This is a genomic window from Haloplanus sp. GDY1, from assembly GCF_023703775.1.
In the GTDB taxonomy this organism is placed as follows: Archaea; Halobacteriota; Halobacteria; order Halobacteriales; family Haloferacaceae; genus Haloplanus; species Haloplanus halophilus.
The window spans coordinates 986,516-1,096,307 of record NZ_CP098514.1 but is presented as its reverse complement, the minus strand read 5'-3'; the positions used below and the strand labels follow the sequence as shown (position 1 = coordinate 1,096,307).

General features: G+C 67.7%; 116 protein-coding genes, 1 tRNA gene and 3 pseudogenes (2 of these 120 cut by a window edge). 67 read left to right on the top strand and 53 right to left on the bottom strand.

Annotated features, from left to right (window positions below):
- Positions 1-1,238: the 5' portion of an NAD-dependent DNA ligase LigA gene (gene ligA / locus NBT67_RS05885; RefSeq protein WP_251343892.1), read on the bottom strand. The gene continues 805 nt to the left of window position 1, outside the view; the window shows 1,238 of its 2,043 coding nt (coding positions 1-1,238); the start codon lies at positions 1,236-1,238; the stop codon falls past the left edge of the window.
- A gap of 91 nt (positions 1,239-1,329) precedes the next feature.
- On the opposite strand from ligA, the gene NBT67_RS05880 reads away from it, so the two are divergent.
- A complete protein-coding gene (locus NBT67_RS05880; protein WP_251343891.1) occupies positions 1,330-1,701 on the top strand; it encodes a thioredoxin family protein in 372 nt (123 codons plus the stop codon).
- Here NBT67_RS05880 and NBT67_RS05875 read toward each other — a convergent pair whose 3' ends face one another.
- Positions 1,702-3,864 (bottom strand): thioredoxin domain-containing protein, encoded by a 2,163-nt coding sequence (locus NBT67_RS05875; RefSeq protein ID WP_251343890.1) that lies wholly within the window; start codon positions 3,862-3,864, stop codon positions 1,702-1,704.
- A gap of 117 nt (positions 3,865-3,981) precedes the next feature.
- On the opposite strand from NBT67_RS05875, the gene NBT67_RS05870 reads away from it, so the two are divergent.
- A complete protein-coding gene (locus tag NBT67_RS05870) occupies positions 3,982-5,058 on the top strand; it encodes an ATP-binding protein (protein WP_251343889.1) in 1,077 nt (358 codons plus the stop codon).
- A 31-nt stretch (positions 5,059-5,089) separates the two neighbouring features.
- On the top strand, positions 5,090-5,932 hold the full coding sequence (locus NBT67_RS05865) for an aldo/keto reductase (RefSeq protein ID WP_251343888.1): 843 nt from the start codon (positions 5,090-5,092) through the stop codon (positions 5,930-5,932).
- A 32-nt stretch (positions 5,933-5,964) separates the two neighbouring features.
- Here the strand turns inward: NBT67_RS05865 and NBT67_RS05860 are convergent, their stop codons facing one another.
- Positions 5,965-6,207 carry a hypothetical protein gene (locus NBT67_RS05860; RefSeq protein ID WP_251343887.1) on the bottom strand — a complete coding sequence of 81 codons (243 nt, stop codon included), beginning with the start codon at positions 6,205-6,207 and terminating at the stop codon, positions 5,965-5,967.
- Positions 6,208-6,279: 72 nt separating this feature from the next.
- Between NBT67_RS05860 and NBT67_RS05855 the strand changes: the two genes are divergently transcribed.
- The gene (locus NBT67_RS05855) at positions 6,280-7,872 is read left to right on the top strand and encodes a phospholipase D-like domain-containing protein (protein WP_251343886.1); all 1,593 of its coding nucleotides are present in this window, start codon (positions 6,280-6,282) and stop codon (positions 7,870-7,872) included.
- Here the strand turns inward: NBT67_RS05855 and han are convergent.
- Positions 7,869-9,776, bottom strand: coding sequence for a Hef-associated nuclease (gene han / locus NBT67_RS05850; RefSeq protein ID WP_251343885.1), 1,908 nt, complete (start codon positions 9,774-9,776; stop codon positions 7,869-7,871). The two genes, NBT67_RS05855 and han, sit on opposite strands and share 4 nt — an antisense overlap.
- A gap of 205 nt (positions 9,777-9,981) precedes the next feature.
- Between han and NBT67_RS05845 the strand changes: the two genes are divergently transcribed.
- On the top strand, positions 9,982-10,407 hold the full coding sequence (locus NBT67_RS05845; protein ID WP_251343884.1) for an FAD synthase family protein: 426 nt from the start codon (positions 9,982-9,984) through the stop codon (positions 10,405-10,407).
- 25 nt (positions 10,408-10,432) lie between these two features.
- Here NBT67_RS05845 and coxB read toward each other — a convergent pair whose 3' ends face one another.
- Positions 10,433-11,230, bottom strand: coding sequence for a cytochrome c oxidase subunit II (gene coxB / locus NBT67_RS05840; RefSeq protein WP_251343882.1), 798 nt, complete (start codon positions 11,228-11,230; stop codon positions 10,433-10,435).
- A 190-nt stretch (positions 11,231-11,420) separates the two neighbouring features.
- On the opposite strand from coxB, the gene cyoE reads away from it, so the two are divergent.
- The 4 genes from cyoE to NBT67_RS05820 are packed head-to-tail and all read left to right on the top strand — an operon-like array spanning position 11,421 to position 14,843.
- Positions 11,421-12,776, top strand: coding sequence for a heme o synthase (gene cyoE, locus NBT67_RS05835; protein WP_251344349.1), 1,356 nt, complete (start codon positions 11,421-11,423; stop codon positions 12,774-12,776).
- Between the two features lie 47 nt (positions 12,777-12,823).
- Positions 12,824-13,978, top strand: a complete 1,155-nt coding sequence (locus tag NBT67_RS05830) for a thiolase domain-containing protein (protein ID WP_251343881.1) — start codon at positions 12,824-12,826, stop codon at positions 13,976-13,978.
- Between the two features lie 3 nt (positions 13,979-13,981).
- Positions 13,982-14,335, top strand: coding sequence for an OB-fold domain-containing protein (locus NBT67_RS05825; RefSeq protein WP_251344348.1), 354 nt, complete (start codon positions 13,982-13,984; stop codon positions 14,333-14,335).
- A gap of 19 nt (positions 14,336-14,354) precedes the next feature.
- Positions 14,355-14,843 carry a hypothetical protein gene (locus NBT67_RS05820; protein ID WP_251343880.1) on the top strand — a complete coding sequence of 163 codons (489 nt, stop codon included), beginning with the start codon at positions 14,355-14,357 and terminating at the stop codon, positions 14,841-14,843.
- On the opposite strand, the gene NBT67_RS05815 is transcribed toward NBT67_RS05820, so the two are convergent.
- Positions 14,840-15,451, bottom strand: coding sequence for a MaoC family dehydratase (locus tag NBT67_RS05815; protein ID WP_251343879.1), 612 nt, complete (start codon positions 15,449-15,451; stop codon positions 14,840-14,842). The two genes, NBT67_RS05820 and NBT67_RS05815, sit on opposite strands and share 4 nt — an antisense overlap.
- A 177-nt stretch (positions 15,452-15,628) precedes the next feature.
- Here NBT67_RS05815 and NBT67_RS05810 point away from each other — a divergent pair, with 177 nt between their 5' ends.
- From NBT67_RS05810 to NBT67_RS05790, 5 genes are all read left to right on the top strand, one after another.
- The gene (locus NBT67_RS05810; RefSeq protein WP_251343878.1) at positions 15,629-15,943 is read left to right on the top strand and encodes an AbrB/MazE/SpoVT family DNA-binding domain-containing protein; all 315 of its coding nucleotides are present in this window, start codon (positions 15,629-15,631) and stop codon (positions 15,941-15,943) included.
- Positions 15,944-15,967: 24 nt separating this feature from the next.
- Positions 15,968-16,420 (top strand): hypothetical protein, encoded by a 453-nt coding sequence (locus NBT67_RS05805; RefSeq protein WP_251343877.1) that lies wholly within the window; start codon positions 15,968-15,970, stop codon positions 16,418-16,420.
- A gap of 38 nt (positions 16,421-16,458) precedes the next feature.
- The gene (locus NBT67_RS05800; RefSeq protein ID WP_251343876.1) at positions 16,459-17,001 is read left to right on the top strand and encodes a poly(R)-hydroxyalkanoic acid synthase subunit PhaE; all 543 of its coding nucleotides are present in this window, start codon (positions 16,459-16,461) and stop codon (positions 16,999-17,001) included.
- Positions 16,998-18,371, top strand: a complete 1,374-nt coding sequence (phaC, locus tag NBT67_RS05795) for a class III poly(R)-hydroxyalkanoic acid synthase subunit PhaC (RefSeq protein ID WP_251343874.1) — start codon at positions 16,998-17,000, stop codon at positions 18,369-18,371. Before NBT67_RS05800 ends, phaC begins: the two co-directional genes overlap by 4 nt.
- A gap of 172 nt (positions 18,372-18,543) precedes the next feature.
- Positions 18,544-18,792 (top strand): helix-turn-helix domain-containing protein, encoded by a 249-nt coding sequence (locus NBT67_RS05790; protein WP_251343873.1) that lies wholly within the window; start codon positions 18,544-18,546, stop codon positions 18,790-18,792.
- A gap of 33 nt (positions 18,793-18,825) precedes the next feature.
- On the opposite strand, the gene NBT67_RS05785 is transcribed toward NBT67_RS05790, so the two are convergent.
- Both NBT67_RS05785 and NBT67_RS18065 read right to left on the bottom strand, forming a co-directional pair.
- Positions 18,826-19,434, bottom strand: a complete 609-nt coding sequence (locus tag NBT67_RS05785) for a DUF7547 family protein (protein WP_251343871.1) — start codon at positions 19,432-19,434, stop codon at positions 18,826-18,828.
- A 29-nt stretch (positions 19,435-19,463) separates the two neighbouring features.
- A complete protein-coding gene (locus NBT67_RS18065) occupies positions 19,464-20,402 on the bottom strand; it encodes a PGF-CTERM sorting domain-containing protein (RefSeq protein ID WP_305881857.1) in 939 nt (312 codons plus the stop codon).
- 172 nt (positions 20,403-20,574) lie between these two features.
- Between NBT67_RS18065 and NBT67_RS05775 the strand changes: the two genes are divergently transcribed.
- The 3 genes from NBT67_RS05775 to NBT67_RS05765 all read left to right on the top strand — a co-directional run bounded on the left by NBT67_RS05775 (position 20,575) and on the right by NBT67_RS05765 (position 23,742).
- Positions 20,575-21,990, top strand: a complete 1,416-nt coding sequence (locus NBT67_RS05775) for an FAD-binding oxidoreductase (protein WP_251343870.1) — start codon at positions 20,575-20,577, stop codon at positions 21,988-21,990.
- 84 nt (positions 21,991-22,074) lie between these two features.
- On the top strand, positions 22,075-23,307 hold the full coding sequence (locus tag NBT67_RS05770; protein WP_251343868.1) for a HEAT repeat domain-containing protein: 1,233 nt from the start codon (positions 22,075-22,077) through the stop codon (positions 23,305-23,307).
- Between the two features lie 42 nt (positions 23,308-23,349).
- Positions 23,350-23,742, top strand: coding sequence for a DUF2237 family protein (locus tag NBT67_RS05765; protein ID WP_251343867.1), 393 nt, complete (start codon positions 23,350-23,352; stop codon positions 23,740-23,742).
- 4 nt (positions 23,743-23,746) lie between these two features.
- Here NBT67_RS05765 and NBT67_RS05760 read toward each other — a convergent pair whose 3' ends face one another.
- Positions 23,747-24,361 (bottom strand): class I SAM-dependent methyltransferase, encoded by a 615-nt coding sequence (locus NBT67_RS05760; protein WP_251343866.1) that lies wholly within the window; start codon positions 24,359-24,361, stop codon positions 23,747-23,749.
- A 92-nt stretch (positions 24,362-24,453) separates the two neighbouring features.
- Here NBT67_RS05760 and NBT67_RS05755 point away from each other — a divergent pair, with 92 nt between their 5' ends.
- The gene (locus tag NBT67_RS05755; protein ID WP_251343865.1) at positions 24,454-25,380 is read left to right on the top strand and encodes a DMT family transporter; all 927 of its coding nucleotides are present in this window, start codon (positions 24,454-24,456) and stop codon (positions 25,378-25,380) included.
- Between the two features lie 40 nt (positions 25,381-25,420).
- Here NBT67_RS05755 and NBT67_RS05750 read toward each other — a convergent pair whose 3' ends face one another.
- Together NBT67_RS05750 and NBT67_RS05745 are read right to left on the bottom strand one after the other, a co-directional pair.
- Positions 25,421-27,928 carry an efflux RND transporter permease subunit gene (locus NBT67_RS05750; RefSeq protein ID WP_251343864.1) on the bottom strand — a complete coding sequence of 836 codons (2,508 nt, stop codon included), beginning with the start codon at positions 27,926-27,928 and terminating at the stop codon, positions 25,421-25,423.
- A 3-nt stretch (positions 27,929-27,931) separates the two neighbouring features.
- Complete coding sequence (locus NBT67_RS05745) at positions 27,932-29,536, bottom strand: COG1361 S-layer family protein (protein WP_251343863.1); 1,605 nt, start codon at positions 29,534-29,536, stop codon at positions 27,932-27,934.
- Between the two features lie 384 nt (positions 29,537-29,920).
- Between NBT67_RS05745 and NBT67_RS05740 the strand changes: the two genes are divergently transcribed.
- Complete coding sequence (locus NBT67_RS05740; RefSeq protein WP_251343861.1) at positions 29,921-30,331, top strand: EamA family transporter; 411 nt, start codon at positions 29,921-29,923, stop codon at positions 30,329-30,331.
- A gap of 121 nt (positions 30,332-30,452) precedes the next feature.
- Here the strand turns inward: NBT67_RS05740 and NBT67_RS05735 are convergent.
- From NBT67_RS05735 to btuC, 4 genes are all read right to left on the bottom strand, one after another.
- Positions 30,453-30,525: transfer RNA gene (locus NBT67_RS05735), tRNA-Thr, on the bottom strand.
- A gap of 54 nt (positions 30,526-30,579) precedes the next feature.
- The gene (locus NBT67_RS05730) at positions 30,580-31,584 is read right to left on the bottom strand and encodes a class I SAM-dependent methyltransferase (protein WP_251343860.1); all 1,005 of its coding nucleotides are present in this window, start codon (positions 31,582-31,584) and stop codon (positions 30,580-30,582) included.
- Positions 31,585-31,632: 48 nt separating this feature from the next.
- Positions 31,633-32,922 (bottom strand): ATP-binding cassette domain-containing protein, encoded by a 1,290-nt coding sequence (locus tag NBT67_RS05725; protein ID WP_251343859.1) that lies wholly within the window; start codon positions 32,920-32,922, stop codon positions 31,633-31,635.
- On the bottom strand, positions 32,919-33,926 hold the full coding sequence (gene btuC / locus NBT67_RS05720; protein WP_251344347.1) for a vitamin B12 ABC transporter permease BtuC: 1,008 nt from the start codon (positions 33,924-33,926) through the stop codon (positions 32,919-32,921). Before btuC ends, NBT67_RS05725 begins: the two co-directional genes overlap by 4 nt.
- Before the next feature lie 118 nt (positions 33,927-34,044).
- On the opposite strand from btuC, the gene srp19 reads away from it, so the two are divergent.
- From srp19 to NBT67_RS05705, 3 genes are read left to right on the top strand one after another with little or no spacing between them, the layout of a single operon-like run.
- A complete protein-coding gene (srp19, locus tag NBT67_RS05715; protein ID WP_251343858.1) occupies positions 34,045-34,323 on the top strand; it encodes a signal recognition particle subunit SRP19 in 279 nt (92 codons plus the stop codon).
- A complete protein-coding gene (locus NBT67_RS05710; protein WP_251343857.1) occupies positions 34,323-34,550 on the top strand; it encodes an H/ACA ribonucleoprotein complex subunit GAR1 in 228 nt (75 codons plus the stop codon). Before srp19 ends, NBT67_RS05710 begins: the two co-directional genes overlap by 1 nt.
- A 49-nt stretch (positions 34,551-34,599) precedes the next feature.
- On the top strand, positions 34,600-35,634 hold the full coding sequence (locus NBT67_RS05705; protein WP_251343856.1) for a presenilin family intramembrane aspartyl protease PSH: 1,035 nt from the start codon (positions 34,600-34,602) through the stop codon (positions 35,632-35,634).
- On the opposite strand, the gene NBT67_RS05700 is transcribed toward NBT67_RS05705, so the two are convergent.
- Complete coding sequence (locus NBT67_RS05700; RefSeq protein WP_251343855.1) at positions 35,631-36,095, bottom strand: PUA domain-containing protein; 465 nt, start codon at positions 36,093-36,095, stop codon at positions 35,631-35,633. The two genes, NBT67_RS05705 and NBT67_RS05700, sit on opposite strands and share 4 nt — an antisense overlap.
- Positions 36,096-36,175: 80 nt before the next feature.
- Between NBT67_RS05700 and NBT67_RS05695 the strand changes: the two genes are divergently transcribed.
- The 3 genes from NBT67_RS05695 (at position 36,176) to NBT67_RS05685 (ending at position 39,398) form a co-directional block, all read left to right on the top strand.
- Complete coding sequence (locus tag NBT67_RS05695) at positions 36,176-37,018, top strand: MBL fold metallo-hydrolase (protein ID WP_251343853.1); 843 nt, start codon at positions 36,176-36,178, stop codon at positions 37,016-37,018.
- A gap of 163 nt (positions 37,019-37,181) precedes the next feature.
- Entirely contained in the window at positions 37,182-38,462 is a 1,281-nt protein-coding gene (locus NBT67_RS05690; RefSeq protein ID WP_251343852.1) for a hypothetical protein, read from the top strand.
- Between the two features lie 39 nt (positions 38,463-38,501).
- A complete protein-coding gene (locus NBT67_RS05685) occupies positions 38,502-39,398 on the top strand; it encodes a phosphoribosyltransferase HisG-related protein (RefSeq protein ID WP_251343850.1) in 897 nt (298 codons plus the stop codon).
- Here the strand turns inward: NBT67_RS05685 and NBT67_RS05680 are convergent.
- Positions 39,395-40,378, bottom strand: a complete 984-nt coding sequence (locus NBT67_RS05680; protein ID WP_251343849.1) for a transcription initiation factor IIB — start codon at positions 40,376-40,378, stop codon at positions 39,395-39,397. The genes NBT67_RS05685 and NBT67_RS05680 overlap by 4 nt on opposite strands.
- Positions 40,379-40,574: 196 nt before the next feature.
- Here NBT67_RS05680 and NBT67_RS05675 point away from each other — a divergent pair, with 196 nt between their 5' ends.
- Entirely contained in the window at positions 40,575-41,387 is an 813-nt protein-coding gene (locus tag NBT67_RS05675; RefSeq protein ID WP_251343848.1) for a TrmB family transcriptional regulator, read from the top strand.
- On the opposite strand, the gene panB is transcribed toward NBT67_RS05675, so the two are convergent.
- Positions 41,384-42,154, bottom strand: coding sequence for a 3-methyl-2-oxobutanoate hydroxymethyltransferase (gene panB, locus NBT67_RS05670; RefSeq protein WP_251343847.1), 771 nt, complete (start codon positions 42,152-42,154; stop codon positions 41,384-41,386). The two genes, NBT67_RS05675 and panB, sit on opposite strands and share 4 nt — an antisense overlap.
- A 39-nt stretch (positions 42,155-42,193) precedes the next feature.
- The gene (locus NBT67_RS05665) at positions 42,194-43,096 is read right to left on the bottom strand and encodes a ketopantoate reductase family protein (protein WP_251343846.1); all 903 of its coding nucleotides are present in this window, start codon (positions 43,094-43,096) and stop codon (positions 42,194-42,196) included.
- A 339-nt stretch (positions 43,097-43,435) separates the two neighbouring features.
- Between NBT67_RS05665 and NBT67_RS05660 the strand changes: the two genes are divergently transcribed.
- Entirely contained in the window at positions 43,436-43,723 is a 288-nt protein-coding gene (locus NBT67_RS05660) for a HalOD1 output domain-containing protein (RefSeq protein ID WP_251343844.1), read from the top strand.
- Positions 43,724-43,736: 13 nt separating this feature from the next.
- On the opposite strand, the gene NBT67_RS05655 is transcribed toward NBT67_RS05660, so the two are convergent.
- Positions 43,737-44,342 (bottom strand): TetR/AcrR family transcriptional regulator, encoded by a 606-nt coding sequence (locus NBT67_RS05655; protein ID WP_251343842.1) that lies wholly within the window; start codon positions 44,340-44,342, stop codon positions 43,737-43,739.
- A gap of 183 nt (positions 44,343-44,525) precedes the next feature.
- On the opposite strand from NBT67_RS05655, the gene NBT67_RS05650 reads away from it, so the two are divergent.
- From NBT67_RS05650 to NBT67_RS05640, 3 genes are all read left to right on the top strand, one after another.
- Positions 44,526-46,160 carry a COG1361 S-layer family protein gene (locus NBT67_RS05650; RefSeq protein WP_251343840.1) on the top strand — a complete coding sequence of 545 codons (1,635 nt, stop codon included), beginning with the start codon at positions 44,526-44,528 and terminating at the stop codon, positions 46,158-46,160.
- A 6-nt stretch (positions 46,161-46,166) separates the two neighbouring features.
- Positions 46,167-48,698, top strand: a complete 2,532-nt coding sequence (locus NBT67_RS05645) for an efflux RND transporter permease subunit (RefSeq protein ID WP_251343839.1) — start codon at positions 46,167-46,169, stop codon at positions 48,696-48,698.
- A gap of 175 nt (positions 48,699-48,873) precedes the next feature.
- Complete coding sequence (locus NBT67_RS05640) at positions 48,874-49,524, top strand: chemotaxis protein CheW (protein ID WP_251343838.1); 651 nt, start codon at positions 48,874-48,876, stop codon at positions 49,522-49,524.
- A gap of 6 nt (positions 49,525-49,530) precedes the next feature.
- Here the strand turns inward: NBT67_RS05640 and NBT67_RS05635 are convergent, their stop codons facing one another.
- Together NBT67_RS05635 and NBT67_RS05630 are read right to left on the bottom strand one after the other, a co-directional pair.
- Positions 49,531-49,926 carry a DUF8057 family protein gene (locus NBT67_RS05635; protein WP_251343837.1) on the bottom strand — a complete coding sequence of 132 codons (396 nt, stop codon included), beginning with the start codon at positions 49,924-49,926 and terminating at the stop codon, positions 49,531-49,533.
- Position 49,927: 1 nt separating this feature from the next.
- Positions 49,928-50,632 (bottom strand): RAD55 family ATPase, encoded by a 705-nt coding sequence (locus NBT67_RS05630; protein WP_251343836.1) that lies wholly within the window; start codon positions 50,630-50,632, stop codon positions 49,928-49,930.
- 138 nt (positions 50,633-50,770) lie between these two features.
- Here NBT67_RS05630 and NBT67_RS05625 point away from each other — a divergent pair, with 138 nt between their 5' ends.
- Positions 50,771-51,505, top strand: a complete 735-nt coding sequence (locus NBT67_RS05625; RefSeq protein WP_251343835.1) for an RAD55 family ATPase — start codon at positions 50,771-50,773, stop codon at positions 51,503-51,505.
- Here the strand turns inward: NBT67_RS05625 and NBT67_RS05620 are convergent, their stop codons facing one another.
- Positions 51,506-51,841, bottom strand: coding sequence for a winged helix-turn-helix domain-containing protein (locus NBT67_RS05620; RefSeq protein ID WP_251343834.1), 336 nt, complete (start codon positions 51,839-51,841; stop codon positions 51,506-51,508).
- A gap of 151 nt (positions 51,842-51,992) precedes the next feature.
- Between NBT67_RS05620 and NBT67_RS05615 the strand changes: the two genes are divergently transcribed.
- The 14 genes from NBT67_RS05615 to NBT67_RS05550 all read left to right on the top strand — a co-directional run bounded on the left by NBT67_RS05615 (position 51,993) and on the right by NBT67_RS05550 (position 64,303).
- Positions 51,993-52,274, top strand: coding sequence for a DUF7521 family protein (locus NBT67_RS05615; RefSeq protein WP_251343833.1), 282 nt, complete (start codon positions 51,993-51,995; stop codon positions 52,272-52,274).
- 145 nt (positions 52,275-52,419) lie between these two features.
- On the top strand, positions 52,420-53,139 hold the full coding sequence (locus NBT67_RS05610) for an archaellin/type IV pilin N-terminal domain-containing protein (protein ID WP_251343832.1): 720 nt from the start codon (positions 52,420-52,422) through the stop codon (positions 53,137-53,139).
- A 70-nt stretch (positions 53,140-53,209) separates the two neighbouring features.
- The gene (locus NBT67_RS05605) at positions 53,210-53,788 is read left to right on the top strand and encodes a DUF7500 family protein (protein ID WP_251343831.1); all 579 of its coding nucleotides are present in this window, start codon (positions 53,210-53,212) and stop codon (positions 53,786-53,788) included.
- A gap of 64 nt (positions 53,789-53,852) precedes the next feature.
- Complete coding sequence (gene cheY / locus NBT67_RS05600; protein WP_251343830.1) at positions 53,853-54,212, top strand: chemotaxis protein CheY; 360 nt, start codon at positions 53,853-53,855, stop codon at positions 54,210-54,212.
- 2 nt (positions 54,213-54,214) lie between these two features.
- Positions 54,215-55,441 carry a chemotaxis protein CheC gene (locus NBT67_RS05595; RefSeq protein WP_251343829.1) on the top strand — a complete coding sequence of 409 codons (1,227 nt, stop codon included), beginning with the start codon at positions 54,215-54,217 and terminating at the stop codon, positions 55,439-55,441.
- A gap of 1 nt (position 55,442) precedes the next feature.
- The gene (locus tag NBT67_RS05590) at positions 55,443-55,943 is read left to right on the top strand and encodes a chemotaxis protein CheD (protein WP_251343828.1); all 501 of its coding nucleotides are present in this window, start codon (positions 55,443-55,445) and stop codon (positions 55,941-55,943) included.
- Positions 55,944-56,061: 118 nt separating this feature from the next.
- Positions 56,062-57,450 (top strand): FlaD/FlaE family flagellar protein, encoded by a 1,389-nt coding sequence (locus NBT67_RS05585; protein WP_251343827.1) that lies wholly within the window; start codon positions 56,062-56,064, stop codon positions 57,448-57,450.
- A complete protein-coding gene (gene arlF / locus NBT67_RS05580) occupies positions 57,440-57,865 on the top strand; it encodes an archaellum stator protein ArlF (RefSeq protein ID WP_251343825.1) in 426 nt (141 codons plus the stop codon). Before NBT67_RS05585 ends, arlF begins: the two co-directional genes overlap by 11 nt.
- Positions 57,865-58,311 carry an archaellum stator protein ArlG gene (gene arlG, locus NBT67_RS05575; RefSeq protein ID WP_251343824.1) on the top strand — a complete coding sequence of 149 codons (447 nt, stop codon included), beginning with the start codon at positions 57,865-57,867 and terminating at the stop codon, positions 58,309-58,311. The genes arlF and arlG overlap by 1 nt, the downstream gene beginning before the upstream one ends.
- Positions 58,308-59,066, top strand: a complete 759-nt coding sequence (gene arlH, locus NBT67_RS05570; RefSeq protein ID WP_251343823.1) for an archaellum protein ArlH — start codon at positions 58,308-58,310, stop codon at positions 59,064-59,066. The genes arlG and arlH overlap by 4 nt, the downstream gene beginning before the upstream one ends.
- Positions 59,067-60,740, top strand: a complete 1,674-nt coding sequence (locus NBT67_RS05565) for a type II/IV secretion system ATPase subunit (protein WP_251343822.1) — start codon at positions 59,067-59,069, stop codon at positions 60,738-60,740.
- Entirely contained in the window at positions 60,740-62,485 is a 1,746-nt protein-coding gene (flaJ, locus tag NBT67_RS05560; RefSeq protein WP_251343820.1) for an archaellar assembly protein FlaJ, read from the top strand. Before NBT67_RS05565 ends, flaJ begins: the two co-directional genes overlap by 1 nt.
- A 24-nt stretch (positions 62,486-62,509) precedes the next feature.
- Positions 62,510-63,379, top strand: coding sequence for a CheF family chemotaxis protein (locus NBT67_RS05555; protein ID WP_251343819.1), 870 nt, complete (start codon positions 62,510-62,512; stop codon positions 63,377-63,379).
- 84 nt (positions 63,380-63,463) lie between these two features.
- Entirely contained in the window at positions 63,464-64,303 is an 840-nt protein-coding gene (locus NBT67_RS05550) for a DUF7504 family protein (protein WP_251343818.1), read from the top strand.
- Between the two features lie 48 nt (positions 64,304-64,351).
- Here NBT67_RS05550 and NBT67_RS05545 read toward each other — a convergent pair whose 3' ends face one another.
- The 5 genes from NBT67_RS05545 to cheB are packed head-to-tail and all read right to left on the bottom strand — an operon-like array spanning position 64,352 to position 70,326.
- Positions 64,352-65,218: a CheF family chemotaxis protein gene (locus NBT67_RS05545; RefSeq protein WP_251344346.1), complete on the bottom strand. Its 867-nt coding sequence runs from the start codon at positions 65,216-65,218 to the stop codon at positions 64,352-64,354.
- Entirely contained in the window at positions 65,215-66,453 is a 1,239-nt protein-coding gene (locus NBT67_RS05540; RefSeq protein WP_251343816.1) for a HEAT repeat domain-containing protein, read from the bottom strand. Before NBT67_RS05540 ends, NBT67_RS05545 begins: the two co-directional genes overlap by 4 nt.
- 3 nt (positions 66,454-66,456) lie before the next feature.
- On the bottom strand, positions 66,457-67,275 hold the full coding sequence (locus NBT67_RS05535) for a CheR family methyltransferase (RefSeq protein WP_251343815.1): 819 nt from the start codon (positions 67,273-67,275) through the stop codon (positions 66,457-66,459).
- Between the two features lie 4 nt (positions 67,276-67,279).
- Positions 67,280-69,241 (bottom strand): chemotaxis protein CheA, encoded by a 1,962-nt coding sequence (gene cheA / locus NBT67_RS05530; RefSeq protein ID WP_251343814.1) that lies wholly within the window; start codon positions 69,239-69,241, stop codon positions 67,280-67,282.
- Complete coding sequence (gene cheB, locus NBT67_RS05525) at positions 69,238-70,326, bottom strand: chemotaxis-specific protein-glutamate methyltransferase CheB (RefSeq protein WP_251343812.1); 1,089 nt, start codon at positions 70,324-70,326, stop codon at positions 69,238-69,240. The genes cheA and cheB overlap by 4 nt, the downstream gene beginning before the upstream one ends.
- A gap of 246 nt (positions 70,327-70,572) precedes the next feature.
- On the opposite strand from cheB, the gene NBT67_RS05520 reads away from it, so the two are divergent.
- Both NBT67_RS05520 and NBT67_RS05515 read left to right on the top strand, forming a co-directional pair.
- Complete coding sequence (locus tag NBT67_RS05520; protein WP_251343811.1) at positions 70,573-71,007, top strand: chemotaxis protein CheW; 435 nt, start codon at positions 70,573-70,575, stop codon at positions 71,005-71,007.
- 253 nt (positions 71,008-71,260) lie between these two features.
- A complete protein-coding gene (locus NBT67_RS05515) occupies positions 71,261-71,857 on the top strand; it encodes a HalX domain-containing protein (RefSeq protein WP_251343810.1) in 597 nt (198 codons plus the stop codon).
- On the opposite strand, the gene NBT67_RS05510 is transcribed toward NBT67_RS05515, so the two are convergent.
- Positions 71,858-72,286, bottom strand: a complete 429-nt coding sequence (locus tag NBT67_RS05510) for a universal stress protein (protein ID WP_251343809.1) — start codon at positions 72,284-72,286, stop codon at positions 71,858-71,860. It abuts the gene before it with no gap.
- A 126-nt stretch (positions 72,287-72,412) separates the two neighbouring features.
- On the opposite strand from NBT67_RS05510, the gene NBT67_RS05505 reads away from it, so the two are divergent.
- Positions 72,413-73,057, top strand: coding sequence for a halocyanin domain-containing protein (locus NBT67_RS05505; protein WP_251343807.1), 645 nt, complete (start codon positions 72,413-72,415; stop codon positions 73,055-73,057).
- A 61-nt stretch (positions 73,058-73,118) separates the two neighbouring features.
- On the opposite strand, the gene NBT67_RS05500 is transcribed toward NBT67_RS05505, so the two are convergent.
- Positions 73,119-74,729, bottom strand: a complete 1,611-nt coding sequence (locus NBT67_RS05500; protein WP_251343806.1) for a hypothetical protein — start codon at positions 74,727-74,729, stop codon at positions 73,119-73,121.
- On the bottom strand, positions 74,726-75,490 hold the full coding sequence (locus tag NBT67_RS05495) for an ABC transporter ATP-binding protein (protein WP_251343805.1): 765 nt from the start codon (positions 75,488-75,490) through the stop codon (positions 74,726-74,728). The genes NBT67_RS05500 and NBT67_RS05495 overlap by 4 nt, the downstream gene beginning before the upstream one ends.
- 95 nt (positions 75,491-75,585) lie before the next feature.
- On the opposite strand from NBT67_RS05495, the gene NBT67_RS05490 reads away from it, so the two are divergent.
- The 3 genes from NBT67_RS05490 to NBT67_RS05480 all read left to right on the top strand — a co-directional run bounded on the left by NBT67_RS05490 (position 75,586) and on the right by NBT67_RS05480 (position 77,512).
- A complete protein-coding gene (locus NBT67_RS05490) occupies positions 75,586-76,047 on the top strand; it encodes a universal stress protein (RefSeq protein WP_251343803.1) in 462 nt (153 codons plus the stop codon).
- A gap of 78 nt (positions 76,048-76,125) precedes the next feature.
- Entirely contained in the window at positions 76,126-76,941 is an 816-nt protein-coding gene (locus NBT67_RS05485; RefSeq protein WP_251343802.1) for a universal stress protein, read from the top strand.
- Positions 76,942-76,990: 49 nt separating this feature from the next.
- Positions 76,991-77,512 (top strand): phosphopantetheine adenylyltransferase, encoded by a 522-nt coding sequence (locus tag NBT67_RS05480; protein WP_251343801.1) that lies wholly within the window; start codon positions 76,991-76,993, stop codon positions 77,510-77,512.
- Between the two features lie 4 nt (positions 77,513-77,516).
- Here NBT67_RS05480 and NBT67_RS05475 read toward each other — a convergent pair whose 3' ends face one another.
- The 3 genes from NBT67_RS05475 to NBT67_RS05465 all read right to left on the bottom strand — a co-directional run bounded on the left by NBT67_RS05475 (position 77,517) and on the right by NBT67_RS05465 (position 79,171).
- On the bottom strand, positions 77,517-78,218 hold the full coding sequence (locus tag NBT67_RS05475) for a DUF2270 domain-containing protein (protein ID WP_251343800.1): 702 nt from the start codon (positions 78,216-78,218) through the stop codon (positions 77,517-77,519).
- A gap of 124 nt (positions 78,219-78,342) precedes the next feature.
- On the bottom strand, positions 78,343-78,927 hold the full coding sequence (locus tag NBT67_RS05470) for a DsrE/DsrF/DrsH-like family protein (protein WP_251343799.1): 585 nt from the start codon (positions 78,925-78,927) through the stop codon (positions 78,343-78,345).
- Position 78,928: 1 nt separating this feature from the next.
- Entirely contained in the window at positions 78,929-79,171 is a 243-nt protein-coding gene (locus NBT67_RS05465; protein WP_425498900.1) for a sulfurtransferase TusA family protein, read from the bottom strand.
- Positions 79,172-79,375: 204 nt separating this feature from the next.
- Here NBT67_RS05465 and NBT67_RS05460 point away from each other — a divergent pair, with 204 nt between their 5' ends.
- The 4 genes from NBT67_RS05460 (at position 79,376) to NBT67_RS05445 (ending at position 82,068) form a co-directional block, all read left to right on the top strand.
- Positions 79,376-80,542, top strand: coding sequence for an MBL fold metallo-hydrolase (locus NBT67_RS05460; protein ID WP_251343798.1), 1,167 nt, complete (start codon positions 79,376-79,378; stop codon positions 80,540-80,542).
- A 2-nt stretch (positions 80,543-80,544) separates the two neighbouring features.
- Positions 80,545-81,045 (top strand): YeeE/YedE family protein, encoded by a 501-nt coding sequence (locus NBT67_RS05455; RefSeq protein WP_251343797.1) that lies wholly within the window; start codon positions 80,545-80,547, stop codon positions 81,043-81,045.
- Entirely contained in the window at positions 81,042-81,494 is a 453-nt protein-coding gene (locus NBT67_RS05450) for a DUF6691 family protein (protein ID WP_251343796.1), read from the top strand. Before NBT67_RS05455 ends, NBT67_RS05450 begins: the two co-directional genes overlap by 4 nt.
- A 220-nt stretch (positions 81,495-81,714) precedes the next feature.
- Positions 81,715-82,068 (top strand): DUF7344 domain-containing protein, encoded by a 354-nt coding sequence (locus NBT67_RS05445; RefSeq protein WP_251343795.1) that lies wholly within the window; start codon positions 81,715-81,717, stop codon positions 82,066-82,068.
- Positions 82,069-82,250: 182 nt separating this feature from the next.
- Here NBT67_RS05445 and NBT67_RS05440 read toward each other — a convergent pair whose 3' ends face one another.
- Positions 82,251-83,060: a TrmB family transcriptional regulator gene (locus tag NBT67_RS05440; RefSeq protein WP_251343794.1), complete on the bottom strand. Its 810-nt coding sequence runs from the start codon at positions 83,058-83,060 to the stop codon at positions 82,251-82,253.
- A 273-nt stretch (positions 83,061-83,333) separates the two neighbouring features.
- Here NBT67_RS05440 and NBT67_RS05435 point away from each other — a divergent pair, with 273 nt between their 5' ends.
- From NBT67_RS05435 to NBT67_RS05410, 6 genes are all read left to right on the top strand, one after another.
- Positions 83,334-84,161, top strand: coding sequence for a TrmB family transcriptional regulator (locus NBT67_RS05435; RefSeq protein WP_251343793.1), 828 nt, complete (start codon positions 83,334-83,336; stop codon positions 84,159-84,161).
- Between the two features lie 420 nt (positions 84,162-84,581).
- On the top strand, positions 84,582-84,983 hold the full coding sequence (locus tag NBT67_RS05430; RefSeq protein ID WP_251343792.1) for a hypothetical protein: 402 nt from the start codon (positions 84,582-84,584) through the stop codon (positions 84,981-84,983).
- A 222-nt stretch (positions 84,984-85,205) separates the two neighbouring features.
- On the top strand, positions 85,206-86,096 hold the full coding sequence (locus NBT67_RS05425; protein WP_251343791.1) for an ABC transporter permease subunit: 891 nt from the start codon (positions 85,206-85,208) through the stop codon (positions 86,094-86,096).
- On the top strand, positions 86,093-86,854 hold the full coding sequence (locus NBT67_RS05420) for an ABC transporter ATP-binding protein (protein ID WP_251343790.1): 762 nt from the start codon (positions 86,093-86,095) through the stop codon (positions 86,852-86,854). The genes NBT67_RS05425 and NBT67_RS05420 overlap by 4 nt, the downstream gene beginning before the upstream one ends.
- Entirely contained in the window at positions 86,851-87,423 is a 573-nt protein-coding gene (locus tag NBT67_RS05415; RefSeq protein WP_251343788.1) for a DUF8130 domain-containing protein, read from the top strand. The genes NBT67_RS05420 and NBT67_RS05415 overlap by 4 nt, the downstream gene beginning before the upstream one ends.
- A 228-nt stretch (positions 87,424-87,651) precedes the next feature.
- The gene (locus tag NBT67_RS05410) at positions 87,652-88,275 is read left to right on the top strand and encodes an ArsR/SmtB family transcription factor (RefSeq protein ID WP_251343787.1); all 624 of its coding nucleotides are present in this window, start codon (positions 87,652-87,654) and stop codon (positions 88,273-88,275) included.
- A gap of 30 nt (positions 88,276-88,305) precedes the next feature.
- Here NBT67_RS05410 and NBT67_RS05405 read toward each other — a convergent pair whose 3' ends face one another.
- Complete coding sequence (locus NBT67_RS05405; protein ID WP_251343786.1) at positions 88,306-89,076, bottom strand: hypothetical protein; 771 nt, start codon at positions 89,074-89,076, stop codon at positions 88,306-88,308.
- A 565-nt stretch (positions 89,077-89,641) separates the two neighbouring features.
- Here NBT67_RS05405 and NBT67_RS05400 point away from each other — a divergent pair.
- Together NBT67_RS05400 and NBT67_RS05395 are read left to right on the top strand one after the other, a co-directional pair.
- On the top strand, positions 89,642-90,649 hold the full coding sequence (locus tag NBT67_RS05400; protein ID WP_251343785.1) for an Ig-like domain-containing protein: 1,008 nt from the start codon (positions 89,642-89,644) through the stop codon (positions 90,647-90,649).
- 31 nt (positions 90,650-90,680) lie between these two features.
- On the top strand, positions 90,681-90,854 hold the full coding sequence (locus tag NBT67_RS05395) for a hypothetical protein (protein ID WP_251343784.1): 174 nt from the start codon (positions 90,681-90,683) through the stop codon (positions 90,852-90,854).
- Between the two features lie 88 nt (positions 90,855-90,942).
- Here NBT67_RS05395 and NBT67_RS05390 read toward each other — a convergent pair whose 3' ends face one another.
- A complete protein-coding gene (locus NBT67_RS05390) occupies positions 90,943-91,545 on the bottom strand; it encodes an LURP-one-related/scramblase family protein (RefSeq protein WP_251343782.1) in 603 nt (200 codons plus the stop codon).
- A gap of 97 nt (positions 91,546-91,642) precedes the next feature.
- Between NBT67_RS05390 and NBT67_RS05385 the strand changes: the two genes are divergently transcribed.
- Both NBT67_RS05385 and NBT67_RS05380 read left to right on the top strand, forming a co-directional pair.
- Positions 91,643-92,062: a hypothetical protein gene (locus NBT67_RS05385; RefSeq protein ID WP_251343781.1), complete on the top strand. Its 420-nt coding sequence runs from the start codon at positions 91,643-91,645 to the stop codon at positions 92,060-92,062.
- An 896-nt stretch (positions 92,063-92,958) separates the two neighbouring features.
- Entirely contained in the window at positions 92,959-93,597 is a 639-nt protein-coding gene (locus NBT67_RS05380; RefSeq protein WP_251343780.1) for an energy-coupling factor ABC transporter permease, read from the top strand.
- 272 nt (positions 93,598-93,869) lie between these two features.
- Here NBT67_RS05380 and NBT67_RS18100 read toward each other — a convergent pair.
- The 8 genes and pseudogenes from NBT67_RS18100 to NBT67_RS05345 form a co-directional block, all read right to left on the bottom strand.
- Positions 93,870-94,264 (bottom strand): annotated as a pseudogene (locus NBT67_RS18100) (hypothetical protein); the annotation flags it as partial.
- Positions 94,265-94,306: 42 nt separating this feature from the next.
- On the bottom strand, positions 94,307-95,110 hold the full coding sequence (locus NBT67_RS05375) for an energy-coupling factor ABC transporter ATP-binding protein (protein WP_343218030.1): 804 nt from the start codon (positions 95,108-95,110) through the stop codon (positions 94,307-94,309).
- A 68-nt stretch (positions 95,111-95,178) separates the two neighbouring features.
- Positions 95,179-95,991, bottom strand: a complete 813-nt coding sequence (locus NBT67_RS05370; protein WP_251343777.1) for an energy-coupling factor transporter transmembrane component T family protein — start codon at positions 95,989-95,991, stop codon at positions 95,179-95,181.
- Entirely contained in the window at positions 95,988-96,317 is a 330-nt protein-coding gene (locus tag NBT67_RS05365; protein WP_251343776.1) for a cobalamin transport operon protein, read from the bottom strand. The genes NBT67_RS05370 and NBT67_RS05365 overlap by 4 nt, the downstream gene beginning before the upstream one ends.
- The gene (locus NBT67_RS05360) at positions 96,317-96,997 is read right to left on the bottom strand and encodes an energy-coupling factor ABC transporter permease (protein WP_251343775.1); all 681 of its coding nucleotides are present in this window, start codon (positions 96,995-96,997) and stop codon (positions 96,317-96,319) included. Before NBT67_RS05360 ends, NBT67_RS05365 begins: the two co-directional genes overlap by 1 nt.
- Before the next feature lie 142 nt (positions 96,998-97,139).
- Positions 97,140-97,247 (bottom strand): annotated as a pseudogene (locus NBT67_RS05355) (nickel-responsive transcriptional regulator NikR); the annotation flags it as partial.
- 103 nt (positions 97,248-97,350) lie between these two features.
- Positions 97,351-97,779 (bottom strand): nickel-responsive transcriptional regulator NikR, encoded by a 429-nt coding sequence (gene nikR, locus NBT67_RS05350; protein WP_251344344.1) that lies wholly within the window; start codon positions 97,777-97,779, stop codon positions 97,351-97,353.
- A 753-nt stretch (positions 97,780-98,532) separates the two neighbouring features.
- Entirely contained in the window at positions 98,533-99,447 is a 915-nt protein-coding gene (locus NBT67_RS05345) for a thiamine-phosphate synthase family protein (protein ID WP_251343774.1), read from the bottom strand.
- 112 nt (positions 99,448-99,559) lie between these two features.
- On the opposite strand from NBT67_RS05345, the gene NBT67_RS05340 reads away from it, so the two are divergent.
- On the top strand, positions 99,560-99,904 hold the full coding sequence (locus NBT67_RS05340) for a cupin domain-containing protein (protein ID WP_251343773.1): 345 nt from the start codon (positions 99,560-99,562) through the stop codon (positions 99,902-99,904).
- A gap of 257 nt (positions 99,905-100,161) precedes the next feature.
- Here the strand turns inward: NBT67_RS05340 and NBT67_RS05335 are convergent.
- Positions 100,162-101,831: pseudogene (locus NBT67_RS05335) on the bottom strand (transposase).
- A gap of 520 nt (positions 101,832-102,351) precedes the next feature.
- Between NBT67_RS05335 and NBT67_RS05330 the strand changes: the two are divergent.
- On the top strand, positions 102,352-102,834 hold the full coding sequence (locus NBT67_RS05330) for a hypothetical protein (RefSeq protein WP_251343772.1): 483 nt from the start codon (positions 102,352-102,354) through the stop codon (positions 102,832-102,834).
- 60 nt (positions 102,835-102,894) lie between these two features.
- Here the strand turns inward: NBT67_RS05330 and NBT67_RS05325 are convergent, their stop codons facing one another.
- The 7 genes from NBT67_RS05325 to NBT67_RS05295 form a co-directional block, all read right to left on the bottom strand.
- Entirely contained in the window at positions 102,895-103,245 is a 351-nt protein-coding gene (locus tag NBT67_RS05325) for a type II toxin-antitoxin system PemK/MazF family toxin (RefSeq protein WP_251343771.1), read from the bottom strand.
- On the bottom strand, positions 103,242-103,613 hold the full coding sequence (locus tag NBT67_RS05320; RefSeq protein ID WP_251343770.1) for a MarR family transcriptional regulator: 372 nt from the start codon (positions 103,611-103,613) through the stop codon (positions 103,242-103,244). The genes NBT67_RS05325 and NBT67_RS05320 overlap by 4 nt, the downstream gene beginning before the upstream one ends.
- A gap of 186 nt (positions 103,614-103,799) precedes the next feature.
- Positions 103,800-104,774: a tyrosine-type recombinase/integrase gene (locus NBT67_RS05315; protein ID WP_251344342.1), complete on the bottom strand. Its 975-nt coding sequence runs from the start codon at positions 104,772-104,774 to the stop codon at positions 103,800-103,802.
- A 41-nt stretch (positions 104,775-104,815) separates the two neighbouring features.
- Positions 104,816-105,190: a DUF5805 domain-containing protein gene (locus NBT67_RS05310; RefSeq protein ID WP_251343769.1), complete on the bottom strand. Its 375-nt coding sequence runs from the start codon at positions 105,188-105,190 to the stop codon at positions 104,816-104,818.
- Positions 105,191-105,382: 192 nt separating this feature from the next.
- On the bottom strand, positions 105,383-106,078 hold the full coding sequence (locus tag NBT67_RS05305) for an SOS response-associated peptidase (RefSeq protein WP_251343768.1): 696 nt from the start codon (positions 106,076-106,078) through the stop codon (positions 105,383-105,385).
- Positions 106,079-106,319: 241 nt separating this feature from the next.
- Positions 106,320-107,993: a transposase gene (locus NBT67_RS05300; protein ID WP_251343767.1), complete on the bottom strand. Its 1,674-nt coding sequence runs from the start codon at positions 107,991-107,993 to the stop codon at positions 106,320-106,322.
- A 497-nt stretch (positions 107,994-108,490) separates the two neighbouring features.
- Positions 108,491-109,792 carry the 3' portion of a protein kinase family protein gene (locus tag NBT67_RS05295; protein WP_251343765.1) on the bottom strand. Its footprint extends 822 nt past the window's final position, so only the last 1,302 of its 2,124 coding nucleotides appear in the window; its start codon lies beyond the right edge, outside the window — the gene reads right to left on this strand; its stop codon occupies positions 108,491-108,493.

The following is a 109,792-nucleotide window of genomic DNA, read 5'->3' as shown; positions in this document are numbered from 1 at the left end:
GCCCCGCCCCCCTCCACCACCTCGACCACCTCGGGGATCACGTCCCCCGCCCGCTCGATTCGCACCGTCGACCCCTCGCGAACCCCCAGTTCGCGGATCTGTGCGGCGTTGTGGAGCGTCGCGCGGCTGATCGTGACGCCCTGCAGGTCGACGGGGTCGAGCAGGGCGACCGGCGTGAGCTTCCCCGTCCGCCCCACCTGCACGACGATGCGCTCGACGGTCGTCTCGCCCGTTCTGGCGGGGAACTTGTAGGCGAAGGCCCACCGCGGGTGGCGGGCGGTCGAGCCCAGTTCCTCCCGCTTCTCGAAGTCGACCACCTTGGCGACGACGCCGTCGACTTCGTACTCCAGGTCGTCGCGTGCGGCCACGAGGCGGTCGCGGTAGTCGATCACCGCCTCCACGTCGTCGACGACGGTCGTCCGGTCGTTGACGCGGAAGCCGAGGTCACGGAGCAGGTCGAACGCCTCGGTCTGTGCGGTGAGCGTCGCGGAGGTGTCGATCACGTCGTAGAAGAAGACGTCCAGCGGGCGGTCGGCGACCGTCCCGGGATCGAGGAGGCGGACCGTGCCCGCCGCCGCGTTCCGGGGGTTGGCGAAGGGCTCCTCGCCGCGCTCGATCCGCCGCTCGTTCAGCGCCTGGAACCCCGACCGGGGCATGTACACCTCGCCGCGGACGGCCAGGAAGTCGGGGGCGTCGGACAGGTGCAGCGGGACGCTCCCGATGGTGCGGACGTTCGCGGAGACGTCCTCGCCCTCCTGCCCGTCGCCGCGGGTGACCGCCCGCTCGAAGGCGCCGTCCTCGTACACCACCTCGACGGAGAAGCCGTCGAACTTCGGCTCCGCCGAGTAGGCGACGTCGCCGACGGCGTCGCGGATGCGGCGGTCGAACTCGCGGATCTCCGCCGCGTCGCCCGAGGACTGCAGGCTCAACAGGGGCGCGACGTGTTCGACCGTCTCCAGTTCGTCGAGCGGTTCGCCGCCCACCCGCCGGGTCGGCGAGTTCTCGTCGTCGAGGTCGAACGCCTCCTCCAGCGCCGCCAGCCGGTCGAACAGCGCGTCGTAAGTGCGGTCGGCGACGACGGGGTCGTTCGCCACGTAGTAGCGGTAGTCGTGGTATTCGAGCGCCTCGCGCAGGTCGCGGACCTGCTCGCGGGCCGCCGCCTCGCTCAGGTCCTCGACGGGGCTGAACGACGTGTTCGGGTCGCGAACGTACGGGTTGTCGTCGGGTTCCTCGACCATCTCGCTGTCCGCACACGGGAGCCCCGGGTACGAATAGCCAGCGGCTCGACCGCCTGCAACAGTTAAATCCGTGGACGGGGTACCGACACCCATGTCCATGGAGACGATGCAGCCGACCGCGGAGTGGGACGGCGACGCCGACGTACGCGAGGCCCTCGGCCGCGACGGCCTGACGTACAAGGTCTGGGGTGCGGACTGGTGTGGCGACTGTCGGGAGCAGTTGCCCGCCTTCGCCGCCGCCCTCGACGCCGCGGGCGTCCCGGCCGACCGGATCGAACAGTACCCCGTCGACGACGACAAGCGCGGCGAGGGCGTCGACGAGTACGGCGTCGAGTTCATCCCCACCGTCGTCGTCGAGCGCGACGGGGCGGAAATCGCCCGGTTCGTCGAGGAGGAACCGGTGTCGATCGCCGAGTACCTCGCCGACCGGCTCGCGGAACGCGACGAGCGGGCGCAGGCGTAGCTACGGCTCCGACAGCCAGTCCAGCGCCGCGTCGAGGTCCGTCCGCGGCGGCGAACAGGAGAAGTCCCGGCAGGCGTACGCCGTCGGCTCGCCGCCCTCGGCGTCGCGGTTCGCCCAGATGGGCGGCACCTCGTCGACGCCGAGAGCGTCGAGCCACGCGTCGAGGTCGGCGTCGTCGGCCGGCCGCGGCGCGATCACGCCCGTCGGGAGCGGCGTCTCGGCCAGCGTCTCCCGCCACGACGCCGGCACCTCGTCGGCCGCGAGCGTCAGTTCGACCGGGCCGCGCGCGTGGGCGTCGGCCGCCAGCACGAGCGACGCGTGTTCGAGCGGGCTCCCACGAATCCGGTCGGCGTGGGTCGACAGCAGGCGCTCGGTCATCCCCGCGAAGTCCTCCTGCGGGGCGAAGAGGTCGAGGTCCTCGAACAGGGTGGCGGCGACGCCGAGACTCGACGGCGTGGACTGGTCGGTCAGTTCCTGCGGGCGGGTCACCAGCCCCTCGCCGCTCGCGGGCGTGTAGTAGCACGTCCCCGCCTCCGCGTCCCAGAACTCCTCGCGGATCACGCGAGCGAGGTCGAGCGCGAACGCGAGGTGGTCGACCTCCCCGGTCACCTGATAGCAGTCGAAGGCTCCCCTCGCGAGGAAGGCGTAGTCGTCGAGGTAGCCGTCGACCCGGACGTCGCCGTCCTTGAATCGCCGGGAGAGGCGTCGCTCGTCCGCGTCCCAGAGGTGCTCGCGGACGAACCCGAGCGCGTCGGTGGCCGTGCCCGCGAGCGCCGGATCGAGGACCCGCGCCCCGGCGGCGACCGCCGAGATGGCGAGGCCGTTCCACCCCGCGAGCACCTTCTCGTCGCGGGCCGGCCGGGGGCGCTCGGACCGGGCCGCGAACGCGCGGTCCCGGGCGCCCATCAGGACCCGCTTCACCGTCCCCTCGTCGAGGTCGTACGCCTGGGCGAGGTCCGCGTAACTCGCCGACACCGTGAGGACCGTCGTCCCGCGTTCGAAGTTGCCGCCGGACTCGACGCCGTACCGATCGCGGAACAGGTCGGCGGCCGTCCCGGCGTCGACGCCGTCGATGTCGTCGCCCGCGACCGCCGCCTCGACCTCCTCGGGCGTCCAGACGTAGAACGCACCCTCCTCGTCCTCGGCGTCCGCCTCGTCCGTCCGGGAGGCGGGCGGTCGGCTCTGGGCGTCGAGCGTGCTGTAGAAGCCGCCCGACGGATGCTGGAGTTCCCGCTCGAGGAAGGCGATCGTCTCCGCGGCGACGCGTGCGTAGCGGTCGGCCCCCGTCGCCTGCGCGGCCAGCAGGTACACCCGGGGTAGCTCCGCGTTGTCGTAGAGCATCTTCTCGAAGTGGGGGATCGTCCACTCCCGGTCGGTGGCGTAGCGGTGGAAACCGCCGCCGACGTGGTCGTAGAGGCCGCCGGCCGCCATGGCGTCCAGCGCCTCGGTCGCCACTTCGCGACACCCCTCGTCGCCGTCGAGCGTCGCCGCCCGGAGCAGGAGGTCCAGCCGGCGGGGCTGGGGGAACTTCGGGCCGCCGGAGCCGAAGCCGCCGTGTTCGCGGTCCGCGCTCCGGATCACCGCCGCCGTCGCCGAGCCCAGCAGCTCCGACTCCGGGGGGTCGCCCGGGCTCTCCGGCGTCGACTCCAGTTCGTCCGTGATGGCCGCCGTCCACTGCTCGGCCCGGTTCTCGATCTCCTCGCGTTCCTCCTCCCACGACCGCGAGACGTCCTTCAGCAGCTGGAGGAACCCCGGCCGGCCGCGCTGTGGCTCCCGCGGGAAGTACGTCCCGACGTAGAAGGGCTTGCCCTCGGGCGTGAGAAAGACCGAGAGCGGCCACCCGCCGCCCCCCGACACCAATTGGCAGATGGTCTGGTAGACGCTGTCCACGTCCGGGCGCTCCTCTCGGTCCACCTTGATCGGGACGAACTCCTCGTTGAGCACCTCGGCGACCGCCTCGTCCTGGAAGCTCTCGTCCTCCATCACGTGACACCAGTGACAGGCGGCGTAGCCCACCGAGAGGAAGATGGGCACGTCGTGTTCCCGGGCCGCGTCGAGGGCCGCCTCGTCCCAGGGCTGCCAGTTGACCGGGTTGTCGGCGTGCTGTTCGAGATACGGGCTGGCCTCCTCGTCGAGACGGTTCCGACGCGTCGGCGTCGTCATGCCCCCCGGTTCGGTGCCCAGACAGGTAAACCCAACAGAACCCGCTCGGCAGCGTCGACCGACCGCGGGCTGGCGGAATCGGGCAACCGTTTTGTAGGTGGTTTCCGATGCGTGGGTATGGATGGTTCTGCGTGGCAGCGGTCGCTCGCCCCCCACGCTCCGTCGCTGATCGTCGTCCTCGCGCTCGCCGTCGCCGTCGTCTCCCTCGCCAGCTTCCTCGACACCGTCGGGACGCTCGGGCTGGGCGTCTTCCCCGTGCTCTCGCTTCTGCTCTGTCTCTCCCTGGCGGCCGGGCTGCTCGGACTCGCCCGCTGGCTGTCGACGTGTGACCTCCCCGTCGAGGACACCTGGTCCGTGGTTCGCTGGTGTCTCGGCGGGATGGGCGGTTTCGGCGCGCTCTCGGCGCTGACCGTCGCCATCCGCCTCCTCGAAGGCCGCGCCGTCGGGGGGGCCGCGCTGGGGGTCATCGTCGTCGGCGCCGGCGGCGGCATCGGCGGCGGCGTGGCCGGGATCTACTACGCCCGGGCGAACCGCGCGGCCCGCGAGGCCGACCACCGACGGGACGCCCTCGTCTTCCTGAACAGCCACCTCCGGCACAACGTGTTGAACGCCACGCAGGTCATTCAGGGGTACGCGTCGCTGCTCGCCGAGCGAACCGACGGCGCCGACGAGCATCTCGTCCCGATCCGGCGACGGAGCGACGCCATCGCGTCGCTGATCGAGGACGTCAAACGCCTCTCCGACGTGTTCTCCGGCGAGCACGAACCGACGTCGATGAACGTCTCGCCCGTCCTCCTGCGGGCCGTCGACGAGGCTCGGGAGGCCCATCCGGAGGCGACCTTCGAGGTGGACGTCGGGCCGGAACTGGACGTGATGGCCACCGACGCCGTCTCGGCCGTCTTCGCCAACCTCCTGCGAAACGCGGTCCAGCACCACGACCGGGCGGAGCCGACGGTGCGGATCACCGCCGAGCACGACGGCCGAACCGTCTCCGTGATCGTCGCCGACGACGGCCCCGGCATCCGCGACGAGGTGAAGGCCGACCTGTTCGAGTCGTCCATCGGGTCCGGCGAGGGGCGCGGCATCGCCCTCGTGAAGACGCTGATGAACCACTACGGCGGCGACGTGGCGGTGCGTGACAACGATCCCCGCGGGACCGAAGTGATCGTCGAGTTTCGGCGACCGCCGCGGTGACTATACCCCGCTGGGGGGCCAACCCCTCGCCATGCGACCGCTCGACGACACCTGTGACACGTTCGACATCGGCGGCGACCTCACCGTCCACCGTCTCGGCTTCGGCGCGATGCGGCTCACCGGCCCCGGGATCATCGGGCCGCCGGACGACCCCGGCGCGGCCCGGCGTCTCCTCCACCGGGCGGTCGAACTCGGCGTCGACTTCGTCGACACCGCGGACTCGTACGGCCCGGGAACGAGCGAGCGCCTGCTCCGCGAGGCCGGCACGCCCGAGGATGCCGTCGTCGCCACCAAGGGCGGCCTCCTGCGCTCGCCCGACGGCGACTGGCTCCGCCGCGGCGACCCCGACTACCTCCGGAACGCCGCGCTCTGCAGTCTGGACCGTCTGGGCGTCGAGACCATCGACCTGTACCAGTACCACGCGCCCGATCCGGAGGTCCCCATCGAGGAGTCGATGCACGCCCTCGCCGACCTCGTGGACCGCGGCCTCGTGGAACACGTCGGCGTGAGCAACGTCTCCGTCGAGCAACTCGACCGCGCCCGCGACGTCGTCGACGTCGCGACGGTACAGAACGAGTACAGCGTCGCCGACCGCACCCACGACGACGTGCTGTCGGCCTGCGAGGACGCGGACATCGGGTTCGTCCCCTACTTCCCGCTCGGCGGCGGCGACCTGGGGACGGCGGCGGCACTCGACGACGTGGCCGCGGCCCACGACGCGACGCGCCGGCAGGTCGCGCTCGCGTGGCTGCTCGAACGCTCGCCGGTCGTCCTCCCCATCCCCGGCACGTCGAGCGTCGACCACCTCGAAGCCAACGTCGCCGCCGCGGACCTCGACCTCACGGACGACGAGATGGCGCGGCTGTCGGCGTAATCGACCGGTTGCGCCGGCCGCTGGCCCGCTGGCTACCCGAGGAACGTCGCCAGAAAGAGCAGGGCGAACCCCAGCGAGAGGCAGAACCCGCCGATCCGCCCGATCCAGGTGTGTTCCCGCACGTCGGTCCGACTGCTGTCGATCCGGTAGTCCTGAAACTCCTCGTTGTACTCGACGTAGCTCGGCATCTGGAAGAACTCGACGAACACCAGCGCGCCGCCGATCGTTCCGAGTGCCGATCCGAGCAGTCTGAGCGCGTTCGCGACCACGACCATGCTCCGACGGCCGACTGACGGCGACAAAAATCCTCCGAAGGTTCATACCGGGGGACGCGGCCAGGCCCGACCGTGTTCCCCTCCAGATCCGCCGTCGTTCCGCCGCTCCTCGCCGTCGTCGCCGTCGTCGCCGCCGCGAGCCTCCCGGTGACGGCCGTCGCCGATCCCGCCGTCGTCGGCGCCGTCCCCAACCCCGTCGCCGACGGCGACGACGGGGAGTACGTCGCCGTCCGCGTCCCGCCGGCCGCCACCGGCAACTGGACGCTCGGCGACGGCGAGACGGTCGTTCGGCTCCCCGCCGACCGCCCCGGCGAGCGGTTCGCCGTCAGCGACGACCCGAACGCCACCCGACGGCTGGTCGACCTCCCGGTCGTCGGGGTTCCGGACCTGGCGCTGTCGAACGGCGGCGAACGGCTCAGACTCCGGCGCGACGGCGTCGTCGTCGACGCCCTCCGCTACCGCGACGCGCCCTCCGGTGAACGGCTCGTTCGCGGGGCGGACGGCCGTCGGTGGCGCCCCGTCGGCCTCCAGCCCCGCGAGGTTCGACGCCACGGCCGGGCGACGGTCCGGGGCTTTCTCCTCCCCGACTCGCCGGGCGTCCCCGTCGAGACGCTCCGCGGCGCCGACCGCCGCATCCTCCTCGCGGGCTACACCTTCACCAGCGAGCGTGTCGCCGACGCCCTCGTCGCCGCGAAGCGCCGCGGCGTCAGGGTGCGCGTCCTCGTCGACGCCGATCCGGTCGGCGGGCGCTCCGCACGGGGAGCCGCGGCGCTCGACCGCCTCGCCGACGCCGGCGTCGAGGTGGCCGTCCTCGGCGGGCCGCGGGCCCGCTTCGAGTACCACCACCCGAAGTACGCCGTCGTCGACGACCGGGCGCTCGTCACCTCCGAGAACTGGAAGCCGGCGGGCGTCGGCGGGGCGAGCAGCCGAGGCTGGGGGGTCGTCGTCGACTCGCCGTCCGTCGCCGCCGACCTCGCGGGCCTGTTCCGCGCCGACGCGGGGTGGCGGGACTCGATCCCGTGGCGGCGCCATCGACGCGGCCGGACCTTCGACCCCGGCACCCCGGCCGAGGGCTCCTATCCGTCGCGGATCGACCCGACGACGGCCACCGGGACCGTCAGCGTCCTGACCGCGCCGGGCAACGCCGAGTCGGCGGTTGTGGGGGTCATCGACGACGCCGACCGGCGCGTGGACGTGATCCAGCCGAGCATCGGCCGGCGGGACGGCCCGCTCCTCCGGGCGACGGTCCGGGCGGCCGGCCGCGGCGTCGAGGTGCGCGTCCTCCTCTCGGGAGCGTGGTACGTCGCGGAGGAGAACGCGGCCCTCGTCGAGTGGCTGAACGGCGTGGCCGAGCGCCGCGACCTGTCGCTCTCGGCGCGGGTCGCCGAGCCACGCGGTCGGTTCGAGAAGGTCCACACCAAGGGGGTGATCGCCGACGACGTGGTGGTCGTCGGGAGTCTCAACTGGAACGAGAACGCCGTCTCGGAGAACCGCGAGGTGGCGGTGGCCGTGCGGAGCGAGGGACTGGCGGCGTACTTCCGTGAGTCCTTCGCCGCCGACTGGAAGCGCGGTGCTGGGCGGACGACGTGGCTCCTCGTCGCCGGCGCGGCCGCGGCGCTGGTGCTCGCGCTGCTGGTCGCGCGGCGCACGATCCGGTTCGCCTAGGTGTCGAGCGCCGCCGCGCTCGATAGCTCCTCGTCGAGTTCCGCGTCGGCCATCTTCTCGACGAGCGCGTCGATCACCTCGCTTCGCATCCCCTTGACGAACTTGATGGAGCCGACGACGAGGTGGCCGCCGCCGGAGACGCCGCCCCCGACCACCTCCTCGTCGAGTTCGGCCACCATCTCCGGGATGTCGAGGCGGACGCCGTCGGAGCGGAGGACCGCGAAGTCGGGCCCGTAACCGATGGTGATGACGGGGTCGCCCGTCTCCTCGACCTTGCGGTCGTGGAGGTTGCCGGTGGTCTTGCCCGGCGCCGGGTAGGTGAAGCGGTACGCGAAGTCGTCCAGGTCGACCCGGTACAGGTGGGCGTCGTTGTCGAGACGCTCGTGTTCGACGTGGGGGTCGAGCGCGGCCAACTGGCGGTCGATGTCCCGCTCGGCGCGGTCCGCGAGGAAGTCGACGAGTTCCTCGTGGCGGCGTTCGTCGTCACAGTCCACGTTCAGCACGTCGCTGACGAGGGTCTTGCCCTCGCTGTAGCGGAGCCAGTGGGCGGCGTAGTCGAGGGCCTCGCCGATCCGGACCAGGTCCTCGCGACCGTAGCCGGCCTCCGCCGCGAGGTCGACGAACGACTCCATCGGCTCCGCCTTCGAGCGGTCGGCGAGGCCGGCGACGGCGGGCACGTGCCGGAGTTCGTCGGTCATCCCGGGATCGATCATCCGCGCGAGTTCGACGCACATCATCCCCGTGGTGATGCGGTAGTCCTCGCCGTGGAGGTAGGGGTTGACGTGGGCGTCGAGCAGGTCGTCCACCGCCTCGGGGTCGGGGTGGTGGTGGTCGACGACGACGATGGGGACGTCGTAGTGGGCCAGGTTCTCGTAGGCGGGCACGTCCTCCTCGGTGCTGCCGTTGTCGAGCATGAGCAGGAGGGGGAGCTTCTGGCCGTGGCGCTCGCGGCCTTCGAGCGCGAAGTTCAGGTCGCGGGTCACGTCCTCCATCTCGTAGAACGGCGCCTTGCTCGGGAGGCGCTTGATGAGATGGCGGGGGGCGTCCTCGTCGTCGTGAACGGCCGTGATGAAGCGTTCGAGCGCCACCTGCACCGGGAGCGAGGCGCACATGCCGTCGCCGTCGGCGTGGTGGCGGACGCGGATCGGTCGCCCTTCGAGGACGGTCCGCCGGAGGCGACGGGCGACCGATTCGAGGTCCGGGCGGAGTTTCTCGAAGGCCTCCCACTCCACCAGCGGGTCGACGTCGTGGGGCTCGGCCCGTTCGTCGAGTCCGGCGTCGACGCGGTCGCGAACCTGGGCGGCCGTCTCGCCGCTCAGTCGGGTGAGCGACTCGACTTCGATCTGTGGGCTCCCCTCGTGTTCCTCGACGGTCCCCGAGATGCGGACGGCGTCGTCGAGTTCGACGTCGGGGTGGGCGCGGACGCCAGCCTCCTCGAAGGCCGTGCAGGCGACGATGCCGGTCTCGTCACAGCAGCGAAACACCGTCGGCCCGGCGGTCTGTTTGACCTGGATGATGGTGCCCTCGACGGTGACCGACTCGCCGACGGACAGGTCCTCGACCGGCGTGATCGTGGGCTGGTGGTCGACCGCGACCGTCCGGTAGTCGTCGAGGTCGGCCTCCTCGAAGGCGACGTCGCCGTTCTCGCGGATCGCATCGAGGCGGACGAGCAGGCGGTCGCCAACGTCGTAGTCGCCGTCGAGGTTCGACTCGTGGACGAGGCCGGACACCTCGTCGGAGACGTCGACGAAGACGCCGTACGCGACGACGCCGTTGACGACGGCGTGGTAGTACTCGCCCACCTCCACGTCCTCGGCCGTGCAGTCGGGTGCGAGGTCGTAGACGACGGGGCGCGAATCGCCCCGCGTGTCGGTGCCGGAATCCCCGGCATTCCCTGCGGTCATACAACTGTGTGATCGGTGCCCGAAGTTAAGCCTTGCAGAATACGTCCGTCGTGCGCGGGCGCGTCGAGCTGGTCGATCCGGACCGTGGCGCATCCGGAACCCTTAGAAGGCGACGCCACCGACCCGTATCCATGTGGCGCCCCCGGTGGGGACCCGTCGACGGCAGCGACCTCGACGCCCGCCGGGCGGACGCCGACGTCCATCCATGACCACCGTCGTCGCGCAGGGAACCTTCGACATCCTCCATCCCGGCCACGTGCATTACCTCTCGGACGCCGCCGCGATGGGCGACCGTCTCCACGTCATCGTCGCCCGGGGTCGGAACGTCACGCACAAGCCGAAACCGATCCTGTCGGACGGGCAGCGCCGGCGGATGGTCGACGCCCTCGACGTCGTCGACGAGGCCCACCTCGGACACCCCGAGGACATCTTCGTCCCCATCGAACGGATCGACCCGGACGTCATCGTCCTGGGGTACGACCAACACCACGACGAGGAGCGCCTCCGGGCGGCCCTCGGGTCGCGCGGCATCGACTGTCGGATCGAGCGCGCGTCGGCGCGGGACGCTCCGGACGACGAACTCTGCTCGACGGGACGGATCGTCGACCGGATCGTCGACCGGCGGTGTTAGCCGGGGAGAGAACTCGAGGGTCGCGCTACGCGAGAACCGGCGCCCGTTCGAGCGAGTCGTCGTGCGCCCGGACGACCTCCTCGTCCGGTTCGAGGTCGCTCGACGACCCGCTCTTTTGCTCCTCGATGTACTGCTGGTACTCCGACTGCGAGACGACCTCGATCTCGAAGTACATCTGCGAGTGGGCGACGCCACAGAACTCGGCGCAGTACCCCTGGTAGGTGCCCTCCTCCAGCGGCACGGTCTTGATCACGTTCGACTGCCCGGGCATGGCGTCCTGTTTCAGACCCATCTGGGGGACGTGGAACGCGTGTAACACGTCACTCGACGTGATGTTGAAGTAGACGTCCTGGCCTACGGGGACGACCACCGTCGGGGCGGTGCTGGAGACGGAGACGTTCTCCTTGGGGTAGCTCGCCTGCCAGCCCCACTGGAAGGCGTCCATGTGGACCAGCACGTCGTTGCTGTCCGGCGCGACGGCCTGCTCGCCCTGCTGGAAGGAGACGTTCTCGTTCGCGAGCACGCCGTAGGAGGCGACGCCGACGAACAGCAGGATGATGGCCGTGGCGACGGTCCACGTGATCTCCAGGCGGCGGTTCTCCTGGGTCGACTTCGCCTCGTCGGCGTCCTTGAACCGGTAGACCGTGTAGATGAGGATCCCCTCGACGAGAAGCGTGATGGGGACGGCGATCAACATCAGTTTATTGTTCAGCTGGTTGATTAGTTCTGCGGACACTGAACTCTGGGCCGCGACTGGATCGGCGGCGAGGGAGAGAGCCACCGCCGACAGCAGCGACGCCAGCACGAGGCGCGACCGTTTCATACTCTATGGGGCGTTAGAATCTCCTCCCTAAATAGCTACTGATAGGGCCGATCACCGGCCGTCACGCTGCCGTCGCGGCGTGGGAAAAAGCGGGGGGCCTAAATAGGCGGCTTTCCAAGGTCCGCCCAGTGATCGACCCGTGTCCCGTGACGTGACCGACCGGTTCCCGGGCCTGCTCGCGGCGAGCGCGATGGGCGTGTACCTGCTCTTGCTCGTCGGGACCACCGTCGCCGTCACCGACGCGGCCCGGACCTGTGCCGCGTGGCCGGCGTGTGGTGACGGGCTGGCGCCCCCGACGTCCGTCGCCGGCGCCCTGGTGATCGGCCACCGGCTCGCCGCGGTCGTCGTCGGCCTGCTCGTCCTCGCCGCCGGCGTCGCGGCGTGGCGGGGGGGTCGGCGTCGTCGCGTCCGTGCCGCCCTCGGCGTCTCGATGGTCTGTTACCCCGCGCAGGCCGCACTCGGTGCCGTCGTCGCGACGGCCGGCGCGACGGCCGCCCTCTCGGCCGTCCACCTGTTCGTGGGCATGGTCATCTTCGGTGGGCTGGTGGCCGCACTCGCGTGGACGCTCGAAGCCGACACCGGCGACCCGTCGGACGGTCCCGTCACCGACCCCGACGCGCTCTCGCCGCCCCCGGCGCCCGACGACGCCGGCTCTCCCACGCTCCCCGAGGCTCCCGTGGCCCGGGCCCGAACCGTCGCCGGCGCCTACCTCCGCCTCACGAAACCCCGGCTGATGTGGCTGCTCTGTCTCGTCGCCTCCGCGGGGATGGCGCTGGCTGCGGGGCCGGCGCTCGACCCCCGGACGGTGGTCCTGACGCTGCTCGGCGGCGTCCTCTCCATCGGCGCGAGCGGCACCTTCAATCACGTGCTGGAGCGCGACGTGGATCGGCGGATGAACCGGACCAGCGACCGTCCCCTCGCGACCGACGTGGTGTCGGTGCGAAACGCCTTGGCCTTCGGCGGCCTGCTGACCGTCGGCTCGCTCGTCGCCTTCGCCGCGGTCAACCCTCTGGTGGCCGTCCTCGGCCTCGCCGCCATCGTCTTCTACAGCGTGATCTACACGCTCGTGTTGAAGCCCAACACCGTCCAGAACACGGTCATCGGCGGCGCGGCGGGCGCCCTCCCGGCGCTGATCGGGTGGGCCGCCGTGACGGGGCGGGTCGGCCTCGGCGGCCTCGTGCTGGCGACGGTCATCTTCCTGTGGACGCCCGCCCACTTCTACAACCTCGCGCTGGCGTACAAGGACGACTACGCCCGCGGCGGCTTCCCGATGATGCCCGTCGTCCGCGGCGAGACGGAGACCCGCAAACACATCCTCTGGTGGCTGGGGGCGACGCTCGTCGGCGCCGGCGTGCTGGCCACCTGGCAGTCGCTCGGGTGGCTCTACGTCCTCACGACGGTGAGTCTCGGCGCCGCGTTCCTGTGGGCGGTCGTCCGCCTGCACGTCGACCGCACCGAATCCGCCGCCTTCCGGGCCTTCCACGCCTCGAACGCCTACCTCGGTGCCCTCCTCCTCGCGGTGGTCGTCGACGCGCTCGCCCTCTGAGTGTCACAAGGGTAAACGGTAAGCCGGTGGCCGCCGCGAACGAACGTATGGAGAACGTAGCGATCATCGGCGCGTCGATGACCCAGTTCGGACAGCGGGAGGGGTGGGTCCTCGACCTGCTCTCCGAGGCGGGGGCGGCGTGTCTCGACGACGCTGGCGTCCAACCGGACGCGGTCGATCACCTCTACGTGTCGAACATGGCGAGCGGCGAGTTCGAGGGACAGACGGGGATCATGAACGCCCTCGCGCACGACCTCGCGGCGATGCCGGCGTACACCGCCCGCATCGATCAGACGAGTTCGAGCGGGGGCGCGGGCGTCAAACACGCCTGGCAGTCGGTCGCCAGCGGCGCCAGCGACATGACCCTGCTCGTCGGTGGCGAGAAGATGACCCACCGGACCACCCCCGAGGCCACCGACATCATCGCCTCCATCACCCACCCGGTGGAGTACAAGCACGGCGTGACGCTCCCGAGTTTCGCGGGGCTGACCGCGCGGCTCTACCTCGACACCTACGACGCGCCCCGCGAGAGCCTGGGGAAGGTGGCGGTGAAGAACCACCGCCACGGCGTCCACAACCCCCACGCCCAGTTCCAGAAGGAGGTGGAACTGGAGACGGTGCTGGAGTCGCCCATCGTCGCCGACCCCCTCCGCCTCTACGACTTCTGTCCGATCACGGACGGGAGCGCGGCGCTCCTGCTCTGCCCCGAGTCCGTCGCCCGGGAGTACACCGACGACTACGTCCTCGTCTCCGGCGTCGGCGGCGCCACGGACACCCACGTCGTCCACGAGCGCGCGGACCCGACGACCATGCGGGGCGTCGTCGAGTCGAGTCGCATCGCCTACGACATGGCCGACTTGGGCCCCGAGGACGTCGACGTGGCCGAACTCCACGACATGTTCACCATCCTGGAGTTCCTCCAGAGCGAGGACCTCGGGTTCTTCGAGAAGGGCGACGGCTGGAAGGCGGTGGAGGAGGGTCGCACCGAGATGGGCGGCGACCTGCCGATCAACCCCTCGGGCGGCCTGAAGTCGAAGGGACACCCGCTCGGCGCGAGCGGCGTCGCACAGGCCTACGAGATATACGAACAGTTGATGGGCGAGGCCGGCAAGCGCCAGGTCGACGGCGCCCAGACCGGTCTCGCGTGCAACGTCGGCGGCTTCGGCAACTGCGTCATCACCACCCTCATGGAGGCGGTCTGAATGATGGAAGCGTACCAGTATCCCGACGGCAGCATCACGTACCCCGGGCATCCGATCGGCCCCGGGGGCGAGGAACCGGTTGATACGGTCGACCTCAGCGAGTACACCGCCGAGGTCATCACGTGGACGACGAGCACGGCGGCACCCCCGGGCGTCCGCGAACCGAACACGCTCGCCATCGTCGAGTTCGACGTCGACGGCGAGCCGGTGCGCGCGCTCGGCGGGGTCACGACCGACGACGTGGCGATCGGCGACGAGGTGCGGCCGGTGTACGTCGAGCAACTCCGGGAGCCCGGGGCCGGCATCCGGGAGCCCGAGAGCCAGGAGTGGGACGGCTACCGGTTCGAACCGATCTGAGTCCGCGGTCCCCGCCACCGTGCCCTCCTTCCGAACGAAACGCGGTCGGTGTCACCTCGACGGCGAAGCCCTGCGAATCGACTCCAGCCTCCGCGGCCAGCTGCGTCGCTACCGCGAGGGGAGCCGCCTCCTCTTTCTCTCCTATCTCGGCCTCCTCGCCGTCGCCGCCGGGTTCGTCCTCGCGAACCTGCTCGCGGGCGACGTGCGAACCCTCCTGCTCGCCGGCGGCGCCGCCGCGGCCGTGGTCGGGGTCGCGCGCCTGAGCAACCGCCTGCGGGGCTTCGGGACGCCGGACGAGATTCCGCTCGACGCCGTCGAACGGGTGACCGCGGTGCGGGGACGGAAGGGACTGACCCGGCCGCGGTTCGTCGTCACCTACGCCGTCGACGGTGAGACGCGAAAGCGGTACGTGATGATGCCGTCGCTGTGGCTGTCCTACGGCGAGGACGAGTTCCGGCGGGCGACGACCCTCTTTGCCGACGCCGGGATTCCGGTCCGCGAGGACTAGTCGTCGTCGGGCGCTTCGTCGATGAGGACGATGGCCTCCCCGTCGATGACGGTTTCGCCGTCCTCGTCCTCGACGACCGTCGTGAGCCGGTACCGACCGTCGCCGAGGTCCTCGACGACCTCACAGATGGCGGTGACCGTCTCGCCGATGTCGACGGGGCCGAGGAACTGGAGGTCCTGTGAGAGGTAGATCGTCAGTCCGGGCAGGCGCGCGAGCGCGGCGCTGATGAGCCCGGACACGAGCGTCCCGTGGACGATCTGTCGGCCGAAGCGGGTCTTCTCGGCGAAGTCGGGATCGAGGTGGAGGCGGTTCGTGTCGCCGCTGGCGTCCGCGAACTCGCGGATCTCCCGTTCGGTGAGCTGTTTCGAGAACCGGATCCGGTCGCCGACGCTGACGACGCCCTCGGCGCTCTCGTCGGAGTGTTCGAACGTCCAGTCCGACTTGGAGTACGTCACTTCCGGCGACACCGGTGGCTGGCGGTCCTCCTCGCCGTTGGCGAGCGTCGGGAACATCGCCCGGTTGGCCGCCAGCATGCTGTTGTAGAAGTGTTCGACGCTGTTCGAGAAGTGTTTGCCCGACTGTACCCACGCGTCCGTGAGGCTACCCATCGGGGTCGAGGATTGTTCCTGCATTGGTGATCTGTCCGTTGTTCGTGGTGGTCCGTTAAAGACTGGTCGCTTTCGTCGCCCGGCACGACCGGGTGCGACCATTCAATGTCTTTGAGTGGTATAGGACGGTAACAAAAGTAAAGCTTATGCCTCTGGGTCGCCACAGGTGTAACAAGGATGACGCGAGACGAGGACGATGGATCGCCGACGTGGCCTCCGATGCCCTTTGCCCAGCAGTTCCAGAACGCCAGCGAAGACGCGGTCGAACAACAGATGAAGCTGTTCAAGCAGTTCGTGTCGGGCGGTGCCGGGAGCGGGTTCGACGGGTTCTCGCAACTGGGCGCGATGAGCATGGGGACCGCGATGTTCAAGACCCGCGTGCAGAGCGGGGGTCGCATCAGCATCCCCGATGCCGAGCGGGAGACGCTCGACATCGAGGACGGCGACATCGTCCAGACGATCGTCATCCCAGTCAAACGAAACTCCGAGTGAGACCCTATGAGTGCTAACAATCCCATGAGTTCGGCCTTCGACCTGCAGCGCACGATGATCGACCAGACCCGCCGCGCCGCCGAGACGAGCATCGACGTCCAGCGCTCCGCCGTGGAGACCTGGTTCGACTCCTTCCAGTCCGTCAAGTCCGTCCAGAAGAGCGGCGTCACGCTCTCGAAGACGGCCATCGAGGCCTACCTCGACGGCCTGAAGTCGGTCTACCCCGAGGAGTCCGTCGCGGAACTCGAGGCGGCCGTCGACGAGCAGTTCGAGGCCGTCGACGAGATCCACGAGGACGCCTGGCAGTCCTTCCTGCAGGGCCTCGACGAGGCGGAGGCGACCTACGACGAGCTGACCGAGATGCAGCTCGAACTGCTCGCGGACAGCTTCGACGCCGTCGAACAGTTCCAGTCCGAGGCCGAGGAGACGACCGAAGAGGCCGTCGCCTCCGCCGAGGAACTGGCCGAGTCGGCCTAACCGGAGCCTATTCCACCCCGACCCCCTATTTACATACGATGACCAACGATGCCAGCGGTACGTTCGACGGACAGATGGACGCGTTCCTCGAACGCATGACCGAGACGTATATGAACGCCCTCGACCGCAACCTCGACGCCCAGTCGGCGTTTCTCGAATCCTGGATGGATTCGATGGAGGACAACCTCTCCGAGGAGCGGATTCAGGAGGGCTACGAGGGATCGATGCGCGCTTACGAGGCGTGGATGGACGCCGCCGAGACGTCCTTCGAACGCATGGGAAGCGCCATGCAGGGCGAGGACGTCGAACCGGAGGAGTTCCGCGACATCTGGCTCTCCTCGGCCAACGAGGCGTTCAAGGAGATGATGACGACCACCGCCTTCGCGGCGGCGACGGGCCAGACCGTCGAGGAGGCGATGGACATGCGCCAGACCATCGACGAGGCGTCCGAGGAGACGCTCCACGCCCTCAACTTCGCGACGGTCGGCGACGTTCGCGAGGTGGGCGAACGGCTCGTCGAACTCGAACGCCGCCAGCACTCCATCGAGCAGAAGCTCGATCGGTTGCTCGACCAGCAATGAACCCCTTCACCTTCCCCCTGGACGTCCAGCGCGACCTCTGGGAGCGCGCCGCCGCCGACACCGAGTCCGTCGGCGCCATCCCGGACGGCCTGGAGACGATGGCCGAGGTGGAGGTCGGGGGGACGCCCAGCGAGGTCGTCTACCGCGAGAACAAGCTCGAACTCCACCACTACGAGCCGCTGGTGCCCGAGGAGGAGCGCCACGACGTCCCCCTCCTCTTCGTCTACGCGCTCATCAACCGGCCGTACATCCTCGACCTCCAGCCGGATCGGAGCGTCGTTCGGCGGATGCTCGAAGCCGGCTTCGACGTCTACCTGATCGACTGGGGCGAGCCCTCCGAACTCGATACGTCCCTGTCGCTGCACGACTACGTCAACCGCTACATCGACAACTGCGTCGACGAGGTGCGCGAGCGCTCGGGACAGGAGTCGATCAACGTCCTCGGCTACTGCATGGGCGGCACGATGAGCGTCATGTACGCCGCGCTCCACCCCGAGAAGGTCCGAAACCTCGGGCTCATGGCTGCCGGCCTCTGTTTCGACGGTACCGGCGGCATCCTCGAGATGTGGGGCGACGAGGACTTCTTCAGCCCCGGCACCATCACCGAGACGTTCGGCAACGTGCCCGCCGAGTTCCTCGACGTCGGGTTCGCGCTGATGGACCCGGTTCACAACTACGTCACGAAGTACGGCAACCTCTACGACAACATCGACGACGACGACTTCGTGGAGAACTTCGCCCGGATGGAGAGGTGGCTCAACGACCCCATCGACGTCCCCGGGGCCGCCTACCGGCAGTTCCTCGAAGACGTCTATCAGGACAACAAGCTCTACCGCAACGAACTCGAACTGGACGGCGAGCGGGTCGACCTCGACGACGTCACGATGCCCGTGTTGCAGGTGATCGGCGAGTACGACCACCTCATCCCCCCGGAGGCGAGCAAGCCCTTCAACGAGGCGGTCGCCAGCGACGACACCGAGATCATGGAGTTCTCGACGGGCCACATCGGCCTCTCGGTGTCGAGTTCCACCCACGAACACCTCTGGCCCGAGGTGGCCGAGTGGTTCGCCGAGCGCTCCGTGGACGAGGCGGACGCGGACTCCGGGACGGCGGACGAGGCGCCCGAGTCCGACACCCCCGACGCCGCCGTCGCCGAGGACGTCGAGACGACCGAGGCGGACGTCGCCGGCACCGATCTGCAGGAACTCGACGGCATCGGCCCGGCGTACGCCGAGCGCCTGCACGACGCCGGCGTCGACTCCGTCGAGGCCCTCGCCGACGCCGACGCCGCGACGCTGTCGGCCGACAGCGGCATCGACGAGGGACGCATCCGCCGGTGGATCGACGCGGCGACCGAACGCACCGCGTAGCGGCCGGCGCGATCCGCTCCCGGACCCATCCCTCTCCGGGTCATGATTCTGCATCGAACATTAACGAACGTGAACTATCGGAGGACATATAATTACATATAAGGGATATCGAGAGTATGGTGCATATATTGGAAGGGTTTATTACTTAGAAGGTGGACATTTCGGGTAGATCATGAGTACGAACCTGAGCGCGAACGCGACGATCGCCCCGACCACCGACAGCCTGGACGTTCCGGACGAACTCACCGCCGCCGACTCGAAGCTCGTGTACCTCTTCGTCACCGTCTCCGACGGCGTCACGGTCGACGAACTCCAGTCGTCGCTCGACATCCGGAAGATCAGCCTCTTCCCCGTCCTCGACACCCTGTCGGATCGGGGCCTGATCGACCGCATCGACGACGAGTACGTCGCCGCGTCGTAGACGACATCTCCACCCGTCGCCCCCGGGCGACGCTCACTCCTCCTCTCCGTCTTCCTCCATCGACTCCTTGATCGACGTCAGCTCCGATTCCACGTCGACGGGTTCCTCCCGGACGTCGATGTCGACGCCCCGGTCGTCCGCCGTCCGTCCCCCGCTCCGCCCGCTCTCCGCCCCGTCGTCGACCGCCGCCAGTCGCTCGTCGATTTCGGCCGTCAGCGACCGGGCATCGGCGAGGATCGACCCCGCCGCCGACTCCTCCGGGAGGTCGGCGTCGGTGAGGGCTCCCCGCAGGTCGGCGAGGGCCTCCCGGAGCGTCGTCACCTCGGGGCCGTCCGACGACGACAGTCGCTCCCGGAGGCGGCCCTCCGTCGGCCGCGGCCCCGCGAGACGGAGGACCGCGCGCAGCAGTTCCAGCGACTGGACCGTCGCTTCGAGCAGGGCGATCAGCGTCGGAATCGTGTACTCCTCGGTGAATCGGAGGAGTTCGCCCGGTGTCGGCGGCCGGCGCCGCGGGACGGCGCCGTCTCCCCGCCGACGTCCGCGCTCGCGCACGTCCTCGCCGACGGCCGCCCGGAGGTCGGCGAGCGTCCGCTCTAGCTCCGACAGCAGGTCCACCAGTTCTTCGTCCTCGTCGCGGCTCATGGCCGAACGTCGGTCCGGAGGCGCTTATATCAGTCGCGCCGTCGCGGCACCGCCGCGGCCGCCAGGAGGGCGAGGACGGCGACGACGGCGCCGAACCCGTCACCCGCGGATTCGGTCGGCGTGGGCGTGGCGGTGGCGGTAGGTTCGGCGGTCGGCGCCGGCGTGGCGGTGACGGTGGGTTCGGGAGCCGGGGTCGGCGTGGCGGTGGGCTCCGGCGTCGCCGTCGGGTCGGGGGTCGGCGTCGCCGTTGGTTCGGGAGTCGGCGTGGGCGTGGCGGTGGCGGTGGCGGTGGCGGTGGGTTCCGGCGTCGCGGTGGCGCCGCCGGCGACGGTCACCTCGGTCGTCGCCGACCCCGCCTCGATGTCGCTCCCCTCGACGGTGATCCGGTACGTTCCGGGGTCGGCACTGCTCGTGTCGACGGTGACGCTGCCGCCGCTCTCCGTGATGACCGCGTCGCCCGCCAGGTCGATCCCGTCGGGGCTCTCGACGGTCACGTCGAGGCGGTCGGCGTCGGCGAAGTTGTACTCGACCGTGATGCGGACCTCCTCGAAGTCGTCGGCCGGGAGGGTGTCGCCCGCGATGTCGACGCCGCGCTCGTTGCGCACGTCGAAGTCGGTGATCCGCGGGCGGACGACCACCAGTTCGGGCTCGTCGTCGTCGTCGGTGTCGGCGTCGTACGACCCCGGATCGACGCCGCCGAAGTCTGCGCGCTCCGGGGTGACGGTGAACACGTTGTCGCCGGTCGTCGAGACGAACGTCGTCTGCTCGGTACCGATCGTCCCGCCGCCGGTGAGTTGCACGTCCGAGACGTCGAGCGTCTCGCTGACGTACACCCGGACGGGCGGGCTCGTGTCGGCCGGCTCCTCCCGGGGCTCCTCGGCGGCGGCGGCGAGGCCGGCGACGGCCCCCACGACGAGGAGGCAGGCGAGGAGGGTCGCGAGAACCGCGCGGGGTGGGTCGGATCGCATACGCGTCCCTACGCAGTCCCCGATAATGGGTCTTGTCTCGCCACCGTCCCGCGACGTTCCGGATCGGGCGCCGGCGCGCGCCGGACGAGCACCGAATGTCATATATAATTAAATAGATGGACTACATTTTACGACCGACCGTTCCGAATCCCGGAACGGAACGGAACGCACGATGTCAACTTTCGATACACTCGACCCGTCGATCGCCACCGACCTCCGAGACGACGTCGCCGGCGACGTCGTCGGCCCCGGAGACGACGCGTATCACGCCGCCCGAACCGTCTGGAACGGTCGAATCGACCGCTTTCCGGTCGCGATCGCACGCGTGGCCTCCAGCGCCGACGTCGCGGCGGCGATCCGATTCGCTCGCGAACGCGACCTGCCGCTGTCGGTCCGTGGTGGCGGTCACCACGTCACCGGTAGCGCCGTGGTCGACGGTGCGGTCGTGGTCGACCTCTCGGACATGACGGCCGTCGACCTCGACGTCGAGGCCCGGACGGTCCGTGTCGGCCCCGGCTGTCGCGTCGGCGACGTTCTCACGGCGACACAGGAACACGGTCTCGCGATCCCCTGCGGGAGCGCCTCGCACAACGGCGTAGCCGGATCGACGCTCGGCGGTGGCATCGGCTGGGTCCGACGGGCACACGGCCTCGGCGTCGACGCCCTCCGTTCGGTCGAACTCGTCACCGTCGACGGGGACGTGCTGACCGCCAGCGACGCGGCGAACCCGGACCTGTTCTGGGCCGTCCGGGGTGGCGGTGCCAACGTCGGGGTCGTGACGCGTTTCGAGTTCGAGTGTTTCGAACTCGGTCCGGAGGTCGCGGTCGCACAGGTCGCGTACCCCGCGCCCGACGACGAGACCACCGCCCGCCTGTTCCGCCGCTACCGCGCGTTCGTCGCCGAGGCGCCCGACGCGGTGACGTCGATGGCCCTCCGAACGTTCGTCCCGTCCCTCCCGTTCGTTCCGGCGGAGTTTCACGGCGCGCCGATCGTGATGTTCTACGCCGTCTACGCCGGCGACCCCGGCGACGGCGAGGCGGCGCTCCGTCCCCTCCGGGAGGCGGGGGACCCGGCGATGGACCTGAGCGGTCGGCTGCCGTTCGTGGCTGTTCACGACATCGCGACCGAACTGTTCCCGACCGGGAACCGCTACTCGTGGCACTCGCTGTACGCCGACGAACTGACGGACGACCTGATCGAGCGCGTCGCGACGGCCGGCGGAACGGCACCGGGAGCCGAGTCGTCCGTGACGGTGTGGCATCTCGGCGGTGCGGTGAGCGACGTCCCCTTGGACGCGACCGCCTACGCGTGGCGGGACGCGGAGTTTCTCGTCTCCGTCGAGGCCGGGTGGCGTGACCCCGGTGCGGACGAGGCGCACCTGGCGTGGGCCGAGTCGACCTGGCGCGACCTCCGGGGCTCGGACGCGACGCTGGAGGGGTTCTACCCCGGCTTCCCCGGCTTCGTCGACGGGGACGAGCGGTCCCGGATGGCGTACGGCGACAACCTCGACCGACTCGCGTCGATCAAGGCGCGGTACGATCCGGAGAACCTGCTCCGCAACAACCTGAACGTCAGGCCCTCGTCCTGAGTCGACGGCCCGCCGGTGGCCCGACCGGGTGCCGCCTGCCGGGAATGGAAACGCTCTTTTGAGAGTCACACGGAGTGTGTCCGTATGACCGACGGGGACGACGAGACCGACCTGCCGGCCGAGACCCTCGACTCCCGCCTCGACGCGGCCGCCGAGGACCTCGACGCCGCCGAGACGGAAGCCGACCTCGACGACGTGGAGGAGACGCTCGACGGCATCGCTGAGGACCTCGACGCCGCCGACCTCCCGACCCCCGACGAGGACGAGGAGGACGCCGAGGATCCCCGCGAGGAACTCGACGCCCGCCTCGACGATCTGCGCGACGAACTGGCGGCCGCCCGCGGCCCCTACGCGAGCGACGTCGTCGACGACGTCGAGGCCGCAAGGGATACCCTCACGGACACCGAGTGGACCGAGGACGGCGAGGACGAGGCCGCCGCGGCCGTCGCCGCCTTCGTCGACGAGGTGGCGACGATCCTGGACGCCGACCTCTCGGGCGACGACGCCGAGGCCCTGGACGCGGCCGCCGAGGCCGTCGCGGACGCCGACCTTGACGCCGACGCGGACGCCGAGACCATCGACGACCTCCTCTCCGCGACCGACGACCTCGCCGCCGGCCTCGACGACGCAGAGGAGTGGGACGACCTCGAAACCCACGAACAGCTTCGTGCTCAGGGCTTCTACGACGTCCTCGGCCACTACAAGGACTTCCCGCCCGAGTGGGCGGCGCTCAAGGAGTGGGAACAGCGGGGGAACGTCGAGATGGTGTTGCTCGCGCTCGACAGCTTCCAGTCGGAGTTCATGGAGCGTCACTGCCTGGAGGCGATCACCCGGATGAACGACGAGGCGGCCTTCGACGCCATGCACGGGCGCGCCGGCAAGCGCGACAAGCCCGGCATCAAGGCGCTCGGCAAGATGGGCGCCGAGGACGCCGTCGACACCCTGCTCGAGTACGTCGACGCCGACTCCGATCCCGGCCTCCAGAAGGTGACGTTCAAGGCGCTCGGCGAGATCGGGAGCGAGGCGGCCACCGGCCCGCTCGCGAACAAACTCGCCGCCGAGAACGAGCAGGTCCGCCCCTACGCCGCCCGCGCGCTCGGCCTCATCGGCGACACGCGCGCCGTCGACCCGCTCGCGGACACCCTCGCCGACGACGAGAACGACGAGGTCCGCGCGGCGGCCGCGTGGGCGCTCCGTCAGATCGGCACCGAACGCGCGCTCTCGGCCGCCGCCGACTACGCCGACGACCGCGCGTACCTCGTCCAGCACGAGGCCTCGCAGGCCGCCGACGCGCTGGCCGTCGAGGGCACGGCCTGACCCGATCCCAACGCTCTCCTCTCCGGCCCCCGAACCCCGCCCATGCCCACGGAGTCGAACGCCCTCGGCACCGACCTCGAACCCTGCAGTACCGACCCCGAGACCGGCTACCTGCGGGACGGCTGCTGTCACCACCTCGACGCCGACCGCGGGCGCCACGAGATCTGTGCGGTCATGACCGAGGCGTTCCTGGAGTTCTCGCGGGCGCGGGGCAACGACCTGACCACGCCGCGTCCGGACCTCGACTTCCCGGGGCTGGAACCCGGCGACCGCTGGTGTGTCTGCCTCGGCCGGTGGGTGGAAGCCGAGGAGGCGGGCGTCGCGCCGCCGGTCGTCCTCGAAGCCACGGCCGAGGCGGTCCTGGAGGCGGTTCCCTTCTCCACGCTCCTCGATCACGAGTACGAGGGCGGGGACGGGGACCGACGCGGCGAGTGATCCCTCACTCGGCTCGCGGATACGACTGCCGACCGCCCGCGGAGTTCCGCCCCACGAGCGTCGCCACCGCCTGGGTCCGTCCCGCCGCGTCGAGGCGGATCCGCTCCCGGTACTCGAGGACCGTCAGGTCGAGTGCGGCCCGAAGCAGGTCGTTCGACCGGAACTTGTAGCGGTCGCTCGACGGCCCGACGTCGACGTCGTCGCTCGACCGCAGGTGGTGTTCGTAGATCAGGACGCCCCCGGGCGCCAGCGCCTCCTTGATGTCGGGAAGCAGGTCCAGCGCGGCGAAGAAACTCACCGTGATCACGTCGTAGGTGCCCGCCTCGAACTCGAAGTCGGCGACGTCGCTCCGGATCCAGGTCACGCCCTCGACGCCCGCGGCCTCGGCGGCGCGGGCGGCCCGATCCAGCGCCTCGTCGGAGACGTCGACGGCGTCGACGGCGTACCCCTCGGCGGCGAGAAACCGGGCGTTCCGTCCCGTGCCCGTCGCGACGTCGAGCGCACGCCCCGTCGGCAGTTCGTCGACCCGCCGTTCAAGCGCGGGAATCGGGTCGTCCGGCAGGTCGAACTCCTCGTCCGTGCTGTACTTCTCGTTCCAGCGCTCTCGGTCGTCGGTCACGGGTCCACGAAGCCGCCCCAGGGACAAGTCCCCGTCGGGGCCGACGGCCGTGGATCGATACACCCATCCCCGCCGCCGAAAAAGGATCGGTCGTGCCCGCCGGTCGCTACCGAAACGCCGCCCTCTTCGTCCTCCTCGGCGTACTGTTCGGCAGTTCGTTCGTCGCGATCAAGGCCGGACTGGACGCGCTCCCGGCGCTCTTCTTCGCCGCCCTCCGGTTCGACATCGCGGCGCCCATCCTCCTCGCCTACTCGGCGTGGCGCCACGACGCGTGGCGGCCGCGGAGTCGCGCCGACCTGACCGCCATCGCCGTCGGCGCCGCCACCATCGTCGCCGCGAACAACGGCCTGCTCTTTCTCGGCCAGCGGACCATCACTCCCGCCGCCGCGTCCGTGATGTACGGCCTCAACCCCATCCTCTCGCCCGCCGTGGCCTTCCTCGTCCTCGGCCAGCGACTCGACGTCCGCGGCGTCGTCGGCATCCTCCTCGGCCTCGTCGGCGTCGTCGTCATCGTCCAGCCGTCGCCCGAGACGCTCACCTCGGGGTCGACGGTCGGCCAACTGTACGTCCTGCTCGCCGCGGCGATCATCGCCCTCGGGAGCGTGCTCATGCGGCGGATCGACGCGACGCTGTCGAGCATCCCGCTGACCGCGTGGGCGATGGGCCTCGGCGCCCTCCTCCTCCACGGCTGGAGCCTCGCGGCCGGCGAATCGGTGGCCGGGACGGCTCCGACGACGGCGCTCGTCCTCGCGGTGCTCGTCGTCTCGCTCCCCTCGACGGCGGCCGCCTACCCCATCTACTTCACGCTCATCCGTCGGATCGGTCCCGTGCGGACGAACCTGGTGGCGTACGTCGTCCCCATCGTCGCCGCCCTCACGGGGTGGCTCCTCCTCGGCGAACCCGTCACGCTCGCGACGGCCGTCGGCTTCTGTGTCGTCGTCGCCGGCGTCGCCCTCCTCGAACGGCACGTCGTCGCCGCCGAACTCGCCCGGGCCGCGCGGTGGGTCGGCCGTCGGTGACCGGCCGTCGTCGCGACGGCTCGACGGCGTGGCCCCCGACTCACTGCGGGTCGTCGGCGTCCCGGACGGGGGCCGGAATCGGCTCGGTCGCCTCGCCGAAGACGCGTTCCCAGACGACCAGCGCGGGGGGCAACACGAGCAGCGACGACAGGAACGCGTAGACGACCGAGAGGGCGGTGAGCAGGCCGAAGTCGCCGATGGCGGGGAACACCGAGAGGACCAGGACGCCGATGCCGAACACCGTCGTGAGGACGCTCCCGAGGAGCGCGCCGCCGGTGCCGTAGACGCTCCGCGAGAGCGCGTCGAGGACCGTCGGCTGGAGGCGTCGCTCGTCGATGTAGCGGTGGGTGAGGTGGACCGAGTAGTCGATGCCGAGGCCGATGGTCATCGCGAGTACCGTCGCGGTGAACGCGTTCAGCGAGAAGCCGAGATAGCGCATCGACCCGCCGACGCAGGCGACGGTGACGACGATTGGCGCCAGGTTCGCCAGGCCGAGCGACGCCCGCCCCTCCAGCACCCAGTAGACGAGCAACAGGAAGACGGCGGTGCCGACGAGCGCGAGGGTGAGGCTGACGATGGCCGAGGCGAAGATGATGTCCGAAATCGCCTTGAACACGACGATGTTGCCGGTCGCGGTGGCGTCCCCACGGTAGCGGTCCGCCACCTCCCGGGCGTCGGCCGTGATCGCCGCGTCGCTCTCGTCGCCTTTCACCGCGTACACCACGCGGGCGCTGCGCCGGTTCTCGGTGAGGTAGTCGAGCGCGCGGTCGCGGGCCGGTGAGGCGAACAGGTAGTCGTACACCGCATCGAGGTTCCGGTCCGGGATCCCGTTGGCGTTCCGGTCGTTCCGCGCCACGAGCGCGTCGAACTCGGAGTCGCGCTCCTGGTAGGCGAGGACGATGGTCACGATGGAGGTCTCCCGGGCGTGTCGGCCGTCCCTGACGAACGTCTCCGGCGGGTTCTCGCCGGCGCGCCACATCGACTCCAGGGCCGTGTTGCGCTCCATCGGCGCCTCCACGTACACGACCACCTCGGCGTCCTCGCTCGACTCGAAGTTGGCTTCGAGGTAGTTGATCGTCGCCGTGATCGTGTACTCGTTCGGCCTGACGGGCTCGGGGAGGACGTCGTAGAACTCGGGGGTCTCCTCGGGCGGCAGGAACTGCTCCTGGGAGAACGTCGTGTCGATACCGACGGCGTAGTAGCCGGCACCCCCCGCGGCGACGGCGGTGATCAGCAGGAAGGCGACCGGCGCACGCCGCGCGACGATCACGCCCAGCGAGAGGCCGCGTCCCAGCGTCGATCCCTCGGACCCGATGGGCGTCTGCGAGAACGTCGGGAGCGGGTACCGATCGCGAAGGTCGTCGGTGTAGAGCTTCAGTGCCGGGAGGAAGACCCCGAACACGAGGAAGGTGAAGGCGATGCCGACGGCGGCGACGGTGCCGAACTCCCGGATTGGTGGGAGGTCGCTCACGAGGTTCGACAGGAAGCCGATGACCGTCGTCGCGGTGACGATGAAGAAGGCGACGAGCAACTGGTCGGTCGTGGTCCGCATCGCGCGTTCCGGGTCGGCCTCCGTGAGTCGCTCCTCGCGGTAGCGGTTGATGGCGTGGATGCCGAAGTCGATGCCAACCGCGAGCAACAGCGGCGGCACCGCGATGAGGATCTGCGAGAACGCGATGCCGGCGAAGCCCATGAAGCCGAACGTCCAGACGATCGTCATGCTCAACCCGGCCAGCCCGAGAAGCAGGTCCACCAGATCACGGTAGGCGATCACCAGAAAGAGCGCGATCAGGAACACCGCGGCGGGGACGACGATGAGCAGGGAGTCGCTGATGACCGTCCCGAACTCGACGGCGGTGATGCCGGATCCGAAGACGACGACGTCGCCGTCGGCGGCGTCCGCGACGAACCGCGCCTCGATCTGGATCGGTTCGAGGGGGCTGGCGCTCCCCTGTCCCGTCCCCGCCGCCAGCCCCCCGGGAACCTCGTGGGTGACGATGCCGATGGTACCGGACGCCGAGGCGGCCGTCGGATTGAAGTCGTCGCTCAGGAGCGCGACGAACCGTGGGTCCGTCCGCGCGAGGGTCCCCACGGCGGTCCGTATCTCTCCGGACGTCGCGCGCTCGACCGCGTCCCGTTCGGCCTCGAGGCCGTCCACCGACGGGTCGAGTTGCCGGGCGACGAGCCGAGCGGCGCTCTCGGTTCCCACCACGCGCATGTCCGGATCGTCGGCCAGCCGTTCCTGAACCGCGAGCATCCGCAGGAGCCCCCGCTTCGAGAGGACGTTCTCGCCGCGCTGGATCAGTTGCGTACTCCCCTCGTCGGGTTCGAAGGGCGCCGAGAACTTCTCGTTCACGTCCTGTAGCGCCTCCTCCTCCGGCACGTCCTCGGCGAACGATTCGGTCCCGGAGTCGGTCGAGACGGCGGGCAACCCCGCGGCGAACACGGCGGTCACGAGGAGGAAGGCGAACACGACGGTCCCGGGCCGGCCGGTGATCCAGTCGTCGGCCGCGTCGACGAACCGCTGGTAGTCGACTTTGGCCGGCACGGTCTACCTCCGTCGGACGACGACGATCACGGCCCCGACGAGCGCGACGGCGCCCAGCCCCACCGCGAGCCCGAACGGCAACCCACCGCCCCGCCGTTCCTCGACGGTGACCGGGAGCCGGACGGTGTCGGAGATCTCCGTGGTGCCGTCGGAGCGGTCGTACTCGAAGTCGAGCGAAACCGGATACGCCTTCGGGAACGTCCCGCCACCGACGCTCACCTCGAAGCTGATCTCCGCGGACTCACCGGGGGCGAGTTCGTCCACGAACGCCTCGTCGTCGTCCGTCGAGATGGGGTCGTCGACGAACAGCTTCGCGGAGACGTCCGAGAGCGTCTCGTCGTCGGCGTTCGTGACCCGCAGCGCGAGCCGTCCGCTGCCGCCCGCCCGCACCGTCGACTCCGTGACCTCGACGGCGAAGGGGTCACGCTCCGACGCCACGTCGATCCGCGCGGTGAGCGCGTCGCTCGTCCGGTCGTCACCGTCCTCGGTCTCGTAGTCGACGACGAACCGCAACTGCCGCGAACCGGGATCGGCGGCGCTCGACACCTCGACGTCGAACGCGAAGGGCGCGGACTCGCCTGGGGCCAGATCCGGCACGGCGAACTCCGTCTCGCCGGCGTCGAAGTTCGGGCTCGCGGGCTCGAAGACCACCACCGCGTCGGTGATCGGCAGCGGCCCCTCGTTGGTCACCGTGCCGCTCACCGCCCCCTCGTGGTCGACCCGGAGCGACGACTCGACCCCCGACAGCGAGAACGCCTGCTCGGCGAGCGGCCGGACGCTCGACCGGAGTTCGTTCGACGCGCCCGCGATCCCGTCCGCGTCCGTGTACGAGACCCGCCCCGTGACGGTGTAGTTCCGCAGTTCGGCGTCCTCGACGACGCTGACCGGGAACGTCGCCGTCTTCGTCTCGCCGGGCACCCACTCGCCGACGAACGACTCCGCCGTCGCGGCCCCGCCGAACGTCAGGTCGTCGTTCGCCGAGGTCAGGTCGACGCTCGCCTCGCGGACGGCTTCGCTGCCCACGTGCCGCACCGAGACGGTCATCGTTCCCGAGCCACCGACCTGGGCGTCGGTCCCCACGCCGACGATTCTGAAGCGGGGGTGCTCCTCGACGACGACCGGAATCGACACGCGTCTCGTTCGTTCCACGTCGTCGTACTCCGGATCGTTCGAGGGATCGTCGACGTCGTACAGGACCGTCGACGTGTAGGTGTACGAGAGCGTCACCGGCAGTCGGTACGTCCCCGGCGGTACCGACTCGGGCACGGTGAGTTCGACGCCGACCGGCCCGTGGGAGCCCTCCGGCACCCTCCCCACCGGAACCTCCCCGGTCGCCACGTCGACGCCGCGAACCTCGCCGACGTCGATGGTCGTCGTGCGGGCCGTCGTGACCCGGTCGACGAACTCCTGTGGCCCCCCGCGGACCAGTCGCGCGTCGTTGACGACGTAGACGTCGAGCGTGGTCGTCTCGCCGGGCGACACCCGGTTGTCCGGCACCGACAGCGAGAGGTCCGCCCCCCCGACGACGACGGCGTTCGTCGCCGCCACCGGCGTCGCGGGCACGAGCAACAGCGCCACGAGTAGGACCGCCGCCAGCCCCCGGTTCACGTCCGGACCACCCGGACCGTTCGCTCCGACCGTTCCGCCGAACTCACGTCTCTCTCCATCACGATGCCCGTACAAAGGACATCAACTGAATTAAGTTATGTGTTGAGTAACAGTATCGCGCCTCGGCGTGTTCGTCGCTCGGCGGTGGCTCGCCACTCCGCCTCGAACCGGCTCTGCAGGCGCTCACGGCGCCCAGGTCGCTCCGCTCCCCGCGGTCAGATGGATCCCGTCGGGACGAATGAGACACCTCTATGAGGCCCGTGCGACTAGTGGCGGGTGATCGATGTACTCGCCCCCCAGGCCAGCCACGGCGTCTCGACGTTCGACGGCGGACACGCCGACTCCACGCACCCTCCCGAACTGTAGTCGGTCGGGTGAGGCGGTGTGAACTCGGCGCTCCTCTTCGGCCTGGGGACGATGATCGCGTGGGGGTTCTGGATCACGCTCGGCGACGTCGCGTCGAACAGTATCGATCCGGTGACCGCCGCGGCCATCTCGTACGTCGCCGCGGCGGTCGTCACCGCCGCCTACGCCGTCGTCTCCGACGCCTCGCTCGCGGTGACGAACAAGGGTCTGCTCTTTTCCGTCGTTGCGGGGGTGGCGGCCGCCGTGGGCGTCGTTTCGACGTTCGTCGGCGTGTCCATCGGATCCACCGCGGTGGTCGCGACCGTCGGCGGGATGTACTTCGTCACGGCGGCCGCCATCGGCGTCGTCGCTCTCGGCGAACCGATCTCGCTGACGAAAGTCGCCGGCATCGGTCTGGCCATCGTCGCCATCGTCCTGATCAATCAGTGATCGACCCGCCACGTGGGACTCCTCGGACTCACTTCGTTCGGCCGGGGAACCGGTGTGTGAACTACTCCCGTGTCATCCGCTACCTTCCGTGGCTTTCGCTTCACGGTAGTTCGCAGCAGAAAGCCGGAGGAGGGATTTGAACCCTCGGCCTATTCCTTACGAAGGAATCGCTCTGCCAGCTGAGCTACTCCGGCGCGCACTCCACCGTACTGCCATGACTCAAATAAGGGTTCCGAAACGTCCCGCCCTCACCGGGACAGCCGCACGTCCAGACGGACGTTGAGTTCGTGGGGGGCGTACGACCGGACGACGTGCCGGGTCAGCACCGCCACCTCGTAGCCGGCGGGGGCGGCCGCCGCCCGGATCGCTCGCTCGCCGGGGCCGAAGGGGTCGTCCTCGTGCTGGATGTCGTAGTAGTGGAGGAGGCAGTCGTCGCCGGCGAGGGTGACGGCGGCGTCGAGGAAGTCGTCGGCGCTGTGCGGGAGGTTCATGACGATGCGGTCGGCCCACCCGGCGTGGTCGGCCGCCACGTCGCGCACGTCGCCCTCGACGGCGGTGACGGAATCGGCGACGCCGTTGCGGCGGGCGTTCTCGCGGAGGTACTCGACCGCCGCGGGGTTGAGGTCGACGGCGAGGACGGCCGCTCCGCGAGCGGCCATCGGGATCGCGAACGGGCCGACGCCGGCGAACATGTCGACGACCCGCTCGCCGGCCTCGACGCCCTCGGTGACGCGGTGGCGGTCGGTGGCGAGACGCGGCGAGAAGTACACCTCCGCGAGGTCGAGCAGGTACTCGAAGCCGTACTCGCGGTGGACCGTCTCGGTCGGCGGTCGATCGCGGTCGGCGTCGTCGGTCGCGAGTACCGTCCAGTCCCGCACCCTGAGGTCGCCTTTCACCTTCGAGGCGCGGTCGATGACCGCCCGGACGGGGAGGTCCGAGTCGAGGATGGCCTCGGCGATCCGGGCCGCCCGTGTGGGGTCGTCCTCGTCGAGGATGGCCACGTCGCCCAGGCGCTCGTAGGAGGGGTCGAACCCCAGCAACTCGGCGGGCGTCCGCTGGCGGTCGTGGACCGGCACGTCCCGGTAGACCACCTCGTAGTCGTCGCCGACCGCCTCGGGGTCGGTCACGGGGAGGTAGAGCGACCCGTCGTCGACGACGATTTCGTGGTCCTCGTCGACGAGGTCCGCCGCGGCGAGGGCCCGTCTGGTCTCCTCGCCGGCTTCGCGGGGGACGCGAACGCAGGGCCGTTCCATACCGGCGGGTCGCTCCCCGCGGGAGTAAGCGTGACGTTTCGCCCCGGATCAGCCGTGGGGGCCGCCGGGGCTGCCCCGCAGGACGCTCCCGTCGCGTGGCTCGTCGTCCGCGGCCACCACCCGTCGAACGGCCGCGACCACCGCGTCGGCGTCGACGACGACGCCCCGGTCCCGGAGCGTCGCGTACACCTCTCGTCCCGCCGCGCCGGCGTGGTTGCGCTCCGCGAAGGGGTCGCCGTCGACGACGACGGGCGTCGCCGCCCCGGTCGCGGCGCGGAGGGCCGGCAGATTCCCCTCCGCGACGGCCACGGGCGCGACGACGACGGCGTCGGCCCGCCGCACCCGTTCGGCCACAGCCGCTCGCGCCTCGGCGTCCACCGGCGCGAACGGGGGGACGGTCACGAGGTCCGCGTCGAGCGCTCGGGCCGTCTCGGCGTCGCGGGCGGCCGCGCTCACGGCCCCGACCGAGAGGTCGAACCCGGCGGCGTCGAGGCGGTGGAGCAGCGGCGTGGCCGCGCCGCCGCCGCCGACGACGTGGACGCGGCCGTCGGCGTCGCCCGCGCCGGCGAAGGCGGTCACCGACGCCGTGCCCGTGACGGGGTGGTCGGTGACCGTCGCCCGCGCGTCGAAGGCCGCCTCGACCGCCTCGTCGGTGAGCACCGACGCCGGCGGGCCGGCCGCACGGATCCCGCCGTCCGCGAGCAGGCGGAGTTCGTCGCAGTAGCGCGCCGCCAGGTCGAGGTCGTGGATGGCCGCCACGACGGTGCGGCCCTCCTCGACCAGATCGGCGACGAGTTCCAGCGTCCGAACCTGGTGGTTCACGTCGAGGTCGGAGGTGGGTTCGTCCAGCAGGAGGACGGGCGTGTCCTGTGCGAGGGCGCGGGCGAGGAACACCCGCTGGCGCTCGCCGCCGCTCACCTCGGTCACCGGACGGTCGGCGAGGTGGTCGACCGCGGTGCGCTCCATCGCCTCCTCGACCGCCCGGCGGTCGGCCGGCGTCCGGGAGCCGAGGCGGTCGACGTGTGGCGTCCGGCCCATCGCGACGATCCGGCGGACGTCGAACTCGAACGTCGAGGCGGTGGACTGCGGGACGGTCGCCACCAGCCGACTCGCCGCGCGGGAGGAGAGGTCGGCGAGTCGTTCCCCGGTCACGCGGACGCTCCCCGCGTCGGGGGACAGCGTCCCGGTGATCGCCCGGAGCAGGGTCGTCTTCCCCGCGCCGTTGGGGCCGACGAGGCCGACGAGGGCTCCCTCCGCGACGCTCGTCGACACCGATTCGAGGACGGGCACGTCGCCGAACGAGACGGAGACGTCGTCGATACTGATCGCGCGCGTCACGGCGTGTGCACCTCCCGATTCCGGAGCAGGTAGAGGAAGAAGGGCGCGCCGACCGCGGCGGTGACGATGCCCACGGGGAGTTCGGCGGTGCCGGAGCGGGCGAGGGTGTCGGTGGCGACGAGGAAGGAGGCCCCCGCCAGCGCGCTCGTCGGCAGGAGGATGCGGTGATCCGGGCCGACCAGCAGACGCATGACGTGCGGGACGACGAGGCCGACGAAGCCGATGACGCCCGCGACGGCGACGGCGGCCGCGGTGAGGAGGCTCGACACCGCGAGCAGGAGACGCTTCGTGCGCTCCACCTCGATGCCGAGCGAGTGGGCGTCCTCCTCGCCAAGCAACAGGACGTTCAGATCACGGGCGTACGCGAGCAGGCCGAGGAATCCCGGCACCACGACCGCCGCGGCGATCGTCGCCTCGGTCCAGGTGCTGTGTTGCAGGTGGCCCATCAGCCAGTAGATCGCCTCCCGGAGGTCGCGACCCGCCTGGACGAGCATGAAGGAGACGGCGGCGCCGAGAAACGTCTGCACCGCGATGCCGGCGAGCAGCAGCGTCTCGACGGGCGTCCGTCCGCCCTCGCTCGCGAGCAGGTAGACGCCGAAGGCGGCGATCAGGGCGCCCACGAAGGCGGCGACGGGGAGCGCGAACGGCACCGACACGGGCGCCACGATGGCCGCGACCGCGCCGGTCGCCGCGCCCGCCGAGACGCCGACGATCGAGGGGTCGGCCATGGGGTTGCGGAAGAAGCCCTGCATGACCGTCCCCGCGGACGCGAGCGCGAAGCCGACGACGGCGCCAAGCGCGATCCGCGGCATCCGGATCGAGAGGACGATGGTCCGGTAGCTCTCCGGGGCGTCGCTCGCCCCGCCGAGCAGCGCCGCGAGCGCGATGTCCGCGACGTTGCCGACCCCGATGGACACCGGCCCGATGGCGGCGCTGACGAGCATCACGGCCACGAGCGCGACCAGCAACCCGCCGATCCACGCGCCCGTCCGGACGCCTCCCATGTCTCCGAAAACCTGCTTGCAGTAGGTAAATACTTGTTGCATACCGCCGCACCGTCGACCGCCGTGCCGTCGCCCGCCCTTCCAAAACCGTATTAGGGCCGGCCCGCGGCGTGTGGGTATGGTGGAGAACGTCATCTGGCCGGCCTATCTGGACGCGACCAAGAGTCGCGCCGAGGGGCGGCGCGTCCCCCTCGACGAGGCGGTCGACGACCCGACCGTCGACGAGATCGCCGAGTCCGTCCAGCAGGTCGGCTACGACGCGGTCATCGAACGCGACGCGACCTACCCCCGGGAGTTCGAACCCCGCGGTCGGGTGCTCGTCAAGGGGGCGGACGACGCCTCGAAGAACGACCTCGTACAGGCCATCGCGGCCTACGTGGCGATCCTCCGGGACTGATGCGCCGCCTCGGCACCGTCACCCGCACCGCGCAGGGTCTCGCCATCGTCCGCTGTGACGACGCGGACGTCCCCGACGTCGGCACGGCGGCCGTCGACGAGTCGCTCTCGACGGTCGGCCGGGTCGTCGACGTGTTCGGCCCCGTCGACCGCCCCTACCTCGCCGTCTCACCCGACGACCGCGTCGGCCTGCCCGACCTCCTCGGGACGAAACTCTACGCCCGATGAGTCGCCCGAAGTCACAACGGCCAAACCGCCCCCCGACCAAGGGGCGGCCATGAACGCACGCGAGGCCCGCGGCGTCGCCGTCGCCGCGGTGCTGTTCTTGCTCGTCCAGGTCGGCGCGCTCGCGATGGTCGGTCCCTTCGAGACGGCCGGCTACCGGGCCGTCGAGGACCCCTCCGATCCGACCAACAGCCTCGTCTACTTCGCCGCCATCCTCGTCGCCACGGCCCTGATGCTCGCGGCGTTCAAGTACGCCTTCGAGCGGGCCGTCCGCGCCGTGGTCGTCCTCTCGGGCGCCCTCGTCTCGTGGTACGTCTTCAGCGTCGTCACCCCGCCGCTGGTCGTCGTCGGCCCCGTCAACCTCCTCGCCGTCGCCCTCTCTGCCGGCGTCGCCGTCGCCCTGCTGGTCTATCCCGAGTGGTACGTCGTCGACGGCGCCGGGGTCCTGATGGGCATCGGCGCCGGCGCGCTGTTCGGCATCAGCTTCGGGCTCCTGCCCGCGATCGTCCTCCTCTCCGTGCTGGCGGTGTACGACGCCGTCAGCGTCTACGGCACGCGCCACATGCTCAGCCTCGCCGAGGGCGTGATGGACCTCCGCATCCCCGTCATCCTCGTCGTCCCGCTCTCGCTCTCCTACTCCCTGCTGGAGGACGACTTCGGAGGCGCGAACGAGGTCCACGAGGACGCCGACGGGGGCGACGCGGCGGTGGACGGCGGCGAGGGCGACGCGGCGGACGACGCGACCGGTGACGACGGGGACGCCCCCGACGAGGGATCGGAGCGCGACGCCTTCTTCATCGGCCTCGGTGACGCCGTGATGCCGACGGTGATGGTCGCCAGCGGCGCCTTCTTCTCGCCGGCGCCGTCGCTCGGCGTCGCCGCGCTCCCCGCCCTCAACCTCCCCGCGCTCCTCGCGATGGTCGGCACGTTCCTCGGACTGGGCGTCCTGCTCCGGGCGGTGATGAAGGGCCGCGCCCACGCCGGCCTCCCCCTCCTGAACGGCGGCGCCATCGGCGGCTACCTCCTCGGATCGGTCCTCTCGGGCGTTCCGGTGGTCCGGGCGCTCGGCCTGGCGCCGTACCTCTAGTCCGCGCCCTCGCGGACCTTCACCGCCATCCCCGTCTCGAAGTCGCGCATGCCGTCGGCGGCGAGTTCCGCCCGCCCGACCGCCAGCAGGTGGCCCTCCGCGTGCACCACGGCCACCTCGTCACGGGGGCGCACGTCGTCGTCGACGTCCTGCACGAACTTCGCGAAGACGTTCTTGCCGTCGCGGACGAACGGTTCGCTCTCGGAGCCGACGACGACGCGGCCGCGGGGGGCATCGAGGGCGTCGATCAGCCGCCGGCCCCCTTCGAGGCCGAGCGTGAAGCGGCCGTCGGTGCCGTAGGAGACGAGGCGGCCGGCGTCGGCCCGGACCTGTCGCGGCCGACCGCTCGTCGAGTGGGCCACCGTCAGGTCCTCGGCCGGGGGAAAGAGTGCCCGGCCCGCGCCGGCGCCGAACTGGTAGTCGGCGACCGTCCGCAGACGCGGGAGTTCGTCGCGGGTCATGGCGGCCGTGGGGTGGCCGGGGGTAAAAGGCTCCCGGCGCTCACCGCAACGCTTAGCCCTCGACCGACCCCACGGCCGCTATGGCACACGAACTCGGCGAGAGCGACTGGGGGGACTGGCTGCCGACGGCCGTGGCCGAGGCCGACCCCGACACCGTCGCGGTCTGGTATCTCGGTTGTAACGGCTTCGTGCTCAAGGGATCGGGGGGAACGACGCTCTTCATCGACCCCTACTGTGGCCTCGGCGACCCGCCGCGGACGGTGCGAATGATCCCGGTTCCCTTCGACCCGACCGACGTGGTCGACGCGGACGCCGTCCTCGCGACGCACGAACACTCGGATCACGTCCACGGGCCGACGCAGGCGCCCATCCTCGCCGCGACGGGGGCGAACTACTACGCGCCCGACGCCAGCATGGCCGTCGTCGAGCGGACGGGGTGGATCGACGACTGGAGCGTCGTCGCCGAGCAGTTCGTCACCGTCACCGAGGACGAACAGTTCGACGTCGGGGAGTTCACGATCCACGTCGTCCCGGTGAACGACCCCGACGCCGACCACCCCGTCGGGTACGTGATCGAACACGACGCCGGGACGGTCTTCCACGGCGGCGACACCCGGCCCGCCGACACCTTTCCCGACCTCGCGGACCGCTTCGACATCGACCTCGGCGTCCTCGCGTTCGGGTCGGCGGGCACCCTCCTCGACAAGGAGACCCGCGAACCGAAGCGAACCGAGTGGTACGCGACCGAGAACGACGTCGTCCGCGCGGCGAACGACCTCGAACTCGACCGCCTGCTCCCGAGCCACTGGGACGTCTGGAAGGGGCTGAACGCCGATCCGACCGCCCTCCACCACCACGCGCGGAGCTTCCCCTACCCGGAGCGACTGGAGGTCGCCGAAATCGGCGACCGGGTCGACCTCTGAGCGCGCCGCCCCCGTCAGCGCACCGTCGGCACCGGCGCCGGACTCCCGGATCGTCGCCACCGTCCGCCGGCCGTCGGCGTCCCCGCGTTCGCGGCCGTCCGGGCGGCACGACGGGGGGCGAGCCGCCGGTTGTTTTATGCTACTACTGGGAAAGGTATGGCGCATGGCGAACGACCCAGGCCCCGAGACCCCGGTGTCCGTGTCCACGGGGGAGGTGCGCGTCGGAAAGGCCTTCGAGGCCGACCGGTTTCCGGTGCCGGCCATCGCCTTCGAGATCGAATCGCTCGCCGACGACCCGATCCGAATTCGACTCGTCGACCAGATCCCCGAGTCGTTCGCGATGGAGGGCGTCGGCTTCCACCCGGACTACGACAGCGACAACTGGACCGCCTACCGCGACCACCGGGTCGCCTACGAGCGGACCCTCGACCCGGGCGAGTCCGTCCTCACGGTGTACGGCATCCGGATCGACGACCCCGAGGAGGCCGACCCGTTCCTCGACGAACCGACGGTCGAGGTGATCGAACCGAACGACGTGACGGGCGGCACCGAGGACGTCCTCGGCCGGGAGACGACACAGGCCGTCCGCGACGCCCTCTCGGGCGAGGAGTCCGGGGACCTCTCGGAGCTGGCGTCGGACGCCGACGCGGAGCCCGAACCGCTCCTCGACGACGCCGACGCGGCCGAGGCTCCCGCTCCCCGCGACCGGGACCCCGACCCCACCGCCGTGCTCGGCGACCGGGACGAGGACGTGACCGCCGTCGAACGCGGGCCGGACGCGGAAAAGGAGGAGGAGGAGCGGGAGGCCGTCCCCTCCGCCGACGCCGCGGAGACGCTCGATCCCCGGTCCGTCGCGGCCGCCCCGGCCGACGCGGACGACGCGACCGGTGACGACGGGGACGCGGCCGCCGGTGCCCCCGCGGCGGCGCCCGGATCCGTCGCGGCCGCCCTCGCCGCCGAGATCCGCGATGGGTCGGTCGACGACGACGACCTCGCGGTCCTGCACGAGGCGTTCGAGGGGGAGGTGCCGACGAGCGTCGACGTGCGCGTCGGCCGCCTCCAGTCCCAGGTCGAGGACGTCCTCGCCTACCGCGACGCGCTCGCGGACTTCCTCGACGAGAACGGCACCGCGGAGGAGGTGCTGGGCGACGTGAGCGAGGAGGTGAGCGAACTGAACGACCGGGTCGACGCCCTCGACGAGTCGCTGTCGGCCGCCGCCGACGACCGCGAGAGTCTGCACGCGGAGGTCGGCGAGGTGGCCGACCGGGTCGACGACGTGGCGGCGGACGTCGACCGGATCGACGCCCGACTCGAGCGCCTCGACGAGCGGCTGACCGCCGTCGAGGCGCTGGAGGAGGACGTCGAGGCGGTCCGCTCGGAACTGGAGGACCTGCGGTCGTTCCGCGACCGACTCAGCAGCGCCTTCGGCCCCGGCGAGGAGTAAAGCGCAATCGGTAAAGCCCGCGCCCACCTCGTCCCGACAATGACCGAGACGGTTCGGGTCGCCGTTCCACGCAAGGGGCGCCCGCTGGAGGCGGTTCTCGAACGGTTCGCCGCCGTCGCCGGCGCCGACGACCTGGCTGACGACGTTTCCTCGACGCTCCGGTACGAGAAGGCGGTCACCAAGGGTCGGACGGCCGCCGACCGCGACGTGTACGAACGGCTGGCGGCGTACAGCGACCTCTCGGACCCGACGGCCCCGGAGTACACCCTGCTGCGCGACGACCGGGAGGGCAAACCCCGGCGCATCGTCTTCGACAGCGTGACCGTCGACGCGGCGGGCGTGACGGTCGAGTTGATCGGCCGCGAGGAGCCGTTCCGCGCGCTCCGCACCCACGAGTTCGGCCTCGGCTTCGACAGCGCCGACCTCGTCCTGGAGGAGGTGGTCACCCTCGACGAGACGGGCGTCGAGTCCATCGCGGACGTGAACGCCCGGATCGACCCCCGGGACACCGACGTCCGGATCGTGAGCGGTCTCGGTGACACGGTGTATCACACGCTGCTCGCGACGCCGGAGGTCCTGCCGGCCGGCGCCGACCTCGACCGGGAGTTCGTCGCCGACTACGCGGGACCGCTCTGCATCTCGCCGCGCTACGAACGCCTCGTGCGGGCGGTCCTCGGGACGGACGCCCTCGACGACGTGCGCTTCACGTATCCCGATTCGGCCGTCGAGGAGGAGGCCGCCATCGCCGAGACGGGCCTCGGGATCTATCTCACGATGACGGGGTCGACCGCGCGGGACCACGGGCTGGTCGTCGGCGAGGACCTGTTCCCGAGCGAGACGGTGTTGATGGAGAACGTCGCGGAGACGAACGGCGCCGCCGAGCGGCTCGAAACCGAACTGGCGGCCGCGGATCTGGAGACGGCGATCCGCCCCTAGGCGGCGCGGGCCGCGTCCGGGTCGGTTCCGGCCTCCAGCAACTCGGTGTACCGGTTGCGAACCGTCACCTCGGAGACGTCGCTCACCGAGCACACCTCCTTCTGGGTCACCTTCTCGCCCTCGAGGATGGAGGCGGCGTAGAGCGCGGCGGCCGCGAGGCCGACCGGGCTCTTGCCGCTGTGGACGCCGTTCTCCATGCCCTCCTCGAGGAGCGAGCGAGCGCGGGTCTTGGTCTCGCCGTCGATGTCGAGGTCGGAGGCGAACCGCGGCAGGTACTCCAGCGGGTTCGCGGGTTCGATGGCGAGGCCGAGTTCCCGGACGATGTAGCGATAGGCCCGCGAGAACTCCTTGCGGTCGACCCGGCTGACGGGTTCGAACTCGTCGAGGCTCCGCGGGACCGAGGCCTGCCGGGCGGCGGCGTAGAGCGACGCCGTCGCCATCGCCTCGATGGAGCGGCCACGGAGCAGGTCGTCCTCGAGCGCCCGCCGGTAGACCACGCTCGCCGTCTCGCGGACGTTCTCGGGCAGGCCGAGCGCCGAGGACATCCGATCGATTTCGCCGAGCGCCTGCTTCAGGTTGCGCTCCTGGGCGCTCTTCGACCGGAACCGCTCGTCCCAGGTCCGGAGGCGCTGCAGTTTCCGCCGCTTGCTCCCGTCGATGGCCCGGCCCTTGGCGTCCCGGTCCTGCCAGTCGATGACCGAGGAGAGGCCGTCGTCGTGGAGGAGCTTGGTCGTCGGGGCACCGACCCGGCTCTTCTCCGCGCGCTCGCTAGAGTCGAAGGCCCGCCACTCGGGTCCGTGGTCGATCTCGTCCGCCTCGACGACCAGGCCACACGACTCACACACCGTCTCGCCGCGTGCCTCGTCGGCGACGAGCGCCGCGTCACACTCCGGGCAACTGCGCTCGTTCGTCTCCTTGGCGTCGGTCGTCGCGTGCTGTTCCCCGCCGACCTCTCGGAGGGAGTGGGGCTGCTGGCTCATGGTTGTCGGTCGCGGCGCGAGGCCGCGGTGTCGCCTCTCGATCCCATCGTACGTCTGGTAGTATCTTAATAGTTTCTACTATGTTTTGATTCGGATCGAAACAGACTGTGCGGGGCGTCCACACGCACCTCGCGGCGGACCCGACTCTTTTTGGTGGTGTCATCCTAACCGGGGAGCGACACGGGAGACGCTCGTCGTGACCCAACACACATCTTCGGACGCCGGCACCGACTCGCTCGTCGAGGAGGCGGTGGGAACGCTCCGGACGTTCGAACTCACCGAGTACGAGGCGAAATGTTTCGTGGCGCTCACGCGCCTGCGCGAGGGGACGGCGAAGGAGGTGAGCGAGGTGGCGGACGTGCCGCGCGCCCGCATCTACGACAGCATGGACGCGCTCCAGGACCGGGGTCTCGTGAGCGTCCAGGAGTCCAAGCCGCGCCGGTTCCGGGCGGTCTCGCCGCGCGAGGCCGTCGAACTGCTGGAACAGGAGTGCCGGAGCCGCCTCGACCGTCTCGGGGCCATCCTCCCCCGTCTCGGGTCGCCGGATCGCTCCACCGGCGCCGGCGAGGTGTGGACGATGGAGGGGGAAACTGCCGTCTCGGAGCGGCTGGCGACGCTCGTCGGCGATGCCGACGAGGAGGTGTTGCTGGCCCTGGCGGTCGACGCGCTCCTCGGCGAGGACCTGGTCGGCGCCCTCGTCGACGCGCTCGACGGCGGCGTCGAGGTGACCGTCGGCTCCCCGGACGAGTCGATCCGCGACCGACTCGGGGACGCCCTCGACGGCGCCGACGTGGTCGAGACCTGGACCTGGTGGGAGTCGGTCCCCATCGAACCGGGCGCGGTCACGAGCGTCTGCATGGTCGACGGGGACGCCCTCCTCGTCAGCGCGGACGCCGCGACGGACCTGCCCGGCGTCCGCAAGCACCGCGCGGTCTGGACCGACAGCGCCGAGGCGCCCGTCGTCGGGCTGATGCGCCCGCTGCTCGCGACGGCGATCCGCGGGGACTAGGGGAACTCCCCGCCCTCGACAGCGTCGCGGTACGCCGCCACCGCGTCGGCGATCTCCCCACGCACGTCGCCGAACTCCTCGGCGAAGGGCGGCGTCGACTCCGAGAGCCCGATCACGTCAGTCAACACGAGCACCTGCCCGTCCGTCTCGGGGCCGGCCCCGATGCCGATCACCGGCACGTCGAGATCCGCGGTCACCTCGGCGGCCAGGTCGTCGGGGACGTGTTCGATCACCAGCGAGAACGCCCCTGCCTCCTCGTGGCGCCGCGCGAGTTCGCGGATCTCCCGGGCCTCGTCCTCGGTCGTGCCCTGTCGGGTGTAGCCGCCCACCTCGTTGAGTCGCTGCGGCGTCAACCCGAGGTGGGCCATCACCGGGATCCCGAGGTCGACCAGCCGCTCGGTCAGCCCGACCGTGTGGGGACCGGATTCGATCTTGACCGCGTTCGCTCCCGCCTCCTTGATCAGCCGCCCCGCGTTCTCGACCCCCTCGCCGTCGGTCGTCCCGTAGCTCAGAAAGGGCATGTCGGCGACGACGAGCGCGTCCTCGGTCGCCCGGGCCACCGCGCCCGTGTGACTCGCCACCTCCTCCATCGTCACCGGGAGCGTCGAGTCGTAGCCGAGGACGGCGTTGCCCATGCTGTCTCCGACCAGAATCACGTCGATCCCGGCCGCGTCGACGATTCCAGCCGTCGGCGCGTCGTACGCCGTCAGCATCGTCAGCGGTTCCCCGTCCGCCGACGCCTGCCGGATCTCCTGTACCGTTGGCATCGTCACCCGACTCGGCCGCCGGGGAATTAACGATACCCCTTAGACCTCCGCGCCGGCCTCCCACCCCCGGATCAGCGTCGCGAGCGTTCGGTTGACCGGGACCGATTCCTCCTCCTCCGCCGCCCGGTCGACCACGTAGCCGTTGATCGCGTCGACCTCCGTCCGGCGGCCGGCCGCCACGTCCTGGTGCATCGACGAGCGGTTCCGCGCCGTGTCGCGGGCGACGTCCGCGATGGCCTCGGTCACCGCCGAGTCCGACAGCGACGCGCCGGCGGCGCGTGCGACCCGCGCCGCCTCCACGCCCGCCGCCGTCGCGAGGTCGAACAGGTCGCCCGGCGGCGCCAGCGCCCCGTTCTCCACCCGAGCCAGCGCCGTGACGGGGTTGATTCCCGCGTTGATCGCCAGTTTCTCCCAGAGCAGCCCCCGCGCGTCGGTCGTCACCGCCGCGTCGACGCCGGCCGCGCGGAACGCCGCGACGACGCGCTCGGCGGCGTTGACGCCGTCGTCGGGCCGCCAGGGGCCGACCGTGACCGACCCCCGGCCCAGCCACTCGACGTGACCGGGGCCGGCCAGTCGCGCCCCGCAGGTCGTCGTCCCGGCGAGGACCGGCGCGTCGAGGTGGGTGGCGAGGACCTCCTCGTTGCCCATGCCGTTCTGGAGCGAACACGCGACGCTCACGTCGCCGGCCGCGAGGGCACGGGCCGCGGCCTCGGTGTCGTAGGCCTTGACCGTCACGAGCGCGAGGTCCGCGCTCGCATCCCGCCCGTCCGTCGTCGCCGCCGGCCGGGCGTCGCGCTCCTCGACGCCCGTGATCCGGAGCCCCCGCTCCCTGACCGCCGCGATGTGGGGGTCGCGACCCACGAGCGTCACGTCGTGTGCCCCCGCCAGCAGCCCCCCCAGGAGGCTCCCGAGGCTGCCGGCGCCGAAGATCAGGATCTCCATCCGACGCTCCCGTTCCCCGCCCCTCGACCCGTCGGGCGACGAACCTCGCCCCGCCCGAGCGGTCGTGCCGCTCGGTCCCTCGGGTGGCTCGATCCGCCGGCTCGCTCGGGGGGCGGGTCGCGGCGGCCGACGGCGAGGCGCGTGCGGTTCCGTCGCGGGCGGGTGGCGTCACCCACCGCCCGTGCGCCCGACGCGGCGAAGTCCTCCAGTGTCATCGCTCGCCCCGGGGATTCTCCACCCCGGCAAATGAGTGTTGGTGCCGCGGCGGCCGACGGCGAAGAATATCACGGTTGATAATTCCGCCAGTAGAGTTATGTAGCGTGATGCGAAGATGGTGGTATGTCCGCGACGAGCGACGAAAGTGTACGGATGGGGTCGACCCCTCACCGCGCGGAGATCGACTGGGATCGACGCGAGCCGGTGAGTTTCACCGTGCAGGCCGCCCTCGGTGACGTCGAAAACTGTGACCCGGTCGACCTCGATCCGCTCGCGGATTACGTCGATCCGGACGCGCTGGAGGCCTTCTTCAGGGGCACTCCCGCCGAACTGTCGGAGCGAAGCCTCACGTTCGAGTACGAGGACCACACCGTCCACGTCGACGGCGCCGGCCAGGTCGTCGTCGAGTAGTCTCCGACTCTCCTCACCGCAGCACGCGCGCCTCGAGGTACGCGTCCAGTTCCCGCCGGACGTCGGCGACGTCGACCGCTTCGTCGGTCGTCGCCCGCCGGACCGTCGCGCCGCTCATGACCGTGAGGACGAACTCGGCGACCACGTCGGGGTCGACCGGCCGGTAGACGCCCTCGTCGATGCCGCGGTCGACGATGGCCGCGAGGTCCCGTCGGAACGTGCGGTCGTTGGCCGAGAAGTACTCCCGGAACACGCGGTTGTGAGGGGACTGCCCCCGGAGTTCGACCATCACGTCGGTGAGTTCGGCGCGCTCGGCGTCGCGGTCGGGGGCCAGCACGAAATCGAGGACGGTCCGCAGGCAGTCGTCGGCGTCCTCGGTCGTCGGCTGGGGCATCTGTGATTTGAGGTGATCGAGCAGGAACTCCAGCAGCGCCACCAGCACCTCGTCCTTGCCGTCGTAATGTTGGTAGATGAGCGACTTGCTCTTGGGGAACTCGTCGCCGATCCGCTGGATCGTCAGGTTCTCGTACCCGTGTTCGATCAGCGCCTCGTAGGTCGCGCGCATGATGGCCGCCCGCGTGTCCGCCGGGGCGGCGTCGAATGGGGGTTCGAACGCCACGGTGACTGAACGTTCGTTCACAAGATATATAGCTCGTTCCCTCTACGTCCCCCGTAGACGCAGTTCCGGGAAGACGCGCCGACGGAGCGACCGTCCTCGGTCCCCACACCTGCGTGACTCGCCTCGGCCACTCTGCCGTAGCTCTCGGGACGGCGAAACGCTACCGACGGTACAACACCACTCATGCAAGCCACACACCGGAACCTCCTCCTCGCCGCCCTCGTCGTCGTCGGGGCCGTCGCCGCCACCGGCGTCGCCGCCGGGCAGTCCTCCTCCGGCACCGTCATCGGACGGCCGGACATCGACGTGTTCACCTCGACGACCGAAGTCGAACCGGGCACGCGAACCGAACTCGACCTCGTCCTCTCGAACGACGGCCGATTGAGCCGCGGCGGCCCGGCCCAGTACGAGGACCGCGTCACCACCGCCCGCGGCGTGTCCATCGACGTCGAAGACGGGGAGACGCCCTTCGAGATCAACACCGGACGCGTCGCCGTCGGCGACGTCCCCCGCGGCACCACGACGGCCGACCCCGTCTCCATTACCGTCCCCGAGGACGTCGAGCCGGGTCGGTATCGAGTCCCCGTCACCGTCTCCTACGCCTACACGGTGAGCGTCGAGTACAGCGCCGTCGGCTCCCCCCAGTACAACGACCTCACCCGCGAGACGACGACGTACGTCACCCTCCGGGTCCGCGATCAGCCGCAGTTCGAGGTGGTGGACACCGAGGCGACGGCACAGATCGGTGACACCGGCACGCTCTCGGTCGAACTCCGCAACGACGGGACGCGACCGGCCGGCGACGCGAGCGTCGTCCTGACGTCGCCGACGGACGAACTCACCTTCGGTAGCGGCTCCGAGTCCTCCACTGGATACGTCGGCGCCTGGGAGCCCGGCACGAACGAGACGGTCGAGTACACCGTCTCCTTCGCCGACGACGCGGCGCTCCGGAACTACAGCCTGACCGCGTCCGTCGAGTACGAGGACACGGACGGCATCGCCCGCACCTCGAACCCGATGGCGGTCGGCCTCCACCCCGAACGCGAACAGGCCTTCGCGCTCCGCGACGCGGACGCCACCCTCCGGGTCGGCGAGGAGGGGACCTTCTCCGGCACCGTCGTCAACCGCGGCCCCGACACGGCCCGAGGGCCGGTAGTCGAGTTCCGGTCGACCAACCCGAACGTCAACGTCGAGTCACACGAGTACGCCCTCGAAACGCTCGCCCCCGACGAGTCCGGGGAATTCGAGTTCGACGTCGCGATCAGCGACGGCGCGAGCGCCACCACCCAGCAGTTCAACGTCTCCGTCCGGTACCGCAACGACCGCGGCGACGTCCGCCGGAGCGACGCGCTCGAACACCGGGTGGTCGTCGCCCCGCCGCGCGACCGGTTCGACGTCGAGGCGGTCAACCGCACCGTCGTCGCGGGGGAAACGACGACGCTCGACATCCGGGTGACCAACCGTGGCGACGAACCCCTGCGCGACATCGAGGCCAAGGCGTTCGTCCAGTCGCCGCTCGCCAGCGGCGACGACGAGGCCATCGTCCCGGCGCTCGACCCCGGCGAGACGGCCACCATCACCGTCGGCCTGAGCACGAGCGCGAACGCCCTCGAGAAGCGATACCCCGTCTCGCTCGACTTCCAGTACGAACTCCCGGACGGCGACACGCAGGTATCCGGCTCCTACCGGATGCCGGTGACGGTCGAGCGCCGGCAGAGCGGAGGCCTTCCCTTCCTGCCGATCACCGTCGGCGCCGTCGCCGTCGTCGGCCTGGGGCTGCTGGTTCGATACCGACGGGGCGAGGACGGGAGCGACTGACGGACGGTGCCCCCGAGCATCGACGACGTTCGGATCGACGCTCAGCGGTTCGTCGACGCCCTCGACGCGTGGATCGTCGACCGCCCCGGCCGGGTCGTCCTCCTCTTTCTCCTGATCTCGGGCCTGTTCGTCGTCGGCCTCGGCGGCGGCGGCACCGACTCCGGGACCGACCAGTTCACAGAGGACGTGCCCGCCGAGGAGGCGCTCCAGGAGGTCACCGACAACTTCGAGCGGATCACCTTCGGGGCCGACACCGGAACGACGCAGCTGATCCAGTCGGGGACGAACGTCCTCTCGAAGCCCGAACTGCTACGGATGCTGGAGGCCCAGCAGCGCCTCGCCGACCACCCCGACCTCCAGGTCGAGGGGACGACGAGCGTCGCCCGGTCGGTCGCGCGGACGCTCGACCCGTCCGCGGACTCCATCGAGGACGAGATCCGGGCGGTGGAGCGGTCGACGCCCGGCGAGATCGACCGGGCGGTGCGGGCCACCGTCGCGGACGACCCCGGCCTCCGGACCCTCCTCGGCGACGACTACAACGCCCGCTCGGCGTCGGCGTCCGCGACCATCGGCACCGTCACTCACCGCCTCCCCGGCGGCGCGAGCGACGGGCCGGGGACGAGCGGATCGAACCCGCTCACCGCCATCCAACTCCAGGCCGAATACGTCGTCTCCTCCGTCGGCGGCGACATCACCGTCTTCGGGAGCGGCATCACGAGCGAGGAACTCGGTAACGTCATCAACGACTCGCTCGGACTCGTCATCCCGGCGGCGCTCGCACTCATCCTGCTCTTCCTGATCGTCGCGTACCGGGACCCGGTCGACCTGCTGCTCGGCCTCGTCGCCCTCGGGATGACGATGCTCTGGACGTTCGGCTTCATGGGGCTGGCGGGCATCGCCTTCTCCCAGTTGCTCGTCGCCATCCCCCCGCTGTTGCTCGCGGTGGGCATCGACTTCGGCATCCACGCCATCAACCGCTACCGCGAGGAACACGTCGGCGACACGAGCGTCCGGGAGGCGATGCGGGTCGCCACGGACCAGCTGGTCGTCGCCTTCTTCATCGTCACCGGAACGACCGTCCTCGGGTTCGCGGCCAACCTCAGCAGCGGGCTGAGTTCGATCCGCGAACTCGGAATCGTCGCCGCCGTCGGCATCGTCTTCACCTTCTTCGTGTTCGGCGTCTTCCTCCCGGCGACGAAGGTGTTGGCCGACCGCTGGCGGGAGCGCCTCGGCGTCCCGGAGTTCGGGTCGGCGGCGCTCGGCTCCGAGCGCTCCCTGCTCGGTCGGGTGCTGCCCGTCGGCGTTCGGATCGCCCGGACGACCCCGCGGGTCTTCCTCGTCGTCGTCCTCGTCTCCACCGCCGTCATGGGGCAGTACGGCGCCGGCGTCGACAGCCGGTTCACGCAGGACGACTTCCTGCCGCCCGAGGAGCCGCCGGCGTATCTCGACTACGTGCCCGAACCGTTCCGCCCCGGCGACTACACCGTCACCGAGACGACGAACTTCCTCGAACGCAACTTCCAGACCGGGGAGGAGGACACCACGACCGTCTACGTCGAGGGGTCGCTGTACCGGGATTACGCCCTCGAAGCGCTCTGGCGGGCGGGCGACGACCCGCCCGACAGCTTCGTCACGGACGACGGTCACGCACGCGAGACGAGCATCGTGACCGTCATCCGCGAGTACGCCGACAGAAACCCCGAGTTCGCGGCGCTCGTCGAGCGCAACGACCGGAACGACAACGGCATCCCGGACGACGACCTGCGGACCGTCTACGCCGCCCTGCTCGACTCGCCGGCGCGTGACCGCGCGCTGAACTATCTCACCGACGACTACACGAGCGCGCGGATCGTCTACTCCGTCGAGGCGGACGCGACGCAGGAGGCGGTCACCGAGGACACCAGACAGGTGGCCGACCGGATGCGCTTCGAGGCGACGGCCACCGGTGGCGTCATCGTCCTGAAGGCGGTGTCGGACGTGATCGGTCAGTCCGCGTTCCGGAGCCTGGTCATCGCGCTCGTCGCTGCGGCCGGGTTCCTCGTGCTGGTGTACGCGGCCCTGGAGGGTCGGCCGTCGCTGGGGCTGGCGAACGTCCTCCCCATCGCCGTGACCGTGGCGGCGCTGGCCTCGACGATGCGCTATCTCGACATCCCGTTCAACGTCCTCACGGGGACGAGCCTCTCCATCGCCATCGGCCTCGGCATCGACTACTCGGCGCACCTCCTCCATCGCTTCGTCGAGGAGTACGACGTCGCGACGAACGTCGACGACGCCCTCCTCGCCACCGTGCGGGGGACCGGCGGTGCCCTCACCGGGAGCATGCTGACGACCGTCTCGGGGCTCGGCGTGCTCTGGCTCGCCATCTCGCCCATCCTCGGCCAGTTCGGCCTCCTGATCGCGTTGAGCGTGCTCTACTCGTACCTCTCGTCGATCCTCGTCCTGCCGACGACGCTCGTCCTCTGGGACCGGTACGTCGCGTCGGGAGCGGGCCGGGACCGCTCGCTCGGCCGCGACGTCGAGGGGTCGGCGACCGACTGAGGTGGAATCGCCGTCCGTCGACGAGGAGTATCACTCCTGAGAACCCGACGCCCGAATTTATTAGGGGGTGAGGTAAACGTCGGGACGTCGATCACATGACGGCAGAACCGATCACGGCCCGGACGGCGTGGCCGACACGCCCGGGCGAGGCGTCCGGACGCACGGAGGCGCGGCCATGAGCGACGGGGAGGGGACGTCGGAACCGGAGACGGCCGACGACGCCGACGAGGCGGCCCTCGACGACCAGATCGAGGCCGCGCTGAGCGAACTCGACGCCCCCGACGTCGACGACGCGGGGGACGCGGGGGACGCGGGGGACGCGCCGACCGACGATCCGGGGGTCCCGGCGATCGACGGCGACGCGGACGACGGGACCGAGGACGGGTCGGGGACGGACGACGAGGAGACCGTCTCGGTCCTGGAGTTCGTCCTCGGCGACGAGCGCTACTGTCTGGACATCTCCTTCATCGAACAGATCGTGGAGCGGGGGACTGTGACGCGGATCCCGAACGCACCCCCCTTCGTCGAGGGGGTGATCGACCTGCGTGGCGACATCACGACGGTCATCGACCCCAAGGAGACGCTGGCGGCCGAGGACGACGACGACGGCGACCTGATCGTCGTCTTCGACTCCGAGCGGATGGACGACGAGTGGAGCGTCGGCTGGGCCGTCGACGGCGTGCGGCGCGTCTCGACCGTCTCACTGGCGGAGGTCAAGGAGTCCCCGGTCGACGAACCGTGGATCAACGGCGTCGTCAAACGCGACGAGGACGGCGAGTTCGTCATCTGGACGGAGCCGGGCGAACTCATGCGGGCGGACGGCTGAGCCGCCTCAGCGCCGCCGGAGGAAGGCGGGCAGCCGAATCCGATCCAGCCCGTCCTCGGGAACCGCCGTCGGCTCCGGCCGCGAGAACATGCCCGGCGGCCCCTCGCTCGACCCGCGTCGCCCGTCGCGGGTCCCGGACGCGGCGTCGGCCTCGACGACGAGGTCCTCCCACACCGCCGACGGCTCCTCCGTCGCCCGTCCGGAGGCCTTGCGGCGACCCTCCTCGTAGGACAGTTCGATCAGGCTCCGCTCGTAGGTGGTCTCGCCGGCCTCGCGCACCCGCTCGTACTCCTCCCGGTTCGGTTCGCCGAGGCTCCGGGCCACGCCGAGGGCGAACGCGCGCTCGAGTGCGTCCGCCTTGTCGAGGTCGTCCCACTCGGTGTCGAACTCGGAGTCGTACATGTCAGGCTTCGACCTTCCGCCCGGGACGGACGTGGAGGCCGTCGTCGTCGAACTCGATGGCGTGGATGTTGCTGTCGACCTCCGTCCCTCGCATCTTGACGATCTGGACCCCGCGGTGCATCCCGCCGCCCTCCAGGTAGTTGTGCATGAAGATCACGCCGTGTGCGAGGTAGTGTTCGTCGGCGTAGGAGGTGGGGTCGGTCATCTCGGAGATGAGCAGCGTCGTGGCGTCGACCCGCTTCAGCGAGGTGAGAAACTGGACGAACGCCTCGTGGTTGTCGGGGTAGAAGTACTGCAGAATCATCGTCGAGTCGATGACCAGTCGGTCGATCTCGCGGGAGTTGATGAACCCGACGAGGCGGTTCGTCATGTTCTTCACGCCCGATGAGAAGTCGTTGCCGCCCGGCCCCTTCAGGAGTCGCTTGGCGTTGGAGTCGAAGACGTTCCGAAACTGGAGCTTCCCCGAGCGAGCCGCTTTCTCGAAGCCGAACTCGTAGCCGCCCATGTCGTGGACCAGCTCCTCCTCCGTCTCGTGCATGCTCAGAAAGAGGCACTTCTCCCCGGCACGTGCCCCCTCGGTGACGAACTGCGAGGAGAACGTCGTCTTCCCGCTTCCCGGCGGGCCGCTGAGGATGTACAACCGATCCCGGAGGAGTCCCCCGTCGACGAGTTCGTCGAAACCGTCCACGCCGGTGGAAAGCCTCATCGTCCGCAGGTGACCGGGCCGGGTGAAATAGATTGCGCCGAGTTCTCAGGAGTGAAAATCGGCGTCGCAGACCCGGGATCCCCCGACGTCCGTCGCCGTTGCGAATTTATTTCAGTCAGTCCGCGTAACTGTACCGCAATGACGGACCAGACGCGAACGGGAATCGAAGGGCTGGACTCGATACTGGGTGGCGGGATCGTCGACAACGCGACGGTACTGATCAGCGGGAATCCGGGCACTGGCAAGAGCATCCTCGGCCTGCAGTACATCTACAACGGGGCGACCCAGTTCGACGAGAAGGGGATCTATCTCTCCTTCGAGGAGAACGCCGACGACATCGCGGACGCGGCCGAATCCATCGGCTTCGAGGACTGGCGGGACCTCGTCGACGACGACCGGATCCTCATCTACGACAAACAGGAGCTGCTGCGGCACAACGACTTCAACGCGACGCTGGATCAGTTGCTGGCGGCGTTCGAGGAGACGGAGTACGAGCGGCTCGTCCTCGACTCGCTGACGATGTTCGAACTGTTCTTCGAGGACGAGGCGGAGAAGCGGACGTACCTCCTGAAGTTCTCCGACATCCTGAAGGCCAACGGGCTGACGTCCCTGCTCATCGCCGAGCAGTCCGCGGTGTTCCCGGAACAGGACATCGGTCTCGAGAACTTCCTGACCGACGGGAACATCTACCTGATCCAGACGCCGACGGAGTCGGGCGTCAACCGCTACATCTGGGTCGCCAAGATGCGAAAACAGGACATCGAGACGGACATCTTCCCCATGGATATCGACGAGGGGGGGCTCACCGTCCACGAACGCGCTGCGGGGTTCTCGATGATGGGTCGCCGGAACGACCCGTTCCCGGGCGAGTGATCACTCGGAGAGCGTCCGCCAGGCCTCGTCGAGGCGATTCTTGACCTTCCGCCGTTCCTCGACGTCGACCATCACGTCCCCGTCTGAGAAGCTCACGACGACTTCCTCGATGTTGCGCCGGTAGACGTTGACCCGCCGACGCTCGTCGGAGAGCACCCGGTCGTGGTGTTCGAGGAGGTCGGCCTCCGTGAGTTCCTCGATCCGTCGGTAGCACGTGGCGATGGGTACGTCGAGTTCGTCGCTGAGTTCCTGGGCGGAGCGTGGCTCGTGTGCGAAACTCAGTATCTGGGGGTTGTACTCGTTGCCGAGAACCCGCAACATCTCGGTTCCGTCCATTCGTTATCAGTTTAGATATGCCCCTGGACAATAAATCGTACTGTCATTCCGTCGTGCGGACGCAAGACGTTCTCGCTCCGAACCGGGCTATCAGCGCTGAGAATATCACGGTCAGATTTATAACCGGATACGCCGAGTCACGAACGAGCCAATGTTAGTCGTCGAATACCTCTACTTCGCGGCCACCGGGGTGCTGGTGCTCTCCGGCATGACCATGGTCGGCATGGCGATCAAGGCCTACCTCCAGACGACGCGACGCTCCATGATCCACATCTCCCTCGGATTCAGCCTGATCGCCGCCGCCGCCATCGCGACAGCGATCAGCGCGTTCATCAACGACTTCACCGGCGTCCGATCCCTGCTGTTGGTCAACAACGGCATCGCGTCCCTCGGGTTCATCTTCGTGGTCTACAGTCTCATCATCTACGATTGATCCTTCCCGAAAACCGGAGAGATCCCGGTCAGACCGCCTGAAACTCCAGATTTCATCCTTGATATTTGGGTACGTACCTTTATTATCGATTTCGAGTACGTTCCGGCAGAGCCCGCGGGCACCACGACCCCGGGTTACACAAATCATGTTCGACGAACGAACGGACAGGGGTCAGGTCGGCATCGGGACGCTCATCGTGTTCATCGCGATGGTCCTGGTCGCGGCGATCGCGGCCGGCGTGCTGATCAACACGGCTGGCTTCCTGCAGACGCAGTCGGAACAGACGGGTCAACAGAGCAGCGCACAGGTCACCGACCGCCTCGAACCGGTCTCCAAGACCGGGAACGTGTCGGTGTACAACAGCACGAACGCGGACAACTCGAGCGCGAACACCACGATCGTGTCCGAGGACAGCGCGAACCTCTCGAAGCCCAACCAGTCGCTGGTGGTCAACGAGATATCGATGGTGGTCCAGAAGGCGCCCGGCGCGAGCGACATCAACATGAGCGCGACCACCTTCGAGATCGTCGGGCCGGACGGCACCGACCGCTTCGCGTTCACCAACGAGACGGTCGTCAACCGCTCCGACGCCGACGGTCCCGACGACCGGACCCGAGCGCTCCAGGACAACGACGACTCCCTCAACGAGAGTCGCGGTCCCGGCCTGATACTGAACAGCCGGACCGATCGGCTGGTCGTGACGCTCGACCTCAACGAGACGGCCAACAACGAGGCGTTCGTCAACAGTCCGCTGGAGGCCGGCGAGACGGCGACGATCCGGATCAACACCGAGAGCGGTGCGACGAGCATCATCCGCATCCAGGTGCCCCAGTCGCTCTCCGGCGAGGAGTCGGTCGCGCTGTAGACACGCCCGATCCCCGACCGGCGACAATCTTTATATTTTCACGCTCGGAAGTGGGAACACCGGTCAGGGTATGCCATCCGATTCAGACGACTCCGTCTCGGACCGTGGCAAGGTTCTCACCGAGGAGGAGTTGGATCTCACCAGACACGACGACGTCGACGAACTCGACGACGGCCGCTACGTCGTCTCGACGGGCGGGCCGACGAGCGAGGGGGCCGCCGAAGCGCGGGACGACGCCGTCGACTCGGCGGTTCCCGGGAGCGAGGCCGACCCCGAGTCGGAGCCCGACATCTCCGAGATGGACGTCAATCGGTGGCTCGAAGACCACTTCCGGGGGATCGACGCCCAGTACGGGTTCCACGCCACCGCGAAGTTCGACGACGGCGTCAGCCGCCACCAGGTCGTCTCGAACGACGTGGTCACCAGCTTCGAATCCCTGCTGATCTGGTACGCCCAGCACGTGGGCGGCGGGACGCCGGTGGAGGAGGTCCTCGGCATCCTGCTCGCCGAGTCGAACGTCTCCGTTCGGTACCCGGTCGCCACGCTCACCGGCCTGCTCAAGCGGTACGAACTCGACCGGGGGGACACCATCGGCGACCTGATCGAGGCCGTCTCCGAGGAGGAGGCCGTCGCGCTGTCCGAGGACTGACCCGTATCAGCGCTGAGAATCGCGGCCGAGTCTTTATTTGACGACTCCCGAACCTTCGGGACAGATGCCACCGAAAGTACTCATCGTCGACGACTCGGATTTCATGCGCAACCTCCTGCGCGAAATCCTCGAGGAGAACTTCGAAATCGTCGACGAGGCGGAAAACGGGGTCGAGGCGGTCGAACTCTACCGCGAACACGATCCGGATCTGGTGATGATGGACATCGTGATGCCCATCCGCGACGGGATCGAGGCGACGAGCGAGATCACGGGGACCGATCCCGACGCGAACGTGATCATGTGTACGAGCGTCGGCCAGGAGGAGAAGATGAAAAACGCCGTCAAGGCCGGCGCGGACGGCTACATCACGAAACCGTTCCAGAAGCCGAACGTCCTCGAAGCCATCGACGACGTCGTGGCCTGACCATGCGGGTCGACATCCAGTCGCTCGGCACGTACAACCGCCTCGCACAGGAGGGGGCGGAACACGCCGCGGCGTCGCTGACCCAGATGACGGGCATCGAGACGTACGTCGACGTGACCAACGTCACGCTGATGTCGAAGGGGGACGTGGAGGACGTCTTCGGCGGGACGGAGTTCGTCGGCGTCCAGATCGGTCTCGACGGGGGTCTCTCCGGTGAGACGGCGCTCGCGTTCGACCGCGAGAGCGCCGCGAGCATCGTCGACGTGTTGGTCCCTGGGGCCTCGGCCGGCGACGACGACGCCTTCGACGAGATGGCCCGGAGCGGCATCAACGAGATCGGCAACATCATGATGGGGGGGTTCGTCGACGGCTGGGCCGACTACCTCGGAACGAGCGTCGACATGAGCCCGCCGACCTACGTCGAACGCGCCGGGACCGACGTGCTCCCGGACGGCGTCCTCGACCGCGCCGAGGAGGAACACGTCTTCGTCTTCGAGAGCCAGATGACGGCCGTCGATCGGGAGATCGACGCCTACATCTACATGCTCCCGGAGTACGGCGCCTTCGCGGAGATGCTCGCCGCCAGCGACGACCACGAGGACGCCATCCCGATGGACAAGCTGACCGTCTTCGACGAGATGACCCGGCAGGGCGCCGAGCGGGCGGCCGAGAACGTCTCGTCGATGACCGGCATCGAGACGGACGTGGACGTGAGCCGACTCAGCTTCGTCCCCATCGAGGACGTTCCCAACACGGTCAGCGACCAGGTGTACGTCGGCACCGTCATGGAGTTCGAGGGGACGCCGGGTGGATATCTCGCCATCCTCTTCGACGAGCCGTCGGCACGAACCATCGTTGACGCGACCGTCCCGATGGACCTCGACGATCCCCTCGGGGAGATGGGCGAGAGCGCCATACAGGAACTCGGCAACATCATGACCAGCGGCTTCATCGACGGCTGGGCGAACGTCCTGCAGACGAGCATCGACCACACGCCGCCGGAACTGGTCCACGACCTCGGGGCCGCCATCCTCAGCCCCATCGCCGGCCGACTCGGGCAGTCCCAGGAGTACGCCTTCCTCATGGACTCGACCGTCGTCACGCCCGAAGGCGAGTTCAACTGCGAGCTCTACGCCATTCCGGACGAGCGAAAGCTCAAGGAGGCGCTGGACTCCCTGCTGATCGAACGGAGCGATCAACTCGAAGCCGACAGGGAATCGATATTCTGAGATGAAGACGTACGGGCGGGAGGCGAGCGACGAGCGAACCCGCCGCCGCGTGGGCATCGCGGACTTCGCGGTGACGGCCGACGGCGCCGTGTTGACCACCAGCGGCCTCGGCTCCTGTCTCGGCGTCGGCCTCTTCGACGAGTCCGCCGGCGTCGCCGGTCTGGCCCACACCATGCTCCCCACCGCTCCCGACGACGCCGCCAACGCCGCGAAGTTCACCGACACCGGCATCGACGCCGCCGTGAACGCGATGTGCCGGGAGGGCGCCGCTCCCGGCAGCATCACCGCCAAACTCGCCGGCGGGAGCGCCATGTTCGAGTTCGACAGTCAGGAAGAACCCATCGGCAGGCGCAACGTCGAGGTGGGACGGCGGGTCCTCGAACGACTGGACGTCCCCGTCGTCGCCGAGGACGTCGGCGGCGACTCCGGCCGCTCGCTGCGGTTCCACGGGGACACGGGCGTCCTCGTCGTCAAGAGCGCCGGCGACGAGCGCGAACTCTGACCGACGTCCGTCATACACGTATCAAAATTGATAACTGAAGGGTAACGATTAAAGTACGTCGGTCCAATCGGTCGTACGATAGAATGGGTTCGACGACCCGGGCAGCGCGAGGTGTGGGATGGAGCTTCTAGATCGGCTCCTGAACCGCGACGACGACGAGGGGTCGGCGAGCGACGGGTCCGGCGACGACGACATGTTCTTCGACGAGGGGGACGACCTCGGCGGGTTCGGGGACGACGACGGCTTCGACGACGAACTCGAGTTCGACGATGGGGGCGACGACGGGGGCGCCTCGACCGCCGAACTCGAGGCCCGGATCGACGAGATGGAAAACGAGGTCGCGAGCCTCTCCTCGACGGTGAGCACCATCCGCAGCGAGAACGAGGAGATCAGCAACACCGTCGAGGACGTGGAGGAGAACGTCCGCAAACTGCTCGACATCTACGAGATGGTGACCCGCGGCGTCAACCCGTTCGTCGACGACGCCCAGGCCGGGGGCGGGTTCGACGGCGGCGCCGGCGACTCGCTCGGCCTCTTCGAGGACACCGACGAGGAGGACGACGAGGAACTGGACGACGACATCGCGGGCGCCGACGCCGAGGACTTCTTCGACGACGACTTCCTGGACGAGGGTGGCGACGACCTCGACGACTTCGACGACGGCGACTTCGACGAACCGACCACTCAGGATACCATGGCCGACGATTCCGACGACTCCGACGACTCGGGGAAATCGTTCGAGGAACTGAAAAACGAGTACGAGAGCGGCGAGGCCGACTGGGCCGACGAGGACGACGGCGCGGCGACCAACGGCGACGGCGAGGACGCCTTCGCCTCCGACGGCGAGGACGCCGTCGACGACGGGTTCGCCGCCGATACCACCGACGATGGCGACGACGCGTTCGACGAGATAGCGGGCTTCGACGAGGCAGACGACGTCGACGACGTGGACGACTTTGACGAACCGGACGACGTCGACGACCCGGCTCCGGATCCGGAGCCGGCCTCCATCGACGGACCGCCGGACGACGCCCCCCAGGCGGCCGCCGATCCGACCGGTGGCGATGCCGCGGCCGCGGACCAGGCGCGAACGGACGCCGACGGCGCCGGCGACCTGCAGTTCGCGGCCAACACGCTGATGGACGGGTCGGACGCCGCGGTCACGAGGCCGTACCTCGAAACCCTGCCGTCCGGCTACGTCGGCGATCTACTCGTGATGGAGTGGCTCGAGTACCTGGTCGAGGAGGGCGACGTGGCCGACGCCGCCCGGGCGGTGGAGTACTACCGGCGCATCCGGTGGCTCGGCGAGGACGCGGCGGACGAACTGCACGACTTCCTCGTCGGCTTCGGCGAGGTGGACGACGACGTGACGGGTGCGCCGACGACCCTCTCCATCGACCACCACGTCGCCAGCCTCCGATACATCAGTCGGCTCACCGGTTCGACCGCCGATTCCATCGTCTTCGAGTGCTGGAGCGGTGGCGGGGGGGTCCCGTTTGGGCTTTAGCGTCAGCGGCTCGGCGGCGATCATCTTCGTCGGCGTCTTCCTCGCCTTCTCGACTGCCTACACGGCGTCGGCGGACGGGTTCGAACGCGTCTCGGACGCCCGGTCCGCGGTCGACGAACAGGCCCTCGAGCGACAGAACACGGTGATCGACGTCACGAACGCGTCCTACGGCAACGGGACGCTCTCCGTCGAGGTGGTCAACGAGGGGGCGACCGGTCTCTCCGTCGGGGCGGTGGACCTCCTCGTCGACAACGCCTACCGCGACAACTTCACGGCGCGAACCGTCGCGGGGTCGAACTCGACGGACCTGTGGCTGCCGGGCGAACGGCTCCGGCTCGACGTGTCGGCACCGAACCGGCCCGACAGGATCAAGGTCGTCTCCGGTCCCGGCGTGGCCGACGTGGAGGTGCTCTGATGGCGAGCGTTTCGGCCTCCCACCTGATCCTGTTCATCGCGAGTCTGGTCATCGCCGCCGGCGTGGCCGGAACGTTCACGCAGGGCATCTCCCGACTCAGCCAGGGCATCGACGACCAGAGCCTCGAAGTCTCCGAGGAGGTGCGTACGGACATCGAGGTGATCAGCGACGCCGGCAGCCCCGTCTACAACAACTCCTCGAAGACCGTGACGCTCCTGGTGAAAAACACCGGTACGGCCGCCATCCCGGCGGACGATCGGTTCATCGACATCCTGGTCGACGGGCGGTACCGGACGAACGTCACGGTCACCGTCGTCGACGGGGCGGAGTGGCGGCCGAACAACGTCGTTCGCCTCGAAATCGGCGGGACCGACCTGTCTCCCGGCGATCACCGCGCGAAGGTCATCGTCAACGGCGACGAGGAGGTGTTCGCCTTCCGCGTATGAGCGGCACCGGCTCGAACCTGCTGTCGCTCGGACTGGAGGATCACGACCGTCTCAACAAGGAACTCGGCGGGGGAATCCCCCGCGGGAGCATCGTCCTCGCCGAGGGCGACTACGGGGCCGGCAAGAGCGCGCTGTCCCAGCGGTTCACGTACGGGTTCTGCGAGGAGGGACACTCCGTGACCTTCCTGTCGACGGAGCTGACGGTCCGCGGGTTCATCGACCAGATGCACTCGCTGTCCTACGACATGGTCGATCACCTGCTGGACGAGAACGTCCTCTTCCTGCACGCCGACTTCGACACCGGCGGCACCCTCTCCGACGAGGGCGAGGGCGAGCGCAAGGAGCTCCTCAAGCGGCTGATGAACGCGGAGACGATGTGGAACTCGGACGTCGTCGTCATCGACACGTTCGACGCCATCCTCCGCAACGACCCCAAGTTCGAGGCGCTGGTCCGGCAGAACGAGGAGCGACAGGCCGCCCTCGAGATCATCGGCTTCTTCCGGGACGTCATCTCCCAGGGGAAGGTCATCGTGTTGACCGTCGACCCCTCGACGGTCGACGAGGAGGCCATCGGTCCCTTCCGATCCATCGCCGACGTGTTCCTCGAACTGGAGATGGTCGAGGTCGGCAACGACGTCCGCCGACAGATCGCCGTCAAGCGGTTCGCCGGCATGGGACAGCAGGTCGGAGACACCATCGGCTACTCCGTCCGCTCCGGGACGGGCATCGTCATCGAGAGCCGGAGCGTCGCATAGATGACGGAACTCGGAACCGCCACTCCCTCGGACGAACTGAAACAGATCGCGGCCCAGCGCCCGCACCTCCGCGACCACCTGAAGAAGTTCAAGCAGATCACCGGCGAGTTCCCCCTCCTCATCGACGAACCCACGAGCGAGTACGAGACCAACCGGCCGAACGTCCTCTACCCCATCGGCGGGCCCATCTACTGTCACATCTACGGCGACCTGGGACAGGACATGAAGTACTACGCCATCGAGCCCTCGCTCTCGGGCGAGGAGCAGAGCCTGTTCGGGAAGATCCGCGACGAACTCCTGGATCGCAGCGTCACCAAGGACGTCCCCGAGGAGGAGTCGGAGTACGACGACCGCATCGAGGAACTCCTCCAGGAGACGACCACCATCGAGCGGGACCGCAGCGGCTTGCGCTACTGGATCGACCGCCTCAAGCGGTTCCTCGGCCTCGGGGACTATCGCGTCAGCGAGCAGACCTACGAGAACATCCGCTACCGGCTCAACCGCGACATCGTCGGTCTCGGACCGCTGGAACCGGTGATGCGTGACCCGGCCAACGAGGACATCCACGTCATCGGCCCCCACCAGTGTTACGTCGACCACGGCACCTACGGCCTGATCGAGACCACCGTCGACTTCGGCACGCCCGAACAGTTCGACTCCTGGATCCGGAGCATGGGCGAACGCATCGGCGACCCCGTCTCCGACTCCAACCCCATCGTCGACTCGACGCTGCCCGACGGCTCCCGGCTGAACGTCATCTACTCCGACGACGTGAGCGTCCAGGGGCCGAGCCTCACGATCCGGCAGGGCGACGAGACGCCCCTCTCGATCATGCAGATCACCAAGTGGGGGACGCTCTCGCCGGAACTCGTCGCCTACCTGTGGCTCTGTCTGGAGAACGAACAGACGGTGTTCGTCGTCGGCGAGACGGCCTCGGGGAAGACGACGACGCTCAACGCCATCATGTCGTTCATCCCCCGGGACTCGAAGATCTACACCGCGGAGGACACCGCCGAGGTGCTCCCGCCCCACGACACCTGGCAGCAGTTGCTCACCCGCGAGGGCGGCGGCGAGGAGGACTCCGACGTCGACATGTTCGACCTCGTGGCGGCGGCGCTGCGCTCCCGCCCCGACTACATCATCGTGGGCGAGGTCCGCGGCGAGGAGGGCCGGATGGCCTTCCAGGCCGCCCAGACCGGTCACCCGGTCATGCTGACCTTCCACGCCAGCGACATCGTCTCGATGATCCAGCGGTTCACCGGCGATCCGATCAACGTCCCCGAGACGTTCATGGACAACGCCGACGTGGCGCTGTTCCAGAACCGCGTCAAGCAGGGCGACGACGTCCTCCGTCGTGTGACGAGCGTGCAGGAGATCGAGGGGTACTCGAAGGAGATGGACGGCGTCGTCACCCGGCAGGTGTTCAACTGGGATCCCGTCGAGGACGAAATCGTCTTCCAGGGGATGAACAACTCCTACGTCCTGGAGGAACAGATCGCGACGCTGCTCGGCTACGCCGACACCCGGGAGATATACGACGACCTGGATTTCCGCGCCGGACTCGTCGAGCGCATGATCGAGGAAAACATCCTCGGCTACCACGAGGTCAACGAGGCGATCAAGTCCTTCCAGCGCGACGGCATCGAGGGGCTCCCCTTCGACATCCATCGATAATGGCATCCGAACCAGCCGCGCCGAACGAGACGGAGTTCACCGCCTCCGACACCATCGCCTCGGTCGTCGAGGCCTACGATCGCATGGACATGGAGCTGCCGCGGTACCTCATTTTCATCGTCCTCCCGTCGGCGGTGTTTTTCGTCGGCACCGTCGCCGTCGCCGTCTTCGTCGCGCTGCCGCTCTCGATCCGCCTCCCGATCCCCCTCCTCGGCGGGCTCGTCCTCGTCGCGGCCGTCGCCTATCCGAAACTCCTCGTCAGTCAGGAGCGCGTCGAGATGGAGAACCAGTACCACCTCCTGATGACGCACATGACCGTACTGTCGACGACGAACATCGACCGCATGGAGGTGTTCCGGAAACTGGCCGACGAGGAGGAGTACGGCGCGCTGTCGACGGAGGTCAACCGCGTCGTTCAACTGGTCGACACGTGGAACCAGAGCCTCGACGACGCCTGCCGCCGCCGCGCCCGCCGCATCCCCAGCGAACCGCTCTCGGACTTCTTCGAGCGTCTCGCCTACACCGTCAACGCCGGGCAGGACCTCAGCGAGTTCCTCCTCAGCGAACAGCAGGTGATGATCCAGAACTACGTGACGATGTACGAGAGCACGCTCGACAACCTCGAAGTCATGAAGGACCTCTACCTGTCGATGGTGCTCTCGATGACGTTCGCCCTCGTCTTCGCCATCGTCCTCCCGATCCTCACCGGGACGAACCCGAGCATGACCGTCGCCGCCGTCATCGTGCTCTACGGGTTCGTCCAGACCGGCTTCTTCCTCGTCATCCGGACGCTCACGCCGTACGACCCGATCTGGTATCACCCCGACGAGATCCGTCCCGACGGCGAGGCGCGGATGGTCGCCAGTCTCGCCGCCGGCGCCCTGCTCTCGGCTATCCTGATCGTCCTCGTCGCGGGCGACCTCTTCGGCTCCCTCCCCGGCTTGACCGACTTCCTCCCCATCTCGTCGCTCCCCCGCCCGCTCTACGTGGCGATTCCCGTCACCCCGCTGGCGATTCCCGGCGTCGTGTTCCGGATGCACGAACAGCGCATCAAGGCCCGCGACGACGAGTTCCCGAGTTTCATCCGGGCGCTCGGCGCGAGCGAGACGGCCAAACAGTCCACCACCACGGCGGTCCTCAAGACCCTCCGCAAGAAGGACTTCGGGCCGCTGACCCGCGACGTCGACGACCTGTTCAAGCGGCTGAACATGCGGTTGGAGCCGGACCGGGCCTGGGAGTATTTCACCGCCAACACCCGGTCGTACCTCATCCAGAAGTTCAGCGAGATGTACCTCGTCGGCAGACAGATGGGGGGCGAGCCCAAACAGCTGGGCGAACTCATCAGCGAGAACATGAATCACGTCAACCAGCTCCGGGAGCAACGGGAGCAGGCGACGGTCACGATGATCGGCCTGCTGTACGGCATCACGGCCGCGTCCTCCTTCGCCTTCTTCATCGGGTACAAGATCGTCGACATCCTCGCGGGCATGTCGCTCGACCTCACCTCGACCTCCCAGTTCAGCGCCGGCCAGCTCATCCACACCGAGGTGTACGACCTCCCGTTCATCCAGTTTCTCCTGCTCAGCGTGGTCCTGATCAACGCCCTCCTCTCCGCGCTCATGATCCGCACCGTCGACGGCGGCCACAAGGCCAACGCGCTCCTCCATTTCGTGGCGCTGACCTGGATCGGCTGTCTGGTCGCCGTCCTGACCATGTCCGTCGTGGGAGGGCTGTTGAATGTGTGAACGGCCGTCGCCGAGGGTGGTGCCGTGAGCGAGCGCGTCGTCGCCGACTTCGTCGGTCGGTTCTACCTGACCGACATGGGTCGGAGCGAACCGGTGCGCGGTCGGATCATGCTGAGCCCCAAGCGGCTCGTGCTGGCCGGCGACGGCCACGAGGTGACGATTCCGATGGGGGCGATGTTCGACGTGGCCGTCGGGCACGTCCCCCCGGAGATGCGGGAGTTCTTCAGCGACACCGTGACCCTCGCCTACAACACCGACGACGGCCGTCGGATGGCCGTCGTCGAGGGCGAGGCCGACACCATCGAGAAGTTCGCGACGGTCCTGTTCAAGGCCCACCTCAACGGACAGGAGGTGACGGTCGAACACCCCGCACGGCGCGGGGGACGAGTGGTCGACACGCCGGCCAGGCAGGCGCGGCTCTCCGTCGACGGCGGGACGCTCGCCTTCCGGAGCGGCGACGGCCGGTTCACCATCGACCTCGAGACGGTGACGGACTTCGAGCGGGACCGGCGGACGATAGACGGCTCTTCCCGTGTCGCCCTCTCGGTCCGTCACGTGCCCGACACCACGGCGCTCGTCTCCGTGATCGCGCTCTCTTCCAAGCGGGTGTTGAACCTCCTCGGACGCTACCTCCGACTGGAGTACAGCGACGTCGTCGAGGACCTCTCCGAGGTGTCGCTCTCCGACGAGGAGATGCAGGTGTTGCTCGCCATCTACTCCGCGGGCTCGGGCGTCGACCCGCTCGAGGTGGTCGCCGCGGACGCGAGCCGGACGACGATGGTCCTCAACGGGCTCCGGGAGAAGGGGCTCGTCGTCGACGGCGAGGAGGGAACGGAACTGACGCCGAAGGGGCGGGTCGTGGTCAACAGTCGGCTGGAGGAGGTCAACTCGTGACGCCGGGCGCGGCGTGGCCCCGTCTCTCGAACGGCGACGAACCGATGGGATCATACACTATCGGCCCCCCGGTCGAACTGTAGCATGGTCTACCGTTGGCGGTGTCGGCACTGCGAGTTCACGGTCTGGGGGGCCGAGGGGTCGGCCGTCGCCGGGACCGTCGAAGATCACCTCCTCGATCACCACCGGTCGAACGTTCGGCACGACGACCTGCGGACGGAGTGGCGCTGTCCGTACTGTGACAAGCGACACGAGCGGTACGGCGACGAGGGCGACGAGGCCGTCGAGGCGTTCGCGGAGCATCTCTTCGGACACGTCGAGAGCCTCGTGGAGACCGGCGTCCACGTCGCCGACGACGTCGGCGGCACCGGCAACGTGCTGGTCGTCGCCCCCTTCGACGGGGCCGCGGTGGACAACGCCCGGGCGCACTTCCTCTCCCGGGGGGACATGGTGATCCTCGTCACGGCGTCGCCGGTCGACCGACTCCGGCTGATCGACCGCGAACTCGACTCCTGGCCGGCGCGAACGACCGTCCTCACCACGGCCGAGCGGCCGTCCGACGGCGTCGCCGACCTCGATCTCTCGGGGGTGCCCGTCGACTTCGTCACCCTGGACAAGGGCATCGATCTGAGCGGCGTCGGCGAGACCATCGCCCGCGCTCTGAGGGATCACGAGGCGATGACCGGCCACCTCTCCGTCGAGTTCGACATCCTCCCGGAACTCGTCGAGAAGTTCGACCTCCGGACCGTGTTCAAGTTCGTCCACCTCCTCTCCTCGCGGCTGGAGGGGGTCGACGCGCTCTCGCATTACTACGTCGACCCGGGACGGACACAGACGGCGACGATCAACGTCCTCGAACAGTCCTTCGACATGTCGATCCGGGCGACGGGCGAGACGTTCACCTCGGAGCCCGCGCCGGACTGATCGGCACCGCGTCCCGACCGGCGTGTCGCCGAACGGGCGGCAGCCCCGTCACTGATCGTTCATCGCCTCGCTGGCGATGTTGCGACCGCGGGCGTTGAGGGCGACCTCCCGGCGGGTGCGGATCTCCTCGATCACGTCGAGTTCGATCAGGCGGTCGAACACCTCCTCCACCTCGTCGACGTCCATCCCGAGGAAGTCGGGGATCTCGAAGGGCGAGACCCCCGAGTACAGCGCCATCAACACCTCGTTCTGTTTCTCGGTGAGGTCGACGCCGATCTCGCTCCGGCTCTCGCCCTTCCGGAGGAGGCTCTCGAGGATCGAACACCGCCGCGTCGATCCGGAGATGTACGTCTGGACGCTCGTCCCGTCCTGACTGTGTTCGACCTCCAGCACCCGTCGCTTCTCGTCTTCGACCGACCGCTCGTTCGCCTCCATCGAGCCGATGTCGTCGAGGTCGATCTCGACGAACGAGCCGTCGGAGATGGCGACGTCGACCGATTCCTCCTCGATTTTCAGTCGGGCTTTCTTCCACTCGGCGTCGGTGACGACGCCCCCCTCGACCGCGGGGTGGCGCGCGAGGACCACCGCCCGGTCGAGCAGCGCCCGATAGAGCATGCGCTCGAACGACTCGGGATCCTCCGCGGAGACGAGCACCACGTCGCCGGTCGACAGCTGGAGGCTGACGTAGCCGGACACCTTCGCGACGAGCTGGTTCACGTCGGTGCGGCCCTCTAGGCTCCGGATCCGTTTCAGGGGGATCGTTCGCTTGCCCTCCGACCCCGCGAGGATCAACCGCCGGTTCGACAGCAGGATGCGGCCGCCGGTCCACTCCGCGTCGTTCAGTTCGCGGCCGTCCTTGACCACCATCGTGAACTTGCCGCGGGTGTCGGTGATCTTTCGCTCCCCCTCCATCAGCGTCGCCCCCCGAGTTTGGACAGCGCCGAGAAGGCCTGCTTTCGGACCGCCTCGTCGTCGGTGCGGTCGAGCATCGTCTCGAGCCGCTCCCGGGCGCGGTCGCCGCCGACCTTGCCGAGGACGAAGACGGCCTTCGACCGCGCGGCGTCGGTAAGGTCGGCGTCCTCCAGCAGGTCGAGGAGCGCGTCCTCGACGGCCGCGCCGCCGAGTTCGACGAGGCTCGTCGCGGCGAACTGCGCCGTCGTGCCGTCGTCGGCGTCGAGGGCGTCGACCAGCGCGCCGACCGCGGCCTCCCGGCTCTCGTCGCCCGCCACGCGGCCGAGGAGCCACGCCGCGTTCCGCCGCTCCCGCGGCTGGTTGCTCTCCGTCAGGAGTTCGACCAGCGGGTCGACGACGCTCCGATCCGCCTCCTCCAGTCGGTCGACGACCGTCTCGCGGATGCGGTGGCTCTGCTGGGTCGGCGCCGCGGCGAGCAGTTCGATGATCGAGAAGACGGCCGCCCGGCGCACCACGTCGCTCTCGTCGTCCAGCGCCGAGATCAGGGGATCGATGGCCTCCGGGCCTCGGTAGCCGCCGAGCGCCATGACGGCGGCGTAGCGCACCTCGTCGCTGGCGTCTTCGACGGCGTCGAGCAGCGGGGTGAGCGCCCGGTCGGTGCCGATGGCGGCCAGCGCGTCGGCCGCCTCGCGGCGCACCCGGTTCGACGGGTCGTCCAGTCGGCCGGCGAGCGCGTCGGTCGCCCGCTCGTCGCCGATGGCGCCACAGGCCCGGGCCGCCCGGGCGCGAACCCGCGGCTTCGGGTCGTCGAGGGCGTCGACCAGCGCCGGGAGCGCGCCGGGGTCGCCGAGCCGTCGGAGCGCGTTCGCGGCCGCCATCCGCAGCTCCGGCCGACCGGCGTTCAGCGTCTTCACGAACGCCTCGGCGCGCACCCAGTCGGCGCCGTCCCCCCGGGGGAACGACGAGTCCGCGCCCTCGATACCCGCCATCTCCGCGACCAGGCGCTCGATGGCGCCGGTGCCGATGGCGTCGAGCGCGTCGATGGCGGCGCCACGGACCGCCTCGTCGTCGTCCTCCTGTGCCGTCCGCACCAGCGCGTCGACGGCTTGTGGCTCCTCGTCGACGACGTCGCCGAGGATCTCGGCGGCGCGTGCGCGGATCGCCGGCGAGTCGCTGAGCTTCAGGTGGTCGATCAGGGAGTCGACGTCCCCCTCCTTTTCGAGCTGGTAGAGCGACATGGGTCAGGTCAGTCGGTACACCCGCCGTCGTTTGTCCACCGTCTCCACCGTGGATCGGCTCTCCCGCGGCAGCGTCTCCGTCATCCCGATGACCAGATACCCCCCGTCGCGCAGCGACGAGAGGACGGTGTCGACCACCGCGCGCTTCGACTCCGCGTTGATGTAGATGAGGAGGTTCCGACAGAGCACCAGATCCACGTCCCGCTTCGGTTCGTCGGCGATCAGGTCGTGTTGCTCGAAGGTGACGAGGTCCTTCACCTCGTCGCGAACGGCGAACTGATCGCCGTCCCGGTCGACGTACCGCTCGGCGTCGTCGAGCGGATCGAGTTCCGCGGCCACGTCCCGGGTCTTGGTGGTGTGATAGACCCCCTCGCGGGCCCGCTCCAGCACGTCGGCGTTGATGTCTGTCCCGAGGACGTCCAGCCGTCGGGTGCGCACCTCGTCGTCGTCGAGGGCGAGCATCGCGATCGAGTAGGGCTCGCGCCCGTCCGAACAGGGGGCGCTCCAGACGGTCGTCCGGCCGCGGCCGCTCGTCACCTCGCGCAGGACCTCCCGGATCGGCTCCCAGGCCTCCGGGTTGCGGTAGAAGCTGGTCACGTTGATCGACAGCGAGTCGAGCAGCGCCGCCGGCTCCTCGGGATCCGATCGCACGAGGTCGAGATACGCGTCGTACGACTCCACGTCCCGCCGGCGCATCCGCGCCGAAATCCGGCGGTCCAGATACGACTCGTTGTAGTAGGAGGACTCGAAATCGAGGTTGCGCTCCAGGTGTGTGAGGAGTCGCTCGAACGCCTCGTTCTCGGGAGTCGGATTCGAGCTCATCGGTCTACAGCGTCACCACGTCGAGGATTGGGACGATGTTGCCGTCGCCGAGCACCGCCGTCCCGCTGAGGCCGGGAATCCCGCTGAGGACCCCCTCCAGCGGCTTGACGACCACCTCCTCCTGCTTGTTCACGCTGTCACAGCGGAGCGCGGCCCGGCGCTCGGACTTCCGGATGCGAAGCAGCATGCCGTCGCCGTTTCTCGTCTCCCCCGGCACGTCGAGTTCGTCCGCCAGATCCACCACCGGGTAGATGTCGCCGTCGTGTTCGATCATCGGCTCCTCGTTGATCGTCCTGATCTCCGGCACCCGGCTCACCTCGTCGATGTTCTTGATCGGGACGCCGTACTCCTCGTCGCCAACCTCGACGAACAGCACCTTGACGATGGCGACGGTCACCGGCAGCCGCAGGGTGACGGTCGTCCCCTCGCCCTCCTCGCTCTCGACGTTCACCGAGCCGTCGAGCTGTTTGACCGTGCTGTGGACGACGTCCATCCCGACGCCGCGGCCGCTCACGTCGGTCACCTCGTCGGCGGTGGAGAAGCCGGGGTGGAAGACCAGGTCGTACACCTCCGAGTCCTCCATCGAGTCGAGTTCCGCCTCGCTGCGGACCCCCTTCTCGGCGGCCTTCCGGCGGAGTTCGTCCACGTCCAGCCCGCGGCCGTCGTCCTCGACGGTGACGGTGACGTGGTCGCGCTCGCGGCTGGCCCGGAGTTCGATGGTCCCCTCGCGGTCCTTGCCCGCCGCCTCCCGCTCCGCCGGCGGTTCGATGCCGTGATCGACCGCGTTGCGGAGGATGTGCATCAGGGGATCGCTGATCTCAGTCAGGATGGTGCGGTCGAGTTCGATGTCCTCGCCCTCCATCCGGAAGTCGATCTCCTTCCCCTGGTCGCGGGCCAGGTCGCGGACCAGCCGCGGGAACTTGCTGATCACCTTCCGCATCGGGATCAGCCGCATGTCCATCACCGTGTTCTGGAGGTTGCCGGTGATCTTGTCGAGTTCGCCGAGCGTGTCCGTCGCGCTCCCGACGTCGCCGTCGTCGACGGCGCGGCGGAGTTTGATCCGGCTGGTGACGAGCTGTTCGACCAGGCCGTGCAGGTCGTCGAGCTGGTCCACGTCCACCCGGACGGAACTGATCTCGCGGGACGAGCCGTTGCCGCTCGCGGCGTCGTCGGTGGCGGCGGCGGCGTCGGTGGCGTCGTCGTCGTCGGCGTCGGCGGCGGCGGCGTCGCTGCCCTCGTCGCCCGCCGCCCCGTTCGATTCGGCCCCCGCCTGTGCGATGGCGGCGTCCTCGATGGCGGAGACGCGATCGAGCGTCGAGCGGAGTTCGTCGGCCGTCGTCGAGGCGACGACGAGGTCGAACCCGTCCTCGTACTCGCCGTCCTCGACGGCGTCGGGGTCGGGCGTCGTGGAGACGAGGTCCGCCTCCTCGCGGACGGCTTCGAGGACGAGCATCCCGTCGACGCCTTTCATCTCCGACTCGCCCACGTCGACGGTCACCTCGAAGGTGTCAACCTGGGCGTCGTCGGGGGGCTCGGTATCGGCCTCGGCGTCGTCGCTCTCGGCGTCGTCGCTCTCGGCGCCGGCCGCCCCCTCCTCGATCACGGTCCGGATGTCGTCCTCCAGATCCGCCGTCTCGACGTCGACGGTGCCGTCCTCGTCGATGGACTCGACGGCGAGTTCGAGGCGGTCGACGCCCGCGAACACCAGGTCCATCACCTCCGGCGTGACCGCCATCTCGCCCTCGCGGAGTTCGTCGAGGAGGTCCTCGATGGCGTGGGCGAGGTCGCTGGCGTCGTCGTAGCCCATCGCCCCGAAGTTGCCCTTCAGGGTGTGTGCCGTCCGGAAGATGTCGTCCATCGCCTCGCGGTCGTCCGGATCGGACTCAAGCGCCAGCAGCGAGTTGTTCAGGTCGGTCAACTGCTCTTCGCTCTCGTGGACGAACGCCTGGACGTACTCCTCTGTCATGCGTTGACCTCCAGTTCGACGGCGTCGAGGATGCCGTCCGGGACGTCCCCGGCGGCCAACACGTCGTCGACACAGCCCCGTTCGATGGCCCGCTTCGGCATGCCGAACACCGCCGAGGACGCCTCGTCCTGCGCGAGGACGCGCCCCCCGGCGTCGCCGATGGCCTCGGCGCCGGCGGCCCCGTCGGCCCCCATGCCGGTGAGGACGACGCCAACGAGCGGGCCGTCGACCGTCTCCGCCGCGGAGCGCATCGTCACGTCGGCGGCTGGGCGCACCCCGTGTTCCGGCGGGTCCTCGGTCAATCTGGTGCGGAGTCGCCCGCCGCCAGCGCCCGCGACGACGAGGTGCTTGCCGCCCGGCGCGACGAGCGCCTCGCCGCCGCCGATGCGGTCCCCGCCGCTCGCCTCGCGAACGTCGTACTCGCTCGCGGCGTCGAGTCGGTCCGCGAACCGCGACGTGAACGCGTCGGGCATGTGCTGGACGATCAGCACGCGGAGGGCGGCGTCCCGCGGCAGCGATCCGACCACGCTCTCGACGACGGTGGGCCCGCCCGTCGAGGAGGCGATGACCACCGTTCCGCCGTCCCGGAACTCCCGGGCGTGGGCGACGCTCCCGCCGGCCGATCCCGCGGTCGACCCGTCGGCCGCGCCGCCGTGGTCGGCGGATCGCCCGCCGCTCACGTCGGCCTCCGCGACGGCCTTCACCTTCCGGACCAACTGGTCGCTCTTGGCGGACATCTCGGTGCTCACCTCGCCGCCGGGCTTGGTGAAGAAGTCCACCGCGCCCTTCTCCAGGGCCTCGAAGGTCACGTCGGCGCCGTCGGCGGTGTGGGCGCTCAACATGAGGATCGGCGTCGGCCGGTCGGCCATGATGCGTTCGACGGCCTCCAGTCCGTCGACCTCGGGCATCTGGAGGTCCATCGTCACCACGTCGGGGCGGTGCTCGCGCACGGCGGTCACGGCCTCGGCGCCGTTCGCGGCGGTCTCGACGACTCGCACGCCGCCGTCTTCGAGCATGTCCGACAGCAGCGTCCGCATGAAGTGGGAGTCGTCGACGACGACCGCCCGCGGGGCCGTTGCGCTCATCGCCGGTCGCCCCCTCCACCGATCCGTCGGTTCTCGGGGAGCGGAGTCGACCCGGCGAGTCCCGGGGGGACGTGTCCCATCATTCGTTACCCCAGCCTATCCACAGCGGTGAAATAAAGACACCGGCACGGTTATCACCGAGGATAATCCGACCAGTACGCTTAACCCGAGATCGGCCGACCGGACGTCTATGGAGGGACGCGACGGAAACGGCACTCGCGGTCACGGTCGACCGGAGGCGGCCCCATGAGCGAGACGACGACTCGCACCCGAACCGTCCAGCTGCTGGAGTTCGAACTGGGGAGCGAGACGTACTGCGTCGACATCGCCCACGTCGCCGAAATCGTGGACGTGAGCGACCTCACGGTGATCCCGAACTCCGCGAGCCACGTGGAGGGTGTGATGGACCTCCGGGGGAAGACGACGACCATCGTGGACCCGAAGGCGGTGTTCGGTATCGAGGACGACGCCGACGGCAAACGGATCGTCGTCTTCGACCCCGAGCGGACGGCCGACGGCAAGTCCATCGGCTGGATCGTCGACGAGGTGGAGCAGGTCGTCGAGGTCGACGAGAGCGACGTGGAGTCCTCCCCCGTCGACGACGACGAGGCCGTCAGGGGCGTCATCAGGCGCGACGGTGACTTCGTCATCTGGGTCCGCCCGACGGTCGTCGATGCGTAGCTTCGTCGCGCCGGCCGAAAAAATGATATCAGTGCCGATAATTCGGCCAGTAGTTTCTTGTATGACGAAGCGGACGCAACGAACGAGGAACCGCCGACGGGGCGCGCGTCCGGCCGCACTATCGGGACGTTCGGATCCGTCGACCGGGGCGGCGCGCGAGGCGGGAGGATGGGACACGCCGACCCCGTGGACGGTCAGCCGCGGTCCGATCCCCAGTCGACCGAGTGATCCCCCCCCACCAAGGAGTACGAACATGACGACCGAACTTTCGGACGCGACGGTGCTCATCGTCGACGACGAGCAGTCCCTGGCGGATCTGTACGCCTACTGGATCGGCGAGTTCGCCGAGGCGCGGACGGCCTACGACGGCAACGAGGCCCTCGACAAACTGGACGCGGACGTCGACGTGATGTTGCTCGACCGCCGGATGCCCGGGCTCTCGGGCGATGCGGTCGTCGAGGCGGTCAGCGAACGGGATCTGGACGTCCGCATCGTCATGGTGACGGCGGTCGATCCGGGGTTCGAAATCGTGGACATGGCGATCGACGACTACCTGGTGAAACCCGTCGATCAGCCCGAACTCGTAGAGACCGTCGAGCGGATGATCACCCGGAACACCTACGACGACCAGCTTCAGCGCAAGTTCCAGCTCGTCGAGAAGAAGGTGACCCTCGAGGAGGCGAAGACGCCCCACGAACTCGAGGAGAGCGAGGAGTACCAGAAGCTGGTCCAGCAACTCGACGCCGTCGAGCGCGAACTCGACTCCACCGTCGAGGAGTTCGACGACACCGACTTCACCGTCGCGTTCAGGGAACTCCCGAGCGACCCGGTCGATTCGACCGAGGGGTAGCTACCGGACGACCGTCACCGGGACGGGGGACCGGCGGACGACCGACTCGGCGACGCTTCCGAGCAGGACCCGCGTGACGCCTTCTCGCCCGTGGCTCCCGACGACGATGCCGTCGATGTCGTTGTTCTCCGCCCACTCGACGATGGCCCGCGACGGCATCCCGATCACCGTCTCGGTCGTCACCTCGACGCCCCGCTCCGCCGCCGTCGCCGCTGCCTCCTCCAGTACCTTCTCGGTTCGTTCCTCGGCGGTCTCCTGCAGGCGTTCGAAGGTGCTCGGCGCCGCCTCGATGGAGCCGTAGCCCACGTCCGTGGGATCGATCACCGAGAGGACGGTGATGTCGGCGTCGGGGTACTCCTCCAGCGCGAACGAGAGCGCGGCGTCCGCGGGGTCCGATCCGTCGACGGGGACGAGCAGTCGCTTCGTCATGGGGGTGGCTCCGTTCGACGGCACCGTAAGCGTGGGGGTCCGATCCCCGCCGCTGGGAACGCCGGCCCCGACCCGTCGCCCGACCGGGATAGTCAGGTTTTCGTAGGATGGCCCGCTACCCCCGGTATGGGAAGCCAACGTTCCGCCTCGCGACGCGGGTTTCTGACCGCCGTCGCGGGCACCGCGGCGACGGCGGCCGCGGCCGGCACCGCGTCGGCGCAGCCGTCGTTCGACGGCTGGATGAGCGACGTGGGCAACTACAGCGAGGTTGCCGACGCGACCGGACAGGACGAGGTGACGGTTTCGGTGGGTGCACAGGGCAACGGCGGTGCCTACGCGTTCGAGCCCGCGGCCGTCCAGGTCGACCCCGGGACGACGGTCGTCTGGGAGTGGACGGGCGAGGGCCAGTCACACAACGTCGTCGCCGAGGAGGGCGGTGACTTCGAGAGCGAACTCACCGCCGATGCCGGCTTCACGTTCGAACATACCTTCGAATCCGAGGGCGTCGCGAAGTACTTCTGTCAGCCCCACCGCGCGCTCGGGATGAAAGGCGTAGTCGTCGTCGGCTCCCTCCCCGATTCGGGCGGTGGCGGCGGTGGCGGTGGCGGCGGCGGTGGCGGCGGTGGTGGTGGGAGTACCGGCCCCGCCGTCCCCGACAGCGCGAAGGCCCTCGCCGTGGCACTGACGAGTGGTCTCGTCGCCGTCCTCTCCCTCGCGTACTTCTTCGTCCGGTACGGCGGCGACTACGGCGAAGAGTTCGAGAGCGTCTGACCGGCTCCTCCTCCCGTCCGTCGCGCCCAGGAGTGGCGACGCGGCCGTCGACCCGCACCCGTCACAGCACGTACCGGCGGTACCTGCGGCGGGCGTACCGGTAGGACGCGGCGGCCGTCCCGACGCTCAGCGTCCCGAGGACGGCGAGCGCGCCCGCCAGGAGGACCGACGGGGCGAGGCCGCCCGACAGCGTCAGCCAACCGAGCACCAGCCACGTCGCCGTCCCGCCGAGCACGACGAACGAGTAACAGAGCAACACGAGCGTCGAGGGGGCGACGGTTTCGGCACCCCAGAGTTCCCGCGACTCGTAGATGGGATACGCACAGCCGAGGCCGAGCGCGAACCCCGCGGCGACGACCGAGAGGCCGACGCCGAGGGCGGCGAATCCGAGGCCGACCGCGGGCGGCGTCCCGAGCGGGACGGTCCCGAGTGGGACGAGCGTCGCGACGGGGAGGCCCACGGCCAACCCGGCCGCCGCTCGGCCACGGAGGTGGGTTCGCGGCGGCGTCTCGGCCAGCAACAGCAGCGGCAGGTGGGGTCGGTCGTCCCCCAGCGGGTTCAGGCCGAAGGTCGCCCCCGACAGGTAGACGCCGACGGCCGTCCCCGTCCCGGCGGCGAGGAGCGGCAGTCGGCCGCTCTCACCCCCGCCGACCGCCGAGCCGAGCGCCGGCCCCGCGACGAAGAGGAGCATGAGCAGGTGCGAGAGGTCCTGTGGATGGCGGACGGCACGCAGGAGGTGTCCCCAGGCGATCCGGCCGGCGCGGGTCCACGCGAACGGCCGCGGGGGGACGAGGCCGTCGGCCGTGACCGTCGTCGACTCCTCCTCGCTCCGGGACGTGTCGTCCCCGAACCAGAGCGCGTCGGCGCTCCGCTCGGCGGCCGCGAGGCCGACCGGCGTCAGGCCGAGCCACCCCCCGAGGACGGCCAGGGCGGCGGGCGGGACGCCGCCACCGACGGGCGTGCCGACGAAGGCGAGCGCGAGGTAGTCGGTCAGGACGGGCACCGACAGCGCGTCGAGGACGGCCGCGAGGGAGAGGGTTCCCTCGACGAGCCAGCGGGCGACGACCTGCGAGAGGACGACGACCCCGACGAGCGCGACGATTCCGCCGCCTTTCAGCAGGCGACGGAGGGTCGGCGCCCGCCGGAGGATCCGGAGCGCGGTGATCCCCACCGCGTAGCCACAGACGGCCGTACAGAGGAGCATCGGGAGCAGGACCAGCCCCGCCGTCGGGAGGAGGGTCGGCGACCCCAGTCCGAGGGCGAAGGCCCCGAGAACGGCGACGAGGGGGACGCCGAACCAGAGCGTCAGCCGCCCCACCTCCGCGAGTATCAGGCCGACGACGACGGCGCGGGGGTGGACGGTCGTCAGGAGGAGCGCCTCCGCGTCGACGCCGCCGAGTCGCTCCATCGTCCGCAGCGCGGCCAGCGACAGGAGCCCGAGCGGGAGGAGGAGCCCAGCCGGTCCGAGATACGGCACCGCGGCCGCCGTGCGCACGGTCCCGCCGAGCGCGTACGCCGTGGGGAGGGTAAAGAGGAGTTGGGCGCCGAAAAACAGGACGGCGAGCGCGAGGCCGAGGGTCCGGCGGGCGTCGCGGGCGTACCCCCGGACGCTCCGGACGAACTCGGCTCGGGCGATCCGGCGCCCGTGGCGGAGGTCACGCCGGAGGCTCATCGGTCGCCCTCGAACGCGGACGAGCCGTCGCCGCCGGTGACCCCGAGGAAGACGTCCTCGAGCGTGCCGCCCGCGGACGCACGCTCCTTCAGGTCGGACGGCGATCCCTCGGCGACGAGGCGCCCCTCGAAGAGGACGCCGACGGCGTCGGCCACCTCCTCGACGACGGGGAGGATGTGCGTCGAGAGGAAGACGGTCGTCCCCTCGTCGGCGAACGCCGTGATCGACTCGCGGATCCGCCGTGCCGCCCGCGGGTCGAGGCCGCTCGTCGGTTCGTCGAGGAAGAGCACGTCCGGTTCGTGGAGGACGCTCCCGACGAACGCCGTCTTCCGTTTCATCCCCTTGGAGTAGGAGCCGATCCGCTTCGTGGCGTCCTCGCGCAGGTCGAACCGGTCGAGGTAGTCGTCGATCCGCCGCTCGGCCGTCTCCGGCGGGATGTCCCGGAGGTCGGCCACGTAGTCGAGCTGTTCGCGGCCGGTGAACTCGTCGTAGAGCGGCGGCGTCTCGGGGAGGTACCCGACGTGGGAGACCAGTTCGCGCCGATCCTCGACGGGGACGCCACAGACGTGCGCCTCGCCCTCGGTGGGCCTGGAGAGCCCGGTCAACAGCCGCATCGTCGTCGTCTTGCCGGCGCCGTTCGGGCCGAGGAAGCCGTAGATCGTTCCGGCCGGGATGGACAGGGAGACGCCGTCGAGCGCGGTTTCGTCGCCGTAGCGCTTCCGGAGGTCGGTCGCCTCGACGGACGGGGTTGCGGAGGGCATCACGCGCCGGTTGGGCGAACCGCCCCCTATACGTTACGCTCGACCGGGCGTCACCGAGGGATACACTCAAGCCGCCCCCGGCCGGAGCACCCACCGTGTACGAACGGGTCCTCGTGCCGACGGACGGGAGCGACGCGGCGGCGGCGGCCGCCGAACACGCCATCGACATCGCGTCGGCCTACGGCGCGACGGTTCACGCCCTCTACGTCGCCGACGTGCGGATGAGCCCGATCAGTACCGGAATGGATCGCGAGGCGGTGCGCGACCTGCTCGACCGGTCGAACCGTGACCCCACGGGCGCGGTCCGGGAGCGCGCGGACGCGGCGGGCGTGCCCGTCGTCGAGGCGCTTCGGATCGGCGTCCCCCACGAGGCCATCGGCGCGTACGTCGACGACCACGACGTCGACCTCGTCGTGATGGGGACGCACGGACGGACGGGACTGGAGCGCACGATGCTCGGGAGCGTCACCGAGCGCGTCCTCCGGACGGTCGACGCGCCGGTCCTGACGGTTCGCGGGGAGGCGGCGTCGACGCCGGACGGCCGGCCGTCCGGGTGATCCGTGCCGACGCCGATTACCACGTGGCGGGAACGACTCTCGACGTATATATTGTTTCAATGATAATTCGTAACCGATATGTACCGGGTACTCGTGCCGGTGGATCGCGACGAGCGTCGGGCGGTCAGCCAGGCGGACTACGTCGTCCGGCTTCCGGACGCCCCGGAATCGGTCGAAGCGACGGTGTTGTACGTCGTCCCGCCGGAGCGGTTCTCGCGGGCGGAGAGCGTGTCCTTCGCGGACAACGAGGCGGCCGTCGCGGCGGCGGACCGGCTGTCGGCCGCGGGCGTCGAGACGACACGACTCGTCGCCGACGGGAGCGTCTCACGGGAGGTCGTTCGGACGGCGGACGACGTCGACGCCGACGAACTCGTCGTCGGTGGTCGCAAACGCTCCGGGGTGACCCGGGTGTTGCTGGGGAGTACCGCCCACGACCTGCTGGTCTCGGCCGACCGTCCGGTCACGATCACGGGGGCGAACGCCGTCCTCGGCGAGGGGTCGCGGACGGTGATGCTCCCGGTCGACGGGAGCGTCGACCGCGCCCGACGGCAGGCCGAGTACGTCCTCGGGCTTCCCGACGCGGCGGCCGTCGAGGCGACGGTCCTCTACGTCTTTCCCCACCAGGACTACCGGGGCGCCCCGGAGCACGCGTTCGACGAGATCGAGGCGGCCGTCGTGGCGGCCGACGAACTGGAGGCCGGGGGCGTGAGCGTCGAGCGCGCGGCGGTGGGCGGCGAGGTGGCCAGTCGGATCGTCGCTGCCGCGGAGGATCGCGACGTCGACGGCGTCGTGATGGGCGGTCGGAAACGTTCGGGCGTGGCCAAGGTCCTCCTCGGCAGCACCGCGCTGGACGTCGTGCTCTCGGCGTCGCGGCCGGTCACCCTGACGGGGTGATCCCCGGCGACCCCCCATCTACACGGGGCTGGGAGCGGTACGTCGACACATGACACGCTCGGAGCGCGTCGTGATCCTGGGTGGAACCTTCACGCCGATCCACAACGGCCACCGCGCCCTCCTGCATCACGCCTTCCAGACGGCCAGCCACGACGGCGACGGCGACGGTCACGTCGTCGTCGGCCTCACCTCGCCCGACCTCGCGACGGAGACGCGGAGCGACCCGTCACACGCCGAGATGCTCGGCTCCTTCGCCGACCGCCGCGACGCCCTCGGCGCCGAACTCGACCGGATCCGCGACGCCTACACGGCCTCCTGTGAGATCATCCGTCTGGAGGACCCGGGCGGACCGGCGGCGACGCGACCGGACATCGACGCCCTCGTCACGTCGCCGGAGGCGAAGGCCCAGCGCCGGGCACACGGGATCAACGAGCGCCGCGCCGCCGAGGGGCTGTCGCCCCTGGAGATCCACACGCCGCCGTTCATCGTCGACGAGGAGGGCACTCGGATCAGCAGCACGCGCATCCGAAACGGCGAAATCGACGTTCACGGCCGCATCCTCGACGACTGACGGCTCAGGGGAGCTCTCGGATGTCCTCCGAGCGAAGCTCGCCCCTGGCGTGCCAGGCGCGCGGGCGGACGGCGACGACGAGCGCGGCGAGATAACAGCACACGACCGCCGACACGACGACGGCGCCGGGGACCATCCCGACCGCCGCGCTCTCGACCCACGGCTCGGGGGAGAACGCCGTGATCCGGACGATCCAGGCGGCGAGCAACACGCCGAACAGCGGGAGGTAGACGCGCCGGAGACGGTGTGCGACGGCCTCCTCGGCGCTGATCTTGAGCGTCGGCGTCCGGTAGTCACGGCTCAGCGTCGCCCGCCAGTCCGGATCCTCGACGCCGCCGGACGGATCGAGTCCGGGCGCCCAGACGTTCTCCTGCAGGATCCGGACGCGCGTGCGCCAGATCTCGTACCCCCGGTAGCGACGCGCCTCGATCAGGAGGAAGACCGCGAGCGTCACGACGCCGATGAGGATGATGTAGTGGGGGTTGTCCGGGCTGGAGAACGCCCAGGTGAGGATGGCGGCCATGATGATGACCGCCCAGTTGGTCGTCCGATCGAGGCGTTCGCGCCACAGCTTCATGCGGTGGACCTCGCCCCGGTAGAGGTGTGCCATCGCCGAACTCGGCCCCATCTCCTCGTCCAGCAGCCCCTCGCCGACGTCGCGGTACTCCGGATCGGTCGGATCGACGGCCGACGGTTCCTCCGCCATCGTCACCGGTCCCCGCCCGATGGCCGGCGGATCGCGGCGAGCCCGTCGCCGCCACCGATATTCTTTGTATTGCTCACTACAAACAATACTATTCTACCCGGCGTCATAAGCCCTTCGTCGCGTCTCAGACGAGGAGCTGGACGTCCGCCTCGGCCATGTCCCGGACGGCCGTCGCGGCACCGACGCCGGTCGTGACCCCGTCGTAGAAGTCGTCCTCATCGTAGCCCATCAGGTCGATGGTCATCTGACAGGCCTGGAACTCGACGCCCATGTCGAGGGACGTCTCGACGAGCTCCTCGACGGTGGCGGTGTCGTTGTCCTCGATGCGTCTGCGCAGCATCTCGGTGGTCACCCGATCCATCCCGGGGAGCGCCCCCACGACGTTCGGGACGGGCAGGTTCGGGTTGCCGACCGAGCTGAGCTGCAGGTTCTTCGAGCGCTCCTCGTGGAGGATGTCGAGCCCCCAGAAGGTGTGAAAGACGGTGACCTCGTACCCGAAGGCGGCCGCGGTGCTCGCGAGGACGAGCGGCGGGTAGGCCATATCGAGGGTGCCCTTCGTCGCGACGATCGACAGCTTCGGCTGGCCCTCGTCGTCGGCCTCGACGTCCGCGAGCCGCGCTTCGAGTTCGTCGACACGCGCCGCCAGCGCCTCCCTGCTCCGGGCGTCCCCCTCCGTCGGCGTCTCGGTGGTGTTCGGATCCGTGCTCATCTCACTCGGTCTTGCGGACGTAGTGCGCGAAGACGTCCTCCCCTTCCGCCTGGTCGAGGAGTTCGACGCCGTCCGTCGTCTCGGCCCACCCGGCCAGGTCGTTCACGCTCCCCGGGTCGGTCGCGAGCACTTCGAGAATCTCTCCCGCGGAGAGCGTGTCGGTGCGCTGTTTCGTCTTGACGACCGGCATCGGGCAGTTCTCGCCCGTCACGTCGAGCGTCTCGGTGATCTCGTAGTCGGTCATGATATTGACTTCACTACCCAATATCGTGGCCGCGAGTAAAAGCATGTCGATGGACGTTCCACGATAGTGCATCACCGTTGGTATCGATGGACTTGAAGGGGGTTTGAGCCCGTGTAATTCCGATATCGATCCATATAATATTGTAGAATAAGTGGATTACTATGCAAAGTATTATCCGTGGGCGGTCGGTAGATGACCCCGTAGATGAGCGACAACGCATCCACGGACGAACGGGTCGCAACGGTCACGCCGGACGCTCTGCTCGAGCGCATCGACGGCGGCGAGGACGTCTTCGTCCTCGACGTGCGCTCGGAAGACGCCTTCGAGCAGTGGCACATCGACCGCGCCGACGTCGTGAACCGTCCGTACTTCGAGTTGCTGGACGGGATTCCGTCCGACCTCCGCGAGGAGTTGCCCGCGGACCGGCGCATCACGGTCCTCTGTGCGAAGGGTGGCTCCAGCGAGATGGTCGCCCGGACCCTCGGGGACGCCGGCTTCGACGCCGAACACCTCGAAGGGGGGATGAACCGGTGGGCGCGGCTCTACGAGTACTCGGAACTCGACGTCGACGGCGACGCGACGGTCGCGCAGTATCGCCGTCCCGCCACGGGCTGTCTCGCCTATCTCGTCGCCTCCGCGGGCGAGGCGGCCGTGATCGATCCGCTGCGTGCGTTCACCGACGAGTACGTTCGGGACGCCCGCGCGCTCGGCGCCGACCTGAGGTACGCGCTCGACACGCACGTCCACGCCGACCACGTGTCGGGCGTCCGTGACCTCGCCGCGGAAACCGGCGCCACGCCCGTCCTCCCCGCTCCCGCGGCGGAACGCGGGGTCGACTACGACGTCGACTACGCGACGGTCGCGGACGGCGAGTCCCTCGCCGTCGGCGACGTCGACGTCGACGTCCTCCACACGCCGGGGCACACGACCGGCATGACCGCCTACCGGGTCGGGGACGTCCTGTTTACCGGCGACGGGCTGTTCACCGAGAGCGTCGCCCGTCCGGACCTCGAAGACCCCGAGGCCGCGAGGGCCGCCGCCCGGACGCTCCACGGGAGCCTCCGGAGGGTGCTCTCGCTCCCCGACGAGACGGTCGTCGCCCCCGCACACTTCAGCGACGCCGCGACGCCGAACGACGACGGCACCTACACCGCGGCGCTCGGTAGCCTGCGCGAGCGGATGGACGCACTCTCGATGGACGAGGACGCGTTCGTCGAGTTCGTCGTCTCGGGGATGCCCCCGCGTCCGGCCAACTACGAGGAGATCATCGCCACGAACCTCGGCCTGCAGTCGCCCGACGACGAGCGGGCGTTCGAACTCGAACTCGGGCCGAACAACTGCGCGGCCAGCGAGGAGGCCCTCACGAACTGACGATGGGCACGCTCACACCGCTGTTGGCGTCCGCGCTGGAGGCGCCCTTCCCGAGGGGTGTCCTCCCGTACCTGCTGGGCGGACTGCTCGTCGGACTCGGCGCCACGATCATCTACCTCTCGACGGGGATCATCGCCGGCGCGAGCACGTTCCTCGAATCGACGCTCTCCTACGTCTCGAACGTCGACCGGTTCCACCGCGACACGTACGTCCGGTCCCGCGGCTGGCGCGTCGCCTTCACGCTCGGCATCGTCGCCGGCGCGGCGGTCTGGGGACTCGTCCTCGACCCCGGCCCCTGGACGACCGACGTCCAGTGGTGGCGGCTGCTCGGCGGCGGCGTCCTCGTCGGCGTCGGGACGCGGCTCGGAAAGGGCTGCACGTCCGGTCACGGCGTCTGTGGCGTCGGCTCGCTCTCGACCACCTCGCTGGTGAACGTCGCCACGTTCATGGCGTTCGCCATCGGGACCGCACAGCTGATCCAGGCCCTGGGGGTGAGTCCGTGACCGACGCGGATCGACGTCGCTCGGGGGTCGTGGCCGTCGTCTTCCTCGGCGGGCTGGCGTTCGGCTTCGGCCTCGCGGTCAGCGGGATGGCCCGCCCCGAAGTCGTGCTCGATTTCCTCCAGTTCGAGGACTTCGGCCTCCTCTTCGTCATGGGCGGTGCCGCGGCCGTCACGGGACTGGCCTTCTTCGTCGCGACCAGCGGGCTCGACGGCGCGCCGCTCACCGGCCGCGAGTACACGCGTCGCATCAAGGCGTTCGACCGGAACGTCGTCGTCGGGGGGGCCGTCTTCGGCGTCGGCTGGGGGCTCTCGGGCGTCTGTCCCGGCGCCGCCTACGCCAGCCTCGGCGTCGGCAACCTCCCCGTCCTCTGGGCCATCGCCGGGATGTTCCTCGGCGCCTACGGGCAGGGTGTCGTCAGGAGTCGCCTCGCCGCCGCCACGGCTCGCTGACCCGTCCCCGGCGGTCGTCGAGACGGGCGCAGTCGACCGCCCGGAAGTCGGGACTCGGCTTCGCACCGCCCGCGGCTTCGGACCGACTGTCCCGTTCGCCCGGCGACTCGCCCACGTGGTTTGAGGATTCGGGTTACCGATACGGGTTTCCGCTACGTCCGTGAGATATCTAGTCCGTGTTCGCGCGAGCGCCGTCGCGACTGGACACAGTGGGTCACCTATGAGCGACTTACAACGGGAGATATCGACCGAGACCGCACTCCGACTGCTGGCCAAACAGCAACGACGGCGGATCCTCCGCCGGATTGCCGAAAGCCCCGACCCAACGACCGTCGACCAACTCGCGACGCATCTCGGGGACGCAGAGGCGACACGGACGGACAACCGAACCCACGACGACAGGGTCGTCTCACTCCACCACGTCCACCTGCCAATGTTAGCCGAGGCGGGCGTGATCACCTACGATGCGTCCCAGAGGGTCGTGCACCGCGGACAGGAGTTCCAGACCGTGTTCTCCCTGCTTGAAGTGATCGCCAGCAATCGATCACAGACGTCGATGGATCAGTCCGGCTAGCACTCCCCGGCGTCTGCCTCCGAGCGGTACGTCGCTCCGGTCCCCCGCTCGATTCAGTTCGTGACTCCCGCTCCGTAGACACCCGTCTCCCTTCACCGAGCGTGCCGCTGGGAACCTCGTCACTCGAGTCCTCGAGCAGTGATGCGCCGCCTACCGGTGCAGAGCTGTTGTGAGACTCCGGGTCACTGTACTGAGTCCTCGCCTCGACTCTCGTCGAGCTGCCAGGTGAACATTACTTTCAGGACGACGACCAGACTGTTCGATGGACCCGAGCCCCAGATGGCGGTTTCGTCGCGCGGTTCGGGCGGGTGGTCACCGTCCCCGTCGACGAGGACGCTCACGAGTGTCCGCTCCTGGTCGACCGTAAGCAGGCGTCCGGCGGGTGTCTCCGACCAGTCCCACAGCGACTCGAACCGTTGTGCACCGGGTACTTCCCGTTCGAAACGATCCTGGGTCGATTCCGACATCTCCGCGAGGCGGATCGACACGCCACGCTCGCTTGCGCGCGATAGGCTGTCAGTGACCTCCTCGGTGAGCAACTCCTCGACGGTCATATAGACGACCTCCTCGTCGGCAGCCGAGACGAAATCCACCACGCGCTCGGTCACGGTATCCCGGCCGGTCACCGTCCAGACGCCCCGCTGTTCTGTGGTGCGATCGGTGGTCTCGATCGCGTCGAGTGCGTCCGTCAGCGCCGTCACGCGGTGCGCGTATTCCTGTTCGAAATGCCGGCCGGTCGTCTCCGTCGAAATCGCCCAATATCGCTTGGGACTCGATCGTTTCACGTCGACGAGGCCGCGTTGTTGGAGTTCCTCGGCGGCGTCGTAGACGCGTGTTCGAGGGACGTCGGCGACCTCGCTCACGTCCTGTGCTGTCGCTTCGCCGAGGCTGACGAGCGCGACGAACGTTCGGGCGGCGTAGGTACTGAGCCCGAGGGCTTTCAATTGCTCGACGGCTGTGGACCGTGCTTGGTCTGATGGGTCGCCGGACATCGAATCCCCACCGATCGTGAAACCACCGTCGGTGGTGTTTGTGTAGTGATAGAGGGGTTGGGACCGGTTCTGCGACTACACGTCACGCTACCCTCCGTGCTACTCGCACAAAGAAGTATTGTGATTAAGCGAGTGAATAGATCGTCAGTGCTGGTCTTGCCGGGGCCGAAGCCCTCTGATTCTGCGTGCCCCTGTGACCGTGTGAGTGACTTCGGTGCGACGTATTAAACAGCCAGGACACGAATGGATCAGCAGTCGTCGAGGTTGGGACCAATGGACAATATTTCGAACCAAGACCAGGCGATCGAACTGCTCCAAGAACTCGGGCTCAAAGAGTACGAGGCGAGGTCGTTCGTGGCGCTCGCACGCCGCGAGCGCGGGACGGCCAAGGACATCAGCGAGACCTCCGACGTGCCCCGGACGCGCGTCTACGACGCGATTCGCGTGTTGGAATCGAAAGGGCTCGTCGAGACACAGCACTCGAATCCGAAGGTGTTTCGCGCCGTCACGATCGACGAGGCGGTCAACACGCTCCAGTCGGAGTACATCGAACGCACGAAATCCCTCCGGAGCGCGCTGAGCGGACTCGATCCGACTGACGACGAACGGACGACGGACGCGACTCACGAGGTGTGGTCTCTCTCGGGCAATCAAGGCATCACGAGCCGGACACAACAACTGATCGAGGGCGCGACGGAGGAGTTGATGCTCGTGATCGGGCACGAAAGTATCTTCACCGATCAGTTGGCGGACCAGTTGCGCACGGCCGGGGAACGTGGTGTGGACGTCATCGTCGGGGCGGTCGACGAGGATCTCCACGCCGAGATTCGGGACGCCCTCCCGGGGGCCGAGGTGTTCGTGTCGGGATTGGACTGGCTGAGTCGGTCGCCGCTCCCGAGCGACGACACGGAGATCAGTCGGCTGCTGCTGGCTGACCGCGAGGCGATCCTGGTGAGTTCGTTCGTCGAATCCGGGGGGGACAGCCGTGAACACGAACAGGGCGTGTTCGGCCGTGGGTTCGACAACGGTCTCGTTGCGATCGTCCGACGGCTGATGGCCACTGGATTGCTGTTCCGGGACGATCCGAGGGGGAGTGAGTAGCTTCCGGCAGTTCCGCCGGGAGCCCTGCGTCTACCGTCGACGACGCCACGGCTGTGACCTCCGACGACCTCCCGGCGGTTCGGGAGGACCCCGTACCGCTCCCCGACTCCCTTGTGACAGTCATCGAGGCGCCGAGCCCCGTCCAGTCGATACCGGTGTGAACGGGCAGTAACCGTGGGACGATGGGACCGCCATCGATACGCCTTCTACGCGACTGATTCCCCGTGAGGAGCTGTCACCGTAGCGGACACGAGGGACACACCACCACGCCCTCCGGTAGGTGCTATGAAAACGGGGGGAGTCATACGACGCTTCACGGGGTGGTGTCCCGAGCAGTCCATAGTGAAACACCTGCAGTGAGCGTGCAGTCCCTGTTTTACTTATCCGGTCATTTTTATCCTGCAAGAGTCGAAATACCACATGAACCGGCGTACTTGGCTCGGTCTCTGTGCCGGTACTCTGTCGAGTGGGTGTCTCGGACTGACGGGGCCGCCGAAGAAGCAAATCGCCTGGATTCGACTCGACAATGACCGCAACGAAGCCCTCGCTATTGAGGTGTTCATCGTACGGAACGGCAAGGAGGTCTTTCGAGAGAACTACCAACTCGGTACCAGCCCCGACCGAGCGTCGGTTCGCGTGGACGACCCCGTCGACGAGCCAGGCCGGTACTCGCTATACTTCGATATCGAGGACCAAGTGGCGCACCTTCACCCCTCAGAAGTTGCTGCTGCCGACGTACGTGAGCCCTGTATCGGCGTCCGGTACACGCTCCACGAGCAAGAAACGTCGGGATTCGAGTTCGAACCGGCCGAAGAGTGTTAGTTCTCCACGCGGCACCTATCGTTTCGAGATCCGTGGTCACCAGTGTGCGAACGGTCCTACGACACCCTGCTGAAAAGCCAATGCAGATCGAGAACCCGCCGACGAGGAAGGGGGGCTAAACCGCCGCCCGACAGTATCGCCGATTTTCCGGCGACGTACCGTCCGTAGCGACCGTGATCGATTCGACAAGATATAATCAGTTGAACCGAGTTGGACGACCCGATGCGTTGGTCCCCGCTCGCCCGCAAGGAAGCCCGAACGGTTGCGACGTCGAAAGGTGTCTGGATTCTGGTTGCCCTCCTCGTGCCCTGGGGCTATCGGCCGAGTTACGTCGGCTGGGACGGCCTCGGGGCGAACATCACGGCCGGATACGTACAACTCGCCGGAACGGCACTACTCCCGCTCGGCGTGTTGCTGCTGAGCTATCGATCGGTCGTGGGCGAACGGACCTCGGGCAGTGTCAAGTTCGTCCTCGGACTCCCACTCACGCGAACGGAGGTCCTCCTCGGGAAGGTCGTCGGCCGCACGGCCGGTATCGCTGGCCCCGTCACCCTCTCCTTTCTCGTTCTGGCCGGCATCGGACTGGTCGATCACGGCGTGTTCGATCCCCTCCTATTTCTCGGGGTCGTCATCGTGACGCTCGTCTACGTCTGCGTGCTCGTCTCGATCGCCGTGTCCATCTCCGCCGTCACCGAGCGGACGGTCACGGCCGCTGGTGCTGTGTTCGGGCTGGTGTTCCTGCCGTTCATCGTGTTCTGGTCACAGATCGCGACGGCGGTCTTCTCGCAACTGACGGGGACGTCCGTCAATCCGTTCGATCCCCCGGCGTCGGGACCGCTCTTCTTCCTGCACCGGCTCTCCCCCGGTGGTGCGTACCACGTCGTCTCGAACTGGGTGCTCGGCGTGGGTAACTCCGCGAGCACGTACAGGACCGTCCTCACGGAACTCCAGCCACAGGTGTCGACGAACGCCCTGGTCGTCGAATCGACGTTCCAGTCCGGCACGGTTCCAGTCTATCTCCACGAGTCCGTCGGCGCTCTCGTTCTTCTCGCGTGGCTGGTCGTCCCGCTCGGACTCGCTCGGTTCGCCTTCTCTCGGGGGGATCTGGTATGACCGAGGCCATCATCGAAACCGACGGACTCACGAAGCGATACGGATCGACGGTCGCAGTGGACGACCTCGATCTCACGGTCACCCGCGACGAGATCTACGGCTTTCTCGGTCCCAACGGTGCGGGAAAGTCGACGACGATCGGGATGCTCATGGATTACGTCCGTCCCACGGAGGGATCCGTTCGCGTTCTCGACGGTGATCCGCAAGCCGACGTCGTCGAGGTACACGACCGACTGGGAATCCTCCCCGATCGGTACGGTCTCTACGACGGTCACACTGCACGACAACACCTCGAGCTCGTCATCGATACGAAGCGGTCGAGTGACGCTCCCGAGCGGCTGTTGGCCCGCGTCGGACTCGGCGACGTGATCGACCGAGACGTCGCGACGTTCTCGCAGGGGATGGAGCAACGGCTAGCACTCGCGATGGCGCTCGTCGGCGAGCCGGACCTGCTCGTCCTCGACGAACCGTTCACGGGGCTCGATCCCCACGGGGTCAGGACGGTCCGCGAGATCGTCCACGAGGAGAACGACCGCGGCGCGGCCGTCTTCTTCTCCAGCCACGTCCTCGGACAGGTGGCACTCGTCTGTGACCGGGTCGGGATCCTCCACCGTGGTCGTCTCGTCGCGCAGGGAACCGTCGACGAACTCAGGACCCGGGCCGACGTCGAGGGGGACGCCTCGATCGAGGAGATATTCGTCTCGATAACCGACGAGGCGACCACCGCGGCCGAACGAACCGCGGAGGGGGACCGATGAGGCGACGTGCCCTGCTCGCCGCGGCCGGCACGTCGATGGCGAGCCTCGCAGGCTGTCTGGGTGCGTCGGAGTACACGATCACGGACGTCGAGGTGACGTCATCGGCACCGGTCGAGTTCGACGTGACGATCGCGGATCCCGATGCCGTCATCGAACACCCAGCGCTGCTCGACTTCGAGCTAACAACCCGGGAGGATCGACCACTCCGCGTGCGGAATACGGGCGTGTGGCCGTTCGGACTCCTGAAACTCGTCGACTCGCTCGACACCGAGGGTCCGGCGGGAACGCTGCTCTGGACGGAGCAGTACGAAGCCAGTGACCACGCCGACATCGAGAGTCGGCGGAACTACGGGACCGATTCGACGCACCTCGTCCGGACCCTCGACCCCGGAGAGACGGTTAGCGAAACGTACGAACTGCACGGTGACGGGATTCGTGAGGCGGGCACCGCCTACGTTCGTGGCGAGTTCGAGCCGCCGATATTCGAGTACACGAGGGACGACACTGACGGGTGGCGGTCGTTTGCCCCCGAGATAGCGGTGACGATCGCGACGAAACGGCTGCTGTGAGGCCGGAGGCTTCGATCGACGGTGCGTACGACGCGACCGATCAGTGTCGGTGGGACCGAATGGGTAGCGGCTGGTTAGTAGATGCTCGGAAGGACGATCACCTACTTACGGGAGCGGTCTTGATCGCGGGGACCGCATTTCACCGCCACTCCCGACGTAGAACGGGCGCTTAACCGACGATACGTCAACAAGCTATTATGCGACGACTGTACACCGTCCCCACGACCGATGTCATACTTTCCGACGGCCCCGGACGCCCCGGACGACGACGAGTCCACGGCTCGCGTACTCGAATTCGGCACCGAGTGTGCCGACGATGCCCTCGAAGCGCTCTCTTCGGGGACGGCGCAGGATATCGTCTCGGTTCTGCAGGACGGACCGGTCACGGCGAACGACGTCGCCGACGACGTCGACACCACCCTCCAGAACGTCCACTACCACCTGAATCGCCTCCACGAGGCGGGCGTCGTCGACGTGGTCGACACGGTCTACTCGGAAAAGGGGAGAGAGATGGACGTCTACGCCGTGTCTGGGTCGCCGCTCGTGATCGTCGCCGGGGACGACGACGACCGGAAGACCGTCGTGGAACTCCTGTCCGAACTCACCGGCGGAGCCGGTCTCCTCGCGGGCGTGGCAGTCGTCGTTCAGCGGCTCCTCGGGTCGAACGGGTCGCCCCCGTCCCGGACGTTCGCGGGGACACCCATCGAGATGCTCTCGCCCGGTGTGGTGGTCTTCGCGACCGGTCTGGCGTGTCTGTCGAGCCTCGCCGTGATCGTTGCGTTCCGGAACGATCTCCTGTCTCTCCCGCTCGTGCAGTCCTCGATCGACGGCGACGCGAAGTCGATGCAGTAGCTCGGGATCCGTCGGCTGGTGGACGAGCGATCACTCACTCCGAGAAGAGCCCGCGAACCCCGCGACAGTCAACAGTATCCCGATCGGGAAGTGGAGAAACAGCAGTGACCAGTGGGCCGTGACGAGTCGATACGGAGTGAGTACCTGTCCGAGTAGTACGAGTGCGAGCACGAGATACCCGAGTCCCGCGTACCGATCGTACAGGGTCGCGTACCGCGGGCGCCGAACTGCGACAGTACCGAGTCCACACAGTCCCGTCACGAGGTGAAACGCATCGAACGGCGGTGTCAGTCCGACGAACGCGATCCCCGTGATCGGTCCAAGCGGGACGAACCCTCCGGCCCCGACGATACTCAACGCCGCGCCACCGAGTCCCGCAGTGACGACGGTGACGTCCCACGTGACGCACGCCGCACGCGGGCGACCTCGTTCGTCGACCGTCAGTACGTCTCCGGTCGTGCGCCAGAGGTGGACGCCGACGATGATCCAGGCGAGTCCGTACAGCCCGATGCCGGCGTTCGTGTGCGGGGTGATGGCTGCGTTGAGTGCGAGACTCGCGGGTACGGCCAGGCCCCAGATCGCCGCGAGGGGCGTCGAAACGAGCGAGAGGTGCCACAGACGATACGCGAGAAGGAGCGTGCCGAGTGCGACGCAGATCCCACCGACGAATAACGGTAGTCCGACGACCAGAAGCTTGAACAGGGCGTCCGGATAGATCGCGTTCGCGAACAGGGCGAGAAAGCCACCGATCAGTCCGGCGCCCAGGAGTCGCGTTCCGGTGGCTCCGGACCGACCCAGCACGCGTCCGTATCTGGATCGTACCTCCAGAACCCCGAGAGCGAGACACGGGGGAACGATGATCGCGACATCGACGAACCACGGGACGGTGACGAAAAGCGCCGGAACGAACGTCCAGATCGTGCCACCGACTACCGCGGCAGCCGATCGTGTGCGGGCCGCGTCGAGATGGGGGACCATCGTGCGACGGTGGTATGCAAGGAGGGACGGAATGTCTGGGGGTAGATAAAACGCGTCCTGAACGACCTGCCGAGTCCGTGAGGCGCGAAGCGTGACGGAGCGTCAGCGAGCGGTTGCACGCCCGTTCAGCCTTCGGGGTCGGTCAGTGCAGAACGGATATACTCCCCGTAGTACGAGTGGGGTCCGGGATCCCGCAGTTATACCCCTGTTCTCTCCGAACCGGATCCGGTTCGGAAACGGCCGTTTCGTCGTCGCCGGTCTCCGCTCGTGCTGTCGTGTGACGAACGGAGTCGCCTGGATGATCGGATCGAACGTCCCGTAAGTTGGGAACGCATCACCCTATTCGACCAGCGTTACGGCGCAGAACGACCGTCTCGTGAACAGTTCTATGCAGTCCGATCCACATACACCCTTCCATGCCCTCCAGACCGTGTCGCTCTCAACAGCAGCCCGGCACGTGGTACCGATGAGACGCCGTGACTTCCTCGCAGCGGTCGCGTGTGGATCCGGAGTGCTGTCCGGGTGTTCGACGACCTCCGGTCCCGTTCGAGATCCGAGCCCCACGCCCGAGCCAACGCCGCCACCGGAGGTGCACACCCTCACCGAGGAGAAGCCGCTGCCGACCCCGGACGGCGTCTCGAACGAGGCGGCGGCGCGCTCGTTCGTCGAGGCGCACGAACGACGGTACGTCTACAACGAACTCGTCGGCGGGTTCGGAACCGCCCAACCCGCCACCGAGATCACCGTCGAGCCCACGGACGCTGCCGTCGTGTACGCGACTGACGCGGGCTATTACCTGCTGTCGACGTGTCGTGGCTCCGCACAGTACTACGACCCGGACGGCGCGTCGCGTCGCGCGCGCCGAAATGCCGCCAGCGTCGCCCACTTCGTCGGCTCGGACGTCCACCGGCGGATTCCGTTCGACGCCTACCGGTGTGCGGAGCCGATCGTCACCGGCTCCGGTGAGGGGGAGAGATCGTCGGCACGGTTCCAGATCTACGATTTCGAGACGCCGCCGAACTACGACCAGCCGGATCAGAGCGGTCACGAGGTCGACGTCCGTATCTCCGACGCCGCTGGGGAGGTCGTACTGGATCGGGACTACCGGACTTCGCTCCCACTGACTGTGCAACCGAGGGTGACTCGCACGACCGGTGCATACTCCATTTCGGTGTCTACGGGGGGCGGCGGCCAGGTCCAGCACGACTGGTCGCTGTCCGAGCCCACCGACCCCGCCTGGTGGGCGCTCGTCGTACTGATCACTCACAGCGGAGGCGTGACGGTCCAGACGCTCTATCCCAACGAGGTGGTGGGCTTACCCTCCGGCTCCCTGTGTACCCGGTTGGGTAACATCGGGGCCAGTCGTCGCAGATCCGATGACGTTCCGGGGCGGTAACACCGAACTCCTGGGGAAGACGGTCCGGAGGATGCCCTCCCGACGCCCGTTCGTCGTCGGTCACGGCAGCGTGGTGGACACAGCAGGATTGCTCGCCGTCGCGCTCTATTCGGCGGCCGGTTCCCGTATTCTGCTCGTCACGGACGGCGTCGAGTACAGTTCGCGGCGAGTCGAAATCTATCGCCGGGTCGAGTCCCGACCGTGACACGAGGTTGCGACCGCGAGGTAGTTGGGACCGGTCGCGTCCCCCCCTCAACGAACGGGAGGGGGACCACAGCGTACGGGACGGTAGCTCACTGGTTTTCGAGAGCGTCGAGGATGCACGCGGCGGCGACCACCGCCTCTTTCGGGACCGTGCTGGCGTCGTCGATGCTGACCGTGTAGGTGTCCCGCAACGAGAACTGCCCCTCGATGTCGCCGACGTGAGCGCCGTCGGCGTCGAATATCTCGTACTTGTTCGGGATGAGGTTCGCGACGGAGACGAGATGCCGGAGCGCCGCAAGGGGTTTGCTCTTCGATCGGATCGTCGCCAGCGACTCTCCCGTGTCGGGGTCACGGATCGTCCAGTTCTCCACGAACAGCGAAAAGTCCTCGTCGAGGACGACGACCTCCTCGCCGGTTTTCGCGTCCGTGATCGCGTAGTTCCCTGCCACGTCCATGATGCCGCCGGCTTTCACCGTGAACGCGTCCTCGTCGTTCCCGTTCACGAACGGGAACTCCTCTTTCATCTTGAACAGCTTCTGCTTCCCGCGCAGGACGACGTTGCCGGCGCTGTCGCGGACGACGTACTTGTTCCGGATCGCCGACTGCGTGACCTCGTAGCGATCGTCGTCGAGATCGACGGTGGAGATGTCGTACGGGGTCGACGCCGATCCGGACGTGGAGGGCTCGGACATGGGTGACTGATGGCTCACGTTCGGAGAAAAGCCTTCTGCTCGGGCCGGTAGATCGGAGCAAGATTCTTGCCGTTGAGATAACACCACCGACGCACGTATGACGCCGTCCCTCCACCTCGATACGATCCCGTCCCCGCTCACGGTCGGTGGGACTGCTGGCATCGTCCACGCCGGTATCGCCGCGCTGCTGTGGACCTATTTCGGATTCGAGGATCTACTCGCCACGGCCGCCACCGAACCGCTGTACGTCGGCTACGTCGTCCTCGGGATGGTGCTTCTCGGTAGTGTCCCCGGGATACTGTACGTCAGATTCGACACGGTTTCCCCACCCCTCCTCGTCGGCAGCCTCCTCACGCTGTCGACGGGGCTGACCTGGCGGACACACCGGACCAGTGCGACCCCCGTCGATCCAACCCCGTTCGGCTGGTACGTCCTCCTCTGGATCGGGATCGTCGCCGTCGCCGGGCTCGTCGGCGGCATCGAAACCACGCTTCGTCACCGCTCCGCGACGACCTGACGCTCGCCCCGCGCCGAGTCCACCACCACCCGAAACGGGCGACGTGGGACTTCCGGTCTCACCGGGACCCCCAGCGTCGACTCGACGGGTGACTTCACGGTCGTCATCTCGGCCGATACCGTTCGACGAATATTAATTCGTAGATAAAATTACCAATAGTTACTATCTCACACTCCATATTACACAACTCCCCAGAAACGTGCTGACAGGAATTTAGTAGCTCTGGAACCCAGGTACGGTTGCAATGTGTCACTGCTTCGGCGACCTGACCGAGATGAGTGACGAAGAGCGAGCGGAGGTTATCGAGGAACACTCGACGGAAGAACTTCGCGCTGAATACTCCACGGAGGAACTAGAAACGCTCGGCGTCACCGCCTGAGTGACACGCTTCGCGTCGCCACCGCGGCACGGAGCCCGTCTGCCGGCGGACGATCCTCCCCACCCGTCTTGATCGACTCTCTCGAACCGATGGGGCACGGCGGTATCGTCGTCCCACGTCACGTCGTGGGTCCGCTCCCCGTCTGCTTCGAGATTCGGTGACCCTCCGGCCTGGGCGTCCTCGTACGTCAGGGCTCCCGGTCGCCCCTCTCGTACGATGGTCACTTCGAGGACGATCGTCGATCCCGGAGCGGTCCCCTTCGGAGGCTCCTCGGGGTCGACGGCGCCGCGTTCCGTTCGGATGACCGTCGCTCCTGGCGGGAGTGTCTCGGGTACGGCTTCCATCTCGGCGAATCAGTCCTCCGGGACGAGGTCACACTTGTTCGACAGGCCGGGACGTCGAAGTCCGTGCGCAACGGATGGTACTTGGTTGGCTGTCCGAATAGCTACCGACTATAGTTGGACGTTTATACTTTATTTCGGAAGCCATATGTCGCGACCTGCGGAATCAGAAATCGATGCACACACCGGATGGCTTCTTACACCCGTGGATGGCAGGCACGTTCGTCCTGCTCACCGGTGCGGTATTGGCCGTCGCCGCAATGCGGACACGTGACTCGCTGACCGAGTATCGGATTCAGCTGTTCGCGATCGTCGCGGCGGCAGTGTTCGCCGCACAGATGCTCAACTGGCCCATCCCTGGCGGGACGAGTGCGCACTTCGTCGGCGGTGCGTTCGCCGCGGTCGTACTCGGCCCCCACTTGGGGGCACTCGCCGTCGCTCTCGTCGTTGCCGTTCAGGCGCTCGTCTTCGGTGACGGCGGTGCGCTCGCACTCGGAGCGAACATCTGGAACATGGCGATCGTCCAGGCGTACGTCGGGTACGCAGTCTACGCGGCACTCGCAGACCGCAACGAACCGCTAGCGATCGTGGCCAGCGGATGGATCGGGATCACCGCCGCCGCTGCATCTGCCGGGCTCCAACTCGGCGTCTCACCGGGCTTCACCGGTGAGTTCCTCGCGGTCGTCGCCGTCATGACTGGCGGTCACTTCCTCCTCGGCATCGGTGAGGGTGTACTCACCCTCGCAGGCGTGCGGCTTCTCGATCGCGCCGGCGTCGAATCCGAACGGCTCCAGCCGGAGGGGGTTCGCGTATGAGCGCCCGATCGTTTGCCCGGACACCGTGGCAACGACGCTCGCTTGCCGGGGTCCTCGGGCTCGTGGTGCTCGCACCGGCATTCGCATGGGCATCCGCGCGGACCGGGTACGCAGAGCCGATGGAGAACGCCGCTGCACTCGCCGGTGTGGCCTCCGACGCCGTCCCGACGGGACTTAGCCTCCTTTCGGGATACGCACTACCGGGACTGGGACCACACGTTGGGACACTCGGTGGCGCACTCCTCGGTACTCTGCTCACGCTCACACTCGCGCTAGGACTTGGACGGGTACTGGCTGCCGGCCGCTGAAGCGCCTCTCCGTCGGTTACTCCGTTTCTCCCGACGAGTCAGAACTGCACTCGGTGTCGCCGGTATCGTGAGCGCACCAGCTCCCTCGGTCCCGATCTCGTGTGCTGGGGAGACGTGCTGGACGGGTCCGTTCACGATCGGTTCGCCCGGCAACAGGGTGTGATGTGGTGTCCCGACGATCGGGACGAAGTAGCCGACGAGGTCCTCGACTCCGTACCGGATCACGGCGACGAGAGTCGCCCGACCGTCGCGAGAAACGCCTCCGCGAACACTGCCAGGACGTACGGCGTCCAGCGGCCGAGCGTGATACGGCCGAAAAACGCCGGCACGATCACCCGCGCGTACCGCAAGGCGCGGCCTCGATCCGCCGAGGAAGCGGCGCGAGATACCGAGGAAGCCTCTCAGTCGTGTCCGCGCCCATCCGGAGCGGGTGTCTGTGTGAGTTCCAGATCGTTGGCTTCCCCGAGCAGCGACACGAGATCCGCTTCCGTCACCGGCCGTGCGGTCGCCTCCAACCCTGCATCGCGAGCCACACGAACCGCACCCGGTGGGTGGAGGTTCGCGTCCGCCAACAGCGCGTCGTCGTAGAACACCTCCCGGGGCGTTCCGCTTCCAACGACGTTGCCGTCGGCCATCACGCAGACGCGGTCTGCGACCTCGGCGGCAAATTCGAGGTCGTGCGTCGACAGGACGACGCTGATACCGTCCTCGTGAATCCGCTGGATTCGGTCGGCGACCAGTCGGGACCGCTCGGGGTCGAGCCCCGCGAGTGGTTCGTCCAGCACGATCACGCTCGGTTCGAGGACGAGTACACCGGCGAGGCCGACGAGGCGCTTCTCGCCACCGCTCAGGTAGTGCGGAATGCGGTCTTCGAGGTGGCTCGCGTCGACGGTCGCGAGCGCCTCGCGAGCGCGCGCTCTCGCTTCGTCACCGGGGACGCCGTCGTTCCGGAGGCCGAACATCACGTCGTCGAGGACCGTGGGCGCGACGAGTTGCGTATCGGCGTCCTGGAAGACGAAGCCGACCTCCCTCCGTGCGTGTGCCTCGTTGTCTTCGGTGATCGGCGTGCCGTCGACGACGAGTTCGCCGTCGTCGGGAACGAGCGTCGCGTTCAGGTGTTCGAGGAGCGTCGACTTCCCGGCGCCGTTGCCGCCGACGAGTGCGACGACTTCGTCGGGAGACACCGAGAAGTCGACGTCGTGCATGCCGACGGTCCCGTCGGGGTAGGTGTGGGCCTGACACTGGAGATCGACCAGCGGTGACTCGTCTCGACTCACAGTCCCACCCCGTAGACCGCGACCGCTGCGTAGCCGACGACGGCAACGTACGAGCCGGCGACGACGGCCAGTTCGTGGATCGGTGGCCGCGAGACGTCGCCGTACAGCGTGATGTCGCCGTTGTAGCCACGGGCTTCCATCGACTTGACGAGTCGTTCTGACTGCTCGATCGCCGACAGCATCGTCATGCCGAGGATTCTGGCGTACAGCCGTTTGTTCGACCAGAACTCCGAGAGGTTCGCACCGCGGGAGAGCGCGGCTTTCACCAGGTCCTCGAGCGTCTCGATCATGACGAACGTGAACCGGTAGGTGAGCAGCGCGATCTGGTCGATCGGCCGTGGGAGTAGTCGTCCGAGCAGGTGCGCCACGTCGGTGTATTTGGTCGTCATCGACGCCGTCAGGGCGAACGTGACGACCGTGAGTGACCGACAGCTGAGCTCCCCGAAGAGCACGAGCCCTGCCCACGTGACCGAGAGTTCACCGAGCGGCGTCGAGAGCGCGCCGCCGATCGGCGTCCCCGGTTCGAGGAACGCCAGCGGCCCGGCGACCGAGACGATGAACAGCAGCGGGAGCGTGTACCACCCAGCGAGTCGTCGGTATGGCAGCCCCGCGAGTCCGTAGACCACCAGTACGGCTCCGTACAGTCCGGCCAGGAGCGCGAGGCGGTCGAACACCGTGACGGCGAGGACGAGCGCGCCGACGACGCCGACCTTCGTCCAGGGGTTGACGCGGTGTAACGGGCCGTCTCGCCGCTCGGCGAACGCCGTGATGAGCCGCGGATCGGGAACGTGGTTCGAGAGTGTCGTCACGGGTATCGGGGCGAGCGTTCTCCGTCCTCGAAGCCGCCGTAGCGGTCGACGTAGACGTACAGTCCGATGCCGAGGACAACCAGTACGAGGACGAGCGCGCCGAATTCGAGCATCAGCCCGCCCTTCCGAATGGGTCCGGCGACGACGATACCGCGGCCGAAGTCGACGAGCGAACCGCCGCCCTCCTGCACACCGCGCTGGAGGGCGTTCGCGGAGCGTTTGGCCCACGGCAGTGCGCCGCCCGTCGCGGTGAAGCCCCAGTAGCCGGCCGAGAGGAAGGCTGCGAACAGTCCGAGGAGGCCACCGTACTGCTTCCAGCGCTGCATCAGGCCGTCACCCCGGTCGGCTCCTCCTGGGTGTCACGGTCGACGAGACCGACGAGGTCGGGGCGGACGGACGCGAGGAACTGAACGATGAAGCCCGTCAGGAGGCCCTCGATGACGGCGACGCCGAGGTTGAGCCCGACGAGTCCAGCGACGGCGATCGTCAGGTCACCACGCGGCAGCGCGCTCCCGTTCACGCCGCTGACGACGATGATCGCCCCCATCAGGAACGCGCCTGCGGAAAGGCCGAGCGTCGCGGCGCTCGCGCTGGCGGGGAAGACGTCCCAGTCCATCCCCATCAGGGTCTTGAACGCGTAGTAGGCGACGATGGCTTCGCTCGCGTTGACGAGCGTATTCGCGCCGAGGAGGCCGACCGCACCGTGGCCGAGCGCTGCCGAGAAGATGTTGACGACGAGTGCGATGAGCGCCCCGAGCAGCGGCCCAGCGAGAATCCCCACGAGGCCGGTGAGGTTCATGTGGATGCCACCCCACACGGGGATGTTCAACTGGAAGATCGCGAAGCTCGCGGCCGCGCCGATGCCCGCGAGCGCGATCTGGTGTGTCTCGATGCCGCCTTTCCGGACCCGGTAGACGACGGTACTGATCAGTCCGACGCCGAGCAGCGTCCAGAGTACCAGCGCCCATAGCGGGAACGAGCCTTCTCCGAGGTGAATGTGTGCCATCTTCAGTTTGCTAATTTTGATAGCAATTATAATAAAGCTACTGTACTAGAACGAAGTAGATAATAACTATGGCATAGGATGGATGTGCGTCTTGGTAGAGAAGGGAGTCGACTTCCGTCGACGCAAGTTGTTTCCACCATCGCTCGCTTATCCGTGCGGTCATGACGTCGACGGGTACGACCGTGTATTCGACTGAAACGGACTCGTCTGTTCCTCGAACGGTTCCGATGAATCCCAGGACGTCGTCGTACTCCGGCGGAGCCGTGTTCGTCCGCGACGTAGATCGCCCCGGAGTCTTCGGCGCGCGAGTCGAACCACCGGTGCTGCTAACCGGCGAGAGGGGCAGAACAGTATCAGTTCATATCGGCCAGCGGGCCGAAGTCGTCGACGGGCAGCACGGAGTAGTCGATCGTGAGCGTGTCCTTCGTGGCTCGGATCTTCCCGACGAACGTCGAGATCTCCTCGAGCGACCCTTCGAGAACGAACAGTTCCATGCAATGATGGCCGCCGACGTGACTGTGGAAGTTCGAAGCGACGATGTCCTCGTGTTCGTGACGGAGGTGCATCATCTTCTCCTCGACGCTCGTCGTCTCGTAGTCGAAAACCACGGTGACGACGCCCATCAAGTCCCGATCTTCGAGTTTCTTATCCTCGAACTCACCGAGGAGGTTGCGACTCGCCTCACGAATCACTTCACTGCGACCAGTATAGCCGTGATCGTCCGCGAACTGGTCGATTCGATCGAGCAACTCCTCCGGCATCGAGACGCTGACCACGCTCATATAACAATGGAGGCCGAATGAAATATTAAATATTATCATCCCCAGCTGCGACAGCACGGCGATTCCGAACGTACCGTCCACGATAGTGGGACGCCGGCACTCTAAGGGAGACTGAGTCCCCTCGAAATTGCGGAGTGTTGCTGAAACGAATTCGGAGGTCGTCGGAAGCTTGTCGCCTTTGGCCTCGCTCACGGCCTTCGCGGCGACCTTCGGCTGCTGCCGAACCGTCTCGGTGGCGCGGGTGTGCTGTTCGACGACGGACTTTGCGAGGTCCGGAGTGTCGCTCCAGAGCCGCTCGTGCACGAACGTGATGCCGCCGGGCTAGCCGGACATGAACGACCCCGCCCACGTGAGCCGCTCGAAGGGAGGCACCCTTCGCTTCGAGGGCGGTCGGAATCGGCTCCATGATGACGGTGCCGTCGACGTTCCCGGAGAGTAGCGACCGCTTGACGGGGCTGCCCGGCCATCGGCTCGATCTCCACGAGATCCGGCGAGACGCCAAGCTCCTCGCGCAGCCAGTACTGGAGCAGGACGAACGCGACGCTGCCCTTCGGGAACGTGCTAAATTTGAACTTCCGGCCGTTCTCCGCGCGGAACTTCTGGAAGGCGTCCGCGCCGTGTTCGTCCGAGGGTGGCGAAGTCCTCGTGGCCAAGGACCACGAAGCCAGGCATACTGCCGGCCGACGGCCCGGATCCACCGTCACCGCCGTCGTTCGCAACCACGGGTCCGCAGTTCCTATCGCGACGTACGGTTCATGCCTCCCGGTTCGCCCGGGCGATCAGGTCGGTGGCCGTCTCGACGGCCTCGACCGCCGTCTCACCGAGGACGTAGGTGATCGGTTCGATGCCGAACGCGCCCTCGTGGTAGACGACCCGGGGGACGCCGTCCGCGAAGCGCGCCTCCAGTCGGTCCCGTCGGTCCTCGTAGTCCGCGTCGAACGCGACGGCGTCCTCCGGCGCGGCCGCGAGCAGGTCGTCGCTCGTCGCCAGATTGACCGCGCCGCGGATCGAGGGATCGGCGGCGGCCGCCGCGAGGAGCGTCGTCGCGACGTGCTGGGAGGCGCCGAACTCCGGGTTCGAGGGGACGTTGATGCCGCCGCGCATCGCGTGGATGCGACCGGGAACCGCGGCCACGTCCGTCTCGTCGGTCGCCTCGGGGAGCGCCATCGCCACGTTCGTCCCCACGTTCGGCACGTGGGCGGCGACGGCCGGGGCGTTGGCGAAGGTCCGCACCGCGCGCCGGACGTTCGAGAGGACGTCCCGTTCGGCCTGTACCGCGCGGTCGCGGCCGCGCACGCACAGGTCACACCCCATGCCCTCCAGCGCCGGCATCTCCTCCTCGTGGACCGCACAGATCGGCCCGCGGTCCTCGAACTCCCGGACGAGTTCCAGGAGTTCCGCCAGCGCCTCGTAGTCGTCCATCCGCCCCGACTCGAAGCCGTCTGCGATGCGCTCGACCGTCGCCTGCATCCGCGGGTGCTCCGCGAAGCGCTCCTCCTCGCCGCGCTCCCCGGCGAGATACCCGCTCACGGCCGCCTGCGACACCCCGAGTCGATCGGCGATGTCGCGCTGCGCGAAGCCGCGTTCCGAGAGCGCCGACGCGAGCATCGACCGCGCGGTCGGCAGGAATCGATCGACGACGATCTGACTCGGCAACTGCACCGTCACCGTTCCACCGCCCGTGTCCCGCGTTCCATACCTCCACGTCGGGGCGGCGCGGTTTATATGGTCACGGCCTCGCTTCCCAAGGCTTTAGCTCGGTCACACCGACGGGAGCGCCATGCGACACGTCCCATTCGACGGCGCGGAGACGTACGAACCGGACGAGGGGTGGCGGCGGGTGTCGATGGCCGGAAGCGACCGGTTCAGCTTCGAGTGGTTCGAGAAGCCGCCGGGCCACTCCTCGCCGATGCACGACCACGAGAACGAACAGGTCTGTCTGGTTCTGCAGGGGGAACTCACGGTCTACACCGAGGACGACGAGGCGACCCTCGGTCGGTGGGACTCGGTCCACTTGGAGCCCTGGGAGGCCCACCGCGTCGAGAACACGGGCGAGGAGACGGCCGTCGGCCTCGACGCCTTCGCTCCCGGGCGGTCGTTCGACTTCTGGACGGATCGCGAGTGAGGAGGGGTCCTCCCGCGAACTCGATTTCCGACCGATTACGAACCGGTAGCCGAGGGGTCGCGATGACTGGAAGTTGAGACTACAGTGGGCTTAGCGGGGCTGTGATGCGTAGTTTCAGCTGAATCGACGAGCGGAACCTGCTGCAGATCCCTCTCCAAACGGGGATTATGTTGAATTAGAAACTAATTCGGAGCATTTCCGAGACCTCGGATAGTGTCGCCACTCAGATGCCGCGCTAACCCAGATCGAGTGCCTCTCTACCCGATTCCAGTCTCCTTCTTCAGCAGTGTCAGTGTATTGTCGGCTGTTACGATCGGCGAATGCTCGTACTCACCGGTCAACTCAACCTGCACGAGCAAATCGACCGCTCGCCAGATTGAGTACAACAAACAGGCAAACGCGAAGTAGAAGAACCGGAGTCCGAAATCCTTCGACGTCGTCGCAGCTATGAATCGCTTGATCGATTTGTAGCCGCTCTCGATCTCCCAGCGATAGCCATACTCACTCAGAGAACTCCCACCGTGATTGGACATAAAGACCGAGTATTGTCGGTGATCGTCTTGCTTGGAGTCCTCTTTCCGGCGGTAGATCAGCGTCGTCTCGTGCCATTCGTTCTTCCCGAGGTGGAGCTTCCGGTCGGTCTCGTGTCGATCCCGATCTCGTTGGAGCAACCGCTTGGCCTGCGCTTTCTCGCTGGTCTGCATCCGCTTTGGAACAACGTACGATAGCCCGCGCTGGCTGAGCATCTCCAGGACGTGCTGGCTGTCGAACTTCCGGTCCATCAGTACGTTATCGACGTGAACCAGCTCCTCGGCTGAATTCAAGAGGTCCTCAACGATTTCTAAGCGGGACTCTCCCTTCCGAACTGGCCGTGCGTCTAGCACAATCGGCACTGCATTCCCTACTAACTGGACGGTGGCCCACTGGTAGGCGTACTCGTCAGTTTTCTCCTTCGTGCCGATGATTTCGTCTTCGTGGCCCGTTCTATCGCCAGTGAACGGGTCCGCTTCAGTAATGTCGATGGCGATAATTCCGGCTCGGAAGAGCTCCTCTGTCTCCGCGACTTCGCTCAGGAGCCTGCTGACGGCCTGTCGGTACATCTCTCGGGTCTCCGCAATTGAGAGGTCACGAACTTGCTCGCGATGGGCTAACGGTGTCCGCTCACGAGTCGACTCGTAGGTGAAACTCCGAGCGCCCTCGTTGGCCGCGAGGCGCTCACGAAGTCCGAGATACGTCTGCAGGTCCCAGTAAGCGTTCTCGTGAATCTCACAGCCCTCACCTCGATCCAGTGAGAATGCCGGGAAGACAATACGACTGACGTGCTCCGTAGTCGTTGCCGCTTCGTCGAGGACAGCTTGATCGTCCGGGTCCGATTCGTCCCCTTCGTCACCGCGAGATGGAAGATGGCGTTCTGGGTTCCGCGGGACTGCGACATCCGCGTCTTGGGCCTTGATGAGGATGGTCCGCGCAGCTGTCTCGACGGTACTGCGAAGGTCGGTGGTGAATCGTTTGTGCCAGCTGCGCCACAGCGTCGACTGGTCCGGGACACTTTCCAAGCCCAACTGCTCGCAGAGCACCGGGCGACACTCGAGATACTCGATCAGTGCGGTTTCGTGGGCCCACCCGTGGAGCTCTTTCAGCAAGAACACGCGAAAGAGCGTGTCTATCTCGTAGCGAGTCGACCCCACGTAGCGGTCGTGGGTGGCGAATCCAAAATACGCCAACGGGAGTGCACAGACGAAGTTCTCCACCGACTCGTGGCGATTATGCTTGAGCCAAGTTTGCGAGACTACCCTAATATCAGACTCCAGCCCGGCAAGAGAGCTTCGCTCGTACAGCGGTGTCGCATCGTATACTGGCCAATCAGTGTGAGGCCGTTTAGCAATCGTCGAAAGACATCTCGGCGAGACTTACGGACCGTGGTCACTACGAGAGACTGCCAGCGACGCACTCAAGAATCCATCCAACCGGTCGGTACAGAGAGCCGGTTCATCATCTGTAGGATACCACCACCAACACGTTCTAATCACCGAGAGAAGAACTCCCAGATATGCCCTCCCGAGGTGCTCCTTCCACACAAAAGCAAGCACTCGTAGCTGCACTTCAATGGGGCTTAGTCCAGACGTTCGTTCTCGATACACTTGGCCGACTCTTCGGAAACTATTACCATGCAACGACGGAGGCATTTTTGCCACCGAGTTGGGTGACGTCGATTCAATTCGCAGCCCCACTAGGCCTCCTCGTCGGCGGCATCGGCGGCTACCGCTGGGTGACGAGTGGTCGAGCGACGACATCAGCGTCGGCACATCGAAACCGTGTCATCTTCGTGGGGTCGCTTCTTGCTGGTTGGGCGCTCGCTATTGTCCCAACAATGGCGTTCCAGTGGCTCCTCGGAGATCAACTGTTTTTCGATGCCATATTTTGTCCTACCGACTCTGACAGCAGTCTTGGTCTTCGTCGGGTCGTACCTGCTTGCTTATCGAGTCGAGACCGAGTGGTACCGTCATCATCGGACCCGACTTCTGGGCGCAGTCAAAGGGGCGTTTGCTGGATTACTGGTCGGGTTCATCGGCTTCATCACGTATGGTGGATATCTCGCCGCGACGCAGACCAACTACAGCCTCAGTGGTGGCCCTGGAATCGTCTTGGCCGTGTGTCTCGGGGCGATTGCTGGCTATGTGATGACTGATACGGAACGTGGTGGGGATCGATCTGCAGAGTTTATTGTCCTCCTGATTGGATCTCTTCTCGCAATCAGTCTGGTGATGACTCTCGGGATGGTTGCACTCAATACAGTCGGGGTGTCTCCATTCGGGTTTACTTCGTCGTTCATTTTGCCCCTTATCCCGCTTGTCTTGGCGCTCGGCGTGGCTGGGTACCTAGCGTACGGGGTTCAGACAACGTTCTACCGACGATTCGTTGGACGATAGGCAAGCTACCCTATAGCTGCGTCACTTGGCCATTTCCTGAATGAGAATATGGTGTATATGCTACTGAAGCTCCTCAACGAGTGCAGCAACCGTCTCGTCAACGAGATCTCCGGCAAGACACCCCTGCCAGAAGTCGATATCCTCGTGGTCAATGGATTGGACGCCCCACGGGACGATCCGACTCTCGTCCGGTGTCCCGCCACGAAGCCAGCTCTCCTCAGGAATGGCGATGAGGCCATCCATCCAAGACTTCGACGTTAGTGTTACTGCGATATACTGCTCGCCGTAGAACGGACGGCCTTCGTGGTTCGAGAGGATAAGCCAGGGACGAGCGTCTTCTTCGCCTTTGAACGGGTCATCGCCGTAGACGACATCGCCACGCTCAAAGATCGGTGTCCCTTCGTCGGTCACTGTTCATCCTTGACGCTCGGGTGGGGCTTCTGCGGTGCGTGCTCGCGCCACGTCTCCTTATCCTCTGTACCGAGTTGGTCGTTGAACAGTGCGGTCGCCCGTTCGTAGCCGCTGTATCCTTCGAGGCGCTCGGCGTCGTCGGTTATCGCCCAGTACGTCGCCTTGTGTTCGACCAGACCGCGATCCTTCAATCGTGAGAGTGCAGTGCTCACCGCCCCCTCCTCAACGCCGATCTGAGAGGCAATTTCGCGCGCCTTGAACGCCCGATCCTCGTTGGCGGCGAGAAACCCGAGAACCTGATCAGGGACCGAAAGATCCGCGAGCTCGTCCTCGCTCGTGTTCTCGAACATATCTCGGTCGATGGACATCGTTGAAAGGAGGTACGCCATGCGCTGTAAAGAGTGTTAGGTGTGAAAGCTACGAAATTGCTGAAGGTGAATTACTGTCCATCGCGAAGGAGTTCGAGAACCGTATTTGAGACGACCAGTCTCAACTCCTGCGATGATTATTTGATATAGCGATATACGATTTATATATGGTGAGAGCGACGGCGATCAGGTCAGTTCGTAGATGTGTTCGGCGTAGGTTCGGCGGACGCGGTCGCCCCAGTCGTGGGTGTAGGTGTCGATGACGTCGCTCGCGACGTCGCCCCGGAGGTACTTGACGATCCCACGGTCTCCCGTCCGGTCGCGAAGGTGGGTCGTGAAGAAGTGCCGGAAGTAGTGGGGCGTGACGTTCTCCTCGGCTCCGCCGCCGTCGTGGTGCCAGCCACGGTCGCTCGCGTGGGTTTCGACGGTGTGGTGGACGATGTGGGGCGTCACCCGCCGCCCCCAGTTGTCGGCGGTGCTGAGAAAGAGCGGCTCGGCCCGGGAGACGGGGTCCGGGCGGACGGCCAGCCACCGGACGAGCGTCCGGCGGAGTTCGCCGTCGACGGGGATCACCGTCGCGCGCTTGCGCTTGTTGGCCGCCGTCCGGCGCTCGCCGTCGGTCACGTCGCCGACGGCCCGGTCCGCGGCGACGAACAGGGCGTCCCCGCGGCCGTCGAGCTGCGGTCGGATCGAGACGCCCAGCTCCTCCCGGGTCGTCGGAATCGAGAGGTCGCGGAGGTCCAGATTGCAGAGTTCGCCGACCCGGATGCCCGTCTTGAGCATGGTGAGCAACAGCGCACGGTCGAGCGGGTGCGCGACGCCCGCGACGAACTCCCGCATCTCGGGCAGGGATATCTCGCGACGGGTCGGATCGGTGTTGATGCGCTCGTCCATCTCCTCGACGACGAGGGTCATCGGGTTGCTGTCGAAGGCGCCGACCTGGGTCATGTAGGCGTAGAACCGGTGGAGATAGGCCGCGTAGGTGGCGACGGTACTCTCCGCGACGGTCCCCCGTAACCCGTGGATCCACGCCATGCAGTCCCTGTGGGCCGCCTCCGCTGGCCCGTCGACGCCGCGGTCGGCGTCGAGAAACGCCTCGAAGTCCCGCAGGACGCGCTCGTAGGCCGCCCGCGTGCGGTCGGTCTTGCCGTGGAAGGTCATATCCTGCAGGAAGTAGCCCACGGCGTCGTCGACGTCGTCGCTCACGAGTCCTCCACGAGTCGGTAGCCGCCGGCCCGCCCGCTGTACTGGACGACGTTCTCCTCCTGTAGCTCTTGGAGGGTCTCCTCCAGGCGGTCCTCGACGTCCTCGGTCACCCGTTCGAGCAGGTCGTCCCACGAACGGCCGTCCTCCGCGTCGAGTGCCTCTCTCACCCGGGGTTCGAGCCCCGAACTCCCCGCTCCACCGCCGTCGTCGTGAGACGGCGGCTCGGGAACCTCGAAGTCACGTCTGCCGGCCTGCACCATCGTCCGGACGAACTCGCTTTGACTCATCCCGAGTCTGTCGGCGTGTTCCTCCCAGCGTTCCTTCTGGTAGGGCGGGACGTACGTCTTCACCGGAACGGCGTCGTCTCCCATACACCCCCTGGGTTCGCCGCCCTAATCAAAGTAGTCCCACTGACGAAGATAACTGTCCTTATTTGTATTCGTGGGGTCACAATACCACCCCGAACTTTCGGTTATTTGTGCAAATAGGCATATCTTTCGGCAACAGATGGGACTGGAATCACAAATCAAAATTTGAACGGGTGTTTGGTGGTACCACGACACTCACTCCGCCGCGCGCTCGATCAGCTCGGCCGTGTCGGTTTGCGGATCGTTCACGCGCGTCGAGACCGGGTAGGCCGTCATCTCCTCGGCGGGGTGGGGCTCCAGCAGGTCGGCGGCCTCCTCGACGGAGCCGTGAAGCCACGTCGACTCCGCGTCCGGATCGAGGATCACCGCCATGCGGTGGTGGAGGTCGGAAACGACGTCGTTGGGTTCCGTCGTCACGACGGCGAACGACTCCACCGGCTCGGGGTCGCCGGCCACCTCGCCGTCTCCGAACTCCCCGAGGCCGGTCTGCCGGGATGGCGGCTCCCAGCGCGACCGGATCCCCGCCATCGCGAACGGGCGGTCGTCCTCGAAGGCGACCCTGTACGGTCGCTTCCCCGACGAGCGATCCACCCACTCGTAGAACCCGTCGGCCGGGACGAGACACCGCCGTCGCTCGAAGGCGTCCGCGAAACTCGGCTTCTCGGTCAGCGTCTCCGCGCGGGCGTTGATGAGGTCCGTCGACGCCTCGTCGGCCCACGACGGGATCAACCCCCACCGCTGGCGCCGCATTCGCGTCGGGTCCTCCCCCGTCACGACCGGGAGGTCCTGCCCCGGCGCGCAGTTGTACCGTGGTTCGAGGTCCGGAACGGCGGTTCCGAAGCGACCCGCCAGTTCTTCCGCCGGCGTGAACAGGGTGTACCGCCCGCACATACCCCGTCGTTCGACCGAGCCGAGTATAAACCGCTCGGCACCGCCTAGCCGACACATAAACTTCATATCGCTATATACAATCTCCGGGCAGTGGTTTCGAATGTGCATGGGAGTAGCTGAAAACTGGCCGGGATTTGAGCTTGAAAGCGCTACAATGACGATCTCATGCCGGCCTGCCGAACGATAGTTCGGTGTAGAACGAATTTTTCCGCGAGAGCGGACGAATTGCGGGGATCTGTGTTTAGTTGTGACTCGCCGCTGGGCGAACCCGACCGGGCGTGAGTGGGTAGCCGTACATGCTGAGGATTCGGGCGACGAGGTTCTGGAATCGCTTTGCTTTCAGTCGCGGTTTACTGCGCTGCTCAGAGTCAAGGTCCAGTTGGACGAGGAAGTCGACGAGCCGCCACATGTTGTAGACCAACATGCCGAACCCGAAATGGAACAACCGGACTTGATACTCCTTCGAGGTCGTCCACGGGAAGAAGTCCGTGATGCAGCGATATCCCGTCTCCAGGCCCCAATGACGCCGATAACGGTTGATTTTGCGTTTGGTTTCTCGGCGGTCGAGCGCTATCTCGTCGTCGACCTCACTGTTGGTGGCGAACACGACGGTCTTCTCCGGGTTCGTGCGCTTCGGCACGCCCACGTGCGTGGCCCGTACCGCCCCATTCGATTTCTCGGGGGTGCGACCGTAGATGGTTTTGTTTTTCTTGACCCAGACGTCGTGATTCGCGCGCCGAATCCACCGCTTGACGCGCTCGTTCGCAGGCACACGAATCACGAAGTCAGTGCGAGCGGCTTGGAGCGCTCGGATTGTGTCGACGGCGTAGAATTCGGCGTCAGCGTACACTCGCTGGACGCTCACGTGTTCGCTGGCTGCTGCAATGAGCTCGCGGACCAGTTCGCCGATTCCTTGGCCCTTGGTGTGGGGACGGACTGCGAGCATGAATTGGACGTTGTCGCCGACGATTGCGGCGGTCGCGAACTTCATGCACCAATCGTAGCCTTTCGAGGGGGGTGCCCCCATCACCACGACTTGGTCGTCGTCTTCGCCGTAGTTCAGAGCTTCTCGATCGTTGCTGTAGTAGGCGACGTACGTCATGTCGATCGCGAGTTCGGCGGGGCGAGTGAACTCGAGGTGCCGCCGTGCGGATTTCAACTGGACATCGACACCGGCCTGGATTATCTCACAGACCTCCTCGACGTCCAGTTGCTTAAGGTAATGGAGCAGCGTCTCCCCGTCGGGGGCACTCACGCCCTTTGGGGCGTTGTTGTAGAGTTCGCTGCCTTGTCCGGCCGCACACGCCTCGGTACTCATGACGCTCTCCAGGCCGAGGAGTCCGCTCGTCGAATACTGTCTGCCGGACTCTGGGCGGTCTAGGTCAACAGCACCGTACAATAGTCCGCGAAGCTCCTCGGATACTTCGAGGGTCTTCTCTTTGATGTGGCGGTCCTCAGTGCGCTCTGAGACGTCGTCTTTCTCGTCGGGCTCGAGGGATTTCAGGCCGATTGGATTGTCCTGCTCGTGGGCGTACTCGAGGATGCGATGAGTGGTGTGTTGGATCTGGATACGGAACTCATCGCTCAGCCGTCTTCCTGGAGTTCGGTCGAGCGTCGTCCGGGAAGACACTTCGTCGAAGCCGAGCGCTGCTGCCTCATCTGGATTCTCGGTCAGTCGAGTATGGAGCTCAACCCCCGTGTACCCCATGAGGTCTTTGAGGAAGAGTGCCCGTACCATCGGGTCGAAGGGGAAGGAATCGTCAGACTCGTCGTAGGTGTCGCCCTGATCTTGATACGGGCTGAAATCGAGGCCGGCGACGAGTTCGATGACGTCAGCGCCATCGTCGATGTGGTTGATCGCGTCTTGTTCGATCTTGGAACGAGACTTGCACTCGTTCTGGTTGTCGTCTGTCATTGTTCATCTGTGCACCGCCTGGCACTGACAGCGGCGAATTTTGGTGTTTCATAGCGTGCTGGGTTGGATTCTGATTGGTTGACACCAGGAGGCTGTCACCCCCCGAGGGCCACGGTAGAGTAGTCACTCTGGCTAGGGAAACTACTATAATCGCGGCCACTATAGAAGCGAATGCACAGTCCGCTTCCGTTTTTAGTGCAGTTTCCTACCTTTCCGAGCGTCCAATTTGTAATCCTGACTTAAAAACATTCACCGCAGTCCACACGCAGAGCTATGAGTTCGTGGGTGGAGTAAGCAGGCACCCTGCTACGGCCGGATAAGTTGGGGAGAGCGACGATAGTCGCGCAAGGTGACCACAACTGTGCCGGCTGCGGGCTCCTGCAGCTTCCGTTTTCTACGTGTGTATAATAACTACTTTGATAAGTGATCGAATGAAAATCCGCGTTCTAGACGATGTTAGAGTTATTTCCCCGAATTTCAGGTGCAATAAAGGTTATTCAGTCATTGTTAACAGAGATTCCTATCCCCTCAAGCTCCTCAGTAATTTCTTGATGATCATGCCGAATAGTGAGATCTGAGCTGTCAACGCTTGTACGGTCGTAGTTGAATGGAAGGTCACCGGTGATGCTCACGATACCATCCATCACAATCTGCGGATCAAGAGGCCCGCTGCGTTTCGATAGGCTGACTAATGAGGTGTCCGCCAGGATGTCTTCAACTCGACTTGTCTCATACTCGTCCAGCGTTTCAAAGGCGTCCTCAGTAGTGACGAACCGGGCTTGGACCCTTGAATCCTGAGCGAATTTGGCGACGTCCTCCAACACCTGCAGATCGATTTTCGGAACGACCAAAATAACCGTACTCTCTGCTTCAAGAAATGCGTCGTAGAGGATACCGTAGAAATCGTTCGGTAGGGACTTCCCCGACGTTTCGGGTTCACGAATCTTTTCCAGCAGGTATTCGGTACCGCGATACGCCAGATCCCGACTGATTAGGAACGGGCGATCGAATGGAAGGAACGAGCAGTCCTCATCGTCGTCGACGCAGAACGTACATCCGTCCCAACATATCGGCACGTGCTGGAATATATCGTCTAGAAGCGCACGCTCGCGCTCGGATCGGTTGCCCAAGTCGTTTACCTGATGGATTCCTTGCCGAATCGCCTTCGGGTGGGGGAAAATGTTGATATCTTCCAGTGTCTCAAGTCCAGTTCCCACTCGCTCCGCGTCATCGGTGTCGTATTGTGCAAGTTTGTTGGTCGCTTTGGATTTTGACTCGTGCACTTGGGAGCGGTGTTCGTCCAGGAATGAGTGGACCGAATCGAGAATGGACTCAAAGGATGTCTCTGAGTCCTCGTCACGGAGGTCTCGCTTGAGACTATCCAGATAGCCGAATCCTCCAATCGCAGACTCGAAGAAGACGATGCGCTTGCTGTCTGCTGGGATGTCCTGTAATTCTAACTCTGGGTGTTCAAGATAGTACTCAATATGATCGTGGTCACACCCGTAGGTGTTAACCAACCAATCACGCAACGCGTGTGCTATGGTGTGGATAAACGTAATCTCGGCAAACTCCATCGCCAACTCATCTGTTTCGAAATCAACGGTCTCAACCGCCTCAATCAGCGCGTCTAGGTCGGTATCTTCATCCCTCTCCTCGTCCTCACCACCACGAATTCCAGCTTCAACCGCGTCACGCAACTCTTCAAACGCGTCGAAGCCACCCTTTGGCTTGATAGTGTCAACGTAATCTAAGTCTACGTAGAGGTGGTACTTCAGCGCGATCCAGTTGCGGAGTGC

What these genes read in the sequence shown, in the direction of transcription:
- NBT67_RS05880 (WP_251343891.1), top strand. Translation starts at nt 1,330, where the DNA reads ATGTCCATGGAGACGATGCAGCCGACCGCGGAGTGGGACGGCGACGCC.
- NBT67_RS05875 (WP_251343890.1), bottom strand. Translation starts at nt 3,864, where the DNA reads ATGACGACGCCGACGCGTCGGAACCGTCTCGACGAGGAGGCCAGCCCG.
- NBT67_RS05870 (WP_251343889.1), top strand. Translation starts at nt 3,982, where the DNA reads ATGGATGGTTCTGCGTGGCAGCGGTCGCTCGCCCCCCACGCTCCGTCG.
- NBT67_RS05865 (WP_251343888.1), top strand. Translation starts at nt 5,090, where the DNA reads ATGCGACCGCTCGACGACACCTGTGACACGTTCGACATCGGCGGCGAC.
- NBT67_RS05860 (WP_251343887.1), bottom strand. Translation starts at nt 6,207, where the DNA reads ATGGTCGTGGTCGCGAACGCGCTCAGACTGCTCGGATCGGCACTCGGA.
- han (WP_251343885.1), bottom strand. Translation starts at nt 9,776, where the DNA reads ATGACCGCAGGGAATGCCGGGGATTCCGGCACCGACACGCGGGGCGAT.
- NBT67_RS05845 (WP_251343884.1), top strand. Translation starts at nt 9,982, where the DNA reads ATGACCACCGTCGTCGCGCAGGGAACCTTCGACATCCTCCATCCCGGC.
- coxB (WP_251343882.1), bottom strand. Translation starts at nt 11,230, where the DNA reads ATGAAACGGTCGCGCCTCGTGCTGGCGTCGCTGCTGTCGGCGGTGGCT.
- cyoE (WP_251344349.1), top strand. Translation starts at nt 11,421, where the DNA reads ATGGGCGTGTACCTGCTCTTGCTCGTCGGGACCACCGTCGCCGTCACC.
- NBT67_RS05830 (WP_251343881.1), top strand. Translation starts at nt 12,824, where the DNA reads ATGGAGAACGTAGCGATCATCGGCGCGTCGATGACCCAGTTCGGACAG.
- NBT67_RS05825 (WP_251344348.1), top strand. Translation starts at nt 13,982, where the DNA reads ATGGAAGCGTACCAGTATCCCGACGGCAGCATCACGTACCCCGGGCAT.
- NBT67_RS05815 (WP_251343879.1), bottom strand. Translation starts at nt 15,451, where the DNA reads ATGGGTAGCCTCACGGACGCGTGGGTACAGTCGGGCAAACACTTCTCG.
- NBT67_RS05810 (WP_251343878.1), top strand. Translation starts at nt 15,629, where the DNA reads ATGACGCGAGACGAGGACGATGGATCGCCGACGTGGCCTCCGATGCCC.
- NBT67_RS05805 (WP_251343877.1), top strand. Translation starts at nt 15,968, where the DNA reads ATGAGTTCGGCCTTCGACCTGCAGCGCACGATGATCGACCAGACCCGC.
- NBT67_RS05800 (WP_251343876.1), top strand. Translation starts at nt 16,459, where the DNA reads ATGACCAACGATGCCAGCGGTACGTTCGACGGACAGATGGACGCGTTC.
- phaC (WP_251343874.1), top strand. Translation starts at nt 16,998, where the DNA reads ATGAACCCCTTCACCTTCCCCCTGGACGTCCAGCGCGACCTCTGGGAG.
- NBT67_RS05790 (WP_251343873.1), top strand. Translation starts at nt 18,544, where the DNA reads ATGAGTACGAACCTGAGCGCGAACGCGACGATCGCCCCGACCACCGAC.
- NBT67_RS05785 (WP_251343871.1), bottom strand. Translation starts at nt 19,434, where the DNA reads ATGAGCCGCGACGAGGACGAAGAACTGGTGGACCTGCTGTCGGAGCTA.
- NBT67_RS18065 (WP_305881857.1), bottom strand. Translation starts at nt 20,402, where the DNA reads ATGCGATCCGACCCACCCCGCGCGGTTCTCGCGACCCTCCTCGCCTGC.
- NBT67_RS05775 (WP_251343870.1), top strand. Translation starts at nt 20,575, where the DNA reads ATGTCAACTTTCGATACACTCGACCCGTCGATCGCCACCGACCTCCGA.
- NBT67_RS05770 (WP_251343868.1), top strand. Translation starts at nt 22,075, where the DNA reads ATGACCGACGGGGACGACGAGACCGACCTGCCGGCCGAGACCCTCGAC.
- NBT67_RS05765 (WP_251343867.1), top strand. Translation starts at nt 23,350, where the DNA reads ATGCCCACGGAGTCGAACGCCCTCGGCACCGACCTCGAACCCTGCAGT.
- NBT67_RS05730 (WP_251343860.1), bottom strand. Translation starts at nt 31,584, where the DNA reads ATGGAACGGCCCTGCGTTCGCGTCCCCCGCGAAGCCGGCGAGGAGACC.
- btuC (WP_251344347.1), bottom strand. Translation starts at nt 33,926, where the DNA reads ATGGGAGGCGTCCGGACGGGCGCGTGGATCGGCGGGTTGCTGGTCGCG.
- srp19 (WP_251343858.1), top strand. Translation starts at nt 34,045, where the DNA reads ATGGTGGAGAACGTCATCTGGCCGGCCTATCTGGACGCGACCAAGAGT.
- NBT67_RS05710 (WP_251343857.1), top strand. Translation starts at nt 34,323, where the DNA reads ATGCGCCGCCTCGGCACCGTCACCCGCACCGCGCAGGGTCTCGCCATC.
- NBT67_RS05705 (WP_251343856.1), top strand. Translation starts at nt 34,600, where the DNA reads ATGAACGCACGCGAGGCCCGCGGCGTCGCCGTCGCCGCGGTGCTGTTC.
- NBT67_RS05700 (WP_251343855.1), bottom strand. Translation starts at nt 36,095, where the DNA reads ATGACCCGCGACGAACTCCCGCGTCTGCGGACGGTCGCCGACTACCAG.
- NBT67_RS05695 (WP_251343853.1), top strand. Translation starts at nt 36,176, where the DNA reads ATGGCACACGAACTCGGCGAGAGCGACTGGGGGGACTGGCTGCCGACG.
- NBT67_RS05690 (WP_251343852.1), top strand. Translation starts at nt 37,182, where the DNA reads ATGGCGAACGACCCAGGCCCCGAGACCCCGGTGTCCGTGTCCACGGGG.
- NBT67_RS05685 (WP_251343850.1), top strand. Translation starts at nt 38,502, where the DNA reads ATGACCGAGACGGTTCGGGTCGCCGTTCCACGCAAGGGGCGCCCGCTG.
- NBT67_RS05680 (WP_251343849.1), bottom strand. Translation starts at nt 40,378, where the DNA reads ATGAGCCAGCAGCCCCACTCCCTCCGAGAGGTCGGCGGGGAACAGCAC.
- panB (WP_251343847.1), bottom strand. Translation starts at nt 42,154, where the DNA reads ATGCCAACGGTACAGGAGATCCGGCAGGCGTCGGCGGACGGGGAACCG.
- NBT67_RS05665 (WP_251343846.1), bottom strand. Translation starts at nt 43,096, where the DNA reads ATGGAGATCCTGATCTTCGGCGCCGGCAGCCTCGGGAGCCTCCTGGGG.
- NBT67_RS05660 (WP_251343844.1), top strand. Translation starts at nt 43,436, where the DNA reads ATGTCCGCGACGAGCGACGAAAGTGTACGGATGGGGTCGACCCCTCAC.
- NBT67_RS05650 (WP_251343840.1), top strand. Translation starts at nt 44,526, where the DNA reads ATGCAAGCCACACACCGGAACCTCCTCCTCGCCGCCCTCGTCGTCGTC.
- NBT67_RS05640 (WP_251343838.1), top strand. Translation starts at nt 48,874, where the DNA reads ATGAGCGACGGGGAGGGGACGTCGGAACCGGAGACGGCCGACGACGCC.
- NBT67_RS05635 (WP_251343837.1), bottom strand. Translation starts at nt 49,926, where the DNA reads ATGTACGACTCCGAGTTCGACACCGAGTGGGACGACCTCGACAAGGCG.
- NBT67_RS05630 (WP_251343836.1), bottom strand. Translation starts at nt 50,632, where the DNA reads ATGAGGCTTTCCACCGGCGTGGACGGTTTCGACGAACTCGTCGACGGG.
- NBT67_RS05625 (WP_251343835.1), top strand. Translation starts at nt 50,771, where the DNA reads ATGACGGACCAGACGCGAACGGGAATCGAAGGGCTGGACTCGATACTG.
- NBT67_RS05620 (WP_251343834.1), bottom strand. Translation starts at nt 51,841, where the DNA reads ATGGACGGAACCGAGATGTTGCGGGTTCTCGGCAACGAGTACAACCCC.
- NBT67_RS05615 (WP_251343833.1), top strand. Translation starts at nt 51,993, where the DNA reads ATGTTAGTCGTCGAATACCTCTACTTCGCGGCCACCGGGGTGCTGGTG.
- NBT67_RS05610 (WP_251343832.1), top strand. Translation starts at nt 52,420, where the DNA reads ATGTTCGACGAACGAACGGACAGGGGTCAGGTCGGCATCGGGACGCTC.
- NBT67_RS05605 (WP_251343831.1), top strand. Translation starts at nt 53,210, where the DNA reads ATGCCATCCGATTCAGACGACTCCGTCTCGGACCGTGGCAAGGTTCTC.
- cheY (WP_251343830.1), top strand. Translation starts at nt 53,853, where the DNA reads ATGCCACCGAAAGTACTCATCGTCGACGACTCGGATTTCATGCGCAAC.
- NBT67_RS05595 (WP_251343829.1), top strand. Translation starts at nt 54,215, where the DNA reads ATGCGGGTCGACATCCAGTCGCTCGGCACGTACAACCGCCTCGCACAG.
- NBT67_RS05590 (WP_251343828.1), top strand. Translation starts at nt 55,443, where the DNA reads ATGAAGACGTACGGGCGGGAGGCGAGCGACGAGCGAACCCGCCGCCGC.
- NBT67_RS05585 (WP_251343827.1), top strand. Translation starts at nt 56,062, where the DNA reads ATGGAGCTTCTAGATCGGCTCCTGAACCGCGACGACGACGAGGGGTCG.
- arlG (WP_251343824.1), top strand. Translation starts at nt 57,865, where the DNA reads ATGGCGAGCGTTTCGGCCTCCCACCTGATCCTGTTCATCGCGAGTCTG.
- arlH (WP_251343823.1), top strand. Translation starts at nt 58,308, where the DNA reads ATGAGCGGCACCGGCTCGAACCTGCTGTCGCTCGGACTGGAGGATCAC.
- NBT67_RS05565 (WP_251343822.1), top strand. Translation starts at nt 59,067, where the DNA reads ATGACGGAACTCGGAACCGCCACTCCCTCGGACGAACTGAAACAGATC.
- flaJ (WP_251343820.1), top strand. Translation starts at nt 60,740, where the DNA reads ATGGCATCCGAACCAGCCGCGCCGAACGAGACGGAGTTCACCGCCTCC.
- NBT67_RS05550 (WP_251343818.1), top strand. Translation starts at nt 63,464, where the DNA reads ATGGTCTACCGTTGGCGGTGTCGGCACTGCGAGTTCACGGTCTGGGGG.
- NBT67_RS05540 (WP_251343816.1), bottom strand. Translation starts at nt 66,453, where the DNA reads ATGTCGCTCTACCAGCTCGAAAAGGAGGGGGACGTCGACTCCCTGATC.
- NBT67_RS05535 (WP_251343815.1), bottom strand. Translation starts at nt 67,275, where the DNA reads ATGAGCTCGAATCCGACTCCCGAGAACGAGGCGTTCGAGCGACTCCTC.
- cheA (WP_251343814.1), bottom strand. Translation starts at nt 69,241, where the DNA reads ATGACAGAGGAGTACGTCCAGGCGTTCGTCCACGAGAGCGAAGAGCAG.
- cheB (WP_251343812.1), bottom strand. Translation starts at nt 70,326, where the DNA reads ATGAGCGCAACGGCCCCGCGGGCGGTCGTCGTCGACGACTCCCACTTC.
- NBT67_RS05520 (WP_251343811.1), top strand. Translation starts at nt 70,573, where the DNA reads ATGAGCGAGACGACGACTCGCACCCGAACCGTCCAGCTGCTGGAGTTC.
- NBT67_RS05515 (WP_251343810.1), top strand. Translation starts at nt 71,261, where the DNA reads ATGACGACCGAACTTTCGGACGCGACGGTGCTCATCGTCGACGACGAG.
- NBT67_RS05510 (WP_251343809.1), bottom strand. Translation starts at nt 72,286, where the DNA reads ATGACGAAGCGACTGCTCGTCCCCGTCGACGGATCGGACCCCGCGGAC.
- NBT67_RS05505 (WP_251343807.1), top strand. Translation starts at nt 72,413, where the DNA reads ATGGGAAGCCAACGTTCCGCCTCGCGACGCGGGTTTCTGACCGCCGTC.
- NBT67_RS05500 (WP_251343806.1), bottom strand. Translation starts at nt 74,729, where the DNA reads ATGAGCCTCCGGCGTGACCTCCGCCACGGGCGCCGGATCGCCCGAGCC.
- NBT67_RS05495 (WP_251343805.1), bottom strand. Translation starts at nt 75,490, where the DNA reads ATGCCCTCCGCAACCCCGTCCGTCGAGGCGACCGACCTCCGGAAGCGC.
- NBT67_RS05485 (WP_251343802.1), top strand. Translation starts at nt 76,126, where the DNA reads ATGTACCGGGTACTCGTGCCGGTGGATCGCGACGAGCGTCGGGCGGTC.
- NBT67_RS05480 (WP_251343801.1), top strand. Translation starts at nt 76,991, where the DNA reads ATGACACGCTCGGAGCGCGTCGTGATCCTGGGTGGAACCTTCACGCCG.
- NBT67_RS05475 (WP_251343800.1), bottom strand. Translation starts at nt 78,218, where the DNA reads ATGGCGGAGGAACCGTCGGCCGTCGATCCGACCGATCCGGAGTACCGC.
- NBT67_RS05470 (WP_251343799.1), bottom strand. Translation starts at nt 78,927, where the DNA reads ATGAGCACGGATCCGAACACCACCGAGACGCCGACGGAGGGGGACGCC.
- NBT67_RS05465 (WP_425498900.1), bottom strand. Translation starts at nt 79,171, where the DNA reads ATGACCGACTACGAGATCACCGAGACGCTCGACGTGACGGGCGAGAAC.
- NBT67_RS05460 (WP_251343798.1), top strand. Translation starts at nt 79,376, where the DNA reads ATGAGCGACAACGCATCCACGGACGAACGGGTCGCAACGGTCACGCCG.
- NBT67_RS05455 (WP_251343797.1), top strand. Translation starts at nt 80,545, where the DNA reads ATGGGCACGCTCACACCGCTGTTGGCGTCCGCGCTGGAGGCGCCCTTC.
- NBT67_RS05445 (WP_251343795.1), top strand. Translation starts at nt 81,715, where the DNA reads ATGAGCGACTTACAACGGGAGATATCGACCGAGACCGCACTCCGACTG.
- NBT67_RS05440 (WP_251343794.1), bottom strand. Translation starts at nt 83,060, where the DNA reads ATGTCCGGCGACCCATCAGACCAAGCACGGTCCACAGCCGTCGAGCAA.
- NBT67_RS05435 (WP_251343793.1), top strand. Translation starts at nt 83,334, where the DNA reads ATGGACAATATTTCGAACCAAGACCAGGCGATCGAACTGCTCCAAGAA.
- NBT67_RS05430 (WP_251343792.1), top strand. Translation starts at nt 84,582, where the DNA reads ATGAACCGGCGTACTTGGCTCGGTCTCTGTGCCGGTACTCTGTCGAGT.
- NBT67_RS05425 (WP_251343791.1), top strand. Translation starts at nt 85,206, where the DNA reads ATGCGTTGGTCCCCGCTCGCCCGCAAGGAAGCCCGAACGGTTGCGACG.
- NBT67_RS05420 (WP_251343790.1), top strand. Translation starts at nt 86,093, where the DNA reads ATGACCGAGGCCATCATCGAAACCGACGGACTCACGAAGCGATACGGA.
- NBT67_RS05415 (WP_251343788.1), top strand. Translation starts at nt 86,851, where the DNA reads ATGAGGCGACGTGCCCTGCTCGCCGCGGCCGGCACGTCGATGGCGAGC.
- NBT67_RS05410 (WP_251343787.1), top strand. Translation starts at nt 87,652, where the DNA reads ATGTCATACTTTCCGACGGCCCCGGACGCCCCGGACGACGACGAGTCC.
- NBT67_RS05400 (WP_251343785.1), top strand. Translation starts at nt 89,642, where the DNA reads ATGCAGTCCGATCCACATACACCCTTCCATGCCCTCCAGACCGTGTCG.
- NBT67_RS05395 (WP_251343784.1), top strand. Translation starts at nt 90,681, where the DNA reads ATGCCCTCCCGACGCCCGTTCGTCGTCGGTCACGGCAGCGTGGTGGAC.
- NBT67_RS05390 (WP_251343782.1), bottom strand. Translation starts at nt 91,545, where the DNA reads ATGTCCGAGCCCTCCACGTCCGGATCGGCGTCGACCCCGTACGACATC.
- NBT67_RS05385 (WP_251343781.1), top strand. Translation starts at nt 91,643, where the DNA reads ATGACGCCGTCCCTCCACCTCGATACGATCCCGTCCCCGCTCACGGTC.
- NBT67_RS05380 (WP_251343780.1), top strand. Translation starts at nt 92,959, where the DNA reads ATGCACACACCGGATGGCTTCTTACACCCGTGGATGGCAGGCACGTTC.
- NBT67_RS05375 (WP_343218030.1), bottom strand. Translation starts at nt 95,110, where the DNA reads ATGCACGACGTCGACTTCTCGGTGTCTCCCGACGAAGTCGTCGCACTC.
- NBT67_RS05365 (WP_251343776.1), bottom strand. Translation starts at nt 96,317, where the DNA reads ATGCAGCGCTGGAAGCAGTACGGTGGCCTCCTCGGACTGTTCGCAGCC.
- NBT67_RS05360 (WP_251343775.1), bottom strand. Translation starts at nt 96,997, where the DNA reads ATGGCACACATTCACCTCGGAGAAGGCTCGTTCCCGCTATGGGCGCTG.
- nikR (WP_251344344.1), bottom strand. Translation starts at nt 97,779, where the DNA reads ATGAGCGTGGTCAGCGTCTCGATGCCGGAGGAGTTGCTCGATCGAATC.
- NBT67_RS05340 (WP_251343773.1), top strand. Translation starts at nt 99,560, where the DNA reads ATGCGACACGTCCCATTCGACGGCGCGGAGACGTACGAACCGGACGAG.
- NBT67_RS05320 (WP_251343770.1), bottom strand. Translation starts at nt 103,613, where the DNA reads ATGTCCATCGACCGAGATATGTTCGAGAACACGAGCGAGGACGAGCTC.
- NBT67_RS05315 (WP_251344342.1), bottom strand. Translation starts at nt 104,774, where the DNA reads ATGACCTTCCACGGCAAGACCGACCGCACGCGGGCGGCCTACGAGCGC.
- NBT67_RS05310 (WP_251343769.1), bottom strand. Translation starts at nt 105,190, where the DNA reads ATGGGAGACGACGCCGTTCCGGTGAAGACGTACGTCCCGCCCTACCAG.
- NBT67_RS05305 (WP_251343768.1), bottom strand. Translation starts at nt 106,078, where the DNA reads ATGTGCGGGCGGTACACCCTGTTCACGCCGGCGGAAGAACTGGCGGGT.
- NBT67_RS05300 (WP_251343767.1), bottom strand. Translation starts at nt 107,993, where the DNA reads ATGACAGACGACAACCAGAACGAGTGCAAGTCTCGTTCCAAGATCGAA.